At 40.0% G+C, this 108,193-nt stretch carries 90 protein-coding genes and 3 tRNA genes; 41 read left to right on the top strand and 52 right to left on the bottom strand.

All coding sequences use genetic code 11. The annotated features are described in order from the left end of the window. The first annotated feature begins 123 nt into the window (after window positions 1-123). On the top strand, window positions 124-1,818 hold the full coding sequence (gene asnB, locus ACWIB3_RS14260) for an asparagine synthase B (protein ID WP_185214189.1): 1,695 nt from the start codon (window positions 124-126) through the stop codon (window positions 1,816-1,818). 47 nt (window positions 1,819-1,865) lie between these two features. Here asnB and ACWIB3_RS14255 read toward each other — a convergent pair whose 3' ends face one another. The 5 genes from ACWIB3_RS14255 to ACWIB3_RS14235 form a co-directional block, all read right to left on the bottom strand. Beyond that, window positions 1,866-2,534 carry a lysoplasmalogenase gene (locus ACWIB3_RS14255; protein ID WP_454291928.1) on the bottom strand — a complete coding sequence of 223 codons (669 nt, stop codon included), beginning with the start codon at window positions 2,532-2,534 and terminating at the stop codon, window positions 1,866-1,868. Window positions 2,535-2,544: 10 nt separating this feature from the next. Beyond that, the gene (locus ACWIB3_RS14250; RefSeq protein ID WP_185214191.1) at window positions 2,545-3,984 is read right to left on the bottom strand and encodes an amino acid permease; all 1,440 of its coding nucleotides are present in this window, start codon (window positions 3,982-3,984) and stop codon (window positions 2,545-2,547) included. Between the two features lie 1,674 nt (window positions 3,985-5,658). Next, window positions 5,659-5,805 carry a FeoB-associated Cys-rich membrane protein gene (locus ACWIB3_RS14245; protein ID WP_185214192.1) on the bottom strand — a complete coding sequence of 49 codons (147 nt, stop codon included), beginning with the start codon at window positions 5,803-5,805 and terminating at the stop codon, window positions 5,659-5,661. Continuing rightward, the gene (gene feoB, locus ACWIB3_RS14240; protein ID WP_313261248.1) at window positions 5,805-7,907 is read right to left on the bottom strand and encodes a ferrous iron transport protein B; all 2,103 of its coding nucleotides are present in this window, start codon (window positions 7,905-7,907) and stop codon (window positions 5,805-5,807) included. Before feoB ends, ACWIB3_RS14245 begins: the two co-directional genes overlap by 1 nt. Then, the gene (locus ACWIB3_RS14235; RefSeq protein WP_185214194.1) at window positions 7,907-8,146 is read right to left on the bottom strand and encodes a FeoA family protein; all 240 of its coding nucleotides are present in this window, start codon (window positions 8,144-8,146) and stop codon (window positions 7,907-7,909) included. The genes feoB and ACWIB3_RS14235 overlap by 1 nt, the downstream gene beginning before the upstream one ends. A gap of 106 nt (window positions 8,147-8,252) precedes the next feature. Here ACWIB3_RS14235 and ACWIB3_RS14230 point away from each other — a divergent pair, with 106 nt between their 5' ends. After that, entirely contained in the window at window positions 8,253-8,726 is a 474-nt protein-coding gene (locus ACWIB3_RS14230) for a MarR family winged helix-turn-helix transcriptional regulator (protein ID WP_185214195.1), read from the top strand. Here ACWIB3_RS14230 and ACWIB3_RS14225 read toward each other — a convergent pair whose 3' ends face one another. Next, window positions 8,727-9,563, bottom strand: a complete 837-nt coding sequence (locus ACWIB3_RS14225; protein WP_185214196.1) for a ZIP family metal transporter — start codon at window positions 9,561-9,563, stop codon at window positions 8,727-8,729. Next, window positions 9,560-10,159: a phosphatase PAP2 family protein gene (locus ACWIB3_RS14220; protein ID WP_185217560.1), complete on the bottom strand. Its 600-nt coding sequence runs from the start codon at window positions 10,157-10,159 to the stop codon at window positions 9,560-9,562. Before ACWIB3_RS14220 ends, ACWIB3_RS14225 begins: the two co-directional genes overlap by 4 nt. A gap of 191 nt (window positions 10,160-10,350) precedes the next feature. Here ACWIB3_RS14220 and glmM point away from each other — a divergent pair, with 191 nt between their 5' ends. The 7 genes from glmM (at window position 10,351) to rpmA (ending at window position 15,368) form a co-directional block, all read left to right on the top strand. Beyond that, a complete protein-coding gene (gene glmM / locus ACWIB3_RS14215) occupies window positions 10,351-11,733 on the top strand; it encodes a phosphoglucosamine mutase (protein ID WP_313261250.1) in 1,383 nt (460 codons plus the stop codon). 74 nt (window positions 11,734-11,807) lie between these two features. Continuing rightward, window positions 11,808-12,377 (top strand): hypothetical protein, encoded by a 570-nt coding sequence (locus ACWIB3_RS14210; RefSeq protein ID WP_454291927.1) that lies wholly within the window; start codon window positions 11,808-11,810, stop codon window positions 12,375-12,377. A 137-nt stretch (window positions 12,378-12,514) separates the two neighbouring features. Next, entirely contained in the window at window positions 12,515-13,405 is an 891-nt protein-coding gene (locus tag ACWIB3_RS14205; protein WP_185214199.1) for a hypothetical protein, read from the top strand. A gap of 84 nt (window positions 13,406-13,489) precedes the next feature. Beyond that, the gene (locus tag ACWIB3_RS14200; protein ID WP_185214200.1) at window positions 13,490-13,993 is read left to right on the top strand and encodes an RNA polymerase sigma factor; all 504 of its coding nucleotides are present in this window, start codon (window positions 13,490-13,492) and stop codon (window positions 13,991-13,993) included. Beyond that, window positions 13,983-14,630 (top strand): hypothetical protein, encoded by a 648-nt coding sequence (locus ACWIB3_RS14195; RefSeq protein ID WP_185214201.1) that lies wholly within the window; start codon window positions 13,983-13,985, stop codon window positions 14,628-14,630. The genes ACWIB3_RS14200 and ACWIB3_RS14195 overlap by 11 nt, the downstream gene beginning before the upstream one ends. A gap of 116 nt (window positions 14,631-14,746) precedes the next feature. After that, window positions 14,747-15,058 carry a 50S ribosomal protein L21 gene (rplU, locus tag ACWIB3_RS14190; RefSeq protein WP_099367640.1) on the top strand — a complete coding sequence of 104 codons (312 nt, stop codon included), beginning with the start codon at window positions 14,747-14,749 and terminating at the stop codon, window positions 15,056-15,058. Window positions 15,059-15,101: 43 nt separating this feature from the next. Beyond that, window positions 15,102-15,368 carry a 50S ribosomal protein L27 gene (rpmA, locus tag ACWIB3_RS14185; protein ID WP_094256038.1) on the top strand — a complete coding sequence of 89 codons (267 nt, stop codon included), beginning with the start codon at window positions 15,102-15,104 and terminating at the stop codon, window positions 15,366-15,368. 259 nt (window positions 15,369-15,627) lie between these two features. Here the strand turns inward: rpmA and ACWIB3_RS14180 are convergent. The 4 genes from ACWIB3_RS14180 to ACWIB3_RS14165 form a co-directional block, all read right to left on the bottom strand. Then, window positions 15,628-15,701 (bottom strand) — tRNA-Ala (locus tag ACWIB3_RS14180). A 36-nt stretch (window positions 15,702-15,737) separates the two neighbouring features. Further along, the gene (locus tag ACWIB3_RS14175; protein ID WP_454291926.1) at window positions 15,738-17,639 is read right to left on the bottom strand and encodes a DUF3857 domain-containing protein; all 1,902 of its coding nucleotides are present in this window, start codon (window positions 17,637-17,639) and stop codon (window positions 15,738-15,740) included. Next, window positions 17,636-19,606: a DUF3857 and transglutaminase domain-containing protein gene (locus ACWIB3_RS14170; protein ID WP_454291925.1), complete on the bottom strand. Its 1,971-nt coding sequence runs from the start codon at window positions 19,604-19,606 to the stop codon at window positions 17,636-17,638. The genes ACWIB3_RS14175 and ACWIB3_RS14170 overlap by 4 nt, the downstream gene beginning before the upstream one ends. Before the next feature lie 98 nt (window positions 19,607-19,704). Further along, complete coding sequence (locus ACWIB3_RS14165; protein WP_454291924.1) at window positions 19,705-21,477, bottom strand: ABC transporter ATP-binding protein; 1,773 nt, start codon at window positions 21,475-21,477, stop codon at window positions 19,705-19,707. Between the two features lie 147 nt (window positions 21,478-21,624). Between ACWIB3_RS14165 and ACWIB3_RS14160 the strand changes: the two genes are divergently transcribed. The 4 genes from ACWIB3_RS14160 to yajC are packed head-to-tail and all read left to right on the top strand — an operon-like array spanning window position 21,625 to window position 24,488. Next, entirely contained in the window at window positions 21,625-22,695 is a 1,071-nt protein-coding gene (locus ACWIB3_RS14160) for a Glu/Leu/Phe/Val family dehydrogenase (protein WP_185214205.1), read from the top strand. A gap of 48 nt (window positions 22,696-22,743) precedes the next feature. Beyond that, window positions 22,744-23,694, top strand: coding sequence for a transcription antitermination factor NusB (nusB, locus tag ACWIB3_RS14155; protein ID WP_185214206.1), 951 nt, complete (start codon window positions 22,744-22,746; stop codon window positions 23,692-23,694). Between the two features lie 11 nt (window positions 23,695-23,705). Continuing rightward, entirely contained in the window at window positions 23,706-24,149 is a 444-nt protein-coding gene (locus tag ACWIB3_RS14150) for a DUF1573 domain-containing protein (RefSeq protein ID WP_454291923.1), read from the top strand. Between the two features lie 27 nt (window positions 24,150-24,176). After that, window positions 24,177-24,488, top strand: coding sequence for a preprotein translocase subunit YajC (yajC, locus tag ACWIB3_RS14145; RefSeq protein WP_185214208.1), 312 nt, complete (start codon window positions 24,177-24,179; stop codon window positions 24,486-24,488). A gap of 372 nt (window positions 24,489-24,860) precedes the next feature. Here yajC and ACWIB3_RS14140 read toward each other — a convergent pair whose 3' ends face one another. From ACWIB3_RS14140 to rlmF, 12 genes are all read right to left on the bottom strand, one after another. Further along, window positions 24,861-25,895, bottom strand: coding sequence for a PKD domain-containing protein (locus tag ACWIB3_RS14140; RefSeq protein ID WP_185217553.1), 1,035 nt, complete (start codon window positions 25,893-25,895; stop codon window positions 24,861-24,863). Between the two features lie 20 nt (window positions 25,896-25,915). Then, window positions 25,916-27,292: a DUF1735 domain-containing protein gene (locus ACWIB3_RS14135; protein WP_313261256.1), complete on the bottom strand. Its 1,377-nt coding sequence runs from the start codon at window positions 27,290-27,292 to the stop codon at window positions 25,916-25,918. An 11-nt stretch (window positions 27,293-27,303) separates the two neighbouring features. Beyond that, the gene (locus tag ACWIB3_RS14130) at window positions 27,304-29,022 is read right to left on the bottom strand and encodes a LamG-like jellyroll fold domain-containing protein (protein WP_254527981.1); all 1,719 of its coding nucleotides are present in this window, start codon (window positions 29,020-29,022) and stop codon (window positions 27,304-27,306) included. A gap of 10 nt (window positions 29,023-29,032) precedes the next feature. After that, window positions 29,033-30,643, bottom strand: a complete 1,611-nt coding sequence (locus tag ACWIB3_RS14125) for a DUF5008 domain-containing protein (RefSeq protein WP_313261260.1) — start codon at window positions 30,641-30,643, stop codon at window positions 29,033-29,035. Between the two features lie 4 nt (window positions 30,644-30,647). Then, window positions 30,648-31,403 (bottom strand): fasciclin domain-containing protein, encoded by a 756-nt coding sequence (locus ACWIB3_RS14120; protein WP_214648463.1) that lies wholly within the window; start codon window positions 31,401-31,403, stop codon window positions 30,648-30,650. 1 nt (window position 31,404) lies between these two features. After that, window positions 31,405-32,949, bottom strand: a complete 1,545-nt coding sequence (locus ACWIB3_RS14115; RefSeq protein ID WP_313261262.1) for a RagB/SusD family nutrient uptake outer membrane protein — start codon at window positions 32,947-32,949, stop codon at window positions 31,405-31,407. Between the two features lie 5 nt (window positions 32,950-32,954). Further along, window positions 32,955-36,116, bottom strand: coding sequence for a SusC/RagA family TonB-linked outer membrane protein (locus ACWIB3_RS14110; protein ID WP_185214215.1), 3,162 nt, complete (start codon window positions 36,114-36,116; stop codon window positions 32,955-32,957). A gap of 11 nt (window positions 36,117-36,127) precedes the next feature. Then, window positions 36,128-37,219: a DUF5007 domain-containing protein gene (locus ACWIB3_RS14105; RefSeq protein ID WP_185217547.1), complete on the bottom strand. Its 1,092-nt coding sequence runs from the start codon at window positions 37,217-37,219 to the stop codon at window positions 36,128-36,130. Between the two features lie 24 nt (window positions 37,220-37,243). Further along, window positions 37,244-38,344, bottom strand: a complete 1,101-nt coding sequence (locus ACWIB3_RS14100; RefSeq protein ID WP_185214217.1) for a fasciclin domain-containing protein — start codon at window positions 38,342-38,344, stop codon at window positions 37,244-37,246. Between the two features lie 11 nt (window positions 38,345-38,355). After that, a complete protein-coding gene (locus ACWIB3_RS14095; protein ID WP_185217546.1) occupies window positions 38,356-39,861 on the bottom strand; it encodes a RagB/SusD family nutrient uptake outer membrane protein in 1,506 nt (501 codons plus the stop codon). Window positions 39,862-39,867: 6 nt separating this feature from the next. Further along, window positions 39,868-42,831, bottom strand: coding sequence for a SusC/RagA family TonB-linked outer membrane protein (locus ACWIB3_RS14090; RefSeq protein WP_254527972.1), 2,964 nt, complete (start codon window positions 42,829-42,831; stop codon window positions 39,868-39,870). A gap of 465 nt (window positions 42,832-43,296) precedes the next feature. After that, entirely contained in the window at window positions 43,297-44,181 is an 885-nt protein-coding gene (gene rlmF / locus ACWIB3_RS14085) for a 23S rRNA (adenine(1618)-N(6))-methyltransferase RlmF (protein WP_254527964.1), read from the bottom strand. A 41-nt stretch (window positions 44,182-44,222) separates the two neighbouring features. On the opposite strand from rlmF, the gene ACWIB3_RS14080 reads away from it, so the two are divergent. Continuing rightward, the gene (locus ACWIB3_RS14080) at window positions 44,223-45,821 is read left to right on the top strand and encodes a Na+/H+ antiporter (protein WP_454291922.1); all 1,599 of its coding nucleotides are present in this window, start codon (window positions 44,223-44,225) and stop codon (window positions 45,819-45,821) included. Between the two features lie 109 nt (window positions 45,822-45,930). Continuing rightward, complete coding sequence (locus tag ACWIB3_RS14075; protein WP_454291921.1) at window positions 45,931-46,548, top strand: hypothetical protein; 618 nt, start codon at window positions 45,931-45,933, stop codon at window positions 46,546-46,548. Between the two features lie 15 nt (window positions 46,549-46,563). On the opposite strand, the gene ACWIB3_RS14070 is transcribed toward ACWIB3_RS14075, so the two are convergent. Both ACWIB3_RS14070 and purL read right to left on the bottom strand, forming a co-directional pair. Beyond that, window positions 46,564-47,427, bottom strand: coding sequence for an aminoglycoside 6-adenylyltransferase (locus ACWIB3_RS14070; protein ID WP_454291920.1), 864 nt, complete (start codon window positions 47,425-47,427; stop codon window positions 46,564-46,566). Window positions 47,428-47,512: 85 nt separating this feature from the next. After that, window positions 47,513-51,187 carry a phosphoribosylformylglycinamidine synthase gene (gene purL, locus ACWIB3_RS14065; protein WP_454291919.1) on the bottom strand — a complete coding sequence of 1,225 codons (3,675 nt, stop codon included), beginning with the start codon at window positions 51,185-51,187 and terminating at the stop codon, window positions 47,513-47,515. A 170-nt stretch (window positions 51,188-51,357) separates the two neighbouring features. On the opposite strand from purL, the gene ACWIB3_RS14060 reads away from it, so the two are divergent. The 3 genes from ACWIB3_RS14060 to ACWIB3_RS14050 are packed head-to-tail and all read left to right on the top strand — an operon-like array spanning window position 51,358 to window position 53,871. Then, entirely contained in the window at window positions 51,358-52,305 is a 948-nt protein-coding gene (locus ACWIB3_RS14060; RefSeq protein ID WP_185217539.1) for a CdaR family protein, read from the top strand. 1 nt (window position 52,306) lies between these two features. Next, window positions 52,307-52,903: a dephospho-CoA kinase gene (coaE, locus tag ACWIB3_RS14055; RefSeq protein ID WP_313261276.1), complete on the top strand. Its 597-nt coding sequence runs from the start codon at window positions 52,307-52,309 to the stop codon at window positions 52,901-52,903. Continuing rightward, on the top strand, window positions 52,903-53,871 hold the full coding sequence (locus ACWIB3_RS14050) for an exonuclease (protein WP_454291918.1): 969 nt from the start codon (window positions 52,903-52,905) through the stop codon (window positions 53,869-53,871). Before coaE ends, ACWIB3_RS14050 begins: the two co-directional genes overlap by 1 nt. A 935-nt stretch (window positions 53,872-54,806) precedes the next feature. On the opposite strand, the gene ACWIB3_RS14045 is transcribed toward ACWIB3_RS14050, so the two are convergent. From ACWIB3_RS14045 to ACWIB3_RS14030, 4 genes are all read right to left on the bottom strand, one after another. Continuing rightward, on the bottom strand, window positions 54,807-55,583 hold the full coding sequence (locus tag ACWIB3_RS14045; RefSeq protein ID WP_409150720.1) for a hypothetical protein: 777 nt from the start codon (window positions 55,581-55,583) through the stop codon (window positions 54,807-54,809). A gap of 27 nt (window positions 55,584-55,610) precedes the next feature. Next, window positions 55,611-58,649 carry an HD domain-containing protein gene (locus ACWIB3_RS14040; protein ID WP_454291929.1) on the bottom strand — a complete coding sequence of 1,013 codons (3,039 nt, stop codon included), beginning with the start codon at window positions 58,647-58,649 and terminating at the stop codon, window positions 55,611-55,613. A gap of 333 nt (window positions 58,650-58,982) precedes the next feature. Beyond that, window positions 58,983-59,055 (bottom strand) — tRNA-Phe (locus tag ACWIB3_RS14035). Between the two features lie 41 nt (window positions 59,056-59,096). Further along, a tRNA-Phe gene (locus tag ACWIB3_RS14030) sits at window positions 59,097-59,172 on the bottom strand. A 187-nt stretch (window positions 59,173-59,359) separates the two neighbouring features. Here ACWIB3_RS14030 and mnmA point away from each other — a divergent pair. The 4 genes from mnmA (at window position 59,360) to ACWIB3_RS14010 (ending at window position 68,839) form a co-directional block, all read left to right on the top strand. Further along, complete coding sequence (gene mnmA / locus ACWIB3_RS14025) at window positions 59,360-60,460, top strand: tRNA 2-thiouridine(34) synthase MnmA (RefSeq protein WP_185214228.1); 1,101 nt, start codon at window positions 59,360-59,362, stop codon at window positions 60,458-60,460. Between the two features lie 918 nt (window positions 60,461-61,378). Continuing rightward, window positions 61,379-64,651 (top strand): SusC/RagA family TonB-linked outer membrane protein, encoded by a 3,273-nt coding sequence (locus tag ACWIB3_RS14020; protein ID WP_454291917.1) that lies wholly within the window; start codon window positions 61,379-61,381, stop codon window positions 64,649-64,651. Between the two features lie 10 nt (window positions 64,652-64,661). Continuing rightward, window positions 64,662-66,131, top strand: coding sequence for a RagB/SusD family nutrient uptake outer membrane protein (locus tag ACWIB3_RS14015; RefSeq protein WP_454291916.1), 1,470 nt, complete (start codon window positions 64,662-64,664; stop codon window positions 66,129-66,131). A gap of 17 nt (window positions 66,132-66,148) precedes the next feature. Continuing rightward, the gene (locus ACWIB3_RS14010) at window positions 66,149-68,839 is read left to right on the top strand and encodes a M14 family metallopeptidase (protein ID WP_454291915.1); all 2,691 of its coding nucleotides are present in this window, start codon (window positions 66,149-66,151) and stop codon (window positions 68,837-68,839) included. A 190-nt stretch (window positions 68,840-69,029) separates the two neighbouring features. On the opposite strand, the gene ACWIB3_RS14005 is transcribed toward ACWIB3_RS14010, so the two are convergent. Then, complete coding sequence (locus ACWIB3_RS14005) at window positions 69,030-69,362, bottom strand: winged helix-turn-helix transcriptional regulator (protein ID WP_313261282.1); 333 nt, start codon at window positions 69,360-69,362, stop codon at window positions 69,030-69,032. A 111-nt stretch (window positions 69,363-69,473) separates the two neighbouring features. On the opposite strand from ACWIB3_RS14005, the gene ACWIB3_RS14000 reads away from it, so the two are divergent. Continuing rightward, window positions 69,474-69,863, top strand: a complete 390-nt coding sequence (locus ACWIB3_RS14000; RefSeq protein ID WP_185214230.1) for a nuclear transport factor 2 family protein — start codon at window positions 69,474-69,476, stop codon at window positions 69,861-69,863. Window positions 69,864-70,526: 663 nt separating this feature from the next. Here ACWIB3_RS14000 and gap read toward each other — a convergent pair. The 3 genes from gap to pfkA are packed head-to-tail and all read right to left on the bottom strand — an operon-like array spanning window position 70,527 to window position 73,364. Then, the gene (gene gap / locus ACWIB3_RS13995) at window positions 70,527-71,522 is read right to left on the bottom strand and encodes a type I glyceraldehyde-3-phosphate dehydrogenase (protein WP_185214231.1); all 996 of its coding nucleotides are present in this window, start codon (window positions 71,520-71,522) and stop codon (window positions 70,527-70,529) included. 5 nt (window positions 71,523-71,527) lie between these two features. Continuing rightward, the gene (locus tag ACWIB3_RS13990) at window positions 71,528-72,376 is read right to left on the bottom strand and encodes a hypothetical protein (protein ID WP_185214232.1); all 849 of its coding nucleotides are present in this window, start codon (window positions 72,374-72,376) and stop codon (window positions 71,528-71,530) included. A 4-nt stretch (window positions 72,377-72,380) separates the two neighbouring features. Further along, complete coding sequence (pfkA, locus tag ACWIB3_RS13985) at window positions 72,381-73,364, bottom strand: 6-phosphofructokinase (protein WP_185214233.1); 984 nt, start codon at window positions 73,362-73,364, stop codon at window positions 72,381-72,383. A 142-nt stretch (window positions 73,365-73,506) separates the two neighbouring features. Between pfkA and ACWIB3_RS13980 the strand changes: the two genes are divergently transcribed. From ACWIB3_RS13980 to ACWIB3_RS13960, 5 genes are all read left to right on the top strand, one after another. Then, complete coding sequence (locus ACWIB3_RS13980; protein ID WP_185214234.1) at window positions 73,507-74,169, top strand: NUDIX hydrolase; 663 nt, start codon at window positions 73,507-73,509, stop codon at window positions 74,167-74,169. A 152-nt stretch (window positions 74,170-74,321) separates the two neighbouring features. Beyond that, window positions 74,322-74,927 (top strand): TetR/AcrR family transcriptional regulator, encoded by a 606-nt coding sequence (locus ACWIB3_RS13975; RefSeq protein WP_185214235.1) that lies wholly within the window; start codon window positions 74,322-74,324, stop codon window positions 74,925-74,927. Window position 74,928: 1 nt separating this feature from the next. After that, window positions 74,929-76,248: a TolC family protein gene (locus ACWIB3_RS13970; protein WP_185214236.1), complete on the top strand. Its 1,320-nt coding sequence runs from the start codon at window positions 74,929-74,931 to the stop codon at window positions 76,246-76,248. A gap of 13 nt (window positions 76,249-76,261) precedes the next feature. Beyond that, window positions 76,262-77,320, top strand: coding sequence for an efflux RND transporter periplasmic adaptor subunit (locus ACWIB3_RS13965; RefSeq protein WP_185214237.1), 1,059 nt, complete (start codon window positions 76,262-76,264; stop codon window positions 77,318-77,320). A 25-nt stretch (window positions 77,321-77,345) separates the two neighbouring features. Further along, a complete protein-coding gene (locus ACWIB3_RS13960) occupies window positions 77,346-80,516 on the top strand; it encodes an efflux RND transporter permease subunit (RefSeq protein ID WP_185214238.1) in 3,171 nt (1,056 codons plus the stop codon). Between the two features lie 417 nt (window positions 80,517-80,933). Here ACWIB3_RS13960 and ACWIB3_RS13955 read toward each other — a convergent pair whose 3' ends face one another. Then, on the bottom strand, window positions 80,934-81,101 hold the full coding sequence (locus ACWIB3_RS13955) for a hypothetical protein (protein ID WP_454291914.1): 168 nt from the start codon (window positions 81,099-81,101) through the stop codon (window positions 80,934-80,936). Window positions 81,102-81,231: 130 nt separating this feature from the next. On the opposite strand from ACWIB3_RS13955, the gene ACWIB3_RS13950 reads away from it, so the two are divergent. Next, window positions 81,232-82,206 carry a YihY/virulence factor BrkB family protein gene (locus ACWIB3_RS13950; protein ID WP_185214240.1) on the top strand — a complete coding sequence of 325 codons (975 nt, stop codon included), beginning with the start codon at window positions 81,232-81,234 and terminating at the stop codon, window positions 82,204-82,206. Here ACWIB3_RS13950 and ACWIB3_RS13945 read toward each other — a convergent pair whose 3' ends face one another. The 4 genes from ACWIB3_RS13945 to ACWIB3_RS13930 are packed head-to-tail and all read right to left on the bottom strand — an operon-like array spanning window position 82,207 to window position 86,992. Then, window positions 82,207-83,316, bottom strand: coding sequence for a hypothetical protein (locus ACWIB3_RS13945; RefSeq protein ID WP_454291913.1), 1,110 nt, complete (start codon window positions 83,314-83,316; stop codon window positions 82,207-82,209). A gap of 3 nt (window positions 83,317-83,319) precedes the next feature. Continuing rightward, complete coding sequence (locus ACWIB3_RS13940) at window positions 83,320-84,327, bottom strand: ATP-grasp domain-containing protein (RefSeq protein ID WP_454291912.1); 1,008 nt, start codon at window positions 84,325-84,327, stop codon at window positions 83,320-83,322. A gap of 21 nt (window positions 84,328-84,348) precedes the next feature. Continuing rightward, window positions 84,349-86,184, bottom strand: coding sequence for a flavohemoglobin expression-modulating QEGLA motif protein (locus ACWIB3_RS13935; RefSeq protein WP_254527924.1), 1,836 nt, complete (start codon window positions 86,182-86,184; stop codon window positions 84,349-84,351). Then, window positions 86,171-86,992, bottom strand: coding sequence for an N-formylglutamate amidohydrolase (locus ACWIB3_RS13930; RefSeq protein ID WP_185214244.1), 822 nt, complete (start codon window positions 86,990-86,992; stop codon window positions 86,171-86,173). The genes ACWIB3_RS13935 and ACWIB3_RS13930 overlap by 14 nt, the downstream gene beginning before the upstream one ends. Before the next feature lie 148 nt (window positions 86,993-87,140). On the opposite strand from ACWIB3_RS13930, the gene ACWIB3_RS13925 reads away from it, so the two are divergent. Both ACWIB3_RS13925 and ACWIB3_RS13920 read left to right on the top strand, forming a co-directional pair. Beyond that, a complete protein-coding gene (locus ACWIB3_RS13925; protein WP_093098056.1) occupies window positions 87,141-87,587 on the top strand; it encodes a DoxX family protein in 447 nt (148 codons plus the stop codon). 147 nt (window positions 87,588-87,734) lie between these two features. Then, entirely contained in the window at window positions 87,735-88,604 is an 870-nt protein-coding gene (locus ACWIB3_RS13920) for a pirin family protein (protein WP_454291911.1), read from the top strand. 55 nt (window positions 88,605-88,659) lie between these two features. Here ACWIB3_RS13920 and ACWIB3_RS13915 read toward each other — a convergent pair whose 3' ends face one another. From ACWIB3_RS13915 to ACWIB3_RS13875, 9 genes are all read right to left on the bottom strand, one after another. After that, the gene (locus tag ACWIB3_RS13915) at window positions 88,660-90,981 is read right to left on the bottom strand and encodes a multicopper oxidase domain-containing protein (protein ID WP_454291910.1); all 2,322 of its coding nucleotides are present in this window, start codon (window positions 90,979-90,981) and stop codon (window positions 88,660-88,662) included. A gap of 44 nt (window positions 90,982-91,025) precedes the next feature. Continuing rightward, complete coding sequence (locus ACWIB3_RS13910) at window positions 91,026-91,874, bottom strand: DUF3347 domain-containing protein (RefSeq protein WP_454291909.1); 849 nt, start codon at window positions 91,872-91,874, stop codon at window positions 91,026-91,028. 85 nt (window positions 91,875-91,959) lie between these two features. Then, complete coding sequence (locus ACWIB3_RS13905) at window positions 91,960-92,343, bottom strand: hypothetical protein (protein WP_454291908.1); 384 nt, start codon at window positions 92,341-92,343, stop codon at window positions 91,960-91,962. Between the two features lie 133 nt (window positions 92,344-92,476). Continuing rightward, window positions 92,477-92,686, bottom strand: coding sequence for a hypothetical protein (locus ACWIB3_RS13900; RefSeq protein WP_093098049.1), 210 nt, complete (start codon window positions 92,684-92,686; stop codon window positions 92,477-92,479). Further along, window positions 92,679-93,272, bottom strand: coding sequence for a methyltransferase domain-containing protein (locus ACWIB3_RS13895; RefSeq protein ID WP_454291907.1), 594 nt, complete (start codon window positions 93,270-93,272; stop codon window positions 92,679-92,681). Before ACWIB3_RS13895 ends, ACWIB3_RS13900 begins: the two co-directional genes overlap by 8 nt. A 192-nt stretch (window positions 93,273-93,464) precedes the next feature. Continuing rightward, window positions 93,465-93,914 (bottom strand): GNAT family N-acetyltransferase, encoded by a 450-nt coding sequence (locus ACWIB3_RS13890; protein WP_454291906.1) that lies wholly within the window; start codon window positions 93,912-93,914, stop codon window positions 93,465-93,467. A 16-nt stretch (window positions 93,915-93,930) separates the two neighbouring features. Next, window positions 93,931-95,019: a DUF695 domain-containing protein gene (locus tag ACWIB3_RS13885; RefSeq protein WP_454291905.1), complete on the bottom strand. Its 1,089-nt coding sequence runs from the start codon at window positions 95,017-95,019 to the stop codon at window positions 93,931-93,933. A gap of 117 nt (window positions 95,020-95,136) precedes the next feature. Beyond that, window positions 95,137-95,541: a DUF5606 family protein gene (locus ACWIB3_RS13880; protein ID WP_185214252.1), complete on the bottom strand. Its 405-nt coding sequence runs from the start codon at window positions 95,539-95,541 to the stop codon at window positions 95,137-95,139. Window positions 95,542-95,562: 21 nt separating this feature from the next. Then, the gene (locus tag ACWIB3_RS13875) at window positions 95,563-96,021 is read right to left on the bottom strand and encodes a peptidylprolyl isomerase (RefSeq protein WP_454291904.1); all 459 of its coding nucleotides are present in this window, start codon (window positions 96,019-96,021) and stop codon (window positions 95,563-95,565) included. Between the two features lie 151 nt (window positions 96,022-96,172). On the opposite strand from ACWIB3_RS13875, the gene radC reads away from it, so the two are divergent. Both radC and ACWIB3_RS13865 read left to right on the top strand, forming a co-directional pair. Then, entirely contained in the window at window positions 96,173-96,865 is a 693-nt protein-coding gene (gene radC, locus ACWIB3_RS13870; RefSeq protein WP_185217478.1) for a RadC family protein, read from the top strand. A gap of 75 nt (window positions 96,866-96,940) precedes the next feature. Continuing rightward, window positions 96,941-97,651 (top strand): pirin family protein, encoded by a 711-nt coding sequence (locus tag ACWIB3_RS13865; protein WP_454291903.1) that lies wholly within the window; start codon window positions 96,941-96,943, stop codon window positions 97,649-97,651. Between the two features lie 69 nt (window positions 97,652-97,720). Here ACWIB3_RS13865 and ACWIB3_RS13860 read toward each other — a convergent pair whose 3' ends face one another. Continuing rightward, window positions 97,721-98,104: a hypothetical protein gene (locus tag ACWIB3_RS13860; protein WP_454291902.1), complete on the bottom strand. Its 384-nt coding sequence runs from the start codon at window positions 98,102-98,104 to the stop codon at window positions 97,721-97,723. A 153-nt stretch (window positions 98,105-98,257) separates the two neighbouring features. Here ACWIB3_RS13860 and ACWIB3_RS13855 point away from each other — a divergent pair, with 153 nt between their 5' ends. After that, window positions 98,258-98,635, top strand: coding sequence for a single-stranded DNA-binding protein (locus ACWIB3_RS13855; protein ID WP_454291901.1), 378 nt, complete (start codon window positions 98,258-98,260; stop codon window positions 98,633-98,635). 82 nt (window positions 98,636-98,717) lie between these two features. Here ACWIB3_RS13855 and ACWIB3_RS13850 read toward each other — a convergent pair whose 3' ends face one another. After that, window positions 98,718-100,127: an alkaline phosphatase gene (locus ACWIB3_RS13850; protein ID WP_454291900.1), complete on the bottom strand. Its 1,410-nt coding sequence runs from the start codon at window positions 100,125-100,127 to the stop codon at window positions 98,718-98,720. A gap of 127 nt (window positions 100,128-100,254) precedes the next feature. Between ACWIB3_RS13850 and ACWIB3_RS13845 the strand changes: the two genes are divergently transcribed. Further along, on the top strand, window positions 100,255-101,586 hold the full coding sequence (locus tag ACWIB3_RS13845; protein ID WP_454291899.1) for an OmpA family protein: 1,332 nt from the start codon (window positions 100,255-100,257) through the stop codon (window positions 101,584-101,586). Window positions 101,587-101,666: 80 nt separating this feature from the next. After that, a complete protein-coding gene (locus ACWIB3_RS13840) occupies window positions 101,667-101,978 on the top strand; it encodes a hypothetical protein (protein WP_185214260.1) in 312 nt (103 codons plus the stop codon). Here the strand turns inward: ACWIB3_RS13840 and ACWIB3_RS13835 are convergent. After that, the gene (locus ACWIB3_RS13835) at window positions 101,975-102,511 is read right to left on the bottom strand and encodes a lipocalin family protein (RefSeq protein ID WP_454291898.1); all 537 of its coding nucleotides are present in this window, start codon (window positions 102,509-102,511) and stop codon (window positions 101,975-101,977) included. The genes ACWIB3_RS13840 and ACWIB3_RS13835 overlap by 4 nt on opposite strands. 78 nt (window positions 102,512-102,589) lie before the next feature. On the opposite strand from ACWIB3_RS13835, the gene ACWIB3_RS13830 reads away from it, so the two are divergent. The 3 genes from ACWIB3_RS13830 to ACWIB3_RS13820 all read left to right on the top strand — a co-directional run bounded on the left by ACWIB3_RS13830 (window position 102,590) and on the right by ACWIB3_RS13820 (window position 104,245). Beyond that, window positions 102,590-103,051, top strand: coding sequence for a DUF4268 domain-containing protein (locus tag ACWIB3_RS13830; protein ID WP_454291897.1), 462 nt, complete (start codon window positions 102,590-102,592; stop codon window positions 103,049-103,051). A gap of 8 nt (window positions 103,052-103,059) precedes the next feature. Continuing rightward, on the top strand, window positions 103,060-103,851 hold the full coding sequence (locus ACWIB3_RS13825; protein ID WP_454291896.1) for a S1/P1 nuclease: 792 nt from the start codon (window positions 103,060-103,062) through the stop codon (window positions 103,849-103,851). Window positions 103,852-104,044: 193 nt separating this feature from the next. Next, the gene (locus ACWIB3_RS13820) at window positions 104,045-104,245 is read left to right on the top strand and encodes a hypothetical protein (protein WP_185214264.1); all 201 of its coding nucleotides are present in this window, start codon (window positions 104,045-104,047) and stop codon (window positions 104,243-104,245) included. On the opposite strand, the gene ACWIB3_RS13815 is transcribed toward ACWIB3_RS13820, so the two are convergent. Next, the gene (locus ACWIB3_RS13815; protein ID WP_185214265.1) at window positions 104,242-104,610 is read right to left on the bottom strand and encodes a hypothetical protein; all 369 of its coding nucleotides are present in this window, start codon (window positions 104,608-104,610) and stop codon (window positions 104,242-104,244) included. The two genes, ACWIB3_RS13820 and ACWIB3_RS13815, sit on opposite strands and share 4 nt — an antisense overlap. Continuing rightward, on the bottom strand, window positions 104,591-105,238 hold the full coding sequence (locus ACWIB3_RS13810; protein ID WP_454291895.1) for a hypothetical protein: 648 nt from the start codon (window positions 105,236-105,238) through the stop codon (window positions 104,591-104,593). Before ACWIB3_RS13810 ends, ACWIB3_RS13815 begins: the two co-directional genes overlap by 20 nt. Before the next feature lie 137 nt (window positions 105,239-105,375). On the opposite strand from ACWIB3_RS13810, the gene ACWIB3_RS13805 reads away from it, so the two are divergent. Together ACWIB3_RS13805 and ACWIB3_RS13800 are read left to right on the top strand one after the other, a co-directional pair. Further along, entirely contained in the window at window positions 105,376-107,379 is a 2,004-nt protein-coding gene (locus ACWIB3_RS13805) for a M13 family metallopeptidase (RefSeq protein WP_454291894.1), read from the top strand. Between the two features lie 72 nt (window positions 107,380-107,451). Beyond that, window positions 107,452-107,658, top strand: coding sequence for a hypothetical protein (locus tag ACWIB3_RS13800; protein WP_454291893.1), 207 nt, complete (start codon window positions 107,452-107,454; stop codon window positions 107,656-107,658). The last annotated feature ends 535 nt before the right edge of the window (window positions 107,659-108,193 follow it).

The following is a 108,193-nucleotide window of genomic DNA, read 5'->3' as shown; positions in this document are numbered from 1 at the left end:
CTTTAAAATATTTATTAAATATTCAATAAAAATTAAAAAAGATTATGAAAATTGTTTTTTAATACTTTACTTTGTTTCATTAATTCATGAAAACAAGAAAATAATTAACAAAACAACAATCGTATGTGCGGAATTGTCGGAGCATTTGAATTGAAACAACCCCTAGAGTCCTTAAGGCCGCAGGTCTTGGAAATGTCGAAAAGAATTCGTCATAGAGGACCAGATTGGTCGGGGATCTATAGCTCAGCGAAAGCATTGTTAGCTCATGAGCGTTTGGCCATTGTTGACCCTAAATCCGGAAGTCAACCTTTATACAGTCCTGATGGACAGGTAGTCCTTGCTGTAAATGGTGAAATCTACAATCATAAGGAGTTACGAAATTCTCTGCCAAATTATCAATTCTCGACTTTGTCCGATTCCGAGGTTGTTTTGGCTCTTTACTTGGAAAAAGGACCTGCTTTTGTTGAGGAACTTAACGGGATCTTTGGATTTGCCCTATATGATTCTCGCGAAGATTCATTCTTTATTGCTAGGGACCACATGGGTATTATCCCGCTATACTATGGGAAAGATCAGTACGGACAGTTGTTTGTCGCATCAGAACTAAAATCCTTGGAAGGTTTCTGTACAGAGATCGAACAGTTTCCTCCGGGGCATTATTTATATAGTAAAGAAGGTTTGGAGCCTAAGCGTTGGTATAAAAGGGATTGGGAGTCTTACGAGACTGTACAGGACAATGAAACGGATATCGCCAAATTGAGAAAAGGTTTGGAAGATGCGGTCCATCATCAATTGATGTCCGATGTTCCATATGGCGTATTGCTGTCTGGTGGATTAGATTCCTCGGTCATCGCTGCCATAACCAAAAAGTTTGCTTCCAGAAGGATTGAGAGCAATGATGAGGAAGAAGCTTGGTACCCACAGTTGCATTCATTTGCGGTAGGCCTTCAGGGTTCCCCGGATCTAATTGCCGCTCAAAAGGCTGCAGATCATATTGGTACCATCCATCATGAGGTAAACTTTACCATACAGGAGGGTCTTGATGCAATCAGGGATGTGATCTACCATCTGGAGACCTATGATGTAACGACCATCCGTGCTTCAACGCCTATGTATCTATTGGCTAGGGTAATCAAATCAATGGGAATAAAGATGGTGCTTTCAGGAGAAGGGTCGGATGAATTATTTGGTGGTTATCTGTATTTCCATAAAGCCCCAAATGCAAAAGAATTCCATGAGGAAACTGTGAGAAAGCTGAAAAAGCTCTATCTATATGATTGCTTGAGGGCGAATAAATCATTAGCTGCTTGGGGAGTCGAAGGAAGGGTTCCGTTTTTGGACAAGGAGTTTATGGATATTGCCATGAGCATCAACCCTGAAGATAAGATGATCAGGGATGGCAGAATGGAAAAGTGGGTGGTCAGGAAGGCCTTTGAAGATTATTTGCCGGAGTCGATTGCTTGGAGACAAAAGGAGCAATTCTCGGATGGGGTAGGATATTCTTGGATCGATACCTTAAAGGCGCAAGCGGAAGAAAAAGTTTCAGATACAGAATTCGAAGCAGCGGCGCATCGGTTTCCGATCAATACGCCAAAGAACAAGGAGGAGTATCTGTACAGAAGTATCTTTGAAACACATTTCCCTTCGGATGCTGCCGCGAAAACAGTTCCTTCAGTGAAGTCTGTTGCATGCAGTACACCTGAAGCATTGGCTTGGGATGCTTCCTTCCAGAACCTAAACGATCCTTCGGGTAGGGCGGTTGCCAATGTGCATAATGAAAGTTATGGAAAAAAGGCACAAGAAGAATTACTGACATAGTTTAAATCATATCATATCAACTTGTATTAATGCCGGGCTGTAATTATTTACGGCCTGGTTTTTTTGTCTAATATGATTCCGAGGGCAATAAAATATTGGGCGAGGATATAGCTGGACATAATGTATAGACCAGAATTGGCCAGGTAGGCCACAAACTTATTAATTGCTAAAATAGAATCTGAAAAGATAAATAAAAGGGCGCCGACCAAAGAGATGATAAAACTTAAGGAATTGGTCTGATACCTCCTGGTATAGGCAAAAAAGGCCATAGCTGCAATGACGAGAATGTATAGGATCACTGGAACCTTTAATGGTCCTAAACTAGGCTGGAGAATGCCATAGAGATAATAGGAATAGCTGGCCAATATTCCGGCGATGAGAATATAGCTTTTATGTTTGCTCAGGGCCTTGGCATTCGTCTGTTTGCTAAAGGCTATGACATAGAGGATGTGTCCGATCAGGAAAGAGGCCAAACCAGCCACAAACATGTCATGCAACATCAAGAATATATCGCCCAGACAGCCAAAAAATAGACCTACCGCGGTCAACTTTTCAATGTTCTTTTTTAAGCCGGTTTCCTTATAGAGGATAAAGATTAGGGAGAGGCAGATCAGTGGTTTTGTAAAGAACCTCAGATTGGGAAGGTTGGCATAAACGGCATATAAATGAAGCAGTGCAAGGAGCAAAAATGCGATATGTAATTTGTACTGCTTCATTTTATTGGATTTAGATATCCTTATTTTTTAGCTGTTTTTCTTTGTTCCGTTTTACCAAGATATAACTGATCCATAGAAGCAAGACCCAGATAGGGATAAGCTCCACAGAGATCTTTAATCCGGTAAACCACATCATCAACAATACGCCCAATAAGAACAATAAGCTGAAATAGTTGCTGATCGGGTACAGAATGGTCGGGAATTTAGTCTTGATCCCTTGTTTATCCTTCTGTTTCCTGAAAAACATGTGGGTCAGTGTAATCATGATCCAGTTGATGATCAAAGCGGATACCACTAGGGACATCAGGATTCCTAATGCCTCTTTTGGGATTACTTTATTGATCAAAACCGTAATGGCTACAATTCCAGCAGATACCAGGATCGCATTTACAGGTGAATGGTTTGAATTTAATTTCTTAAGGAACTTAGGTGCATTTCCCTGTTCCGCCAAGCCATAAAGCATTCTTGAATTACTATACACACAGCTGTTGTAAACAGATAGGGCAGCAGTAAGAACGATGATGTTCAGGGCATTTGCAATGATGCTCGTAAAGAAGAATGTCTTGCCGAACAGTTCAAATTGGAAGCCTTTTAAGGTTGCAAATACTTCAACGAAAGGACTTGTGTCGGCAGTAATGGTTCGCCAAGGCATTAGGGAAAATAGGATGAATAAGGCTCCCACATAGAATACCAAGATTCTCCATAAAACTTGATTGGTCGCTTTAGGGATATTTTTCTCTGGGTTTTCAGCTTCTGCAGCAGTGATCCCCACCAATTCCAGTCCTCCGAAGGAGAACATGATTATGACGAGCGCGGCGAGTAATCCCGAATATCCTATATCACCATTGCCGTTGAGCCAGCCATGGGGGAAGAATCCGCCATCATTATAGAGATTGGCTACGGTTGCTCTTTCGCCTCCATTCCCCGAAACTAAGAGATAGATCCCGAAGATGATCATCGCGATGATAGCCACGACCTTGATGATGGAAAACCAGAATTCGGTTTCTCCATATACCTTTACGGATGCGAGATTGATGACATTGATGACCAAAAAGAAGAATAGGGAAGAAGCCCAGAGCGGTATCTCAGGCCACCAGAACTGTACATATTTTCCGATTGCTGTCAATTCGGCCATACTGACCAAGATGTACAGTAGCCAATAGTTCCAGCCGGAAGCATAGCCTGCAAAGGGTCCCCAATATTTATTGGCAAAGGAGCTAAAGCTGCCCGAGATCGGTTCTTCAACGACCATTTCACCCAGTTGCCGCATGATGAAGAAGGCGACAAGCCCTGCGATGGCATATCCCAATATAACAGAAGGGCCGGCTAAAATTGCTGCCTGTCCAACCCCTAAAAATAAACCTGTACCGATGGCTCCACCTAAGGCAATTAACTGAATATGTCTATTGCTAAGGCCTCTTTTTAGTTCTTTTTCGTTGTTTTCTTGCACTCTGAAGAAGGTTAATTCCTGATTATGTTCCTAGTTAATATTCTCCATCGGCCTGAGGACCGATAAAAGGCACAAGATAAATTTTTCATTTTAATTTTTGTGCATCAAATAAAATAAAGAGTGTTTTAATCGGAATATTATGGAAAATAATTTTTTTTATGTTAAGTAGGATTAGGGCGGATGTGGGTTTTTTAGGGTGGGGAGGAATTGGAACCTAAGCTAGAATAAAATTAGGATTGCTGGACAGTTCCTTAAATTTTGGTTAACCCCACACAGTCACCCTGATGCAGGAAGGGTCTCGGAATGCAGCAAACCAACCTTTAATAAAAAATGCATTGGCGTACAGTTCCTTGACCTTCGGTCAAGGATGACAGGGTCGGTGGGAGGAAAACCGTACAGATTCCTCACTGATCGTTCAGAATCAAAATGCGCTAAAGAGGGATTCAGAGTGAAACGAAGAATCTATTTTTTGTTTTTTTAGGATAGCTGTCATCGTGAGCACAGTGAACGAACTGTTTTCTTTCTTTAACATGAACTATTGAAAAACATTTCACCCCCTCTGGGGGTTCTCAGAATTCCAACTTGAATATGGATGGTGTATCCTAAAAGTCTTTAAAAAAAGAAAACCTTCAAGATTAAAAACATCTGGATTTTATTGGCGTATAGTCCCTTTAACCGAAGGTTAACCCCACACAGTCACCCTGACGCAGGAAGGGTCTCGGAATGCAGCAAACCAACCTTTAATAAAAAATGCATTGGCGTACAGTTCCTTGACCTTTGGTCAAGGATGACAAGGTCGGTGGGAGGAAAACCGTACAGATTCCTCACTGATCGTTCAGAATCAAAATGCGCTAAAGAGGGATTCAGAGTGAAACGAAGAATCTATTTTTTGTTTTTTTTGGATAGCTGTCATCGTGAGCACAGTGAACGAACTGTTTTCTTTCTTTAACATGAACTATTGAAAAACATTTCACCCCCTCTGGGGGTTCTCAGAATTCCAACTTGAATATGGATGGTGTATCCTAAAAGTCTTTAAAAAAGAAAACCTTCAAGATTAAAAACATCTTGATTGTATTGGCGTATAGTCCCTTTAACCGAAGGTTAACCCCACACAGTCACCCTGATGCAGGAAGGGTCTCGGAATGCAGCAAACCAACCTTTAATAAAAAATGCATTGGCGTACAGTTCCTTGACCTTCGGTCAAGGATGACAGGGTCGGTGGGAGGAAAACCGTACAGATTCCTCACTGATCGTTCAGAATCAAAATGCGCTAAAGAGGGATTCAGAGTGAAACGAAGAATCTATTTTTTGTTTTTTTAGAATAGCTGTCATCGTGAGCACAGCGAACGAACTGTTTTCTTTAACAAGAACTATTGAAAAACATTTCACCCCCTCTGGGGGTTCTTATCCTAGATACAACGGGCTAACGCAATTCATCCCAACCTAGCGTAATTCCTTTACAGCTAGATATTAATTATGATCTTAGTCCATCCTCTTATCCCATTTATCTTGGTTCATTCCATGATCTTGTTCCATCCTCTCATCCTTAACATCCTGGTTCAAATACATGGGCGGGCGAAAGCAATTCGTCCCTACAAACAGGGAAGGCTCTCTCGCCAAAGAAAAAAGGCATCCTTTTTCGGGATGCCTTTCTATTTTATTTAAGATTTTTTATTAGCTTTTTGGCTTTACTTCTACCGTACAACAACCTTTGCTACATCCTGAGTTTCCTTTTTTCTTGCTGAAAAAGGGTTTAAAGATCACGTACAATGCGTAGATGAAAAGGATAAAGATGATGATGTATTGTATAATTATGCTCATTACTTTAAGATTTGATAGGCAATCAGCGCCGCAACATAGGCTAAGCCAGTCATGAACAACGTTTGGATCATGGTCCATTTCCATGAACCTGTTTCTTTACGAACTACACCAATGGTTGCCATACATTGCATTGCAAATGCGTAAAATAATAATAACGAAATTCCTGATGCAAAATTGTATGCAGGTTTTCCGGTGTTGCTATTGATCTCCGAACGCATTCGGGTCAATAGGGAACCCTTTTGGGCTTCATCTTCGATGTCTACATCGGGTCCCATGCTGTACACTACGGCCATCGTTCCGACAAAGACCTCGCGTGCCGCGAAGGATGAAATCAGACCGATTCCCATCTTCCAGTCATAGCCTAACGGTCTTACGATCGGTTCGATTCCCATTCCGATGTAACCTAAGAAAGAGTGTTCCAATTTATATGAACCAATTTCTTGTTCCAGCTCAGCACCTGAAAGGTTAGGGTTGTTCTGTTGCACGATTTCTTCCGCATTGTAGAATTTTTGGTTCGGTCCGAAGTTTCCGAATACCCATAAGACGATGGAAATCATCAAGATGATCTTACCTGCTTCAATTAAGAAACCAGAGGCCTTATCCCATACATTGGTTAGGACATTTTTCCAATCTGGAAGTTTGTATGTCGGTAATTCAAAGATCAGGAAGGAAGAACGTACGCTCTTGATCACTTTGTTCAAGATCCATGCAGAACCTAATGCGCCAACAATCCCTAAGATATACATGAAGAATAGGGTGATTCCCTGCACGTTAAAGCCCAAATAGGTAGTCTCAGGAATGATCAGCCCGATGATAACGATATAGATCGGTAGACGTGCCGAACAGGTCATAAATGGAGTTACCAAGATGGTCAACAGCCTTTCTTTGGGGTTTTCGATATTACGGGCAGACATAACGGCCGGAATGGCACATGCCGCTCCAGACATTAATGGAATGACCGATTTACCGTTCAGCCCGAATGGTCTTAACCAACGGTCCATAATGAATACGACACGGCTCATATAGCCTGATTCTTCCATTAAGGAAAGGAAAAGGAATAGAATGACAATCTGTGGGAGAAAAATTACGATACCACCAATACCAGCTACGATCCCTTCAATAAACAGGGAAGATAATGGACCCTCTGGAAGGACGGTGGATAGGTAGGCCGTTAGATCTCCGAAGCTGCCGTCAATCCAGTCCATTAACGGTCCGGACCAACTGAATATGGCCTGGAAAATCAACAACAATAGACCAAAAAAGATAATATAGCCAAGTACAGGGTGCAATAAGATCCTGTCAATCTTGGATGTAGTATCCAAGGTTTGGTTTTTGGATTTGATCAAGATCTTATCGAGTTCCAGGCTGATTTGGTCCTGTCTGAAAAGCGACTCTGTCTTCTGCATCTCGTGCGGATCCAATTGGTGTTTAGCACGGATTGCTGCCAATTCTTCTTGTTGGTCTACCGGTAGGTAACTTACGTTTTCCTGAGCTAGATATTGCCAAGTAAGATATTCTGTTGCTAAAGGGAAAAGTTTCTTGGCTTCGTTGAGTGCCTTGCTGTATTTTTCCGGAATCTGGAAGGTGCCTTGGTAGAAGGATGGTTTTTCATCCAGGGAACTGATCAGTTTTTCCAATCCTTTACCGGTACGGGCATTCGTTTGATAGATTTTGGTTTTCAGATAGGCTTCCAATTTATGGAAGTCGATGGTTACACCCTTACTTTCCACTTCATCGATCATATTGATTACGAAGATGGCTGGAAGTCCCAGTTCACGCGCTTGTTGGTACAGGATGATCCCTCTTTTTAGTGTTGAGGGTTCTGCCACCACCACGGTAAGGTCAGGACTGAGTTTATTTTCTCGCTGGCTTAGGATTTTGAAAACAATTTCTTCATCCAAAGAGTTAGGAAATAGGGTATAGGTACCAGGGAGGTCAATGATATGATAAGTCTTGCTATTTGCTTTTAAAGTTCCTTCTCGTTTTTCTACGGTAATCCCTGGATAGTTACCAACCTTTTGGTTAAGTTTAGTAAGTCTATTGAACAGAGAGGTTTTACCAACATTGGGGTTTCCCAGAAGGACAATATTCGGGTCTTTCATTAGATTAATTCTGCAGTGATAAGTTTGGCTTCGGATTTACGGATGGCGATAAGGGCATTGTTTTCAATGACGTTGACACAGATAGGTCCACTAAGCGGAGCTTTATGTTTTATTTCAACAATGGAACCAGGGTAAAAGCCTAATTCATAGAATTTTGCAGGAATTTCTGTGGACTGTATGGTATTAATCTTGGCAAGGTCTCCGATTTTTAATTTATCAAGGCTAATTTTTTGCGGCATTCGACGACAATTTTTTATGTTTTTTGAATAAAAATCAACAATAGCAAAGATAAATAATTAAAATCTTTTAAATTGCGAATTAAGTCACACTAATGTATTATTAAATATGCCGAAGATCGAAGAATTGGTTAAAGTAAAGCAATTCGCAAGTCCTTGGCATCGCGCTACGATCAATATTATTTACACAAACAACTGGTTGAACGTGATGCTGGAGAAGAGAGCGAATGCCAAACAAATCACCTTGCAACAGTTTAACGTGTTGCGCGTCTTACGCGGTCAGTATCCCAATCCTGTTACCAACAATTTGTTGAAGGAGAGGTTGCTAACCAAAACGCCTGATATCAGTAGGTTAGTTGATCGCATCGTAAGTAAGGGCCTAGTTTCTAGGGAAAAGAACAGCGTAGACAAGCGCGCAGTCGATCTATTGATCACCGACAAAGGCTTGGAGCTGCTAGAAGAAATCGAGACTGACATGATGCTGGATGATGTACTTCCAGAAAACATTACAGCCGAAGATTGCTTTAAGCTCAGTGAATTATTGGATAAGTTCAGAGGCCTGATGAATGAGGTCGAGTACTAACTAATGTTCATGATCTGAATGGTCATGGTCATGATGATCATGATCGTGGGATTCTTCAGTTTGATCTGTAGTACCATGGTTATGATGAGAGTGGTCATGACCTTCAAATAAGAAGTTGGCCATGGAAACCAAAACACCTAATAACACTGCCAACATCTTTTTCTTGTTGAAGGTATGATGATCTGCCGATCCTGATTCGAAAAGGATAGTGGTCGAGATGTGCAAGAAAATACCGATCACAACTGCCATAATCTTGTCGAAATACTGTGCTATGTTTCCGATTTCACCAGCACTGATCCCTTTGCTCGTTACGAATCCCAGTGGGGTCATAGCTGCAAAGATGGCAATAAATACGATGATGGTGGCTTTCTTTAGCCTTGTTCCGATCAATAAGCTTCCCAATGCGAAGGCAGCTGGGATATGGTGGATAGCGATACCAAAGACCAGTTCATTTCGGTGTCCTGAAGCCAAGGGGAATCCCTCTAGGAAGGCATGCAGACATAGACTGATCAGGATAGCAATGGGAAATGCCTGATGGTTATGCCCATCGTTGCTATGGTGGATATGACCGTGCTCAATACCCTGTGAAAAATGCTCCAGAACTAACTGAAACAGGAATCCCCCTAAGATATACAGTCCAATGATTTCCCCAGGAGTCTGATTGCTGTGGTACACTTCAGGTATCAAGTGCAATACGGTTATGGCAAATAAATATGCACCACTGAAGGAAAGGACCAGTTTCAATAACTGGGTATTGTCTCTTTTGACAAAAAATACAGCAATACCACTTAGTAATGCGGAGAAAAATAGGATGGATACGATCAAGAAACTACTCATGCAGCTGTTGTTGTTGGAATGGGTTTGGGTTCAAAAAACTGAGGATAAAACCTTTTGAATAAATAGCCAGTCCCTAAACCTATGAGTGTCCCCAGGATGGCCCCGCAGAGGATATCCAAGGGGTAGTGAACTCCGACATAGATCTGAGAAAAGGATATGGAAGCCGCCCAAAGGATACATAGCCATAAGGTATGTTTCCATTTGCGACGAAATAATACAATCCAGAAGAACGCCATCGCGAAGTGGTTTGTGGCATGGGAAGAGGTGAAGCTAAACCCAGAACCACAGCGAGCGCGCAAATTAACCTGGTTTTTGAATACTACATCATTACAGGGCCTAACTCGTTTAACCGATTTTTTGATCAAATGCGAAGAGGCACCATCTGAAATCCCAAAAGTTGCCAATGTACAGGCAACGATCAAAATTCCGGTCTTGCCGTAATGTTTGATGAAAAAGATGATTAAAAATAAATAAAGTGGGGACCAAGTGTAAGGATTACGTAAGATAGGCAGTAACCAGTCGAAAACAATGTTGCTCAAGCCCTGGTTGATTAATAGAAATAAATCTTGATCGAAATGGATTATTTTCTCTAACATATTTTTGTTGTAGAATGGTCAATTTTCATTAATTAAACCAAATCTAAAAAAATAAGATGTAATACCTTACTTATTATAGTAAACGAAACTAAGTTGCAACAAAGATATGCATAAGAAGGAAAAAAAGAATAAAAAACATTAATAATTATTTTATTCCGTTATTTTTACGAGCATTAATAACATTTATACTTATGGCTTTAATAAAATCTATTTCAGGAATTAGGGGAACAATAGGCGGAAGACCTGGAGATAACCTAACACCTGTTGATATTGTGAAATTTACTGCTGCTTACGGAAAGATCATTACAGAAAATGCAGAGAACAAGACTATTGTCGTAGGCCGAGATGCCCGTATCTCTGGGGAGATGGTTTCTAATCTAGTGATTGGGACCTTGCAGAGTATTGGGGTTAATGTAATCGACCTAGGCTTGTCAACTACACCAACCGTTGAGATTGCAGTGCCTAAGTTAAAGGCTGCTGGTGGGATTATCCTAACGGCTTCCCATAACCCTGGACAATGGAATGCACTGAAACTGTTGAACGAGAAGGGTGAATTTATTGATGATGCCAAAGGTAAAGAGGTTTTGGAGTTGGGAGAGAGCCTGAATTTTGATTTTGCTGAGGTAGACCAGTTGGGTTCTGTTACTAAAGACGATTCGTTTTTACAGAAACATATAGAAGATGTATTGGCGTTGGAATTCGTGGATGTGGAAGCGATCAAAAAAGCCAACTTTAAAGTTGCAGTTGATGCAGTGAACAGTACAGGAGGTACCTTTATCCCTGAGCTGTTGAAAGCTTTAGGTGTGGAGACGGTTTATAAGATTCACTGTGAGCCTAATGGGCAATTCCCGCATAACCCTGAACCTTTGAAAGAGCATTTAACTGATCTTTCCCAAGCTGTGCTTGACAACAAGGCTGATCTGGGTATTGCTGTTGACCCTGATGTGGACCGCTTGGTTTTCATGATGGAAAACGGTGAGCTTTTCGGTGAAGAATATACCCTGGTGGCAGTATCAGATTTTATCTTGGGACAGAAAAAAGGAAATACAGTCTCTAACCTTTCATCTACCCGTGCATTGAGAGATGTTACGGAGAAACATGGAGGACAATATTTTGCAGCTGCAGTAGGTGAAGTGAATGTGGTGACCAAGATGAAGGAAGTAGATGCGGTAATCGGTGGCGAGGGTAATGGTGGTGTGATCTATCCGGCATCTCACTATGGTCGTGATTCATTGGTTGGGGTTGCATTGTTCTTGACGCATTTAGCAAAATTGGGTAAGAAGGTTACGGAATACCGTGCTGAGCTTCCGCAGTACTATATGTCAAAAAATAAGATTACGCTTACTCCTGATTTGGATATCGATAATCTGTTGGCGAAAATGCAAGCAAAATATGCCCACGAACAACATTCTACAATTGATGGACTGAAGATAGATTTCCCGAATGAGTGGGTTCACCTTCGTAAATCCAATACCGAGCCTATCATTCGTATCTATTCGGAAGGCCCAACGGCTGAAGCTGCCGAGGCAATCGCTCAAAAAATAATGAACGAGATCCAAGAGATCGTAGGATAAGGTCTGTAGGGACGGAATAAAAATCCCCCAAAACAGTTATTTATTGTTCTGGGGGATTTCTGTTTATTTGCACTATGAAAAACATCAAGCTGATCCTTCTTTGTCTATTTTCCTTGAGCTATTTGAGCTTACAGGCTCAAGAGTCTGTAAATATCAAGATCAAGCAGGATTATCAAACATTGACTGCCAAGGATGGGGTGTTCAATATCCAGAGAAAACCTTTCAAGTTGGTTTTTCATGTGAGGAATACAGATGGTTTTTGTATTGGGATTACCCAAGATGAAGATATTTACCGTTCTGCAATAGGAGAGGCCGATATGGAAGTCATGTGGTTTGAGAATACGGGCATGGCTGAAGGTCGATTCAATGAAGACCTGACGACCACGATTTCGGATGAAGCGCCAAGTTATTGGTACTTTACAGCTATCGATGACCATCGTTTTGATAAGGACCCTTATGGAACCCCGCAGGAATGGCTGGCAGAACGCACTGTAAATGCTTTTTATCTGGCTGAGTTCAGTGAATCCTTCAAGATGGAAGATATGGTGAGACCAGTTTATGTCGTTGTCTATGAGCCAGTTTATGATGAGGACTATAATTTGATCGATAAAAAGGTGTTTTATCATGCCAAAATCAATATGTAGTATTTATTTTCGGTATTTTTTTTATTTTTATAGCTATTTGTCTACAACATATTATACTATTTAATAAATTTGGCGATATATTATAACAATTTTCGCCAGTGAAGACCCCGTTTCGCTTTTTAAGCACACTATTATTGATGTCTGTTTTGTGTCTTTCATCTTGCGAGAAAGCACCAGATTTCCAGAAGCCACTCGTAAAGGAGGAAAAGGCTAATATCCAGACCAATACCGGTTTTGTTGATAAAGAAGTTCCTATGGCCTCCGACAACTGGGAGGTGGTTCATGTCAGGAATATTAATCCAACTAAATATCTATTAGATTCCCGTTTGCAAATCATGCGATTAGGAGGGGTAGGTCGCGTGGAAAATTCACAAGGTTTCATTACTTTGGAGAAAAAAGGAAATGACCCTAGAAAGTTATTTATTTCCATGACCGAAAACTTCAGCGCAGAACCGAGAAGGTTGTTGATTGGAATTAAGGACCAAGAGTCTACCAAGGAAATTGAGATCATCCAAGAGAGAGGTGGCGACTATGAATTGGTTGATAAGATCATTACCGAAAAGACTGATGCACGTAAGGTAACTGTTCTTAAGCTGAACAGTACTATCATTGATAACAAAGCAAGCAATCCCATGACCATTAAAACTCCTATTAAGGAGTATTATAAGAGTGTGAATGTTGTTTCAGAATTCAGCGCGAATTTTTTCAGTGTTTTCGATTGGACTCCAGCACCTGATAGTTTGATCAGTATGATCGCATTGGAGCATCAAGGTGCGAAGGTCTGGGACGAAAAGGTCAAATATGTCAGAGGAGTACAATCTACCCCTTATATGGCAAATGCAACTCAACCTGTAGATATCATTGTACCTGCGAATTCCATGAAAACGGTATATGCTGAAGTTACAGTGATAAACCGTGAATGCGAATTTACTTTTAAGATCAAGAACAAACAAACCGGATATCTGAGCACCTTGAAAGGCCGTTGGAAACAACAGGTGCCTATTAAAGGTGAAATCAAGGTCATCTAACCTAACCTTTCCCAATTTTTTTATTTTTTCTGTAACGTATTGCCATAATCTATACTAACTTATGGAATTGGTAAACTATTGGCTTTGAAAATTAAAGAAAAGGAATTTTTATTAGTTATTGAACAGCACAAAGGCATCCTATATAAACTCTCAAAGATTTATATGGACGATGAATTTGATAGGGAGGACCTCTATCAGGAAATGCTGTATCAGCTATGGAAATCCTATGAAAACTTTAAAGGACAGAGCAAATTTTCTACATGGATGTACCGTGTGGCCTTAAATACGGCATTGGTCTTTGTGAAGAAGGACAAAAAGTCCCCAAAGACGGAAAGTCTGATCGAGGATCTTGATGTTGTGGATCATTCTGATCATTCAGTGAAAGAAGAGCGCTTAACTTATTTCTATAGAGCGGTCAAAGAGCTCAATGAAGTGGAAAAGGCCTTGATCTTTCTTTTCTTGGAAGGGTTTTCCCATCGCGAAATTGGGGGACAGTTGGGGATCTCAGAGGGAAATGCACGGGTGAAGCTGAATAGGACCAAAGATAAATTACAGGAAATCATTAAAAAACAAGGATATGAATTTTGACGATTTAAAGAAGGCATGGGAAGAGGAAGGAGAAGGGAAAGATTTGAAAGAAGTTCAACTGTCCGTCGAACATGCGAATAATGCCATTGATAAGGTGCGCGCAAATATGAGGCTGGATTTTTACGGGCTGCTCGTGTTAGGGGTATTGGCAATTGTCGGGCTCAGTTATGTAGGTCTGAAGGTTGATATTCAACCGGTCGTCTTTTTTACAATAGTCAGCTTTGCATTCCTGTTCTTCAGTCTGATGTTTTTCTTCTGTTTCAAATTTTTCAAGTTTTATAAACATTCCTATAACCTGAGCTATGATAGCCGGGATAACCTGATGTGGTTTTACTATGAACTGCGGTATTTCATTGAATTTTATCATACCTTTTTCTTTGTGGGATTTGTCATGAGTTTGGCTTTCGGTCTATCAATAGGGTTGATGACCGCGACCTTGGAAATGGATCAGGGCAGTAAAGATGCAATCGGTAGAGCGCTTACATTTGGGTTCACAGGCAAGCTGATTTATTTTGGGAGTATGGGCACCATAATTGTTGGAGGAACTTTTCTGTTCCGTTGGGTGATCCAAAAGATGTATGGACGTTATTTGAAGCAAATAAAGCAGACCTTGGATCTACTGAAACCAGAGGAATAGGTTGCTTGAGGTATGTTAACAAAACAGTATTAAAATAGATGAAATAGTTTTGTTGAAATGAAAAATATATTCTATCTTTGCGACTCATTAAATATTAACAATTTTAATAAATAACAATGTACGCAATAGTAAATATAGCAGGACAGCAATTTAAGGTTGCAAAAGACCAGTACCTTTTTGTACACCGTTTACAAGGAGACGAGGGCGCTAGTATTGAATTTGACAATGTATTGTTAGCAGAAGACGGTGGTAAGTTTACTGTAGGTACGCCAAGTATCTCAGGTGCTAAAGTTTCAGCTACTATTTTGTCACATTTGAAGGGTGAAAAAGTTATCGTTTTCAAGAAAAAACGTCGTAAAGGCTACAAAAAGAAAAACGGTCACCGTCAACACTTCACTAAAATCCAGATCACTGGTATCAGTTTATAATCGAATTTTTAATCTGACGCAAGTCATAAATTAGAATAAAGAAATGGCACACAAAAAAGGTGCGGGTAGTTCCAAGAACGGCCGTGAGTCACACAGTAAGAGATTAGGTATCAAAATTTTCGGTGGTCAACAAGCTATCGCTGGTAACATCATCGTACGTCAACGTGGTACTCAGCACAATCCTGATGCTAACGTTGGTATCGGTAAAGATCATACCTTATACGCTTTAATCGACGGTACAGTAGTTTTCCGTAAAAAAGCAAACAACAAATCTTACGTTTCAGTTCTTCCAGTAGAAGAAAACAACTAAGGTTAGTTTAAAAAACAAGAAAAGGTCTGTTTGGAATTCCAAATAGACCTTTTCTTGTTTTAGACATCAGACATCAGACTGGGCATGGCCACTAAGAAAGTTCTATTGTTTTTTCTTTGTCTATTTTTTTTATTAGATATAGCTTAATGAAGTAGTGTTCTAAGATCGCGAATGGAAAGGTCTGCTGTCTTGTGTCTATTGTCTTATGTTTAACGCAAGAGGCAGGATCATGCTTGATCCTGCCTCTTGCGTTATATTGTGGAGAATACCGGATTCGAACCGGTGGCCTCTTGCCTGCCAGGCAAGCGCTCTAGCCAGCTGAGCTAATCCCCCTTAGCGCAGCAAATATACTGGAATTTCCGATATTTCCTATTTCAATGCTAAATTATATTTTGTGCCGTCCGTGATGGATACATCCAACATGAACTTGCTGAAATCCGCATAGCTCGATACAGGGTATTCACCTTCACGGAGTTGCAGCTTTCTATAGCATATCATCTTGCCGTCCTTGATATCCACACGAAACTCATAAGTACCCATGGGGACTTCTAACTTTTTGTTGATCGGGATAATATTGTTGGAAAGATTCTCCGGTAATTCGATTTCTGTCTCGTCGATATCGGTATAGCCCCTTGAGATCCGAACGACGTTCATCCTGTTTCGAATGTCAGGGATCGAAGCGCTACGGTTCAGGAAGTTCGGAAATACCGTGACGTTGTCATTGTTCTTGATAGCAAAGTTCTCAGCTTCAATATTTAGGTCCTCAGTAAGCGAAAGCTTGCCGTTGTTGTTAATACTATACTTAATGTCCTTGAATTGGATACGGTTGATGTCATATTGCCTAGCTAGCGATTTGATCTGCTCATCCTTGATCTTCTTTACGTTAGGGAAGTGATTTTCAAACTGGAAGCCTGAAAATTCAGTTTTGATCATTCCGCTTATCTTTCCATCGGTATTCAGCTTAAAGATACTTTTTCTATGTTGTAGGCTCTCATCATAGGGATAGCTGTCAGTCCTTAAGATCTTACCACCATTTTCGGTCATGGCCAATACCAGCCTGTCATCGGTAAAATCGCCTAGGTAGCCAAATGGAAGATCTTGGTTCGTGCATTCCAGCCAGGTGGTATCATTTTGAAACGGCAAACAAAGGATTACATGGTTTCCATCGATGAGGTTTGCAAATTCAGGTTCGATATTCATCTTTCGATTGCCCGCTTCCACGATGCAATAGTAGGAGGGGATATTGACTACATCCAATAATGATTGCATATAGTTTACCAAAGCCTTACAGTCGCCATAGCCTAAGCGGTCTACATCAGATGCGGGAAAAGGTTCCTGTCCACCTATACCAACCTGAACGGAAATATACCTTGTCTTTTTCTGTAGATATTCGTAGAGAGCCTTGGCTTTTTCCTGATCGGTCTTTAGGTCCTTGCAGATCTCCTTAACCTTTGCTGCGGTTGCTGCAGGCAAGTCTCTTTTGTCCTTTAGCAAGGCGCTGTTCAGCCAGTCTCCATAAGATTTCCAGTCATTGGCTTTTCCGGCATGTTTGTAGTATTCAAAAGATTCAGGAACTACAAAAACGCGCATGCCAGTCTCATGTCTATTTGGGCTATAGGGTTCGGAACGAACCGCATTGATATTCTCGATGTCCCAATAGTAAGATTTCTGTTTCCCTTTCATGGTTTCTTTGCCCTCTTTTTTGAGGTTCTTTTTCAAGATCCTCAAGGTATAGTTGGGATCCGCCAAGATCTCATAACTGCTCTTTTGAACGGAGATGTCAACAGCAAAGTCAGGGCGCCAAGAATTGATGGCCAGTGTTTGGTTATGACGGACCTCATACTCTGTTGCTACTGTATAGGGAAAAGAAGGCAGTGAAGGGGATAAGTGCTTTATTCTGGTGTTAGTGAACATGGTTCCCTCGTCAGAAGCGCTATAGTCCTTAAAATCCTTCATGGAATATTTCTTTACAGTCTTGCCATCCGAATCTAGGACCTCTACCTTGATGTTCTTGATCTGTTTGGACTTGTCATAAGACATCGTGATACTGTTGTAGTCTTCTCCAGCGCTGTTATGGATTGTAATCACGCGTCGTCCTGTTTCTATCATCTCACTAGGACTCTTGATATCGTAAGTGGTATGTTCCTCACGGACTGTTGCCGACGCACGGCTCAGCAATTCCTTCGGTATGTTGGAAACCTCGTATTGGCCAAATGAATCATATTGGCTCAACAGGAGGAAAGTAAGTATAAATCCTATTTTTCTGATCATATCTTCTTGAATTGAAAATCAGTCATTTGTTGTTGGATGATCCTAGAGAAGAATTCTTTCAGGTGAAAATATTCCTCGGGAGTGAAAATGGCCTTGTTCAGCATGGTTGTTTGCTGCAACATCAAAATGTTGTTGTCATACAAGGACCTGAAGGTGTATTTAGCTGTGCTTTCCGGTAAGGACATGGCAGAATCCTTAGGTTTGTTTGAAATGGTATAACCAGTTGGAATGCTGATATTGATATTGTAAGTCTCGCTTCTTGGCGCGCCAAAATCCACGTGGTAATTTCTTTCCTCCAGTTTGAACGGGTTTTTGCTCATTCTCTCGTAGATTATCGGATTCAAGAGGATCGCATCAGGTCTAAAGTTTTCCCTTAGGTCCATTTCAAATTCCAACTGTTCAACAAGAGGTTTTTCCATGTCATCAATATTTTCCACTTTGGAGCTCAATAGCCTTAGGGAGGTAACTTTTTCCATCTGTTTTTCCTCATATTCTTCAAAGCTATTATAACTGTCTATCTCATTTCTCTTATAAAGAGCGTCCAATCCTGAGTACTGGATACGGATAGTTCCTGTAATCTTGCCCGTACTGTCCAATTTTCCAAGAATATTATACTGTTTCCTCGAGGATATTTCATTCTTTAACGGAACCCAATCCGAATTGCTTCTCGAAAATATAACCCTACCGCGGTCATTGATGGAGCTCATGGGCAGTTCACCGAACGGAAGGAACTTTTCAGAGGCATCCAAAAGGTAATCCTTTCCATCAATCTTAGCCATGCAGATAACTGCGTTGAAATCCGTCATCGCAGGGAACAGAAAGTTTGGGATACCATTGTTACGGGTAGAGATTATGACAGGGTAAGCCTCAATATCAGCAGCATTCAATCCCGCTACCAAGCCGAGGTTAATATCAGCAATATTGCCTTTTTTAGTTTCTAAGGCTTTTTTTATTCCTTGTTCAGCAAATTTTCCCAAGACATTATTGAACGTAATGTTTTTCTGGATATAATAGTAAATGGCCTTAGCCTTGTCTAATTTGTTTTCTTTGCTTGCCAATATCCCAGGCATTATATCCTTAAAAGCCCCTTTATTTTTAATCTGTCCACCAAATTCTTTTTCCAACATCAGGTCTTGGTCGATATCGGACCAGTTTTTTGCATAATTGGTATGTGGTCCAGTTGGGTCGAGGTAAGTCCTGAGCTCATAGTTGATCGACGAAATATAGTTGATAGGAGCCAACATATAATCTTCTTCCTTGAAAGCTGGAACATCCTTCATGATATAGGTCATTTTCGAACAATCCTGTCTATCACCACCCAAAAGGAAATGCTTGTTCAAAACCGTAGATTTCTGGTCCGATAACGGCAAATAGCCTTTCAAGTTAGTGTTATAGACAAATGTCGCGGGAATAACTGCAACATATTCACTATGCAGCTTTGGCAGATCCGATTGGAAGTACCAAGTCCTGAAGGTTCTTACACCTGGAGATGATAGTCTGTAAGAATATTCAATAATGGAGTTGTCTTTAATATTGGGAAGGGTGAATTTTAATTCATGTCTATATTGGGAGGCTTTATCGGTGAAGATGGCTTCTTTCTTCAGGTCATCTGTTACGAGTTTGCCGTTTTCAAAATTATGGGTTCTACCTTTGAGGTCCCGCACATATTCCATATCAGACCCATACTTATAGAGTGGGATATTGATATTGGCTGAACTAGCACCCTCTTTGTCCAAGATCTTGATCCGAACATGCACGTTGTGGACCACCATCAAGGCTTGGTCGCTTTCGCTGTACTCCAGTTCAGTTCTTCCATGTTCAAATAATACAATTGCATGTGCAGAAGTATCGTTCTGCTTGTGGTCAGTAGAGAATAATGCCAAGTCCAATTTTGGTAAAGGATTGTCTTGAGCTTTCCCCAATAGGCATACACATACCATGCAGAGGCCTAACAACATAGATTTCATAATGATTTGGTAATAATTATAGTCAAATGTAAATATTTTACATCTGATTTAACAGGAGGGGAAACGAATTATTTGAAAATATTTTCTGAGGATAATTTTTAAGCCTCCAACAATTGTTTTTCGTAGAGGGAGGCGTATTCACCATCCATATTCAGGAGCTGTTCATGGGTACCTTCTTCGATGATTTTACCATCTTCCAGTACGATAATATGGTCCGCGTTTTTAATGGTGGAGATACGGTGTGCGATGATGATGGAGGTTCTGCCATCCATGATTTTGCCGAGATTATGAAGGATTTCTTCTTCGGTCTTGGTATCCACGGCCGATAGGCAGTCGTCAAACATCAAGATCCTAGGGTCTTTCACCAGTGCCCTTGCAATGGAAACCCTTTGCTTCTGTCCTCCAGAAAGGGTGATTCCACGTTCACCTATATGGGTTTCAAAGCCTTCGTCAAAACCGATGATATTGTCATACACCACGGCATCCTTAGCTGCCTGCTCCACTTTTGGAGTATCAACTTGGTCCAGACCAAATGCAATGTTACGGGCAATGGAATCCGAGAAAAGGAAAACCTGTTGTGGTACAAAACCGATTTGCTCTCGCACCGATTTTAGTTCATATTCCTTGATGTTATGCCTGTCATAAAGGATTTCACCTTGGTCTGCATCAAACATGCGCATCAATAGGTTGGCCAAGGTGGATTTACCTGAACCTGTTCTTCCAATGATGGCCATGGTTTTACCAGCAGGGATATGGAAACTGACATTGTCTATGGCCTTGATGCCTGTCTCCGGATAGGTGAAAGAGACGTTCTTCAACTCAATATCACCGTGCAGTTCATGCGTCAGTTGGCCGGTAGCAATATCAGATTTGGTATCCAGGAATTCATTGATCCGCTTCTGGGATGCTGCAGCACGTTGAATAAGCGAAGTCACCCAAGCCAAGGACATCGCCGGGAAGGTCAATTGATTGACATAGATAATAAACTCTGCGATATTTCCCGCAGTGATGTTACCAGCGTTCACTTCAAGGCCACCGATATATACCGTAATGATGGTACTGAAGCCGATCAAGAAAATAATCAAAGGGAAAAAGACAGCCTGGACCTTAACCAAGTTCAGGTTGATGTCCTTATAGCGGTCACTTTCCACCTTGAATTTGTCCATCTTGTCCTGTTCGCGGGTATAGGTCTTGATAACGCGGATACCAGAAAAAGTCTCTTGCACAAATGAAGAAAGTTGCGACAATTGACGCTGGATCCTTTCACTCCGTCTATTGATCACCTTGTTTACAAACAGGATTATCACCGAAATGATCGGGATAGGCAGTAGGGCATAGGTAGCCAATGTCGCATTGACATTGTACATGGCATAGATGATCATGATGGACAATACAACCGTATTGATCGCGTACATGATCGCTGGACCTAGGTAGTTACGGACCTGATTGACATCTTCCGTCGCTCGGTTCATCAGGTCACCCGTATTATTCCTACGGTAGAAGGCGAAATCTAGCTGCTGATAATGCTGGTAGATTTCATTTTTAATATCATATTCAATATGTCTTGAGGTCAGGATCAGGGTCTGGCGCATCATGAAGAGGAATATCCCGCGCAACAGGGCCAAGACCAGGACGACGATACCAAAAAACAGAAGGGATTTACTGAATACCTCATAGATGATGGATTGCCTATCAAAGCCATCGTACAATCGGTACAGGTCGATGTTCTCTTTGACCAAGTCAAAAGCTTCACGGATGACCTGTGCAGGCAGAATTCCGAAGTAATTGGATATAATTACGAATATCACACCTGGGATTACGCGCCAACGATATTTATAGAAAAATTTATTGAGGTATGATAGTTCCTTCATTTGAACAAAAATAATGGATAATTTTCAATAAACTATGCAGTAAAGTTGTGATAATGTCAATAGTTTGCCTTAAATCGAATATTTTAAGGCTTTTGGCTAAAGAACTAAATAATTTGCTAATTTTGTACCTGTTAATTTTGTTTGTTTATGCAAAAAGATTCTACCTCGCTATTTGATTTGATGCGTGTTTCAGACCATCAAAATATTTTCATTTGTAATGATAAGGAAGTTGGTTTGAAAGCTATTGTAGCTATTCATGACACCACTTTAGGACCTGCTATCGGTGGCGTTCGTATGTTGCCTTATGCAACCGAAGCTGAAGCTATCGAAGATGCCTTGCGTTTATCTAAAGCGATCACCTACAAAGCTTCCCTTGCCGGTCTTAACCTAGGTGGAGGTAGTGCCATTATCATTGGCAACAACAGAACCGAAAAATCAGAAGTCTTGATGCGTCGTTTTGGAAGGTTTATCAACGGATTGAATGGAAACTTTATCGCTTCCATCGATGTTGGTACCACCCAAAAAGACTTAGAATACATTCACGCAGAAACTAATTATGTTGCTGGCTTGCCAACTTCATTGAATGGTTCTGGTGATACAACTGTATTTGCCGCCAAAGGTGTTTATTACGGAATCAAAGCTGCTATCAAAGAGCTTTATGGCGATGATAACCTTGCCGGAAGAAAGATCGCAGTTCAAGGGGTAGGTAGTGTAGGAGAGCATCTGGTTTCTCTATTACGTGCTGAGAATGCTAGGGTATATGTTTCCGACATGACCGAAGAGCGTAAGATGAAGATCGCAGCCAAATACAAAGCTGAACCTATTACGTACTCTACAAGCTTTGAATTGGATGCTGATGTTTATGCTCCATGTGCTTTAGGAGGAACCGTTAATCCGGATACAGTTCCACGTATGCGCTGTAAAATCATTGCTGGTTCTGCAAACAACCAATTGTTGGAAGAGGAAAAAACCGTTGAATTACTGAAGGAAAACAACATCCTATACACACCAGATTTCTTAATCAATGCAGGTGCTTTGATCAGCTGTTTCTCAGAATTAGAAGGTTATGGTGCTGACCGCACTGATCACCTGATCCGTTACATTTACACAGCAACAAGGCACGTTATCCAAAAATCAAAAGAAGAAAATATCTCAACTCATCAGGCCGCTAAAGAATTAGCTGAAAAGCGTATTCAGGACATGAGAAAATTAAAATAATATAGTATAATATCGTTCTTTATTAAATATTCGTTCTTTCAATAAATTATGCTAAATAGAAGACACCTTAGGGTAAAGGTCATGCAGACATTGTATGCCTACAGCTTGTCGGAAGACAAGAACATCGTCAATTTTGAGAAAAGTCTGCTCAAAAGTGTGGAGGAAGTCGATGAAATGTACATCTGGACACTGAATCTCCTAGATGAAGTGGCTGAGTATGTCCTAGTCGATGTGGAAGGAATCGCAAATAAGTGGATCCCAAGCGATAAAGATAAGACCTTTACTTCTACAAAATTAAATAGCAATACCTTCATTGATTCCTTGCGCCAAAACCGTGAGTACCTTGAAAAGGTAAAGCGCTATAAAGTTGATTGGAATTACGATCCAGAAATTGTTCGTTCTATCTTTTCCCAACTCAAGGACTCAGAGGCCTATCTGGAATACCTAAATCTTGAAGACCGTTCCATCTCAGCTGAAAAAGATATCATTAAGTACATCTTCAAAAAGATTATCCTTAAGTCTCCAGATATCGAGCAAGCCTTAGATGAACGTTTCATCAATTGGCAAGTGGACAAAGAGGTTCTTCAAGCTATGATTGCCAAGACCTTCAAGAATTTTAGTTCCGAAGTTCCTGCAAAAAACAAACTGGCTGATCTGACACCAAGTTGGTTAGAGGACAAAGATTTTATCATCGATCTATTGAAGTTGACCATCAAATATACGGATGAATACCAGGATATGGTCGCTGCGAAAACCAAGAACTGGGAGTCAGACCGTATCGCTTTGGTAGATAATCTATTGATGCGTATGGCGATCACTGAATTGATCAATTTCCCAACAATTCCTGTAAAAGTTACCATCAACGAATACATCGAACTTTCTAAATCATTCAGTACCTTGAAAAGTAGTACCTTTATCAATGGTATCTTAGATAAAATCCTTGCTGATTTGAACGCGCAAAGACGAATCAAAAAAGAAGGTAGGGGATTGATCGCTTAAATCATATTAACATGAAAAAACTTATTTTATCATTTGTTGCAGCAACAGTTCTGTTTGCTTCTTGTAACCAAGAAGGCAAGAAAGCAGATGCTGATGCGCAAAATACTACCGAAACAGTAGCAAGTGAAGGAAACGATGGAATCGGAAAGATGCAATTCGAGGAAACCGTTTATGATTTCGGAAAGATTAAAGAAGGCGAAGTGGTTAAGCATGTTTTCAAATTCGAAAACACCGGAACTAGCCCAGTAATCCTTTCCCAAGTTTCTGCGAGCTGTGGCTGTACCACACCTACCTTTACCACGACTCCGGTATTGCCAGGGAAAGTTGGTGAAATCGCTGTGGAATTCAATAGCAGTGGGCAGGTAGGACAACAACAAAAAATTATCACCATTGCTTCCAACGCTGAGGCAAACATCAGCACCGTTCAACTGAAAGGTGAAGTAGAAGCAATCTAATAAGTAACTATAAACTATAATATACAAATGATTTCAACAATTTTATTACAAGTAGGAGGAAGTGGCTTTACACAGTTAATTCCTATGGTATTAATCATTGTGGTTTTCTATTTCTTTATGATTAGACCACAAATGAAAAAGCAAAAAGAACACAAAAAATATATCGAAGAAATTGGTGTAAACTCTAGAGTAGTGACTACTGCTGGAATCCATGGCCGTATCGTTGAAGTAAGTGACAAAACTTTCTTGGTAGACGTAGGTAATGGCGTGAAAATCCGCTTTGACAAAACTGCTATCTCGCTAGAGGCTTCTAAGGCTTTGAATACTGAAGCTAAATAGTAATTAGTAGAAAGTATTTAGTATTTAGACTTTACTACATAGTTTAATCGGTTAATTTAGGTCTTGATTTATTTCAATCGGTGTCTAAATACTAAATACTAATTACTAAATACTTCAAAAAAATCTCGCTGCATTTCAAAAGATGCAGCGAGATTTTTTTTGGTTTCATTCAAGACATTTTTAGGAATGCTTCGGGATTTCCCTTAGATTTTTCTAGCGCATTTTGCAAGTTTTAGCAATGTGTCTCCAATGAGGTCAAACTGAAAAAATAATTCCTAAAAGGGAAGGGTTAAAAAAAACCTGATTGCTTTTTCTGTAAACAGAATCAGCAACCAGGTTTTCACTAACGTATTAAATTCTAATGTGGAATTTCTAATGAGGGAATTCAAGGATACGGACTTCCGAGATCTGGAAGTTGCTTCCTCCATTCAATTCAGTCATGGAGAATTTGTAATAGTTATAGGCCGTGGTATTGGTGAATCTAAAGGTTCTAGACTGCCTTCTTTCCGTGAAGTATTCTGGACCTCTTTCATCAACCACTACCCAAGTCTTACCATCAATGGAGCCTTCCACTTTCCAACGTCTTGGGTCACGGTCTGGCGAGTCATTACCTGAGGTCATGCTATAGCCATTCACGACTTGCGGCGAGTCAAATAGGAACTGCCAGCTCATATTTGGTCCCACACCACCCACAAATATTTTGGTAGTGATATCACCGTCGATCATTTTCTTGGATCCTTCTCCACCATCCGGGCCACCATTGTTCTCATGAGATACCGAGAACATATTCTCAAAGGTAGTCACATCTTTGATCAGTCCCAATTCGGACACAAAAAGATTCATGAGTGCTACCGATCCTTTAGCCGTCGTCAGCTTAAGCTGGATTTCCTTGAAGGTTCCCGGGTCAAAGGTCAGGTCAATAGTTTTGTCGGTACTCAGGATCGCTCCAGAGGATTTATATCCATCACGCCATTCCGTTTTGCTCACCGCCATACTGGTAGTGAAGGAAAGGTTCAGTTTGCCTGCTCCAAGGGTCTTGGTATTTACCTTGATCAGGTTGGCTGCAGAGATCCGGATCGTCTCCTCACGCTGTGCCCAATATCCTTCTCCATTTAGGGCTACCATTTTCACGACATATGTCCCCGTATTCAAAAAGGTATGTGAAGGTGCCGCCACAGAGGATGTACTGTCATCCCCGAAGGACCAACGTGTTTCCATGAAATTGGTTCCCTTGTTGTCGAATTTATAGGTAAAGGGGTCATTGGCATTTGCCAAAGCATAGGTAAAAGCAGCAGTTGGCTTCGGCTCTTTCTCTATGATTTCAGGAACCCCCTGTTCATCCTTTGTACATGCGCTGCTGATCGAAGCCAAGATCAAGCAGAAAAATGCATATTTCATTATTTTCATCGTTCTGATCATTGTAATTGTTAAGGAATTCTAACCATTCTCCATTCCGCCATTTGGAATAAACTACTGCTTCTAGTTCTTTCAATATGTAGCTTGAACTGTTTGTATGCTTTAGGGAATTCAATGTTAAAGCGTTTGGTTTCTGTACGGTTATTGAAAACTTCCGTTCTGCGTGTATCCAAAGCTTCCCAAGTAGTTCCATCATTGGATCCATAAAGTACCCATTCTGCTGGATCTCTTTCTTGAGCATCATTTCCTGAAGTGAAGGTATAAGCCCCAATCTTCTGCGGCTCATTGTAAACAAGCTTTAATTCGAGGTCTACGAAATCAAACAATAGGAATTTGCTGTTGTAATTGTTGTCAATCAATTTGACAGCATTTTCATTTTGATTATCATTATTTCTGCTGTAAGAATATTCAGCATCATTGGTCACATCTACTTCCACCACATTTTCTGAATCGATCAGAATGATACTATAGTTTTTCTGAGGATTAAGCACATGTAGGGTAGGAGCGCTCAGTTCTACAAGAACCGCTAATTTTTTGTCCAGATTAGCATTGACTACCGACCAAGGAACGTTGATTTCAAGACCTGCAGATTTCGCATTGCTCGCTACCTGTACTTTAGAAGGTATGGTATATTGCTCAGGTGTAAGACCAACCGTATTTGCTGGTAGCTTACCGTCCTTGATCAATTGCGCAATGGTATCAGTCGAGGTTACCACATCCACGGTAAAGGCAGATCCAGGGAAACTGGCCAAGCTAATACCCAATGGCATGGTCAATCCCGAGGAGGAGCTGACATAATTTACTTGGTTTTTAGCTTCTAAGATCGCTCCTGCGCCATTGGTTAGGGAAATGAAATGTATGTCTGATTCCGTGATCAGATCATTGACTTTCAGGATAAGAACACCTGTTGCATTGTTTTTATCAATGTTGTTTCCTTTTCCGGCATTGGTAATGCTGTATCCAATGACAATGTTCTTTCCGAAATATTTTTCCACCTCGGTACGGGTGATGGTCACATTGAACACGGCAGAATCAGCTCCGAAATTTACCTTGGTACTGTTTGGTAAAAAGATTGATTCTGGTTTTACAGCAATGTAATTGCTGCCCAGGTTCTTGCTTTTGATATGGTCAGCCGCTGCTTTTTGATTCACCGCTAGGTTGACATCAAAAGCCTTTGAAGCAGGACTGCTCAATTTGATACTTACCGGAACGGTGATCTGTTCATTGGTTTTGGTAATCCCTCCGGCGATGTCCCCCGAACCTACCGTCGTAGCGGAGCCCGGTTTGATGGAGAAATCCTCCAGAGCCGTATCCTTACATCCAAAAAGGACTGAAAAACAAAGGATGGGCAAGTATATATTTTTGAATAATTTCAATATGGTTTTCATAATCTATAGGTTTATTTATCAATCCAAACACGACCATCAAGACCCCAGCTCAATTGTCTTGGTACTTTCAACCAACTGATAATTTGCGTAGAGATATCGATATTTCTAGGTACCATTGAACTCAATGTCGACGATGTCGGTGCACAAATGAAATCGTTCAATGTGGTAATCGGGTAAGTTCCGTTTGTTTTTAGGTTTGCACCTAAAGGACCTTCATCCACGATGGTTGTAGCATCCTTCGAGTTCATTGGCCAATAGGCAGCCAAGAAATTGATGTTCGGATGGTTTGATACAATACCTACATCACAACTGTATTGTCTGATCGTTTCCGGAGAAAGAGCTTCTTTCCAGAATTTCACATCGGCTATATAGGCATCAGAACGCCAGCCTTCACGTGTTTCTAGGAAACCGATACGGAATTTGGCATCCGATGTAATGGAACCCCAACCTGTAATGTCAGCTTCCTTGGTTTGCTCGCCATTGGTGAACAACCTTACGGTTCTCTTGCCATCTACCATCTGTCCTGTGATAGCGATCGAGTTCCAGGTACCACGGTTCATGTTTCGGTCAGCTTTTACCTCACCCGTTCCTTTATCACCACGGGCATTGAAAATCCAGGACTCGCCATCTAGGTGGATTACCCATCCGATGCCTGTTGGATCTTCACCCCAGCCTCCTTGCCAATGTTGTCTCTTGCCAATAATGGAAGGATACCAGAATGCATAGTTATTGTCACGGCCTTTGTTCTTTTTGATTTTTAACTCGATTGTGAAATCGTCGTTGTCCAGATTGAAAACACTGTTGTCACCAACATCCAGTTGGGCATAGTTTTCAGCATTGAAGCGCATAAAATCACCGATGAATTTATTCCCAATAAATGGTTTACCGATAAATTTGGTTGCATATTTTGGTGAATAGATTATGGTAAATGTGTTCAAAGCCGCATTACTAAAGATGGTATTGTCATTTTGCGCTGGTGGGATTTCATAATCGCCACCTTGGCTTGAAGTAATGATCACCATCCAATTTTCCTTGGCATAATTAGGTCTTGCTTCCAAGGCTTTGATGATCTGACCAACCTGTCCATCGAACTTCTCAATTGCAGCCTTGTATGCAGGTTTAGAAACATCATAGCCAGCTGTTTTACCAACGGCATCGATGGCTGTGAAATGACCTGTAATGAAAGATAGCTTCTCGTCCTTTAAGTCATTGATTACTTTCGTGGTTACATCATCATCATTTTGGGCAGCCTGCGCTTTGGTATTGGCCCCAAAATATTTGAGGAAGGTAGCATTCGGGCTGATGGTGCTCATCTTAATGGAATCACCAGAAGATTCTTTGATCCTGGCAGCCAATAGTGGATATGCATCAAATTTATTGGCTTCCAGATCATTTTCCCTTACCCCATGTTTGCTGTAGTTTACACCAGTGAACAAATTTGCCCAGTTGGAATATATACCTGCTGCGTTTTCTTCACTCAGAGAAACCCAAGAGTAAATGGAGTGGGGCAGAAGGGCATTGATCGTTGTGACATTGGAGGTGCGTACGGATTCGCCGCGGGCACCATCTGCTATCAACAACAATACCTTTGGCGTACCGTAGATTACATCTACGGTATCCGTATTGTTTTCTGGAATAACCTTAGAGAATTCCTCCTGACAGGAAGTGATATTAAGGCCCAGAATGATCAGCATGAAGGCTGAAATGGAGTTTAAAATACGTTTCTTCATAATTAGGAGTTTATTCAATGGTTATTCTAGTTATACCTCTAGTATCTATGTTGTCGAATTTGTAAAAATCACCCAACAACAAGAGCGCTCGCTTACCGTCATCAGAACGCGTTTCATACATTCTCGAGATCAAACCGCCAACCATACCGGTATTGTTCATGCCACTTACTAGATCGCCTTTCGCATCGATGATCATGAAGTTGGTCCTTGAAATACCATTGTAAGTAAGGAAGTAACCTGAAACGGCAATCAATCCATCTTCTAGCTGTAAGGCAAATTTGCTGGTACCACCTTCATTAAATGCTTTTACTTTAAAGTTGGTATCAATCGATCCATTCGCATTTAGCATCACTAATTTTGGCGTACTTACGCCGTTGAAGGTGTTGAATTCCCCTGCCAACATATATTTTCCGGTTTTTTCATTGTAGGTCACACTCTCCACTTTATAATTGGCACCTTTTCCGACATTGAAGGTTTTGTCCACGGTTCCATCCGCATTTAGGCGAACGACATAACCATGCGGTTCAGAGTCGAAACTGGTAAAAGAACCAAAGACAACCATTTTGCCTTTTAAGCTTCCGGTTTTGTGGTAGAAGCCTTTGGTCTGTCCATTAGCACCTGCAAATGCTTTGTTTCCAGAGAAACGGAAAGTCTTGTCAAGCGTACCGTCCAGGTTCAATAAAGCAACAGAACGGATCTCGGTACTATCTAGGATTACAGAGTCTCTGGTCTCTAGATAGTTTGGTTTACCGTAAGTTCTATGGATATGATATCTAAAGTCACCAACTGCCAATATTTTGCCATTATGTTCATTGATATTGTTCACCATAGCATTGAAACCACCATTGAATTTAGCGTAGTATTTGATGGTATCAGGTAGGTGAGGTGGGCGATAAGGTTTTACAGCCATGGTATCGATCTGTCCTACTAAGTTGATACGGGTCAAATTGGAGATATTGTCGGTCCGCTGATCATAACCAGAGAAATTTCCGGCGATGTAATAAGCATTTTGGATCTGTATGATACTGCTCAAGAATCCTTGTACTCCATTTCCAGGACGGAAACTCGCATCAAACTGTCCATTTTTAAAGGTTCTGACAATTCTATTGATCGGTTTGATATTTCCTTTGTTTTCATAGTTGTTAAAGGAACCGATCAGGATATTTTTCTCTTCTACGGTTTGTAGGTAATCGTATACACCACCGCCAGAGGCACCATATGTTGCTTGCCAAGAAGGGTCTATCTTAACCTTTCCTTGAACCGAGAAATTGGGACCATAAAATATGATATCATCAATAAGGATACTGGTAATACCCGTGCTGGCGAATTCCGGCACCTTAACGGTAATTTCAGAATCAGTGATGGATACAATCTCTGCCTTCTGACCATTGAAGTTAAATACGGCTTTATCTTTATGGGCAGCCAGACCCGACACTTTGATTTTTACTTGGGTTCCAGGTCCACCAGTTTCAGGGGATGGTTTTTGCGTACGTTCCATCACGATGCCCAAAGCTTGTTTACCTTCCTGATAAGGTTCAGCATGGTAATCCACTTCTTTGGAGCATGAGAACAATCCGAAGACCGCAAATATGAATATATAATATTTAGCTAACTTGTTCATAATTTTATCGTTTACTTTGAGCAACATCTTCTATCATTTCTTGCGATCCAGGATACAATCCAAAAAAGCTTTTATTATAATCCAAGACGTGGATTATGCCATTGTTGGGCTGTATGTCTGAGGTCGCCACGGGATACGTCACATAAACATCAGGGTTTGAAGGATCAGGGAAATAAGAGAGGTGCAGTTGTCTGTAGCCTTTATATTTCAATCTGGATACTTCCGTAGTTCCACTCATCTGAATAATATCATTGAATACCACTCCAATATTGGATACATTACCCGATTGCGAAATGTAGTTTTGACCTGGATATGTACCCATCAGCGAATAATCGATCTGTGGGTAGTCCGCCAGTTTGTTCTTTCCGTTGAACATATAGCGCAGCAAGTTTTTTCTCCAGATAGCAGAATCAATATCACTCAACTTTTGGATGGTATCCAAACCCATATTAAATAGGTAGGTATTGAGTGAACCACCGGTTCTAATAGTTCCGATCAATTGCTTGATATCCGGATCCGAGGGAGCAAAAAAGGTAAACTCTTTGGTCTTGAATTCATTTTCCAGTCCGGCAAGTTTGATTACTTGGACTAGGGAATCAAATAATACCGGTTTAGATTCCAGGTATTCCAATATGGTTCCATTAAATTCAGCCTTTGCCAATCCGCCATCCTCGTAATAATCGTCTTTACTACAGGCGCTTATAAACAGGATTCCGAAAAGGAAAAGAGCGATGTGTAGGGGTTTAAATATCTTTTTCATCTTATCGTCCAATTGTAGTCCAGTATTCATTTAATTTCATGTACGGGTTGTTGTTCAGGGCCGATGGGTCGATAGGCCAAGTCCAACCACCGCGGTTGTATTGATCCAGTGTAAGCGGGGACATGGTCCACTCGGAGCTTAAGATCCTTCGGGTACGGATAAGGTCAAAATAACGAATGCCTTCACCGATCAATTCCCTTTCTCTTTCTAGGAATATGAAGTTCTTCAGGTCAGCACCACCGCCACCGCCGTAGCGGGCAGCTTGAGCACGATCGCGAACCATGTTCACTGCTGCTATTGCATCTGCATCTTTGCCTAATTCAGCAGAAGCCTCTGCATAAAGTAAGATCGCATCTGCATAACGGAAAATACTAAAGGTATTGTCTGGGTTTTTATCTTCGTTTCCAGAAGCATACACGTTGGTTCCGAATTTCCTTAACACAAATCTTCCATTGTCTGAAGTAATATCTTCAAACCACATTTCTCTTCTCTTATCGGCATCGCCTTCCGGGAAGATCTGGTTCATGTAAGAGGAAATAAAATAACAGTGACTCAACTGGTTGTCAAAGCGAGGGAATTTATATGGCCAACGCAAGAAGTGATCCCAAAATGGAGCTAATGCTTCCACATTGTCGCCATAGTTGATACTCTTGTAGAACTCAAAAAGAGATTCCTCACTTCTACCTTTAGTAACCACTGCCCAGTTCTGATCGGTGAATGGAGCAACCAATTTATGTTGTTTGCTGTCGATCAATTGCTTTCCTAAAGCAGCAGCCTCGGTTAGGTATTTTTGTTTGTTGCCTGGATCGAAGCTAGAATTCCACATGTTCATGTGCATCAATAATGCGATAATGGCACCTTTTGCTGGTCTGGCTCCCCTAAGTCCTGGATCATTCAATGACCAAGGCATTAGATCTTTTTGCGGTGTTAAGTCTGCGATACACTTATTCAATACAGATACCATATTTTCACGAGGAAGTGGTTCCGTATGGTAAGCATCGGTATAATATGGAACATCACCATATAACCTGACCATCCAGAAGTAGGTGAATGAACGGATGAACTTTGCTTCAGCAATGTATCTGCTCTGGTCTGATCCGGTAACTCCAGGGATACCTTCTTCTAATTTTTCAATTAAAATATTGGCACTTTGGATCACTTGATAATACTTTTTCCAATCGGTGATCACATATAATTTATACCAATCGAACTGCGTGGAATACATAGCTGTTGGTAACTGATTTTTGCCCAATGCCTCTACGACCTTACGCTGACTGAAGTTATTGGCACCGTCGGAAACAAATATTTCTCCAGACCTTGCTTCTCCAATGGCACCCATTACCCATGTTTCATTGATCTTTTCAAAGAACTTTGCGTACATAAAGGCCATGTTAGCTTCCACATCCTGTTGAGATAGGTAATAATTGTTACCTGTCAATCGGTCTATGGGTTCTACGGTTAGATATTTATTACAGCTGGAATTACTGAACCCTAAGGCAATCCCAAGTCCAATTACAGCTAATTTATTTTTTATCAATTTTTTCATAGTCATTAGAATGAAAGGTTGAAGCCTAGGGTGTAAGTTCTTGGTACTGGATATCCGTTTGATGCATCGCGGCCTAAGCTCGTTACGTTTTCAGGGTTTGGCCCAGAATACGAAGAGAAGGTGTACACATTGTCCATAGAAGCATAGATACGGAAACGGTCTAGTTTAAATCTCCTCAACAGATCACGATCGAATACATAAGCGAAGATGATGTTGTTGATCTTGAAATAGCTACCGTTTTCTTCCCATAGAGTTTGATCATAACGGAAAGGTTGAACGCTGGCATTTCTAGAGAAGTCGTATGGGTAAGGATACTTGGCAATATCACCGTCCTTCAACCAGATATCTAGGTTTTCAATAGGGACGATGGAATTGGCTCCATTACTTTGACCACCCACCAAATTACCTCCGTAAGGATTATTGTATAGGCTTAGGCGTTGTGCTAAAGCATAGTTCAAAATGGTTCTCTTTGCTGTGTATGAAGCATAGACAGATAACTGGAAGTTTTTGTAATTCAAGGTGTTTTGCATACCACCAGTCCATAATGGTTGTGTATTGCCAGCACGTGCATAGTCACGGTTGTCTAAGATATAATCTCCGTTCCTATCTACATAGATTGGATCTCCAGCTTGGAAGAATGTTCCATCAGCAGTACGATAGCGAAGGCCAGTAGCAGGATCAACTGGTACATCAGCATCTGTCGCATATACACCGATATTTTCTAACAAGTAATTTGATAGGGCTGAGGTACCTACGCGGTTTACCATGTGCAATTTATCTGATTGAGTATCCCATTTGATGGCTTGTCCTCTAAAGGTTGAAGGCAACTGCAACAAGATGTCTTGGTTGTAAGCACCATTGAAGGACAGGGTCCAGTTGAAAGGACTGTTTACAGAAAGAGGACGGAAGTTTAAGGCAATCTCATGTCCATAGTTTGCTAGTCCAGCATCATTGGAATTAAGCTTGTCAAATCCAGAAGTATTGTTCAAGAAAGATTCAAACAAAAGGTTGTCCACTTTCTTGTAATAAGTATCGTAAATAATCTCAATTTTGTTGTTCAGGAAGGTAAGGTCTACCCCTAAGTTATACTGCATGGAGGTAACTGGTAACAAGTTTGGATTTGGAATAAATTCGTAGTTGATACCGATACCATTGATCTGATTATAAAGACCTGAAATATCATATTTACCATAGATACGTTCCAATGTACTGGTTGGCATTACGTTTACACCCCATGTAAAGCGAAGGGATGCAAGATTGATCCATGGAAGGGATTTTATCCATTCTTCATGGTGCGCATTCCAACGAACTCCGACTGCTGGATTCTTGGTATATAGGTTCTTGAAACCATTGGCAGAGGAACCATCCAAACGATAGGATAGATCTAGGATATATTTGCTTTTGTAACTATAGGTAGTCGCTAGGGCAAAGGATAGCGCTTTCTCATTTCTGAAGTTGGACAGAACACCACCACCTCTAGAGAAATAACCATCGAAACCTAAAGGACCTTCGAATTGGTCATTTGGAGTTCTAGCCTGTTTAGTGATGGTATTTTGACGTTGGTTATGTCTTACCTCATTGAACAAGTTGATAAAGATGTTGTGGTCCTCATTGATATCCTTGGTATAGTTCAGGATATTCCTGTTGTATAGGTTTGATTCGCGACCTGCAAATGAATACACTTCTGAGAACTGGCCTGCAGCAGCAGCTGGAGTAAATTTGTCTTCATTGTTAGAAGCGAATTCATAACTCATGGCCGATTGTAATCTTAGTCCTGGAAGGATCTCAAATTTACCTTCCACATATGGACGGATCAATTTGGAACTGTTATCATTTTTGGTTCTAATGGCCGCGATATAATCATTGTCTGCCGAGAAGAATCCTGGAGGAGGCAATAGGGTAGAGTTCATACCACCTGTTGATACCCCTGTTTGAAGGATACCTGTACCATCACCTTTATTCTGTTTACCTAACTGAGCAAATACCTGTCCTGTAAACTCAAAGCGTTTTGTAGGACGGTAATCCATTCTCAAGTTGGCTGAATAACGGTTGAAGCCTGTATTCTTGATTACCCCAGTTTCGCCATAATAACCCAAGTTGGATTTATAGGAAAGGATTTCATTACCACCATCCAAACTCAAGTTGTGGTTTTGGTTGAATGTATTCTGGTAATAAAGGGATTGCCAGTTAGTCGAGTTATTGAAGAATGCATTCAAACTATCTGCAAGCATTGGGGTTTGCATGATCCTGTCAATTTCGGCTTGTGTTCTCGCGTTATTGATAATTTGCCAGATTTTGATTTGGCGTTCTAGATTACCTCCTAAGGTCTCTCTCAATTTTGGTGGAGTCTTCAAGAAGGTACTGTGTGTATAGTTGATTCTAGGCACGGGAGAATTACCACGTTTTGTGGTGATAATGATTACCCCGTAGGCACCTTGAGAACCATAAAGTGACGTTGCTTGGGCATCTTTCAAGATTTCGATGCTCTGTACATCCTCAGGTGGGATCAAGGACAGCGGCGAGATACCCGGCCCTTGTTGTTGTAGACCGAATTCTGAAGCTCTATCGGCATCCATCGGAACCCCATCGATTACATATAGGGGAGATGTAGGCATCAAGATGGACTCGCTACCAGAACCTGTTGTGGAAAGAGTCGATAGACCACGGATTTGGGTAGAGCCCCTAAATCCTGGAGCACCGGTATTTACCTGTACGTTCAGTCCCGGAACCTTACCTTGCATCAATTGCTCAAGGTTGGCAGTAGGGACGTCACGGATGTCCTTTTCTCCAAGGGTGAAAGAAGATCCTGTGGTATTTTCCTTTTTACGGGCCACATATCCACGGACCACGACTTCTTCTACCTGGTCCTGTGTAGAGCTCATCTGAACGGTTAGAGTCGTTTGGTTGGCTCTTACCGTTACTCTTCTTTGATTAAAACCTACAGCTTTAAAAATTAAAGCCGTGTTCGGGGCTACACTCACGCCAAAGTTACCGTTGTCGTCTGTTGCCGTAATAGCCCTATTGGTCGCCGCATTCACTACTGTTACGCCGGCAATACCGTTATTAGACTCATCAACCACTCGACCACGCAGGTTTTGGTTTTGAGCATAAGCAAATTGTAGGCTAAAAATGCTTAAGATTAATATGATTAGTTTCTGTAATTTCATAAGGCTAAGGTTTATTCATCCTCGAATTTTGGGTTCTGATTACGGAAATGGAAAACAATTTCCCAATCTCCCTTTTTATAGATCGCGAAGTTCAGTCCAAATTGACCCACTGTGCGCCCGCCTCCAAATCCCAATCGAGAATAAGAGAATGACACATGTGCCCCGCCCGCATCTGAAAAGTCTGTGCGGTAAGGTGTCAATGGAATCGGATAAGCCACATCATATTGCACATATTCAGGGGTCATCACTTTATTGAATCCATGAACTAAGAAGTCCCATCTGGTTTCATTGAATTTCACGGGATTGATAAACTTACCGTCAGCACCCATGAACTTGAAACGTAAGCTGTTGCCTTTGCCGCCGGAAAATGGACGGATGTAAACTACCACATCTTTTTGGATGTTATTGTTGACCAAAGGCAATTGGGTTCTTTCGCCAATTACATTGTTTAAGAAACTTGGGATGATATAATCCTGTCTGGTGGTATCCTTAGGCCGCAGTGGATCTGGAGCTTTTCCTCCTGTATAGGGATTGATGTCCGTCGATGGAAAATAAGGGATCTCACGCCAAGGGATAAATTGGAAATCCTTGATGATCTGTGTACCGCCTGAGTTCTGAACCTTCAGGTCAAAGAAACGGATATCTTGTGTTTTCAAGACCGTATCGACAGGTCTTGGTTTGATGATCGCATTTGTTGCCCCTGCCCATAAAATCATTCGGCCATTGCTGTCTACTTCGAATGCTGGTTTTTCAACCAATCTTCTCTTTGCCTCAATTTCAGCTAGGGATTTTTCCTTGCCATCATATTCCTGGATCCATTCATAGGTTTGGACTTTGGTAAATAGGTCTGTCACTGGACGACCGTCTCCATACCTAGCATTGACAATTTCAAACTTCATCGGTAGGGTAGAGTTGTCCTCAGATAGGGAGGTAAAGACATTGTTCCTGCCTAGGGTAGGCTCAATGATCTTGATGATATAATTGATGTTTTCGCTTATAAAATCCCTGTCTTCAGGAAGGTCGTACATTTTCGAACATGCAGTAAATAATCCATAACTCCCTATAAAGAGACAGAGCAATCGGATACTATTTTTGATTTTCATTTTTCTTCAATTAAGGTTAATAGATTATTTAGTTCCTTTATTTACGCTCCAGTCGGCCAATTGGAATAGATCTCCAGAACGAACGCGTTGTACATTTAACCTGTAAAACTTGTATGCTTTGGTGTTATTGATCCAGAAGACCCTTTGTTGGAACCTCGATGTAAATTCTTCGCCTGATTTAGAATCCAGTGTTACCCAGTTTTCTCCATCATCAGATGCTGTCAAGGTCCAGTCAATTGGATCCCTTTCAACCGCATCGTTGGCTGAGGTTAGGGTATAGGAGTTAGCTGCAGTTGCTGTGTTTAGTTCTACTTGCATCCAGTTACCACCGAAGCTACCTAACAGGTACTTGGTTTCTGGGTTGCCATCAAACACATATTTTGAAGCTTCAACGGCATTTACACCACCATCGTTTTCGCGTGATACCGAGAATTTACCTCCTACGGTTACAAATAAGTTTGGTGGAGGTGGGATGTAGGTCAATCGGGTCACAAAGTCGTTGAAACCGAAAACATGGTTCGGAGAAACAACGTGGATCATCCCGTTCTTTGCTTCGATGTTGATGGAAGCAGTGGTTGCGGTAATCCAGTTTCTGGTGAACTGACTGTTCTTTGTGTCCGAGTATTCAATGACCTTAGGGCCGCCGCTTTCAAATCCTGATGAGGTCGCTGTGGTTAATTTAGCGTTCATCGTTCTTTTGAATTTGTAGTCATGCAGTTGGATTCCATCTTTCATCATCATGGAATCACTAGGGTAGAAGCCTTTGATCAGGTATTGAGCCATCATGGTATCCAATTGTAGGAGGTCCACATTGGATAAATATTCCAAAGGTTTATCCGATTCTTTGCGGGTATTGTTGAGGTTTTCGATTGCTAATTGAAAGCTCTGGTTGGTTGGTGCAAAGAAGGTGTATTTATCATTAGAAGCGAGCACTGCTTGCATTTTTGTGCGATCCAATACTTTCAGTAGGGAGTCAAAAACGCCGGGCTTACTTTGAAGGTACTCCAAAATAGTACCATCATAAGTCACCTTATTTACCGTCTCGTTGTAATATCCATTGTCTTTGGTGCATCCGCTAACCAAAATCAAGGAGAGTAAACTATAAAATAGATTGTTGACTTTCATGGTTATACGGTTTATTTCCAATATTCATTTTGGGTTAATAATTTGTTCTGGGTCAAGACTTGGGCAGAGATCGGCCAATATTGTCCTTTGGAACGGATCAGATTGCTCAGATCTGAATTGTCATTCTTGATCTTGTACTGTCTGACCATATCGTACCAACGATGCCCTTCACCCATCAGCTCCCGGTTTCTTTCTTGGAAGATCGCATCGATCAAGTCTCCATTTTTCGCTGCTGAATAGTTCGTAAGCCCTCTTCTTTCGCGGATGGTATTCAATAGGTCGATTGCTCCTGCTTGCTCACCAATTACCGCCAATGATTCTGCACGCAATAGGTACATGTCTTCAAGACGGGTGATAATGGTGGCACTGGAATAGAACCTGAACGTTGGGTCTGTTACTCCACCCATGATACATTTCACTTTGCTGAAGATAGGATACTGTCCATTGAAGTTTTTGAAATAAACCTCGGTTACAGGATTTCCTAGGGTATCAGCAGAGAAGCGTTCATCGGTAGATTCATTGAAGATGGAAAGGATCTTGTCTTTGGACATGTACATATCCGGGATACTTTTGTTTACCACGGGCGATGCCAAGGTTAACTCTTCAATGTGCCCTGTAAAGGAACCTTCCACATGGTTGTAGATATGTCCGAAACCTAATAACTGATTCCGGTTTTTATCGTAGAAGAATCCATTTGGATCTGTTAGGTTATTGGTAGGGAGTAAAGTCAAGCTACCTTTCTGTTGATTGTCGATAACAAATTTAGCGTATGCTGCAGCATCAGGGTAATTACTCTGCCAGGCTGCAACATGGGCTAAAATGGCATAAGCTGTAGTTTTACGAGCTAAGGCGCCGTCCCATCTGCTGTTGGATTCGTTGTAGTAATTTCCTTGTTGCTGCGGGTCATTGGAGCTAAAAAGGAACGGAAGATCATCTGCTGCCTTTTGCAATTCCTGTTCTACAAAGGCCAATATCTTGCTCTGATCTTCGCGAGGTTGATCATCAAAAGTACCTTCTTTAGAAGAGACGATCAATGGAACGTCACCCCAAATGCGTACCATATAGAAATAGGCAAAGGCACGTAGGAAACGGGCTTGCGCGATATCCACCACCATATTATTGTTGGTATAGCGTTGGTCATTGTCCTTTACCTCCTGGATTCGTTCTAGGAAGATATTGGCAGCATTCACTACTGCGTACCAACGTCTCCAGCTCTTTAGGTCGTTCATTACACCGAAAGAAGCATTCAGGTCGTGTTTGGCGATAGCTTTCAAGTCTTGGCGGATAGGCACGGAGAACTCTCCGGAACGTACATCGCCATAGATCCAATGTGCATTGTTATCATTCAGGGCGGATTTGGTCAATCCGTAAACTCCCATTAAGGCCGCTCTGGAATCCTCCATGCTAAGCCACATATTTTCTTCTGAAACCAATCGAGTGGAATTGATGTCCAGCATTTTCTTGCAGGACACGAAAACTTGGCTCAATACGATTAAAATGATTAATATTCTTTTCATGATCGGTTACAGTTTAAGTTTGAATCCTAAGGCAAATGTTCTTGGAATCGGAAGGGAATAACCTTGGTCGTAACCCATGTAATTCACCAGTTCTGGATCCCTTCCAGAATATTTGCTGACAGTAAATAAATTGTTGGCAGATAAATAGACATATAAATCTCCCTTTTGGCCTAAACGGTTTCCAACGATATCCCTGAAATTATAGCCTAAGGTTACTGTTCTAAGTTTCAAGAAAGAACCATCCTCAAGGAATAGGGATTGATTGGTTTGGAATGGCGCAACGGATGACCATGGGTTGTAAAGTGGATATTGATCATAATCCCCTCTTTTCTCCCAGTAGGTGATCTCTTTGATGGAATTTATGCTGCTGGCATTCTCATTTTCAATAAAGTTGAAACGGTTTGACATCTCTTGGTTGACAATCTTTCTTCCAAGGTTGAAGTAGAAGTTCAGGTTCAAGTCAAAGTTTTTGTAAGCAACCATATTGTTCCATGAACCGCTAAGCTTAGGGATGATGTTGCCTTGTAGGACTTTATCCTCTTTGCTGATCTGGTTATCCCCATTGGTATCAGACCAAATAGGATCACCAGCTTTCAGGATGATACCATTGTAGGTCATTCGTTGACCCCCTGATTGCGGAACTTCTTGGTCTGTTTGGTACATTCCGTTGTTTTCATATAACCAGAAGGCATCGATTCTCTCACCAACTTTCAATAATCGGTCGTTCACTTCGATTTCATCCAGGTTATTTGGCAATGCCAATAGCTTATTTGTGTTTACGCCTAATACTAACCCGGTGTTCCAGGTGATCTTGTCATTTTGTACTACATTTCCTGAAGCAGTAAGGTCGATACCCATATTGCGGACATCCATTCCAGCTTCATATTGATAGTCATAACCAAAGTCTTTCTTACCTGGCAACATGATCAACTGATCTTTGCTATCGCGAACGTAAGCATCAAGGGAAACTTGGATATCGCGGTTCTTGAAACCTAGGTCAAAGCCTAAGTTCAGGTTATCCGAATAGCTCCAAGGAAGGTCATATCCCACCCAGCCTATATTATATGGACGAACCAATGCCGCAAAACCATTGTATCCCGGAACGATTGCATTACCGGTATAGCCAATTTCTGAAGTATAGCTAGGTCCTTGTCCGTAATTATCATACAGATTATAGTGACCCATCCTGCCTACACTGGCTCTGATATTAAATAGGCTAACGGATTCGTTGTCCTTCATGAAGTCATTCTTCGCATTCCATCCTAAGGCTAGGATAGGAGAGAAGAACCATCTTGTAGTCGGTTGTGCATTTGATGATGCATCGTAACGAAGTGTCAATGCAGCGGTATAGGATTCATTATAGGTATAAGATGCTTTACCGTATAGATTGACCATGTTGTGCTTGGTTCTGTCCAAGAACTTATAGACCAATTGTCTAGGGAAAGCAGTAGGATTTAGATAGTTCCCGTTGTTTGGGTCAGACTCCAATAGGTTAAGTTTGATGAAGTCATTGACACCTTTGTATGCATAGGCATAGTTGTATTTATAGGTATCCCACATCAAGGTGTTCCCAGCTTCGAAATAGAAATAGTTTGCATCGTTTTCTATATCGTAAGAAACTTGGTTGTCCACCAATAAGCGTTGGTTGTAACCATAGTAGTTAGAAGCGAAATTACTTTTCTCCAAGATGGTGCTTGGGTAGAAAAGGTCGCGGTAGCCTTCGTTATAATCAACGGCGAACTTGCTACGGATCTTTAAAGCTCCAACATTTACCTGTAAACGGAAGAATCCTTCCAGGATATTGCTGAAGTTATTGTCAAAGCTCTTGTCGAATTCCTTTAGATAGGAATCATAAACTTCCTTGTTAGGAGCAAGTGGAGCACCTAGGTCAGGAAGATAACCCATCATGGCAAATCTGTTGCGCAAGTTTCTGTTGCGGTCCCTGTTCAATCGCGAAGCATTGAAAAGGGTTTCAAAGTTTAGCCATTTGAAAGGTCTCAGGTTCAAGAAGAAACGAGCATTGTACTTGTCAAATTTAGTGTCATCCGCTACTCCTGAGGTTTTCACATTTCCCAGAGAGAACTGGAAGGTAGCACGAGGCTGACCACCCGAGATATTGGCATTGACACCATGGTTCAGTCCATTGGAATAATAGCTATCAGACCAGTTTGATGGTCCATAGTAATCGTTATTTAAGGAGTCACTTAAATAGATTGGATAGACATCGTCCTGGTTGTATTTACCATTGGTGGTGTAGAGGTCATAAAATTGCTTCCTAAAGGAATTTTCATAGGCACCGTTTATGGTAGTGACGCGAGGGCGTTGAGACATTCCGATATAACTGTTTACCGTTATTCTTTTGTCGCCATCACCTTCAGTCTTCCTCGATGTGATCTCAATGACTCCGTTAGCCCCAAGCGGACCATAGGTTGCAACTGCCGAAAGGTCTTTTAATACCTTGATGCTTTGGATGTTGTCGAAATCAATGTTGCCCAGGAGGTTGTTTTCGGTTCCGATACGTTCGATGTCATAGTTTTGCACATCAAACGCAAAAGGATGTTCTCCGATTAAGGGAACACCATCTAGAACGACCAAGGGTTGGGTATTGTAAATATCCCTATTGCTCAGGATAGGTTTACTGATACCGCGCACGAACATCTGGATATTACTTCCAGGCTCACCGCTTGATTCAGAAACATAGACGCCTGGTAATTCACCTTTGATATACTGCTGCAAACTATTGGCAGTAATCAGCGAATTGGCTTTCATGTTCCGAAGGTTGTTGAACTTAGGTAGGTCCAGTTCATAAAGTGGCTTTAACTCCGCCAAGGTATCGACTGTAGGAATAGAATCCGTTTCGGTTGTGTCCTGCAGGGATAGGTTGGCAAAATCAACGTTATGACTATGCGCATGCCCCACGGACATAGACATAAAAATCAATAACGATTTAAACTTCCATAATACACTCATATTTGTAGTGCTGTTTATAGGTTAGTAAAATAGTAGATACTAGTAGGTTTCGGATAGCAAATCCAGAAGGGAGCTATTCGGTCAGTAAAAGGGAAATAGAAGGCTTTGCTTTAAATCCGTTAACTGCTCATAAAGTTTAAATGCAATTTTTTTTGGTTCATAATTTAAAGTTTTTGGGTAATAGGATTCCAGTACAGCAATGGTTAATTGTGTTTAGTTTGGGTAAAAATTAAACAAGATTTCCTTTAATTAGCCGGAAAATAAATTGCAGGTTGTTGTAAGTAAAAATAAGTTCATAAAGTGACTGTTAGTATTAGTTTTGTTAATGGTTAAGACTAATTTATAAATTAAAAACGTTTTAGCAAATTTTTTTTAAAAAAATAAAGATTCCTGTCCAAATCTGCTTTAACGTTAAAGTGGATTTAGATCTATTGTAACATAGAAAAGTTAAACTAAACTTTGGTCTTATTTATTCAACTGCCAAGAAAGAATTCTGTTTATCTTGTTGCCTTGATTCATTTGTGTCACTTTTACCCCCTCTGTTTTGTGATATTCGAGGATAGCTTTTAACGGCTTCAGGTTGTCTTTATCTGAAACTAGAACTGAACATATACCAATTTGATCTCTTAGGTCAAAGCTTTCATAGATCATGTTGCTAATGAACTTCTTTTCACCACCTGGGAACCAAAGCTCATTCGAAAGACCTTGGAAATTGGTTTTCGTGCTTTCAGCTTCCTGATGGAGCTTCTGGTTTTTCTTCAGAACCGTTTGCCTATAGTCTTCACGCGATTTGTAGAATGGGGGATTACAAAGTACTGCGTCGAAATATTCATTGGGTTGAATAATTCCTTTGAGGATATGGTCACTGTTTTCTTGCTGTCTTATCTTGATTCCTTTTTTCAGATAAGGATTGTCATTCAGGATCTTGTGGGCATGCTGTATGGAAGGGATATGGGTATCGGATGCCACAAAATTCCAATGGTATTCCAAGAAGCCTAGAATAGGGTAAATAAGACTAGAGCCAGTGCCAATATCCAGCACATTGACTTTCTTAGGGTTTTTAGGCTGGATGAGGTCAGCTAAATAATGGATATAATTCAATCTACCCGGAATGGAAGGGCAGAGGCTGCCGTTCAATAGGTCCCAGTTGTTGATCTTGTATTCCGATTCCAATAAAGCTTTGTTCAAAAGGAAAACAGATTCAGGATCTCTGAAGTCTAGGGATTGACGGCCATCAGGAAGTACAACGATGTGTTTCTTCAATTGGTGAACATGTTTGATCAGTTTCTTGAAGTCATAATCCTGATTGAACTTATTGCGCGGGTGTAGATTTTTTGAGTTTTTTTCCATTATTTTTACTGTGCACAAAGATATCTATTAATTAAGATAATATGATCGAATCCAATATATTATTGGTCATGATTCTCTTTTTTTTCATGTCCATGTTATTTGTAGTTTCTCAGCGGTTCAAGATATCCTATCCTATCTTGTTGGTAATCGGTGGATTAGCGATTTCCTTGATCCCAGGGTTACCCGAGTTCAGTATAAACCCCGATGTGGTGTTTTTGGTTTTCCTGCCGCCTCTATTATTTGAAGCAGCATGGTATACCTCATGGAATAGTTTCTGGAGTAACCGTAGGTCTATCCTGACCATGGGCTTCGGACTTGTCTTTGTTACTTCCATAGCTGTTGCATATTTATCTGTCAATTTAATTCCGGGATTTACGCTTGCATTAGGATTCCTATTAGGCGGTATTATTTCTCCTCCCGATGCTGTTGCGGCAACTTCTGTCCTCAAGGGAGTGAGCATGCCAAAGCGTGGGGTCACTTTGTTGGAAGGAGAGAGCTTGGTCAATGATGCAGCTTCCCTAACGGTATTCAGGATGGCTTTGGCGGTCATTATGACCGGAGCTTTTACCATGCAGGAAGCAGTGGTTGGATTTTTTTTACTCGCCGTTATGGGAGTATTCGTGGGACTGGTCATCGCCAATATCCTATTCTATTTCTTGAAATACATTGCCAAAGCATCCAGCATAACTACTCCGATCACCCTGATCGCGCCCTACATAATGTACATCGTTGCGGAGCACTTCGAATGGTCAGGTGTATTGGCCGTGGTTTCCGGCGGATTGTTCCTTTCCTATCGATCCAAAGACTATATGGATTATAATACCCGGATCCAGACGCGTGAGGTATGGGAAACCGTCGGATTCCTATTGAATGGTTTTGTGTTTATTTTGATTGGCTTGGAACTTCCCATTATCATTGATGGTATAGAAAGCGTATCCACCTCTTGGGCGATTGAAATAGCACTGATCATCACTTTGGTAATCATTGTAATCCGAATCGCATATATTTATATCGTCAATTATGTTCCCCGGATATTTCCTAAGGTCCGTAAGAAAGAACCATCACCAGGATGGAAAATGCCATTGATCTTAGGTTGGGCTGGAATGCGCGGTGTGGTATCCTTAGCCTCTGCCTTGGCGATTCCGATCTATGCTTCCAGTGGCCAGCATTTCCCGCACCGTAACCTGATCCTATTCATCACCTTCGTGGTCATTTTGATAACCTTGGTCGTGCAAGGTTTGAGTCTGCCATGGCTGATCAAGTTGGTCAACCTCGATGGCAAGTCATCAGAGATCCCAGAAGAGGCACAGATCGAGGCCATCAGATATCGATTAGTGAAGGAAGAAATGGAATTGCTGAAAACTAAATATGCTAAGGAGCTTGAAGAAAGCAATACCGTCAAAGCAATTAATCTATCCTTAAAACGAAGCTTGGAATCTACAGCCACCAACCTGAACAGCGAGTCGAAAATCAAGATTGCGAATGAAAGGGGGCTGTATAAGCAGGTGATGCAGGATCTGATCAATGTGAGGAGGGATGTAATCTATACCTTGGTCAGCGAAAAGAATTATGACGAATCTATATTGAAGTCCTTGGAACATAATCTCGATTTAGAGGAATCCAGGTTGAATAGGAGATAAAAGAAGAAAAGGATTTTTACCCTGTTGGATAGAATTTCCTTTTTATCCATCGTTTACTTTATGCAATCCAGTTTACTTTTTCATCATATCAATACAAAAGGTAAGGATTATGAAAAGGTTCGGGATTTATACATTGCTAATCATATTGATGGTGGCATGTAGGCAGAAAAAGGAAACAAATAATATCTCAGGGAAAGAGTTCTTAGAAAGCGTATTTCCGATTTATTCCCCAATTGGAGCTGAATTCTCCAAGGTTGTGGATGCGGTGGTTGAATTTGATACAGCAAGGTATGTTCTTGATAAAAATTTAGATCTTAAATTCTACGATCCTAAGTTTGGGAGAGGATACTACAATTCCAGCTTAGGCAGCGAATTTGATATGAAGTCTCAGCTATCTGTTCTTAAGTTGGCATCCGAGAAACTATCCAGTGACATAAAAGATTTCAATGCCTATCAAACCCAATTATTGGATACTGAAGATTACCCCAACTATACCAAGTTGTCCAAAATCTTGAAACCAATACAGAACGGCAAACATAACAATTTGGCATACCTCATTGAATTCTATTCTTTCGAAAAGCCTCTGTTCACTGCTGATAAGAAAAAAGCTTTGATCCACACCTATTACCACTGTGGAATAATGTGCGGGCATGGTTTTGTATACTTTCTCGAATTGATTGATGGAAAATGGAAAGTTATAGGCTATGACTACTCTTATGATACATAAGGGTAGTTATTTGCACTATTTTTTTGGATTATGGATGTTGAAAAACTCTTTTGTAGCATTAGCTTTATCCAGATCATAGAAGTATCCTTGGACCTTTGAAACAGCTTGAGCCATCCTATCAAAGATATCGATCAATTTGCCGCAGGCTATCCAGTTTTCTTCCATATCCGCCCCGGCAAAAGTTGCTTCCAATTCTTCCCATTCCGCTGTGTTCAGGTATTTCTTGAACAGTCGACCATACTTATTCGTTGTCACGTCCCATTGATTTTTGCTGCCTATATACCATTCGATCATAGGAATAAAATATTCAACCCGAATGATCTTTTCAACCATAAACTTGAGGTAGAACAAGTCCCCACGGACCAGACATTTCGGAAGATAGGTCACATCCCAAAAGAAATCCGCAACGATCTTTTGGAATTCTTCTTCAGTAGGTTCTTTGATAATACTGACCTCATAGGTCGGATGCTGTAAACCTTTGCAAAGACCCTCCTTATCGATCAAGATTTCATAACCGATATCCCAATCCTCAGGAAGTTCATCAGCCAATACTTCAGCTTTAAATTGCTCCACACTATAGATCTTGAAATCAACTTTTACCCCATCCCAATATTGCACCATCTTCATGGCATGCTTCCCGTCAAAGGCTTCAATTCCTTCCTCGTAAACATTCAGGGGATCTCCAAAAAGTTTAATCCAATCCTTAGATTCCAGATAGGGTGCAGGATTAAGGAAAACAAGTTCGATATCCAAGTCAGAGAATTCATCAACAGGAGCCAAGGGGTTGACCAAGGAGCTCGTCAGCAATGCTCCTCGAATGTCTTCATTGCTTCTGGTCCAAGCCTTGATTGCTGCAAATTTTTCATCTCTTGCTTTCATGGGTAATTCCTCAGATTTTAAGATAACAAAAAAATCCCAATGCTGAAGGCATCGGGATTTTTCTTAACTATTACGTTATTCCAACTTATTTGCTTTGGTTGTCAATCCATTTACGGGCATTAACGAAAGCTTCTAACCAAGGAGAAACCTCATCTTTGCGACCATCAGGATAGTTTGCCCAGTTCCATTGGAAAACTGAACGTTCGATGTGTGGCATGGTTACCAAGTGGCGACCTGTTTTGTCACTCATCATTGCCGTATTGAAATCCGATCCGTTTGGATTGTGTGGATATTGATCGTAAGCATATTTCGCTACGATGTTATATTGATCCTCTTGGTTTGGCAAATTGAATTTTCCTTCACCATGAGAGATCCAAACACCTAATGTTGAACCCGCAAGGGTAGACAACATGACCGAGTTGTTTTCCTGTATCTTCACCGACACAAAATTTGATTCGTGTTTTTGGGAAGTGTTATGCAGCATCTTACCGTGAACCTCATGCTCTGGGTTGATCAATTCCAACTCCATGAACAACTGACATCCATTACAGATACCCACAGAAAGGGTGTCAGGACGTGCAAAGAAGTTTTCAAGAGCAGTCTTAGCCTTTTCATTGTAAAGGAAAGCACCTGCCCAACCTTTTGCCGAACCCAAAACGTCAGAGTTCGAGAAACCTCCCACAGCACCGATGAACTGGATGTCTTCCAATGTTTCGCGACCTGAGATCAAGTCCGTCATGTGAACATCCTTCACATCAAATCCTGCAAGGAACATCGCATTCGCCATCTCTCTTTCCGAGTTTGATCCTTTTTCACGGATGATCGCTGCCTTAGGACGAGCTTTGCTTCCGTCAATCACTGGTTTTTTACCATCAAATTGAGCAGGGAAGTTATATCTCAAAGGCTGATTTTTATAGTTCTTGAAACGCTCGTCAGCAGTTCCGTTTTTCGATTGCTTTTGATCCAATAAGTACGAAGTCTTGAACCAAGTATCTCTGGTTTCAGCCACATCAAAGCTGAATGAATCCGTATTGTTTTTGATGCTCACGGAAGTACCGTTGATCGCCTTACCGATTTTGAAAGCTTCAACACCCGCTTCAGCCAATGCTTTTTCAAATGCCGCATCTTCTTTCGCCTGTAGTACCAGACCGATGTTTTCATTGAACAATGCTTTTACACTGTCTGCTTCGTTCAAGCTTGAAAGATCGTATTCAGCAGCTAAATCCACATCTGCAAAACATAGTTCCAATAAAGAAGTAATTAAACCACCAGAACCGATGTCATGACCTGCAGCTACCTGACCTTTGTTGATCAATTCCTGAACCGCATTAAATGCTTTCTTGAAGTAGTGTGCATCCTGAATGGTCGGAACATCCGAACCAATTTTGTTCAATACCTGAGCGAATGTAGAGCCTCCAAGTTTGAAGCTATCCTGAGAAAGGTTGATATAATAGATAGAACCAGCGTTTTTCTTCAATACAGGCTCCACTACTTTGTTGATGTCGGTACAGTTACCACCAGCAGAAATAATAACCGTTCCAGGAGCGATTACGTGCTCACCATTCGGATATTTCTGTTTCATGGAAAGTGAATCCTTTCCAGTAGGGATATTGATACCTAATTCGATTGCAAAGTCAGAACATCCCTGTACCGCTTGGTACAATCTTGCATCTTCACCTTCGTTGTTACAAGCCCACATCCAGTTTGCCGAAAGGGAAACACCATTCAGGCCATTATAGATAGGAGCGAAGACCAAGTTAGAAAGCGCTTCACCGATAGCATTTCTCGATCCAGCAACTGGATCAACCAAAGCTACCAAAGGTGCATGTCCAACTGTCGTAGCGATACCCTCTTTAGATTTATAATCCAAGGCCATTACCCCAACGTTGTTCAATGGCAATTGCAAAGGTCCGGCACATTGCTGTTTCGCAACACGGCCACCCACACAACGGTCCACCTTATTGGTCAACCAATCTTTAGCAGCAACTGCTTCCAATTGAAGGACTTGGTTTAGGTAATTAGGAACCTCGTTTACAGTATACTCTAGGTCAGCATAATTGCGCTGTACCTTTTTATCGTTCATGATTGTTTTAGGCGAAGAACCAAAGAAATCCTCTAGGGCATAATCCATAGGTTTCTCACCAGTTTTCTTTGATTCGAAAGTAAAGCGATGATCAGCAGTCACATCACCAACAGTGTACATTGGCGAGCGCTCGCGGTCAGCAACCGTCTTCAATTTCTCGATATCCTCATCTGCAATCACCAAGCCCATACGTTCTTGAGATTCATTACCGATGATTTCTTTAGCAGAAAGGGTAGGGTCTCCAACCGGAAGCTTATCCAAGTCGATCAGACCACCTGAATTTTCCACCAATTCAGAAAGACAGTTCAAGTGTCCACCGGCACCATGGTCATGGATGGAAACGATAGGGTTTATATCACTTTCCACAAAAGCTCGGATAGCATTGGCAGCACGCTTTTGCATCTCTGGATTAGAACGTTGGATGGCGTTCAATTCAATACCTGAACCGAATGCACCTGTATCCGCTGAGGATACCGCTGCACCACCCATACCGATGCGGTAGTTCTCACCACCTAGGATCACAATCTTATCTCCAGCTTGTGGCTCATGTTTCTTGGCCTGGTTCAACTTGCCATAACCGATACCACCAGCTTGCATGATTACTTTATCATACCCCAACTTACGACCATCCTCTTCATGTTCAAAAGTAAGGACAGAACCCGTGATCAATGGTTGGCCGAATTTATTTCCAAAATCAGAAGCACCATTGGATGCCTTGATCAAGATGTCCATTGGCGTTTGGTACAACCATTTTCTTTCTTCCATTGCTTTTTCCCATGGGCGGTCATTCAACAGACGTGAATAGGCTGTCATGTAGATTGCCGTTCCAGCAAGCGGAAGTGCACCTTGACCACCAGCTAGACGGTCACGGATCTCACCACCCGAACCTGTTGCGGCTCCTGCGAATGGCTCAACCGTAGTTGGGAAGTTATGGGTTTCAGCTTTCAATGAAATAACCGAATCGAAATCCTTCTCTTCATAGAAATCTGGTTTGTCTGCTGTTTTAGGAGCAAACTGCGTTACTTTAGGACCTTTGATAAAGGCCACATTATCTTTATAGGCAGAAACAATCTCATTCGGATTGGTCTCTGAAGTTTTCTTGATTAATTTAAATAGGGATGTAGGCTGTTCCTCACCATCGATCACGAAAGTACCGTTGAAGATCTTGTGACGACAGTGTTCAGAGTTCGCTTGTGAGAAAGCGAAAACCTCAGAATCCGTCAGCTTACGGTCAATCTTCTCAGCTAGCTTGTTTAGATATTCTACTTCTTCAGGGCTCAATGCCAAGCCTTCCGACTGGTTGTAAGCCTCGATGTCATCGATCTCCAAAATTGGTTCAGGGCTGATGTTGATGGTAAACATATCCTGAGTCAAGGCACTGAACTTTTGGGAAATCATCGGATCGAAATCCTTGAAATCTTCCGTAACCTTTTGAAACTCTTCGATACGAATAATCCCGCTGATTCCCATGTTCTGGGTAATCTCTACGGCGTTGGTGCTCCAAGGAGTTACCATAGCGGCTCTCGGACCTACATAGTAGTCGTTAAGCGTTTGTTCGTCGAGTTTTTTAGAGTTGCCGAAAAGCCAGTTTAGTTTGGAGATATCTTCAGTAGATAAATCATTTTGGGTTTGAACAGCATAAACTGTGTTCAATGGGTTCACGAAGAAATGAATCATTATTAAAGTGAATTTGAACGTCCTTCAATTATTCTGCAAAGTTACGTAATATTTTAAGAATAAACCGGCTGAAAATGGCATCTTTTTGCTAAGGATTCCGCTTTTTGAGCCGGATAGCTCATGCTACTGTCAAAATGTGATTTTTGCTCACAAAATATTACATTTGTAGAATGGCTTTAAGGCGGATTAACAAAGTGCAACGTCGAAAATTATCCATTTTCCTGCGTTGTATCATCATTTCATTTTTAGCTTGGACCTTGTTTGCAATTTCCAGTGATTATACCTTCACCAAAAAGGCGAGCATGTCCTATGTTAATTTGCCTGAAAACAAAGCTTTCCATCCCCTTCAATCAGATACGGTAACCGTCAAGATCAAGATGTCCGGCTGGAAGGTATTCATGGAACGCTTGCACCCCGATACCGCAAAAATTCAGGTCGACCTTTCAGGGCTTAAATCACGGAACTTTATCGTCTTTGGTAACCAGATCGGTTTCATCAATAGGCAGTTCCCTACGGATAAGCAGGTCGTTGCCGTTTCGCCTGACACCCTTTACTTCGATTTCTCGAAACAGACCCAGCGTAAGGTTCCGGTCAAAGCCGTAGAAAGCCTGACTTTCCAAAGGCAATACGGCGTGATCGGCGAAACCCGCACCAACCCCGAATATGTTACCATTACGGGCCCATTGGAAGATGTGGCCAGCATTGAATACCTGGAGACCGATACCATCAAGGGCAAAGATGTCAATACCGATGTGCGTACCGTCGCTTATTTGAATAAGCAGCAAAGAACTAACATTACAATCTATCCGACCTTTGCAGAAGTGATCGTACCGGTCGGAGAGATTACGGAGAAGGTGATCGAACTGCCGATCAAAGTGGAGAACAGCAAGGGCTATACTTCGGTTCGCGTATTGCCGAGTAAGGTTCGCGCAACCATTTTGTTGGCTGTAAAAGATTATAATAAATATACTTCTAGGGATTTTGAGGCGGTGGTGGATCTGGATGCCTGGAAAGACCATAAGGTTTCCAGCTTACCGGTCATCATTACCAAAATGCCTGATTATGTCAAGGTATTGAGCGTAGAACCTCAGAATGTTGATTTTTTTGTAAGGAGATAATATGGGTTTAAAAATCGGGATTACAGGAGGCATAGGCGTCGGAAAGAGCGTAGTGACCAAGATATTCAAGGTCTTGGGCATACCGACCTATGATGCCGATAGGGAAGCCAAGGATATCATGGTCAAGAACGATGCGGTCCGTCAATCCCTGATGCAAACTTTCGGCAAAGAGGTCTATTTTGAGGACGGTAGCCTCAATAGGGAATGGCTCGGTAAAAGGGTCTTTGGCGATGCCGAAGAACTGAAAAAACTGAATGCCATCGTTCACCCTGCCGTGATCAAGGATGGCGAAGATTGGGCAGCAGCCCAGACTTCCATATATAGTGTCAAAGAAGCTGCACTCTTATTTGAAAGCGGATCCTATAAAGCTTTGGATTTCACCATCCTGGTGGTTTCACCATTGGAACTCCGGATCGAAAGGGTGATGCAGCGCGATAAAGTGGACAGAGAAGAGGTGCTGAGAAGGATAAATAAACAGATGCCCGAAGAGGAAAAGGAAAAGCTAAGCGATTGCATCGTTTATAACGATGATGAGCATAGCCTGATTGAGCAGGTGATGGAACTGCATCAGAAATTTATTCAAGGAAAAACAAGCTAATGCAGATTATTGAAGACTTTCTAGTAAAAAGAGATAAAGGATATTATTGTTCTTATGGCGATTTCTATATAGACCCCCTATATCCGGTCAAACATGCCGTCGTTTCGCATGCCCATGGTGACCATGCGTCCCCTGGCCATAGAAATATCTATTGTACTGTGGGAACTGCCGCCATTATGCAGTACCGCTACCCAAAACAAGCTTTGGATTCTTATCATGTCAAGAGATTTTCTGAATTTTTTCAGATCAATGGCGTCGATATCTATCTATATCCCGCTGGTCATATCCTTGGCAGCGCACAGATCATGATGATCTATAAAGGCGTGAGGTACCTGTATACCGGCGACTATAAGTTGCAGGAAGACCGTACCTGCGAATCTATTCAGATCGTAGAGGCAGAAGTTTTGATTACCGAAACGACTTTCGCCAATCCAGAAACCAAACATCCAGATCCTGTTTCCGAGATCATGAAACTGGATGTCAGGAGCAATATCCTCTTGGGCTGTTATTCCCTGGGTAAAGCCCAGCGTATTACCGCCCTGCTCAATGAACATCTCCCGCAGAAAGAGGTGTTATTGCACTATCAGATCATGCCTATCCATCGCATCTATGATCAATTTATTGATGTACCCTTGAAATACGAGCAGTACAACAGAAAATCCATGAAAGAAGCCGGCGACAACAAGATCTATCTGGTACCACCACTGACCTTCAACAGTTATCGTAGGGCAAAGAATGTGCTTAAGGCATTTGCTTCGGGATGGGAGCGCTTGCAGGCTCAGAACGATATCAGCCTATTTCTGTCCGACCATGTGGACTGGAATGATATCCTATATTTTGTGGGTAAGGTAAAGCCAAAAGCTATCTGGACTTTGCACGGAGATGGTAGGGCCTTGCATGCTCATTTTTCAGAAGAAATTGCAATTCGAGATATACACAGTCAAACATTTATTCCAGATTATTGTTGATAGGATTGGTAAACAATTTAGATCAACTTATGAACAAATTCTTTAGAGCACTAATTGCAGGCTGGGGCGCCAAGAAAATGGGCCTCGGATGTTTTGGAACCATAGTGGTATTTATCATAATCTATTATTTGCTCGGCTATTTGTAGGAGCAAGGTAGAACTTTGAAAATCAATCAAAAAAATATGGCTAGATGCGGAATATCTAGCCATTTTTCTGTTTAACAATAATAGCCAGGACGGCTTATATAAGAAATTGTGTAGGGAACACATGATTTCCACTTTTAATATAATTCTTGAATCTCTCTGTTTTTCTACTGCAATTAATAGTTGTCGGTATTAAGGTTTATATTGAAATCCCAATTGTTAGAATTCCAAATCTCTGTTTTCCGAATATATTGTATAAAAGCCAATAAATGAATACCTAATGCTAGGTATTTTACGTAATCGCGTTTTTAAAATGTTAACTTATTGAGTATTAATATTATAAAATTAATAAAAGCTGTTGGGGATTATTGAAATTATGGAAATAAACGTGCTTTGTAACGGGATGTAAGGAGAAATACGGGTAGGGATAGGTTTAAAAATATAGGTTTTTTGGCTTTTTATAATGTATTGATTTGTGGTAAATTTATGAAAATGAGAAAGTTAAAATCTTAAATGGTGGTGTGTTTTCTTTGAGTGGGATGAAAATAAGATATAAGGCCAATCTTTCATTTTTGTATTTTTTTATTATTAGATTAGTGAATAATGATTTTGGTGTTATTCTGAGTATCTTGGAAAGCAATCACTTGATTTACCTGTTGTAAGATGTAATTCCTATAAACTTTAATTCATAATTCGATTGATAATTTTTTATCTAGTGATAGTATTAATGTCTTATTAAATGTATGGAGGCAATTGCGGATACTTTTTTTATACAGGTGAAATTATCATACTTTATTTTAAAGGCTTTAATTGTCTAAAATAATCTTCTAAAATGATAGATTTGGTCTTTTTGGTAATGTCGCTATTTAAAAAATTGTCATATTTATTTTTAAGCCATCCATATTTTACCTTTAAATCAGGTTGGTCGTATCTTCTGCCATTAACAATAATATTCCTTAATGATTTATAAAATTCAATTAATTCATACTCATCTTGTATTATTAAGTGAGCGTTAGAAATATAGTCTATATAAAATTTTCCATCCAAATCTTCTTTAATATATCCAGAAATTGAATTATCTTTTACTTTTGATGATTTTATTTTTGATGAATTTGAATAATCATAAATTCTTTTATCCATTATTACTCTTGGGTACATAGCTGCTTTTGATTCCGTTTCATATGCATCAATTAATGCAGGCCCAAATAATATTTTTTCAGAATGGATGAATTTCCCATATGAAATAGCTCCCCTACAAATAATGCCTCTCTTAATTAAATTAATAATTATTTCTAATATGATTCTAAATACTTTTGGAGCGTTATTTGGACTTTCTTCGAGAAAAGATATAACAATTGAATCAGAAAATTGAGTTACGTTAATATTATTTAAAATTGATTGATTTCCAGCAATTTCCCCCATTTTAGATAAAGTGTTGTGTAGATCAAGGATCTTTTCCTTTCTGTCTATAAAATTTCCTTTAGGCTCTTGCTTTTCAATAGTCTCTAAAACTATTTTCTTAAATCCTAAAATGTCTAAGAATAACACAATGCGCTGATCGTATTTCATTATCATGAATATTTTGTTTGTTTGAAATTAAAAATAACTTTGATATGGTCTAAAGTCTATATTACCTAATGGATCCTTAATATCTTCAAGCAAGAACATATTGCCTTCAATAGTAAATTTTGAAATATTTGTGTGGCAATTCAAATTGTTTAACTTTGCTATTTGTAATAACTTATTGATGTTAGTTTCTAAATCTTCAATAGATATTGCAATGTCATTTACTAACGGAAGAGTATTAATTAAATCCTCAAATTCATCTTCATTAATAATTTTATTGTTATTATAACCAAGATTAATTCTGTTCCATTCCCATAAAATTGTTATTAGAAATTTAGAAATATCATTATTTGTATTCATAATATTAAAACCGTAACCAATAATATTATCGTGATTTTCAAATGGTACAAATAGAGGAAGAACATCATAATTATGACTTAAGATTAGCCTAGCAATTTGAATTTTTTCAGGGATCCATTCATTAAAAAAATCTTCAATATTTAAATAATCTTCTTCATCTTTTCCTTTTTCAATTGCGCTTAGAAATAAATTGTTTTTGCGTGCGACAATGATTGGTACTTGATTAAATTCTAGGATGTTTAAACTTGTTAAACAAAAACAGCTTTCAAATAATAAGTTGACAAATAAAAATGAATTGTTTAGGGCAATAGGCATATTATCTCTAAATTGAGTATATAGGAAATAAGGAAAAACATTATAATTGTCAGATTTGCTGATTAAATCTATTACGCTGGGATTGGTATTGTAGTTTTTAAAAACATTATTAAAAATACTTGTTTTTATTTCTTCATTTGAAGATTCTGGAATAATTATTAATTCTTCAATTTCATCGAATCTCGTATAAATAAAATCACCATTCTTAATATAGGGAAATATTATTTCATTTAATGAATTAATTTGTTCTAATATTAAATTATAGGGTACTCCATAAAAGGTGATAATTCTACCGTAGTTAAGAAATTTTTCTTTTAACGAATCTGGCTGACTAAAAGATGTAATTATTTTAGCTATTAAAGGTTTAATGATGTATTTGTTAATGTATTTGCCATTAAAATCTATATTTTTTCTAGAAATATTGATATTGGTTTTATCCTTTATGTTAATTAAAATATTTGGTTTAAATGTAGTTTCAATTGATTGATAATTTAGAAAATCTTTTAGAAGAGAATATTTTCCGATTGGATAATAATGGTTATCAATGAATGTATAACCAAATTGGAAATCTTCAATAAGGATACCTTGGCAATATAATAAGTTTATTATCCCAATTTGATTGTAAGGATCTGTTTCATTGTTTTTTGGGTTGGAATTAAAACTAATCCTTGATCTTTCTGAAAAATCATTATAATTAATTATGGAAAAATTACTAAAATTATCAGTGTTTAGTGTTTGCAGATCGAAATTAGAATCTTTAGGGATAATAAAATTAAAATAAGCTTCAACAACTTTGTTTGATATTGCAAATGATTGTGTCGTAAAATATTTATTAAAAATAGTTTTTTGAAAAGGCTTAACAGTTTTCTCAATTGGATAATTGGATTTATCGCTCGAATCGAGTTTAAATCCCCCATTGAAGTATTCAGAGTTAAAATTTAATTTTATATTTTTTAAAAAATTGAAATATATTTTTATAAAATCTAAAATATATTTTTCTTTTAATGAATTTTCATCGTTTAAATATATTTTTATTGATGTTCCTGTGTTTTTTACGGATGCTGGTGATTTTTTTACTGTTAGAAATTTGTTGTAGTTATTAATAGTTAAACTAATTTTTTCAATATTTTTAGATTCTTTAATAAATGGATCTATTGTTGTTTCGATTTCTACTTTTTCAGCATTCATAAAACAACTTAAAACACCAATTCCAAACTGTGATATTTGTTTTATTTTAGAATCAATTATGATTTTTTCACTGCTATTAAAGTAGCTTTTGCCAATTTTTAAAAAATAATTCTCTATTACATATTCATCCATTCCTATGCCATTATCTTTAATAGTAATACATTGTTGAAGATTTTCTTGAGTTATATTTACTTCGATAGATGGTGTAAATGAATTTCCAAGGGTCTTGTAAATTGACAGTTTTAGATTTATTGCATCAATTGAATTTTGTATTAATTCTCTAATAAATATATATGGGTTTGAATCATAAATTGCACTTGTCAATATTTTTAAAACTTTTTCTCTATCAAAATTAAATTCATATTCAAGTGGCTCAAAACCATCTGTTTCAATCCTCCAATCAATTGAATGGAAATTAATTTTATGATTTGGCTTGTAGCCCCTCATTAATTTAATGCATTCATCTAATTGATTTTTTATGTATTTTTTTAGATCTATTAATGTTGTGTAAATTTCAGAAGAGTTTGTTTGACCTTGAATTCTTAATATTTTTTGATCATGTTCCTTGAATACACTAATAGAATTAATCGAGTTGTGTTTTTGCCATTCAATTTCTGATATTTTGTTTTTAGGATTAATAAATTTCCATAATGCAAATGGTGTTCTTTTATTGGAAATGTCAAGTAAATCAATGAGTCGAAGATAAATAGATAAACTTTTTGTGTCTACAGCTTGAAATAAAACAGAATCATTTGAGCTATATTTGGATAAGTCTTTAAAATCTAACCAATGACCAATGCATATTTTTGATATGGTTTTTCCAAGTAATTTATTTTTATTATTAAAATATTTTTCGATTCTTTTTCCACTTCTTTCTGCATGAGTTTTTCGAATGTAATCTGCCCAAATTTCTTGAGTTAACTCATTGTTAGTTATGTTATTATTATCTATGTGCTCTTGGATTTTTGAAAACTCATCATCAATAAATGCATAATCTGAATTTTTCACTTTTTTAAGGATTGAATCTTTTTCGTGATTAGATACTGCCATTCCCCAATCATGTCCGTATAAAGAAACTATCAAACAAAATAATTCAACTTCATTCATTTGATTTAGGCTTGATTCATCTATTACTAATATGGCCAAATCAAAGAGGTTTGCAATGTGATTTATCTCATCATGAGGAGTGTATTCTGGAAAATCTATATTAGTTTGAGATATTTCAATTGAAATATTATTTGAGATTTCTTCTAGGAAATTAATAAAGCTAAAATCTTTATTTTTTGAATTGTTGATTTTAGATTTTAGTAATTTGATTAATTCATGGTTTAGGACTTTTCAATCATATTTTTGAACTAAAATTTTTAAATTCTGTTTTTAATACAACTCCGAATTCAATCCAATCTTTTATAAAATATTTATATAGTTAAAGTATAAGAAATATCGAAAATTAATTTGAAATCAAGAGTAAAGATTGTTCTGTTTTTCAAATAATTGGTTATACAAAAAATCCTCAATTTTCATTGAGGATTTTTTCTGTGGTGCCAGCTGGATTCGAACCAGCGACACAAGGATTTTCAGTCCTTTGCTCTACCAACTGAGCTATGGCACCTTCAAGTTTTTGTTTTTACAATCTGTTACTTGTCAGATTTTTGGTGGTGCCAGCTGGATTCGAACCAGCGACACAAGGATTTTCAGTCCTTTGCTCTACCAACTGAGCTATGGCACCTTTTTTTTGACATGTCCGTTACCGAACTTGCGATGCAAATATACCGTCCTTTTTCGAATTCTAAAACTTTTGCCTTAAATATTTTCGTTGAAATATTCAAAGTCTTGATTTTGATTGAGATAAAATTACATCAAATAAACATTGGGAATGGGCAAATTACGGTATCTTTGCACTTCAATAAAATATTATGAGTAAAAAAGGAAGAGTTTTGGTAGCAATGAGCGGTGGGGTGGATAGCTCCGTGGCTGCAGTCATGCTACACGAACAAGGATATGAGGTCATCGGGATCACGATGAAAACATGGGATTATGCTAGTTCTGGCGGCTCTTCAAAGGAAACAGGATGTTGTAGTCTGGACAGTATCAATGACGCTAGGACATTGGCTGTAAACTATGGCTTCCCGCATTACATCCTTGATATTCGTTCAGAATTTGGAGATTATGTGATTGACAATTTTGTTGATGAATATATTGCCGGAAGAACTCCGAATCCATGTGTGCTGTGCAATACCCATATCAAATGGGAAGCACTGATGAAGCGTGCCGATAAATTGGACTGTGAATTTATTGCAACCGGTCACTATGCGAATATCCGCATGCATGACAACGGTAGATATGTGATCTCCAAGGGTAAGGACGAAAACAAAGACCAGTCGTATGTACTTTGGGGCGTTTCCCAGGAGAACTTGGCAAGGACGCAGTTTCCTTTGGGAAGTTTTACCAAAAAGGAAATCCGCCAGATGGCACTAGATATGGATCAAAAGGAATTGGCGAATAAATCGGAGAGCTATGAGATCTGTTTTGTCCCTGACAACGATTATCGCTCCTTCCTAAGACATAAACGCCCTAGCTTGGATCAAGAGATCGGACCGGGTAATTTTATCCTTTCTGACGGTACTGTAGTTGGTCAGCATATTGGGTATCCATATTTCACGATCGGACAGCGCAGAGGCTTGGGAATTGCCCTAGGAAAGCCAATGTTTGTGATCCAGATCTTACCAGAATCCAATTCGGTGGTATTGGGCGAGGAACATGAACTGGAAAGAAGCCAAGCATTTGTCAAGAACATCAATCTGGTGAAATACGCATCCCTTGATGAACCGATGGAAGCGATCACCAAGATCCGTTATAAGGATTCTGGTGCTATCTCGACCTTGACCCAACAAGGAGATATCATGAAGGTGGATTTCGTCCATAATGTAAAAGGGATTGCTCCAGGTCAGTCGGCCGTATTCTATGAAGGCGATGATTTGATCGGTGGTGGTTTCTTGATGAAAGAAGAGAGATAAAATAAGATCACTTTTGTAAAAAAGTGAATTAATAAAAATGCTAAAAGGCGATGTGTTTTCCACATCGCCTTTTGTTGTTTTTGGACCATTTTTGTTTAGATTAGGAGATGAGCTTAAGGTCGGGAATGCTTTTGGTCTCATTCGAGACATATTCGGAATTTTCGCAATATGCCTCGAATGAGAGTAAAAGGATAGTAAGCTGCCGTGGTCAAATTTTGATGGATTTTTGGAGTTTTTTTATTGAGAAGGGCTGGGGGATGAGGGGATGGTTTTTGTATTTGTTTTTGGAAAAGGAAAGGGGATGGGGGGTGATAACCGGATGGGATTTATTGAAAAATTTAGGGAATATAAATTTATTAAAGTTCAGTTAGGCTCTTCCATTTCTTTAATTACCGATATAGTATTTCTGAACACTTGACAATATAAATTTGAAGGAAATTAGTGAATTGCCAGATGTGAATGATATTAATTTCCTCTATTGATTCTGAAATTAGGCAGTATGAAAGTAATGGATTACTGTTTAAATAATATTATTTCTACCTAAAAGGAAAATGTATCGACAATTTTGCAATGGTTGCCAAAGAAATCTTTAGCAGAAAGGCTGTCTAATCCGAGATTAAAATATCGCTGTTTGATACGAATATAGGTTTTAATTAAATCTTTATAGTTGTTTTGGGAAGGGTCGGTTAAATTATTTTTCATGATTTTTTTGTTCCAATTATTAGACTTTGTTTAAGAATTGCATGACAAAAATTTTTGGAAAGTAATATTATATTTATGAAAACTTACAAGCCTAATATGTAAGTAAATTAATTATAACCAAAAAAAACTATTTATTATGAGTATTAAATCAGGATTTACCTAAAACTACCTAAACCACAAAATTCAAAAATAATTTACCAACCATTAACTTAATTTATGAAAAAACACCAAACAAAAGGGTGTAGTGGAGCCCTATTTTCAAAAATTATCCCAAAATCGAAAGTTTTTAAACTATTGTTTATTTTGGGGGCACTTTCAAGTCCTATTACCTTAATCTCTTTTAGCCCTATACAAATAAATGTCCAGAAGGACATAAAAATCACAGGAAAAATTGTTGATGAGACGAATTCTCCAGTGGAAGGCGCTTCTATCAAAGTGAAGGATGGAAAACAGACTGTTTCCTCAGATGGAGATGGAAATTTCTCTTTGACAGCTCCAGCATCAAGCACTTTGATTGTGAGTCATTTAACGTTTGACACTCAAGAAGTACAGGTAAATAATCGTACAAAAATAACCATCACTTTAAAATCCTCAGGGGAAAGTTTAGACGAAGTTGTGGTGATAGGTTATGGTACTATAAAACGAAGTGAAAATACTGGATCTATTACATCTGTTAAGGGAGCAAAAATTGCTGAAAAACCAACATTGAGTTTTGAAGGATCCTTAGGTGGCCAGGCTGCTGGAGTCAATATGACAGCAAGCAGTGGAATTGTCAATCAAGCTCCTGTATTCAGGATTCGTGGAACGAATTCTTTATCCTTAAGTTCTTATCCGTTGATTGTTGTTGATGGTATCCCTATGTATACAGAAGATGTGAGCGTGGGAGGAAATGCCTCTAACAATCCACTTTCTTCAATAAATCCTTCAGATATAGAAAGTATTGATATTGCGAAGGATGCGGCTGCAACAAGTATTTACGGTTCAAGAGCAGCAAATGGGGTTGTATTCATCACTACAAAGTCAGGAAAGAAAGGCAAGGCAAAAGTCAATTATGATGCATACTTAGGGCTTAATCAAGCATCTAGAATGGCAGAAGTATTAAATGCTGAGCAATATTTAGAAATAAAAAATGAAGGTCTTAGAAATGCTGGAACCTTTGATCCTGTGACTAATTATTATGATTATTCATTAGACAAAAATGGCAATAAGATTGATACCAGGTGGTATGATCATATTTTTAGAACAGGAACGATCAATAATCACGCAATTAATGTGAGTGGGGCAAATGATGCCACAAAATATTTTTTCTCTGCAGGTCTGACAAATCAAGGAGGTATCATTAGGGGTAATGACTATGAAAGGAAAAATATTGCCTACAACTTAGACCATAAGGTCAATAATTGGTTAAAAGTAGGTTCTAAACTTAATTACGCAAATAATAATACTAGGGCAATAATGTCCATGGGGACAGGGATCAACAGTGTTGCTTCCAATTCCAATCCCTATAGATTAGGGTTTATTTCAGCTCCAATTGTTTCTCCTTTCAATGCAGATGGAACCTATAATGTAATAGGCCCAAATATTGGGATCATGGATAACCAAGGACATTTGAAGTCTACTGCTAGAATGGGTTATACAAATCCAGTTCTTTCATTAGATAAAAACGATGATTATACAGGAAATCAATTTATCCAAGGAAATGTATCGGTTGACATCAACCCAGTTTCTTGGATTACCTTGCGTACAGTATATGCCTTGAACAATATGGAAAGTAAAACCTATCGTTACTTTTCCCCAGAAACTAATGAAGGAATTAGCAGGAACGGTCGTGCAGATGCAATTACAGCTAGTCGTGAAATGAGTATTTGGACAAATACTATGACGATTAATCCGAAAATATCTGATGACCAAAATATCGATATATTGTTAGGACATGAGGAACAGCGGTCAAAGAGGGATGGGTTTGGATTATCTAGAGCAAATCAATCAGACGGTTTATATAATAATGTCCAAGGAGGATTTACAGATTTAGCCCTGTCAAATACAGAGAATAACATCTCCAATAATTTTTTAGTATCGATGTTCTCCAGGGTACAATATAGTCTATTTGATAAATATTATTTTTCTGGGAACCTGAGAAGGGATAAATCCTCAGTCTTGGGAAAAAATAATAAAGGCGGTACTTTCTGGGGGATTAGTGGTGCATGGGATATATTTAAAGAGGAATTCTATAAAAACAGCAACATTTCAAGCGTAATTCAAAACCTGAAAGTTAAAGCAAGTTATGGAAAAGTTGGAAACTTAACTGGGATTGGAGACTATGCAAGTTTGTCTACCTATTCAGCCACTTTATATGGTCCAGAGGCAGGTCTCTATTTTTCTACGGCAGGAAATGAGGACCTAAAATGGGAAACGAGTAAGAAAGCAGATTTTGGGTTAAGTTTTACATTGTTGAATAAATTTAATTTTGATATTGCCTACTATAATAATATGATTGATGGATTGATCTTTGGCGTGCCGACTCCATCATCTGCAGGGATCCCGAACCCATCATCAGGGAAAAGAAATGAGATTTTGGCAAACGTTGGGGAAATGTATAATAGAGGGGTAGAGTTCACTTTTAATACTAGCCCGATAGCTAATTCAAATTTTACCTGGAATATTAATTTTAACCTTTCCCATAATACCAATAAGATTTTATCATTGACTGAAGGAATTAACTCCTTAGTGTCAGATGCAATTGGTGGTACCGCTGGTATGGCTTCCATTACTCAGGTAGGAAACCCTATTGGAATGATCTATGCCATTAGGACTGATGGAGTCGACCCTCAAACAGGTAGAAGGGTATTTATTGATGGAGAAAATAGAAGGGTTCTTTACCAACAAGTTCCTGAGAATGGTGGTTATCAGTGGGAATATGAAGACGGAAGTCTTGCTCGTGCAGTAAATATGGCTGAAGATGCCGTGCCTTACAAGGTTACACAGCCGAAATTCTTTGGAGGGTTGACTAATAATTTTGCATATAAAGGGATTGATTTGGATATGTTATGGACTTTCCAATATGGAGGGTACTTGTATAATGGTACCCAATCTCAATTAATGGATTATAGGTTTCAAAACAATAGTACATTGATTTTAAATAGATGGCAAAAGCCTGGAGATCTTACTGATGTTCCAAGAGTTCAAGATGGAGATATCACTTCTTGGGGATATTCAATTCCGATTACTGCAAACGTTTATAAATCAGATTTCGTTAGGTTGAAAAATTTAGCATTAGGGTATACATTACCTAATGGTATAACCAGCAAAGCAAAGATTGATAGAATTCGTGTTTATTCCAGTATCCAAAATGCATTGCTATTTACACCATATAATGGGTCAGATCCGGAAGTATCCAGTTCAGGAAATGCAACCACCACTCAAGGGTTTGATAAAAATGTAACCCCAAATGCTAGAACATTTACTTTTGGAATTCAAGCCACTTTTTAATCCGTAAAATATGAATAACAAATATTTATTAATAATCTTTTTATTTATGGTCGTTAGTTGCGATTATGAAAAAGAATTAAACCCAGTACCTTCCACTTTGATTTCTGAGGTTACTGCCTTTGAAAATGTTGAAAGGGTTCACAATCAAATAAACGGTCTGTATGCATCATTTAAAGAAAGTGGTTTATGGGGTTCTCAATATATTTACTTTTCAGAAGCGAGAGCTGGAAATTTTGTTTCAACCAATCTAAATCCGACTCGAGGAGGCTTATCATATCAAATGGGTGTTGACGCGAGTTCTAGTGATGTTGCTGTTATTTGGGCTCAAGGATATCAATTGATCAATGGATGTAATCTGTTCCTGGAAAGGATGGAATTAAATGGATCAGATCTATTGGATGCGAATCAGTATAATAATTATCTGGCGGAAGCAAGATTTCTTAGGGCTATTACTTATTATTATCTCTTGCAATTATATGCTCAACCGTTTATAAAAGACAATGGTGCAAGTCCAGGGCTACCTTTACGTACAGTTTCGAATACTAGCTTAAAAGATTATGACTTAAAAAGATCTTCCGTAAAAGAGGTATATGACTTTATCATTGATGAATTAAATTTTGCAGAAGATAATTTGCCTGAAAATTATTCTACAGCTTTTTTAAATACAACAAGAGCTCATAAAAACACTGTTATTGCAATGAAAACTAATGTTTTTATTGCAAAAGCTGATCATGAGTCTGTCATCATAGAAGCTAATAAATTGGTCCCTGTTTCGTCTCCTTTTGTAGCTGTCAATGGGGTGCCTAATCAATTAATGGATGATGTTGTATCTGTATTTGAAGCTCCCTATACTTCTTTAGAATCAATATTTTCGATGCCATTTACACCAAATGATGTGCCAGGTACGTCATTGGGCAACGCGTATTTACCTGATGGTGCAAATGCAGTTGGACTTGGGGCTGCAGGTACAGGTGATTACTATCTTTTAGAAACTGGAGTGATTGCTGACCCTAATTGGAAGTTAACAGATAGCAGGAGAAACTTTATTTTTAAGACCCCAAGTGGTGTAAATGCGGGAAGAAGCTGGTGCGTAAAATACAAAATGGGGACTCCATTTGCAGACTATGTTCCTGTTATTCGATACGCTCAGGTCATGCTCAATTTAGCAGAGGCTTTGGCGAATGAGAATGGAGTAGACGCCAGGTCAGTTATGTTGCTAAATGCTGTCCGCCAAAGATCTGATGCTTCAACCACTTTTAATCCGACGACTAAGGACCAATTGCTTTCACTCATCTTACAGGAAAGGAATATTGAATTCTTTGGAGAAGGAATGAGAAATATAGATCTAGTTAGGCAATTGAAGCCAATTCCAGCAAAAATACCTTCAGGAGGTAGCCCAGTTCCTGAAGTTAAGCCTACGGATCCCAACTATATCTGGCCATTGCCAACATCGGAAACTCTTTATAACCATGGTTTATGATTTTAAATAATATTAAAATGAAATTGGCAATCCTATTGATTGCTGTTTCAAATGCCTTAATGGCTCAACAAGTAACAAGTCCCGAGGAACACTTCGGTTTTAATATCGGAGATGATTATATGCTTGCTAATTACGTGCAGATGGAATCCTATTTTAAAAAGGTCGCTTCACAATCTGATCGTGTGCTGATTCAGGATGGAGGACAAACCGAAGAAGGTAGGCAACAGCATCTATTGATAATTTCTTCTCCCCAGAATTTAAAAGATGTGGAGAAATATAGATCTATTTCGCAGCGATTGGGAAGGGCCGAAAACCTAACTGAAGCTGAGGCTAAAAAGCTTTCTAAAGAAGGGAAACCTGTTGTATGGATTGATGGTGGTATGCATCCCAATGAGACTGTTGGTTCCCATCAATTAATTGAAACTTTCTATCAACTTGCAAATTCCAAAGATGAAGAGATATTGAACTTTTTGGATAAGGTTGTCATTTTGATGTGGCATGTAAATCCAGACGGCCAAGACTTATTGGCGGACTGGTACATGCAATACCCCGAAAAGAAAAAGCGAAATATGTCAATTCCAAGGCTTTATCATAAATATGTTGGTCATGACAACAACCGAGATTTCTATATGTTCAATATGAAGGAGGCAACTAATTTGGCAAAGGTGATGTATGTTGATTGGTTACCTCAGATTGTATATAACCATCATCAAACTTCACCTGATGGAACAATCGTAGCTGGTCCTCCATATCGAGATCCTTTTAATTACGTTTATGACCCTTTATTGGTGACAGGAATTGATGGGGTAGGTTTTGCTATGATAAATAGGTTAAATGAAGAAGGAAAGGGAGGCTATGTACGGATGGATCAATCCATGTTTTCCACTTGGTGGAATGGTGGACTTCGAACAGCTCCTTATTTCCGTAACATGATCGGAATTCTTACAGAAACAACAGGTAATCCGACTCCATCCGTTATACCTGTGGTGGCAGAAAGGTTAGTGCCTAGAAATGGACTCCCAAATCCGGTTCTCCCAGGAGAATGGCATTTCAAACAATCAATTGATTATTCTGTATCCATGAATTTTGCTGTATTGGACTATGCTTCTAGAAACGGAGACCAATTACTATATAATTTCTATAAAATGGGTAAAAACTCTATTGACAAAGGAAATAAGGACAGTTGGACCATGTCACCGAAATTTGCTGAACAGTTGGAGTCAGATTATGATGAAGCTATTCGTTCGGGGAAGGAAAAGAAACAAGATTTGACAAGTATCTATAGATCCAAAGTTATTCCTTATAAGTATTATGAATCAATTTATAAGGACTCTAAAAATAGAGATCCTAGGGCCTATATCATTCCATCAGATCAAGCAGATTTTGGTACCGCAACCAAGTTTGTCAATACATTGATCAAAGGAGGTCTGTATGTTGAAATTAGCAAGAATGGGTTTACACACAATGGTAGGAATTACCCAAAAAACACTATTGTTGTTAAAACTAACCAGGCTTTCCGTGCTCAGGTTCTGGATATGTTTGAACCACAGGATCATCCACACGATCTAGAATATCCTGGAGGTCCCCCAATCAAACCTTATGATGCCGCTGGTTGGACATTAGCCATGCAAATGGGAGTGAAATATGAACCTGTGTTTGAGGATATTTCAGCTGATCTTGAAAGAACTGAATATGGAAAACTGCTGAGCACACCTTCTGAGCCATTCCCTACCAGTAAGGTTGGGTATTTGATCAACGGAAAATCGAATGATGCATATATCGCTGTTAATCGGTTGATTAAAGGAAATGTTAAGGTATTCAGAGATGTGAATTCTACTGATTTCTTTGTGGACAGCAAAGGAAAGGCAATTCTGGAGGAAGCTAATAGAACATTTGGAATAAAGGTCAAGAGTACTGATAAAAAACCAAGTGAATTGTTGCCAGTAAATTCAATGAAGATTGGTTTATTTGATATCTATGGAGGCTCTATGCCATCAGGTTGGGTTCGTTGGTTAATGGAACAATATGAATTTGATTATGAACTGTTCTATCCACAAGATGTAAACAATAATAATGTTTCGAAATTTGATGTATTGTTGTTTATTGGTCAAGGTATTCCATCGAGTATAGAAACTGGAGCTGGGTACAGAAGCAGAGATCCTCAAAAAGATTTGGTTCCTCAGGAGTTCCAACATTGGTTAGGTTCATTAAATAAAGAAACATCGATTAATAATTTGAAAAGCTATGTTGAAAATGGAGGTAGGATTTTAACCGTTGGGCAATCTAGTGGGTGGGTTTATGACTTAGGATTGAATATTACAAATCCATTGCTAGAAGCGAATAAAGAAGGCGTCCTTAAACCAATACCAAGTTCAAAATATTTTATTCCTACAAGTATTTTGGCAGCAGAACTTAATCCATCCTTGGTAGAGAATTTTGGACTGGAAAAAGATGCTAAGATTATTTTCAACAATAGTCCTGTTTTCAAATTTCAACCAAGTAGCACCTTGTACTCATTGGGTAAGATAACTTCTGAAAAACCATTGTTAAGTGGTTGGGCACATGGCCAAGAATATCTTAAAGATACAAATATTGGACTGGTAGCTCTTTTAGGTAAGGGCAAGGTCATAGCGATCGGTCCTGAAATAACAAACAGGGGACAATCTCATAGTACATTTAAGCTGTTGTTCAATCAGTTGATGAAATAAATAAAATAGATAAAACCAAAACCCAAATTGGATGTAGCTTAATTGCTATTTTTGACTTGGGTTTTGGTTTGCTTTTGTTTGTGGAAATCACCTATTCTTTGGATACGCTATTAATTCGGTCAAAAAAGGTTAAGATAAAAGGGATGATTTTATTTCGAAAAGTTTATCTGTTTTTCTGACCTTAATTATTCTATTTCAAATTTTCCAATCCAAAAGTAGCCAGTTTATCCACGATGGGTAATGTTTTTAAGCCCAAATCGGTAAGGCTGTATTCCACTTTTGGGGGTATTTCGGGATATGATTTTTTGGAAACTAATTTGTTTGCTACCAAGGAGTTTAGTTCTTGAATCAGCATTTTTTCGCTGATTTTGGGAATGCAGCGTTTGAGCTCGCCGTAACGGATTACCCTTTCGTTTATTTGAAACAGTATCAATAAGGTCCATTTACCACCCAATAATTCCAAAGATTTCCGTACAGGGCAGTTTTCGTCGGACTGCTTAATTATTTTTTTATTTTCTTCCATTTGATAACCAGTGTTTCTAACAAATAGGTAAGTACTGTACCATTAGGTAGGTACTTGTACAAAGGTAAGTAATGTTCTAATTTTGTACAATAAACATTAAAAGAAATTATTATGACAGCAAAAGAAGTAGTAATTGCATATGCTGAAGCACTGGGAAAAGGTGATGTACCGACAGCATTTTCGTATTTTTCAGAAGGCGTTAAATGGCATCAGCCAGGCGACAATCAATTTTCTGGATTGAAAAACGGTGCTGATGAGATCGGTAAAATGATTGCTGGTATGATGGAAGTTTCCAAAGGGACCTTTGCATTAACGCCAAACAGTAATTTAATGGTCAATGGTGATTTGGTTGCAATGCCTTTGCGTTTCAGCGGTTCGATAGACGAACGCAAATTGGATATGTTAGGTGTTGATCTGTTTAAAGTGGAAAATGAAAAGATTACCGAAGTTTGGTTGTTTTCAGATGACCAAGAAGCTGAAAATGCTTTTTGGGGGAAATAGTAAAATATTATTTAATGGACATATTGATAAAGAGCATTCTAAAAAATGCTCTTTTTTTATTCAGGGATAAGCAAGGAAGAGAAGGGTAGGGAAATATTTCATTCCTTCCAGGGGTTTTCAAAAAAAATATGGGCATAGATAGTCCCGAGACCCTTCGGCGGAGCCCTCAGGGTGACACATAAAAGGTTTTGAAAAATATTTCAGCCATGCTGTGGATTGGTCGTTGATCGATTTCCATTTTTTATAAAGATGTTCCCCATGGGAGTTTGGGCTGTGGATTTGTAGGCGCGAGAGTTTGAAAATTTAGGAATTTCTTTAATCAGAAAGCGATGTTGATGTTAGGATTGCAGAAGGCGGGCTTATGCAATAAGCCCCTACAAAATCGGCTACCTTTCCAGTGGCAAATTAAGCATAATCTTGGACCATCCTCACATCCCTTCCATCCTGGTTCAAAACCCAGATCTTGGACCATCCTCACATCCCTTCCATCCTGGTTCAAAACCCAGATCTTGGAATATCCTCACATCCCTTCCATCCTGGTTCAAACATGAACTTGCTTACTTTTTCGCAAAAAGTAACAACAAAAAAACAGTAGCAGCTCTTCGCCACTACTGTTTTTCATATAGGAATTATTCCTGTTTCCAGGAACAAATCAAATTATACTTATAATTTACCTACTTCTTGAGCTAGGTCGATAATTTTGTTTGAGTAACCCCACTCATTATCGTACCATGATACCACTTTCACGAAGTTATCGTTCAAGGAGATACCAGCTTTAGCGTCGAAGATAGAAGTACGGGCGTCACCTAAGAAGTCAGTAGAAACTACATCATCTTCAGTGTATCCAAGGATACCTTTCAAGTCGCCTTCAGAAGCCTCTTTCATTGCTTTTTTGATGTCTTCGTAAGAAGCACCTTTTTCTAGACGTACCGTTAAGTCAACAACAGATACGTCAGCAGTAGGAACGCGTAGAGACATACCGGTCAATTTACCTTTCAATTCAGGTAAAACAAGACCAACCGCTTTAGCAGCACCAGTTGAAGAAGGGATGATGTTTTGGTAAGCACCACGTCCACCTCTCCAGTCTTTTACTGAAGGACCGTCCACAGTTTTTTGAGTAGCAGTCACGGCGTGAACTGTAGTCATCAAACCTTCTACGATACCGAATTTGTCGTTCAATACCTTAGCGATAGGTGCTAAACAGTTTGTAGTACAAGAAGCGTTAGAAACGATGTTGTATTCTGGTTTAAGATCTTTATGGTTTACACCCATTACGAAAGTAGGAGTGTCGTCTTTAGCAGGAGCAGACATAATTACTTTCTTAGCACCAGCTTCGATATGTTTTTGAGCTAATTCTTGAGTCAAGAAGAAACCTGTAGATTCGATCACAACTTCAGCACCAACTTCATTCCATTTCAGGTTTGCAGGGTCTTTTTCAGCTGTAACGCGGATAGTTTTTCCATTAACGATCAAGTTACCGTCTTTTACTTCAACAGTGCCGTCGAATTGACCATGTGTTGAATCGTATTTCAACATGTATGCTAAGTAATCAGGTTCTACTAAGTCGTTAATACCTACTACTTCGATATCACTGCGTTTTACAGCAGCTCTGAATGCTAAACGGCCAATACGGCCAAATCCGTTAATTCCAATTTTCATTTTTACTAATTTTTATTTATAAAATATTTAACAAGGTTTTGTACAGGTTCCCTAATAATGGTGCCCACGGCCAGATGGTTTTCTTTGGCGATTTCGCGCAACCAATCGGCGTAATTATTAGCTACTGAACCTGTGAAATTTAAGGTTGAGTCAGGGTATGTCTCCGAAAGGGGGACCAAATAGGTCTTCACATATTTTTCGAGACCTTTTTTGATGATCCCTTCCATGTAAGGGTCATCCTTGTTTTCCAGGATGAAGTCGGCGAAAGAGGTCAGGAAGATGTTAGGGTTTGGGCTGTTGTACGTTTTGTCCAGGATTACCTTGCGGTCGATGTTGTGCTTGTGCAATAACTTTTCGCGGAATCCCTGGGGCATGGACTCGGTCAGGAAATCCTTGAGGATCTGACGTGCCTGCCAGTTTGTAGAAGCTTCATCCGCTAGGATGTAGCCCAGACCATAATTGTTCTCGACGACTTTACGTCCGTTATAATATGCAGCATTTGACCCACTGCCGATGATGCCAATGATCCCCTTTTCGTTTCCGAAGGTGGAGATTGCCGAGGCCAGCATATCGTGGCTGGCTTTGACTTTGGCATTCTTGAAGAAATTGGAAAATACCTTTTCGATCTTTTCCTGTCTTTCTTTGGAAGAGGCACCGGCGCCGAAGAAATAGATCTTGCGGATCTTTTCGGCATTGTTGATCAGTTGGGTGTTTTTATTGAGCAGCTGAAAGATAAACCTTTCATCTTGGATATAAGGGTTGATACCGGTAGTGCGGAATCCATGAAGGATCCTGCCTTTTTCGGCAAGTCGCCAATCGGCGTATCTTGATCCACTAAAAACGACTGCAATCATAAGTTTATATGTTCATTACTTCAGCAATAGTGATGAGCTCTTCATCCAGTTTGAATTCCTTGCCACGCAAAGCTTCCTCCAGAGTGGTGCTTACCATTTTGCTACCACGTATTCCTACTGTAGCGCTTCTATTGCCATTTATTAGTTCATTGACTGCGAAATATCCCATTCGGGTTGCAAGTACTCTGTCGAAACTACTTGGGGATCCTCCACGTTGTAAATGTCCTAATATACTAACTTTTGTGTCATAAAAATCAAATTTTTCTTCCACGCGTTTGGCAACATTGTAGGCGCCACCATTTTTATCACCTTCAGCAATAATAACGATCATGGAGGTTTTGTTTCGATCTTTTGCAACTTCCAACATTTCGATGAGTTCGTCGATTGCGGTATCCTTTTCAGGGAGCATAATGGCTTCTGCACCACCAGCTACACCAGCATTCAGGGCGATACATCCAGAGTCTCTACCCATTACTTCAACGAAAAACAAACGGTTATGTGATGCGGCGGTATCTTTAATTTTGTCAATGGCATCAATGACAGTATTGTTTGCCGTGTCAAAACCAAGGGTATAGTCCGTACCATATAGGTCGTTGTCGATAGTTCCTGGGATACACATCACCGGGATATCATATTCTTGGGAGAACACTTCGGCCCCTGTAAAGGTTCCATCTCCACCGATTGCCACCAAAGCGTCAATCCCCACTCTTTTAATATTTTCGTACGCTTTTTTACGTCCTTCAGGAGTTCTAAATTCAGGGCAGCGAGCAGATTTCAAAATAGTTCCACCTTTTTGAAGGATAGAACTTACCGAGCGACTTACCATTTCGGTAAAATCTCCCTCGATCATTCCTTCATATCCCCTAAATATACCTGTTACTTTGAGGTCGTTAAAAAGTGCTGTTCGAACTACTGCGCGAATGGCTGCATTCATGCCTGGAGCGTCTCCTCCTGATGTATAAACGCCAATCCTTCGTATCTTGTTCATTAGGTCTTTCTTATTTTTTAGAAATACGAATATAATGTGTATTTCTTACACTATTAAATTTTTTTAGTAATTTGTTTGTGTAATTCTTATTATTGTTGAGGTTTTAGGGGAAACAATTGATCAATTAAAATAAATTTAGATTTTGCAAACACATTTTACCATAGATTGTGTCATTCTGACATTTGATGAGGGCCAACTAAAAGTATTGTTAGCGGAAAGAAATGAATATCCTTACAAGGATTGGTGGGCTCTACCGGGCTATTTTGTGAATAAATACGAGGAAATGGCCGATGCTGTGGCCCGTATCCTATTCGAGATGACTGGGTTAAAGGATATTTACATGGATCAATTGGCCGCCTTTGCCGGGGTCAAGCGACATCCCGAAGGGCGGATCCTGACGGTTGCTTACATGGCTTTGGTACAGATGGAAGAGGTCAAGAATAAAATTTCCTCGGGCGGTACCTATATGCGTCAGCTGAAATGGTTTCCTGTAACAGAATTGCCTGACCTGGCCTTTGACCACAAAGATATTATAGAGCTGAGCTTGGACCGACTCAAGAAAACGGTCACTTTTTCTACCACTCCCTATGAGTTATTGCCAGCCAAGTTTACCCTGACCCAATTGCAGCAAGTCTACGAGGCCTTACTCAACAAACAGCTAGATAAAAGGAACTTTAGGAAAAAAATCAATAATCTGGGTTATCTCAAAGAATTGAATGAATTCCAAAAAGGAGTATCCTATCGTGCTGCAAAGCTGTATTCATTCGACAAGAAAAAATTCCACAAAATCTTTAGCCAGGACTAAAAACAACTTCCTTAAATTTTTGTCTAAACGTAGGTCCTATGTTAAAAAAGTGTTAATCGTCACTTTTTTGACAAAGGGATGATATTATTTATTTTCTATTTTATACTTTTGAACAATTTTTAGAAAAAGTCAAAAATAAAAAAGGTATAAAAATGGAGAACCGTAAGGATCAAATCATTGATGCAGCGTTGAAACGCTTCTCTCATTTTGGTTTTCATAAAACCACAATGAATGAAATTGCCGATGATCTGCGAATTACAAAAGCCAATCTTTACTATTATTACCCAGATAAGTCAACTCTTATTTTAGATGTATTGATAAAGATTGGAAATGATGTGTATGCAGGAGAGAAGGAGATTGTAGAGTCCTATTCAGGCGACCTGATGAAGACGATGACGGATGTATTGGAATATAGGGCTGCTTATACCCGCAAATATTATGTGTTGCATATCTGTGAGAACCTGGACTGGATCAAAGGTCTGGACTTGAACGAGGTGATGCAGGAGTTCTATAAACGTGAGGTGGCCTTGATCAAGATGCTTTTCCAACGTTCGATAGAAGCTGCCGAATTGATCATGGATGATGTGGAAGGATGTGCACAGACTCTAGTAGAAATACAGAAAGGCCTTGGGATTATTCATACCATTTCGGATGTCATTACAGGCATTCCGAATGAGTCGAATGTAGACAAGATCGTAGAGAGTCAAAAAAGAGCGCTAAAACTAATTTTCGAAGCACGAATAGCTAGCAACAAATAGAATGAATAAAACAAAACTTATGGCCCTTATGGTAGCGGGAATGCTATCCGGATCATTGTTACATGCACAAGAGACCTTAACCTTGCAGGAAGCGGTAAAATTTGCATTGGAGAATAAAGCTGAAGCCAAAAAGGCGATGCTGGACCTAGAAAACTCGGAGTACCAAATCGACGAGGTTAGGGCAGGGGCTTTACCACAAATCAACGGCTCGGCAAGTGTAAAATACAATGCCATCATCCCAAGTATGCCCTTGGAAGTTGGTGGACAGACCCAATATCTTAAAATGGGTCAGCCTTGGAACTCCACTGCTGGACTTTCAGTGAACCAACAGATCTTTAACCAATCTTTGTTCACTGGCTTGAAAGCAGCAAAGACCACGCGCGAATTTTATATAATCAACAGACAGTTGACCGATGAATCCTTGATCGAGAAAGTGGCCAATGCATATTACGATGTTTTCCAAACGCAACTGCAATTGGAAACCATTGACAATAACTTGGAAAATACCAATAAGACCAAGACGGTAATTGAAGGTTTGGTTACTGCGGGTATCGCTAGACAGATCGACTTAGATCGTATCATAGTAAACATCAATAACTTGGTTGCACAGAGACAGATCGTTGTCAATGCATTGGAACTAAAGGAAAATGCCTTGAAGTTTGCGATCGGTATGCCAATCGAAACAGATATTGAATTGCCAGAAGAAACATTTGATGTAAATCTGGAAATGGCAACATCAACCATGGATTTAGCAGGTAGGACCGAGATCAAGTTGATGGAAAAACAAGCTGAATTATTGGAGCTGAACAGGAAGAGCATGAAAGCGGCCTATTATCCTTCGTTGTCATTTGGTGGTGATATCGGTTACCAAGGTTTCGGTCAAGGGATACCGGGAAGCAATGACTTCAAATGGTTCCCAACATCAGGACTAGGCTTGAACCTATCCATTCCAATCTTCAATGGTGGTTCTACCAAAGCAAAGATCAATCAGGCAACCATCCAGATCAAACAATTGGAGGTTGATATTGAAGATACTCGTCTTGGTCTGAACTTGGCCAATGAAAATGCGAAAGCGCAGATCAAGAACAGTTTATTGACCGTGGATGCGAACAGAAGAAACGTTGACCTGTCAAAAGAAGTTTTGGATGATACCCAGAACAACTACCGTAACGGTTTGGCAACCTTGACCGAGCTTTTGGATGCAGAGAATGCACTGGCTACGGCAGAGAACAACCTGAATACCTCATTGTTGAATTATAAAATTGCCGAGATCCAGTTGATCAAAGCAAACGGACAGTTAAAAACATTAGTAAACGAATAATATAACCACATAAATGAAACGTACATTAATTACCCTAATTGTTATCATTGCTGCTGGAGCAGGTATCTACTTTATCCTCCAAAAGAATAAAGCAAAAAATGATGCAGATACAGCTGCGGTAGCTGAGAAGAATGCTGCAGTGGCAGTTCGTATCGATACGGCTGAGAATAGCAATATGAGCTTAGAATACCTAGCGAACGGTACTTTTATGCCAAAACAAGAAGTAACGGTAGCAGCAGAAACTGGTGGTCGTGTGGTTCGTGTTATGGTTGATGAAGGATCAAGAGTTTCAGCAGGACAGACATTGGCAATCGTGGAAGGCGATAAGCTGAACGTGAATGTTGCTAATGCGCAAGCTAGTTATGATAATGCGCTAGCGAACCTACAACGTTATGAGAATGCCCTGAGCACTGGTGGTGTTACTCAACAACAAGTGGATCAAATGCGCCTTCAGTTTGAAAGTTCTAAAAATAACTTGAAAAGTGCAAAATTGACTGCTGGTGACGTAACGATCAAAACATCGGTTGCTGGTATCGTGAATTCCCGTAAGATTGAACCAGGTGCTTATGTAAGCCCAGGTACTCCGGCATTTGATATCGTGAATGTGAGCACTTTGAAATTGCGTGTGAATGTTGACGAAAAGAATGTTGCAACCCTACGAGTGGGACAGGTTGTAAACGTAAGAGTGAGTGTATATGCTGACAGAGAGTTTACTGGAAAGATTACTTTCATTGCACCTAAGTCCGATGGAAGCTTAAACTTCCCAGTGGAGATCGAGATTGCGAACAACCCGAACAATGAATTGCGTGCAGGTATGTACGGAACTGCTGTATTCGGAGCAAGCGGTACTTCAAGCGTATTAGTAGTTCCTAGAACAGCATTCGTAGGTAGTATTTCGGATAACAAAGTATTCGTTTTGAAAAACGGAAAAGCAGTAGAATCAGAGGTTGTAGCAGGTAGAAGCTTTGGTGATAATATTGAGGTTCTTAGCGGTTTACAAGCTGGTGACCAAGTTATTGTTTCAGGTCAGATCAACTTGTTTAACAACTCACCTGTTGAAATCATTAAATAATTTGTGCTAAGAACGAACTCATAAAATGAAGATTACTGAAATATCGATAAAACGTCCGAGTCTAATCATAGTATTGTTCATACTATTGACATTAGGCGGGATATTCTCATATACCCAATTGGGTTATGAGTTGATACCTAAGTTTGAGGTAAACGTAATTACCATCCAGACCGTGTATCCAGGTGCTTCACCTTCCGAGGTTGAGAGTACTGTAACCAAGAAAATTGAGGATGCCGTATCCTCGTTGGAAAATATCAAGAAATTGGAATCCACTTCCTTGGAGAACGTTTCGATCGTAATGATTACCCTGAATGATGGAGCGGATGTCAACTTCCTGCTCACAGATGCCCAGCGGAAGATCAATGCGGTCCTCAATGACCTCCCTGAAGATGTCGAGGCTCCATCCTTGAATAAATTCTCCCTGGATGATATCGCCATCATGAGTTTGGCGGTGACTTCCAACCAATCGGAGAAAGAATTGTACGACCTGTTGGACAACAAGATACAGCCGATCTTTGCGCGTATCTCTGGTGTTGCAAAAGTAGACATGGTCGGTGGTGAAGAACGTGAAATCCAGGTTTCCGTAGATCCACAAAAAGCAGAGGGTTATGGAGTTTCCATTTCCCAGATCCAGAACGTAATTGCACAGTCCAATTTGGACTTCCCAACGGGTAACGTGAGCACACGTGAGTCTAGAACGACAATCCGTTTGGCAGGTAAAGTTGTGGATGTTGAAGAGTTGAGAAACTTGCCTATTACCACGCCTACAGGTGTAACGATCTTCTTGAGAGATGTTGCCGATGTTCAGGATGGTATCAAGGAAATCGAAAAAATCGCTCGTTTGGACCGTAAGAATACCATTCTATTACAGGTATTCAAGCAGTCGGATGCGAATGCGGTTGAGGTTTCCAAATTGGTAAAAGAAACCATTGAAACTGTTCAGGTAGATTACAAAACAGATAATATTCAGATCAAAGTTGCGAACGATTCAACGGATTATACCTTGAATGCAGCAGACAACGTAATCCACGATTTAATGATCGCGATTGCCTTGGTAGGTTTTATCATGTTGTTCTTCTTGCACAGTTTGAGAAATGCGGCGATCACCATGATTGCGATTCCGTTATCCTTGGTGGCAACCTTTATCGGTCTGTTATTGATGGGATATACCTTGAACTTGATGTCCTTGTTAGGTCTTTCCCTAGTGGTAGGTATCTTGGTCGATGATGCGATCGTTGTAATCGAGAATATCCACCGCCATATGGAGATGGGTAAGAATAAGGTTCGTGCAGCTTATGATGGAGCAAAAGAGATTGGATTTACCGTATCGGCGATTACCTTGGTTATCGTGGTGGTATTCTTGCCTATTGCGATGTCAACCGGTTTGGTAGCTAACATCCTAGCACAGTTCTGTGTGACGGTAATTATTTCGACCTTATTATCCTTATTGGTTTCCTTTACCGTGGTGCCTTGGTTGTATTCACGTTTCGGAAAATTAGAGCATATCAATCCTAATTCCTTTATCGGAAAGATTGTACATGGTTTTGAAGCAGGATTGACAGCATTCACGCACTGGATCACAGGTATCCTTGAATGGTGTTTGAAAAACTGGAAAACCAAATTGGCAACCTTGTTTATCGCTTTGGTTCTATTCTTTGGTTCATTCGCATTGGTAGGACTTGGATATATCGGTACTGACTTCTTCCCGGCATCAGATAAGGGAGAATTCATGATCCAGTTGGAATTGGAGAAAGATGCGTCTTTGGAGAAAACCAACTTCCTGACACAAAAAGCAGAATCGATTATCGAGTCTAAACCAGAAGTGGAAAGTATCATTACCACAGTAGGTCAATCCTCTGATGGGGTAATGTCTACAGCAGGTTCACGCTATAAGTCAGAGATCCACGTGATCTTAAAAGATACCTATACAGAAAGCTCGAAGGTTTATTCAGCTCGTTTGAAACGTGAGTTGGAGAATAAATTGATCGGTTCCAAGGTTACGGCCGTAAACATGGGCTTGATGGGAGCAGAGCAGGCACCTTTGAAATTGACCGTAATGGGTTCAGATTTGGAAGATGCACGTGAGTTTGCGATCAAGGCGGAAGAGATTTTACGCAATATCCCTGGAGCTACAGGTGTGAAATTGACTTCGGAAGATGGTAACCCTGAGATCCGTGTTCAAGTGGACCGTGATAAGATGACTTCACTTGGATTGAATGTGGCTACTGTAGGTATGACCATGCAGACAGCATTCTCGGGTAACACGGACAATAAATTCCGTGCAGGTGATAACGAATATGATATCAATATCCGTTTCGCTGAGAGTGGAAGAGCAAATATCAATGATGTGAGAACCTTGAAGTTTATCAATAACCAAGGGGCGACCATTTCACTGGATCAGTTTGCAACCGTAGGTTACGGCTCAGGACCAACATTATTGGAACGTCGTGATAAATCACCGGCGGTATCTATCCAAGGTTCGGTAGTTGGTCGCCCAATGGGTACCGTAGCTGCTGAATGGGAAGAAGGATTCTCTAAGTTGGAGCGTAAGCCAGGTGTAGTATATGTATGGGGTGGTAACATGGAAAGTCAAACTGAAGGTTTCGGTACCTTAGGAGTAGCTTTGATTGCATCCATCTTATTGGTGTACTTGGTTATGGTTGCTCTTTACGATAGTTTCTCTACTCCATTTGTGGTATTGTTCTCGATTCCATTGTCATTCATCGGAGCGTTATTGTTACTAGCATTAACGAACCAGACCTTGAACATCTTTACCATCTTGGGTATTATCATGTTGATCGGTTTGGTGGCGAAGAATGCGATCCTATTGGTTGACTTTGCCAACCATAGAAAAGAACATGGGGACAGTACACATGACGCTTTGGTTGCTGCCAACCATGCCCGTCTACGTCCGATCTTGATGACAACCATCGCGATGGTTTTCGGTATGATCCCGATTGCATTGGCAACAGGTGATGGTGCGGATACCAACAGAGGTTTAGCGATTGTAATTATCGGGGGACTTTTATCGTCTCTATTATTGACCTTGGTTGTCGTACCGGTAGTTTACTCGATCTTCGATGGTTTCGGTCGTCGTTGGGGTAAGAAAGAAAAAACGGATTATGCTGAATTGATGGAAGCGGATTATGTTCCAAACGAACATTATGTTGACGAAATGGAAGTTAAGCATAACTAAACTTGAACAATTAATTTTCTAAATACTAAAGGCCTGGAATTCGTTTCAGGCCTTTTTTATTGATAATAGGTAAATTTTAGCGTTCATTTTTGCTGGAAATGGATTAGAAATTGATGGAAATCGACGGAAAAGCAGGTGGTTAAACATGTAATTTATTTCTGGTAAAATCATTGTTTTTTGTGGTTTTAAGACAGATTTATGATTTTTTGAGACCGATAAAACCTTTACTTTTTTTAGAAATATATCCTTCTATCGTGAAATTTACCGTACTTGGTACAAAGCAAATTCCTCCAACGAATCGAATTAAATTTGAAATCGGTTTTTGGGTCGAGATATTTAAAGATCACACACACTAACTATTATGCTAACGGCCTGAATCCGCAAGGATACAGGCCGTTTAATTTTTTCCGTTTTCTTTTAATCGCCATCGTGGTCATCGACCTTATTGGGGTTAGGAGGGAGCGGATTGGTATCACCTTCCGGACGCTTTCCGGTATCCGATTGTACTTTTTCGTTGTCCTCCCTTGGTTGTTCAGGTTTGTCTTTTTCTAATTCTTCAGGTCTTGTTTCATTCTGTTTGCTCATGATCTGTTTATTAATTGTTTCTATGCTTAGAACAAGAGAGGCAGCTTTATGTTCGGAACAATTGTTGATTGCATAAGCAAACATTTTAATTTGATGGCTGTTTCTAACAGATAGAGAGCAACGATAATTTATGGAAAAACAAGAAAGCAAAGGATTTTTTAAGGATACATTTCAAATATTAAAGAATACTGTCATGGGGTTTATGAATGAGGACAGTATGAAGTACAGTGCATCACTAGCTTATTATACGATATTTTCCCTTGGTCCCATATTGGTTTTGATGATCTCCCTGGCAGGGATCTTTTATGGAGAGGATGCCATCAAAGGTAAGTTGTTTTCAGAGTTGAATGAGCTTGTTGGACTGACCGCTGCCCGTCAGATTCAGGACGTAATCAAGAACCTGAGTCTTTCTGGTAAATCTAATCTGGCCCTTATCGTCAGTATCGTGACCTTGATCATCGGTGCCACTACGGTATTTGGGGATATGCAAAACTCCATCAATAAGATTTGGCATGTCAAGGCTAAACCCAAAAAGGGCTGGTTAAAGATGATTATGGACCGTTTGCTTTCTTCTTCCTTGATCATTGGATTGGGATTCTTATTGGTCGTGACTTTGGTTGTCAATGGTATTATCCTGGCCTTTACCGATAGGTTATTACGATTTTTCCCGGATATGACGGTCTATGTGATGGATTTAATCAATTTTGCATTGACCTTCGGTATCACTTTTATCCTCTTTGCCGTGATCTTTAAGGTGCTACCCGATGTGACCATCAGCTGGAGGCCTGTAAAGGCAGGAGCCCTTTTTACAGCTATATTGTTCGCTATTGGTCGTTTTGGAATTGGTTTTTATCTACAATCATCCGACACGGAGTCTACCTATGGTACGGCGGCATCCATTGTCTTGATCTTGTTATGGGTGTACTATACGGCCGCCATCCTTTATTTTGGAGCCATATTTACCCGAGAGTTCGCTACGTTCCATGGCATCAGTATTGAACCTTCTGAATATGCCGTTCATGTAGAATTAAAAGAGATAGAAAGGAATGTCAGTGAAATCCCCCCCGCGCCACTAACTGAGGAGGAAAGGGTTATTGAAAAATAATCAATTGAAGATGCTGTCTATAGGAATCCAGATAAATCTGGGGCGGTAAACGGAGGCTTTCTTCCACCATAGTCTTTCACTGTAGGTATTGATGTTATAACTGACCAATACGCTGTTGTTTCTCCTGATCTGAGGATGGAACATGGCATTGTAGGTGAATAGGCTATCTGATTTAAGTTCGGGTTCATTGATTTGATAGAGCAGTTTCTCCTGTGCAAATGGTCCTTGGAAATTATCAGCGGTATAGGAAAGGATCTTTCCAGGTATCTGATAGCGATCTTGGTTGATCAATACAATCTTGCCATTGAACTCCCGAACACTGAATTGCTCGGAAACCATACTGTTTATGCCCTTGATGGCTTGGCTTTTATCAGCTTCTTTTACCCAATTGCTACCATTCCAATATTCTAATTTTTCTAATTTGCTCCCTTTTATGCGAGCTCGCATAACATGCAATTCCGACCTGAAGTTTTTGTTGTCTGCTTTCGAACCATAGATATAGAGCACATTATCTTTTCGGAGGATGGCATGTCCATAATGAATTGGGTTACTGCCTGCAATAAATGGAGAACGATCCAGAATGTTATAGTTCACAGGATCCAGCAACAGGAAATCACAGCCTTCATATTGAAAGGCAAATGGTCCTTTTTCGTTAGCTTTCTTGCTGTATTTGGCCATAAATACCAGTAGCTTTTCCTTGTAGATTATTGCATCTCCTGGCCAATACCAGTACTTGCCTTTTTCTTCTTCCTTCACATCAATAAAGGAACTGGGTTGATCAAAATTACCGGAATATAGGCTTCTGATGGAATCCTTGCTCATGAGCGTTGCGGTATTCCCTAAGATAAACTTTGATGGCTGCTGCCTGATATTATCTTTGATAGGGCCAAGGAAAGAGTCTCCCCAGAGGAAGAGCGATTTTCCTTGGCCTAGATCTATTGAAATGCTTCCATCTGCTCCTGATATCCCAATAGGGTTTTCTGGCAGCAGCAGGTCTGTAAATGCGCTATCTACCTGAATGGTATCCCTTAAAGCTACCTGTGAAGCCTCAGCTTGGTTGATGGCCGTTATGACCACAAGTAAAAGGCTCCATTTTGAAAGCTTCTTCATCAATTATTTATTGTAAAAATCCTTGACCTTTTTCTCTAAATCCATGATAATGGCATTTGCAAAGTCCTTCTTTAAAATTTGTGAAGCATGGTATAAAGCTCCTGGGCTGAATACATTCACCTCCATGATCTTGTCGCCAACGATATCTAAACCAACTAGGTACATATTATCATCTTTAAGCTGTTGGGATACCTTGCCAACGAGGTTCAGGATATTTTCATCAATGATAGCTTCTTCCGGTTTAGCCCCTTGGTGGATATTGCTACGGATTTCATCTTCTTTTTGGACTCTCCTGACTGCGGCATACTTTCCATCAACGATCAATGGTTCGCCATCCATCATAAAGAATCTAATATCGCCTTTTTTTGCTTCAGGAAGGTATTCCTGTGCAATGACATAGCCATCCCTCGCAATGGCCTCTACAGTTTGTTTTAGGTTTTGGCGTTCTTTATAGTCGATCATAAAGACATTTTTGCCTCCAGAACCTTTTAAGGGTTTAAGGATGATCTTATCCTTTTGTTCCTCCAAGAAACGAAGGACATCGTCGTGGTTTCTGGTGACCAAGGTTTTGGGACGAACGGATTTTGGAAAATTCTCCAGATAGAGTTTGTTGTTGGCTTGGACCAAATAATCAGGGTCATTGATGACATAGCGACCATTCCTTTTGACGATCTGTGCAAACTGGATTCCCGCTGCAGCGGCCCAAGGTCTATTGAGCATGTCCAGGGTAGGGTCAAACCTAAGCCAAAGGACATCGATCTCGCCTAAATCGACCAAGGTCTTTTCAGCATCTTTCAGGTGTTTTACAAAATCTGCTCCATTGCTGAGGCCATGTTGGGGGTTAATGACGCGGCAATGCGCCAAGACGGTCTGTTCATCTTCATAAACAAAATCTGCCAAGCCAATGTAAAGAACGGAATGTCCTCTTTCAAGGGCTTTGAGGGCCAGCATGGTCGTCGTGAATTTTTCCTCTTCTTTGTGAGACTGGTTGATTAAGATCGCTATTTTCATATATGTTGTTGAAAAAATTTCTTATTGAATTAATTTAAAAATGCTGCCTTTCCTTTTCACGTCCTTCCATTGTGGACTGAACTCTGGGAAGAGGTAGCGTGGTGTGATAGCAGGGGGGATCAAGATTTCCTTTTGGAGGAGATCCTTGATAATGGGCAGGTAATCCTTTCGGATTTTTCCCATCATGAGCAGGTGTACATTGTTGCCATCCTTCAGGTAATTCAGCAGCTCCATAATCCCTTTCAGGTAAAGGGCATCCTTGGTCAGGCCACCACCCCGATAAACGCGCATGACAATCTGAAAGGCCGTTTCGGGCTGAAAACTATATTGTTCAACGAGCATGTTGAAGGTGTCGATAAATGAATTGCCCAAAAGCATGTTCTGCACTGCAATAACACGTGCTGCAATGATGCGCAGGCGATCATTGTTCAATCCGCCTACAATGTATTCCGCTAGTACGGCAAGTCCTTCCTGCAGTTCTTCATAGCCGGGAACACCTAAGCTGAAGATGCTCAACGGTTGCTGTCGTCCATTGAAATAAGTGACCACATGGGTTCCGATCTCATGCTGGATCAAGGCTTCAGCCCGCTTGCGGGTCAGTCTATATTCCTTGCTGATGTTCAGCACGCCGCGGTTGACCATCACGCCAGAGATATCTTCACGGACACGGACAGGGCTATTAAATTCCTGGTTCTGCCTCTGTAAAAACTTGATTTCATCCCTTGCCAGTTTTGCAAACTCATTTGCACTGATATAATCATCACTTTTTTTGATCGGTTCTTCAGGTTCTGTGACCATCAGGATGGCCATAGCTGACTTGTATAGTTTCTCTGAGACGTTGCCAAAGACCTGTAGACTGCCGTGCAGGAAGTCCTCCTTGCCACGATCGGCAATCATGCTGACCATAGAGTCCAATTCGGTCCGCTTATCCCGAAAGATATAGGCCATGGTAGGATCGTAAATATCTTCTATTCGAAGATTGTACAGTCTCCGCTTGACCAAATCGGGGTCAATGTGCATGGGCCTATAGAGGAACTTGGGTGTTTTCCAGTACTTGTCTTTTTTGAACTGTAACCAGGCTTCATGCGCATTCAATGGAGTCACCATCAAGAGAAAGTCGAATTTGGTGCTTTCCTGGGCCAATGATTTATCGATATCGATCATCAAGGGCGTTAGTTCCTGATGGAAGTTGAGCCTTTGTGCTGTGGCATTGAGATGGGTGTAGACGCGCAGGAACTCAAAGAACAATCGGGAAAGGGACTTCGCTAGAGTTTCGCGATATAAGCGCATCAAGATCGGTAAGACCTGATCCTCATCTTCAATATAATTCTGTTTTATGGAAAGCCCCATATAGAGAATCTGCTTGTTCTGTAATTCTTTCTTGCTGAACAGAGCTGAAACATCCAAAGGTTGAGGGATATTAAGATCCTTCGCCAGGGAAACATTGATTTCACGGGCTTCCTTTTTGATGTTCTTCTGAAAATATTCAGCCAGCGGCAGCATATCCTTTTGCCCCACATGGACCATGATATCCTCCTTCTGTCCCGGTTCAGCAGTCCATGCCTCGACTAACAGACATGCGCCAAACTCTTCAGCCAGCCGCTGGGATATAGGTTTTATCCATTCCTCCAGATCAAATTCCTTGGACCGACAGACAATGCTGGCATTTTCCGTTTTGGCAAGATCCACCAACATCTTGTCCCTCTTTTCTGCACTGGGCACTCTGTAAATAAAGATATAGGGAACAATTTTGTTGAAGATGAACTTGCCTACGTTGGGAATCTGATAATGGACTGCATTCCGCTTATTGATAGCGTTTAAGATTCTTAAAAGGGGTTTGTTCTTATCTTGAATCATTTTTAAAGTACTGTTTTAAGACCTGGATTGAATTCATTAGAAGTTGTTTGCAGGAGACTACCCTTGGAAGGTCAGGAGCACCGGTCCACTCGTCCATAAAATCCTTTCGGAATTCGATGGATAGGACACAGCCATATGCTCCGAATTTTTTGTTGATCAACTGGGATAGGTATCCTCCCTTAAATTTAATGTTTTCTCGAATATCAATCGGTCCATCGTACAAGCTATCCTTGCTGATGAAACCCATTAACTGATCAATCAGGGGTTGCCACTTTGGATCGACATAGGCTGTTCCAAGGTTGATTTGCGGATTGATTTCGGTGTCAACTTCTTCCTCAGATCCATTGCGCTTGGCATTATAGCTATGGATATCATACACTACAAAATAGCCATATTGGTCGATGGTTTCTTGGATCTGCTCTTCAATTTCCTGATAGATGTTTTTATGGTCTAGGTAGAGTTCTGTAACAATATTTTCGGGAAGGCTGTCTTTCCAGACCTGCAGTCCCCAAGCTTGATCGGGACGCAGATATACCGAATCTTCAATCTTTCGGTTGAGATCAAGTTGGAACCGTGAGGAGCCGACGATAAATTGATTCATAGGTAATTCAGCCATGACAGCTGTAAATGGATCCTCCTCACGCAGTCTTTCACTTTCATTGAGATTGATATATGGGTCAATAAAAGGATCGATCTGCTGTCCATCATGAATCGCAAAAGCCCAAAAGGGGCTATCTATTCTTTTAATGAAATACTTGGTGAATTTTGCCATAAATATCTTTTCTACTTTAATGAACAATAAATCCATTAATTAGTTTTCTGCAAGGTTTTGAGAGGTTTATTGATTTTAGGGAAAAGCGAGGTTTGCTAATTATTTTACAAAAAATTATTAAATACATAATATCAGGGTCTTTATTTGCGTTTTAGTTTTATAACCAGTTAAAAAGGAGGTTGTTATGAACCTAATTCAACGCATTGAACATTGGGGAGATGCCCATCATCCGAGATGGATCGATTTTATGAGGATTGTACTCGGGATTCTGATCTTTGCAAAAGGAATAAGCTTTATTATGGATCGTGATTCAGTCGCTACTTTGATCGAGAAGACACATTTTCAATTATCCATTTGGAGTGCAGTGCACTATGTGGTGTTTGCCCACCTTGTTGGCGGGATATTCATCGCATTGGGACTTTGTACCCGATTGGCGGTAGCTCTTCAGATTCCCATCCTGATAGGTGCGGTATTCTTTGTGAACATTACGAATGGATTCAGCTTTTTGAATTCAGAATTTTGGTTGTCCCTAGTGGTACTTTTACTCCTTATCTATTTCTTGATCGTAGGTTCAGGGCCAATGTCACTGGACAAAGCGATGGATAAGCCAGGTTATAAAAGACAAATTTAATAGGTTAGAAAACCTATAAAGATTTCTTAGTTTTATTTGGAAAGGCCTTGTTAGCAAGGCCTTATTTTTTTGCTTTACTTATTACCATAGGTCAACGCTTTCCGGTTAAGGAAGGGTTAACTTTGTATTACTAATAAGGAGAATACCATGAAAGAAAAACAAATTGAAAGGATTCTTAAACCTGGAATGCCACATTTTGTCGGGGATGGTTTTAGAGTGCATAGTTTTATTCCTTCTGCTATTCCAATGCAGAGAATGGATCCATTTATTGTATTTGATTATAACTCAAAATATAACTTTCCAGCGAGTGAAATCCCAAAAGGGGTAGGAGTGCATCCACACCGTGGATTTGAAACGGTGACCTTAGCCTATAAGGGCAGGGTAGAGCATGCGGACAGCAGTGGCGGTGGTGGAATTATCGGTGAGGGTGATGTACAATGGATGACCGCTGCTTCTGGTGTATTGCATAAAGAATTCCATGAATCGGAATGGAGCAAGAATGGTGGTGAATTTCAAATGGTGCAATTATGGGTAAACCTGCCAGCTGCACATAAGATGTCGACACCAAAATATCAGGCTTTGGAAAATAAGAACATCCCAAAGGTTGATATAGATGGTGGATTAGGATATATTGAGGTTGTGGCGGGTGAATACCAAGGAACCAAGGGTGCTGCGAGTACCTTTTCGCCCGTGAACTTATTCAATGCTAAGTTGAAGGCCAGGGCTAAAGTAGATTTTGAATTTCCAGAGGACTTTAATACGGGATTGTTAGTTCTGGAAGGCTCTGTCAAGGTCAATGGACAGGATGTTGCAACCGATCATTTTGTTTTGTTTGCAAACAAGGGTGAAAAGATCGAGTTGGAAGCTACAGAGGATGCTTTAGTCTTGGTTTTGAGTGGCGAACCGATCAATGAGCCCATCGCAGCTTATGGTCCATTTGTCATGAATACCGAGGACGAGATCAAACAAGCGTTCCGTGATTTTCAAACTGGCAAATTCGGTTACCTGGAAGATTAATATTTCCATCGATAAATAAACAAGGGTAGAACATGTTGTTCTACCCTTGTTGCTTTTAATAGTTAACCGACAATCCTACTCCAAATCCCATGTCCGAATCATAATGGGTTCGGACCCCTAAATTCTTGGTCAGGATATAACGCAGGTCGCCCATGTATTCTAGATCGGAGTTGACCATCACTCCGGCTCTTAATCTTTTGGTTACTGGTATGTCTTCACGCATCAATTGCAATCGGACATTTCCATCATGGTATACTTCGGCCTGGAATCTTACCAGCATAGGCAGCATATAGGTAAAACCGGCAGAGAGTAAAGCTCTTTCGTTTTTGCTGTTCCGCTGTCCGAAGATGTTCTTTTCCGGACCGTGATTGTCCATTCTCCTATAGCGATAGTCAAAACCGATAAAAGGCATGAACCATTGCATCTTTCCAATGTATCGGCCTAGATGGGTTTCGACCTCATAGCCGTGCATATCAGAATAGCCTAATCGCCATTCGGTAGTGAGGCTATATCGGGTGTTGTGCAACATCAATTCGCCATCGTTTCCATTGGTCGCAAAATCATTTTGGATCATGAAGTGCTTCATGTTGCTTTCTTTTTGCAATTCGCGATATGCCCATGCTTTATTTGGCAGATATGGATTTGGCTGTTGGTCTTCGGTGCTGAACACGCGGTTCATCCCTGCCATCATATGGTAAAGGATATGGCAATGGAAGAACCAATCCCCTTCCACATTGGATAGGAATTCAATGGTATCTGTTTCCATAGGCATAATATCCAAGACATTCTTTAATGGCGCATAATCTCCCTGACCATTGATTACCCTAAAGTCATGTCCATGAAGGTGCATGGGGTGTCGCATCATTGAATTGTTGTACAGGATGATCCTTAGGATTTCGCCTTCCTTTATGAGGATTTTGTCGCTTTCGGCAAGAACTTTATTGTCCATGCTCCAAACATATCGGTTCATGTTACCTGTCAACTCAAACTTCATTTCCCTAATTGGGGCATTTTTTGGCAGGGTTGTCTTCGTAGGAGATCGAAGCATACCATAGTTTAAGGTCACGATATCGGAACTAGCATGTTGACTATGGTCCATAGCTTCCATTTTGGAATGGTCATGCCCGGTTGCTTGTTCCTCCTTATTTCCCATATCATGCATGGAATGGTCTTCCTTGTGGGAAGAGCTGTCCTGGGCTCCATGGTTTTGATGATCTTGATGTCCTTTCTGATCTTGGATCTCAGGATACATGACGGTATTCATGTCCATTTTCTGCAGGCTCATCTTCATCCCCATATCGTCGAGGTCGCCATTCATTTTCATCATGTCGTTCATCATCTTCATTCCTTCGAAGTATTTCAACTTCGGTAAAGGACTGACCAATTGCTTGACACCGGAACCTAAATACATGGAAACATGATTGGTCCTGTCTTCAGGAGTTGCCATAAATTCATAGGCGAAGCCATCCTCCGGAATGGTCACAACGATATCATAGGTTTCTGAAACTCCGACAATCAAACGGTCGACTTCGACTGGTTCTACATCATTGCCATCATTGGCTACCACCGTGATTTTCCCACCGGCATAAGTCAGCCAGAAATAGGAGGAAGCACCGGCATTGATTACTCTCAGCCTTACCTTATCCCCAGCTTTGAACTGCGAATATGTCTGCTCTGATGTACCATTCAACAAGAAACGGTCATAATACACATCACTGACATCCATGGCCAGCATGCGCTTCCATTCGTTGGTAAGCTTGGTATTAAAATGGCCATCTTTGATTGCCTCTGCATAACTTTGGGTTGCATTCTTCTTGATGGCAAACCAGTCGTTGGCATTGTGGAGCATTCGGTGCACATTATCGGGATCCATATTGGTCCACTCGCTTAACACAATCGGGATTTCAGGAAGGTCATCAATCCCTTTTCTAAAATTGGGGTCCTCAGCTCTTTTTTTCAGGATCATCGCACCGTACATACCGATCTGCTCCTGCATACCGGAATGGCTATGGTACCAATGGGTTCCGTCTTGGATGATCGGAAACCGATAGGTAAAGCTGCTGTTTGGGGCGATCGGCATCTGAGTCAGAAAAGGAACTCCATCTTCCTTGTTCGGTAAATAGACGCCATGCCAGTGTAGGGAAGTCCCTTCCTTGAGTTTGTTGTGTACATGGATTTCTGCAGTATCACCTTCAGTAAAGGTCAATGTAGGCATAGGGATCATGCCATTCACTGCCACCGCCCTACGGTCCTTACCTGCATAGTTTACCATGCTGTCTGTTACATTCAGGTCGTAACGCACAACTTTTTGGGAAAAACCAACTGTTGAGCATAGCAAAAATGTACAGATCAATATGTATTTGATTTGTTCTCTCATGAATACCTCTTACGTGTTTAAATAATAGATTTACAGCAATGGTTTTAGATTTTTTCCTTTACCTCGCCGCAGCTCATCATTTTAGATCCGTAATAAGGGTTTTTAATTGCCTCCTCATTGCTTAGCCAATGTGCACCTTTATTGTTGTTTGCCATCGGGCAATATTGCCAATAAAGGCCTTCACTTGCTTTTGAAGTTTTGGCCAATTCATACATATGGTTGGAAAGGGCCATGAAAGTATTTCTTTGGCCTTCCAGTTTGCCATCCTTTGAAATTGCTGTAGATGCCTTTTCCATGCTTCCTTTCACTTTCATCCATTGCTTGTGTTCATTGTCTGCAAGTGCTTTCATGTCTACTTTTAGAATGCTTTGGCCTAGCTTTTCGGCAGCAATCGCTGCTTTTTTCTGGTCACTGCTCACTAAGGCATCCTTCAAGGTCAGATAATTTTGGAATACAGGCGCTAGCCCTTTAGCTTGGCTTGCATCTTCATGCTGAGCAGCTGCCTTAGGCATGTTATTGTGGTTCATCTGAGCATGTGGCCCACCTTTCACCTCGTGGTTTCTGTCGTATCTGCAACATTCGTGCAGGTTGGCATATACATCGTCTGGTGCCCTGAATTGCGCATTGTCATATCCCGCCTGGGCAATTTTCTTCAAAACAGCTTCCTCACTGGTCTTTGTTGTATCAAAGGTGATTTCGGCTTGTTTCTGTTTGGTGTCCCATGTTACTTTTGCGATTTTGCCTTCCGAACCATTCGTTTCAATAGTCTTTTTGCACATTCCGCAATTGCCGTTTACGGCTACCGTTACTGTTTTTGAATTGTTGATTTGAGCTATACTAGCATTTATACCTAAGCCCAGGATAAGGCCTAAGATTAAGGATATCTTTTTCATCTTTTAATTTTTTAATACATATAAATAACCTGGCAAACCTGATTTGCCACTAAATTCTAAAACCAATAGGTTTTTGTAGCTTGTATTAAACTATTTTGGGAGGGATGAAAATCGAAGAATATCCGGTGGTTTCTTGAAAAACCAATAATGTAGATATCTTTTCCCTATGAGTAGGGATATGGAAGTGAAATTCAAATGATGGGTTGGAATAGAGGCAACAGCTATGGTTTGCCATCATTGGACAGCAGCAGGTGCTATCGCCACAGTTACTGTTGTCTTTATTGCTCTGAGGTTGATCGTGCGCTTCAGTGTCGCAACAACTATGCTCATCAGCAGTATGATGTTGGTCAGTTTCACAATTTGTTTCCACAGCGATCCTTTCCTGATGTTCCGTACAAGCAAATGTAAGCTTGGGGCCGATCAAGGCAATGAGTGTGAAACAGATTATGTAAACTATCTTCGTCATCATGTGATATTTACAAAGCTAGGGAAAAAAATCAGAAAGCGAAAGCTCGGTAAAAGTGAAGGCCCAGGTTGGGAACCTGAGCCTATAGTCACTAACTATTATTAATTATACCTTGCTATTTTATTTTTGAAGATCACTATCTTCTTTCTCTAGGTGGTACTTGGCAAGAGCCATTTACCGAACATCCCCCAATATTCATCAAGGGTAAAATCGTAAATAGTACGCCTAAGCCGGCTATTAGCCACATCTCTGCTTTAACCCCTTGGATAATAATGAGGATACCCATTACCAATCGCAATACCCGCATCACATTCCATTGGGACAAATAAATCTTAACTTTATCCATTTTTTCTCTCCAATTTTATAAATAATTCCGATCCTTTTCTTGGCACAATGCTATTGTAGCAAAGTTCCATCTTCTCAAGTTTGAAATAAGGCTCAAAAAGCTTGCTGTATTCTTCAGCAGACCCACCAAATGGAGGACCTTGCTTTTCGAATTCAATTCCAAATAAAACCCCTGCAATCTTTCCTTCAGATCCCAAAAGCGAATGTGCTTTTTTTACATAATCCGGACGAAGCTTTGGCTCCAATGCACAGAAAAATGTTTGTTCTAGCATCAGGTCATACTCCCCTTCATGTTGAAAGAAATCGCCTAATATGATCTCAATGTTTGCTTGATCCTTAAATCTTTCCCTTACCTTTTCAATAGCCTTTGGTGCAATATCGATCAAGGTTAAATCAGTGAAACCTTGTTCTAAGAGGTAGGCAGCTTCATAGGCATTCCCACATCCAGGGATCAATATTTTCGCATCCTTGTTTGGATAACTGTCCATGAAGGCTACAATAGGAGTAGAGGCATAGCCAATATCCCAACCTGTCTGTTGGTTTTCCCAACGCTCATTCCAGAAGTTCTGATCTAAAGATGTTTCCATTGAGTGATTTTTTAAGAACGCTACTCTTTATTTCTTACAAAGAATAGCACAAAAGTGTAGATTAATATTATGTTGCTCTGTATCTTTTGTTACACAGCTCTTTAGTATGCAATTGACGAAAATAGAAGAAAGTTTCTCAAGGAGAATTCAAAGATGAAATAAAGCTAAATAATTGCCTTTTTTACAAACCCACTAGCCTTGGTATTCCATCAGGACCATATCAAAACCTTTAGCCCAATAATCGGGAACTCTTTCTTTGACCTGAAAGCCCATCTTTTGATAAAATCCCTCGGCCATTTGTGAAGTCCTTACAATCAATCTTTGGATATGGGGCATTTGCTGAACATGCAGGATTCGATGTTGGGTCAATAAAGTCCCTGCTCCATTTTGCTGCAAGGTCTTATCTAGGAAATCCCAACTTAGACGCGCCGTGATTTGATCTTCATCGTAATTGATCCCTCCAGCACCAACTATCTGGGCATCTTTGATGACTACAAAATAATCTTCTATCTCTTGTTCCAGATAATGGAAGAGGTCCTGCGTCTCGCTAGGGTCAAAGAAATCCGGAACATTGCTGTTGAAAACACCGATGATCTCTTGGAAGTCTACGGGCTGGTATCGACGGATGGAGAATGTGTTCATGGTACCATATTTTGGATTAAACCATTTTATAACGTTCAAAGGACTGCCAATATTTGTCCTTGAAGAAATCGAATGAAAGATTGAGTTGGTCATGATATTTGATCAGCAATCGCTCCATGACCTCTGTGGCCTTGCGGAATTCCCTACAGGCAATGAAAGTTTCCCTTAATCCATCCACAGTCTCCGATCCCAAGAAGATATAACCATCCCTGCTAGGGAGTTCTTCCTCCAGGTCTTCTTCAAACCTGGAAATGTCCTCATAGGTTTCCGGACTTGGAAAGCCAGCGTCTGTTTCCGAATCATAGGCATTCATGGTCACCAAAATCCATGGATGGGATGCTTTATGGTCCCAGTCTAAGACCGAGGTGTTGATGGTTGACAAAATGGTTTTGCCGCCTTCTACCGTTCCTTCAAATCCCGAGAAGCGGTCATCGCTGGAATCATGTCTTACATCCTGGTACTTCTCTACAAACTCCTTCTCCCGCCAATTGATGTAATCAACCAACTTGTTCAAGGGAATCAATTCCTCCTGTAGGTTTTGAGGACCTCGTACATCGATCTTATCAATGCATTGGATCATGGTTTCCTCGCCTAAATAGTTGTCCAGAAAAATAAAGATGCCATTCAGGATCTCTTCTCTAGATTCCTCATGATAGGGATCATAAACAAACATCAGGTCTATTTTATCGGGATAATTATCGTGAAGGATGGGATAGAACTTTATGTTCTCCTTATCAAAATGAAGGTCATGCATGCGGATCGCAAAATCCTCATTGTTGGATTCGGGTTTCAAGGCAGTAAATTTCCAGTTTTCGATGTCTGGGGCAGCTTCCACGATCTTTTCTGCCCACAGCACATTCTTGATGATGCCATCAGGCGTAAAAACCAGTTCGGCCTTTTTATCTTTGTCCATTCCAACCAAGAAAAACACTTTTGGTTCCACTCTATCCAACTCAGGTGCAAAGATGTTGATAAACTTTTCTTCAACATCTTTTCCCGATTTGATGACTTGATAGAATTCCTTAGCTCGGGCTTCGAACCAATGCCAGAATTCCTGATAGCCTTTATTCAAATTGGTAGAAGAAATGGGTTTTTCGCTGCTCATATTTATGGAATTTACTTGAATGTAATAGATGAAAATCACCAATTCTTAAATATAAGGATATAAAAAAACCTATCCTAAAAAATATCTAGGATAGGTTTTTTTTATATGTTGGTCAATTTATGCTAGAGGCTCTGGAGCTTCTTCTTCAAACAAAGGAAGTTCTTTGATGATATTGTACCAAGTAATGATCTTTTTGATATCAGAAGAGTAAACTCTTGCTTCGTCATGATTAGGTGCTACCTCTCTAAAATACTCACGCAAAGTGTTTCCGTCAGCTTTTACATCTGGCGTGTTGCCTCCGTTTGATTTGATGGTCTCAAACACGTCCAATAGACGGATTTCCTCGTCCTCACCATAAATAGTGATGTCTTCTAGCGTAGCCATTTTGGTAGTCGATAGATTCACTACCGATTTGATTTTACTGCCATCTAGCGATTCAAGAACGAATCCACCTTTGTTTTGACCGATCAATTTAAATAATCCTGGTTTGCCAGTAACTGACACTAATCCTCTTAAATTCATTTTTTGCTTCTTATATAAGAATTAATCTTCAATAATTTCTACTCCTAAAATACGATCACCTTGACGGATATCATCAACAACATCAACGTTCTCGATTACTTTTCCAAAACAAGTGTGGTTGTGGTCTAGGTGAGCTGTATTGTTACGGCTGTGGCAGATAAAGAATTGTGATCCACCAGTGTTTCTTCCAGCGTGAGCCATTGAAAGAACACCACGGTCATGCTGTTGGTTTCCACCGTCCAATTCACAATCGATCTTGTATCCCGGACCACCTGTGCCCGGCATTCCTGTTGCACCTTCGCGTGTATTTGGACATCCGCCTTGAATTACGAAATCAGGAATAACTCTGTGAAATGTTAAACCATCATAATATCCTGATTTAGCTAACTTAATGAAGTTCGCTACTGTATTTGGAGCATCTTCTGTGTAAAACTGCACAGTCATGTCGCCTTTTTCTGTTTTGATAATCGCTTTGCTCATTATTTCTGTCCTTAATGTTGTAATAGCCTACAAAGATAAGGTTTCTGCGTAAATTCTAAAGATTGTACATTAAGATGTTGAATCCCAGTTTTTAAGCTGTCGTTTACAATCCCTATATTTACTTTAAAGAAATAAAATTTCCATAATATATATGCAAAAATTAGTCATTCGGGATTGGGCAGAATCGGATCGACCGCGCGAAAAACTACTTGAACAAGGTAGAAGGGCAGTAACCGATGCCGAACTTCTAGCCATCCTCATTGGTTCCGGTTCAAGACATGAAACAGCAGTTGAACTCTGCAAAAGACTCCTCAGCTCGGTCAGCAACGACTTATTTAGGCTCAGCAAAATGGATGTCAAGGAGCTTTGTCAGTTTAAGGGGATTGGAGAAGCAAAGGCAATCAGTATCATTGCGGCGCTGGAGCTTGGTCGAAGGAGGCAAGAGTCTGATGTACAGGAAAAACCTGTGCTCAACAGCAGCAAAAAAGCCTATGAATTTTTAAAACATCTTTTAGAAGACCTTAGCCATGAAGAATTTTGGGTGATTTTCCTGAATACCAGTTGCAAAGTCTTGGACAAACAGCTCATCGGCAGAGGAGGCAACGACTTTACCCCTGTAGACGTTCGGATCATCCTTAGGTTTGCCCTTATGAACAAGGCTAACTCCATTATTCTAGCCCATAATCATCCTTCAGGAACCTTAAGGCCCAGTGATGCCGATAGGACCCTGACCAAGAAAATAGCACAGGCGGCCAAATTGATGGACATCCATGTACACGACCATCTTATCATTACAGATGAGAGCTATTATAGCTTTCGGGATGAAGGTTTGCTTTCCACCTGATTTCTTACCCTATGTCAATGCACAGCAAAACTTAATCCCTGAACTTTGTGTTAATTATTAAAGGAGGAGAATATCATGGCAAAATTTTTTTATCACCCAGCGGACTCCCGTGGACATGCAGATCATGAATGGTTGAAATCGAATCATACGTTCAGTTTTGGAGGCTATATGAATGCCGAAAGAATGAACTTCGGTGCATTACGTGTTTTGAATGATGACAACGTAGCGGCTGGAATGGGCTTTGGAAAACATCCCCATAGCAACATGGAGATTATTTCCATTCCATTAGAAGGCGAACTGGCGCATAATGACAGCATGGGTACGGGTTCAGTCATCAAGAAAGGGGATATCCAGGTTATGAGTGCAGGTACTGGCATTGAACATAGCGAATATAATAACAGCAAGACTGATCCGGTAAAATTCCTTCAGATCTGGGTAATTCCAAATAAGCAGCATGTAGAACCCCGTTACGATCAACAGAGCATCGACTTTAATGCTGCAAAGAATAATTTCTTACAGATCCTTTCTCCTGATCCAGATGATGCAGGAGTATGGATCCATCAAGATGCATGGTTTCATATCGCTGATTTTGAGGCTGGCTATGCACGCCAATATATCATGAAAAAACCTGATCATGGTCTATATATTTTCGTGCTGAATGGAGAGATCGATGTGGAAGGACAGAAGATGCAGAGCAGGGATGGACTTGGGATTGCAGGAGCACAAGATGTAAAGATTAAAGCAGATACCAATGCTGAATTCCTATTGATGGAAGTTCCGGTATAAATATATTATTATTAAGTAAAGGCACTTGTAAGGGTTACAGGTGCTTTTTTATGTTTTCATTTATCCAGCCTAAGCCAATGTATTTATCTCGCGCTTCTTTTCCTTGCTCTTGACAATTAATATAAAATCATTTCCAAGATCCAGATAGCCATATTCATAACAGAATATATACTCCTGACCTTTTGAAGTGATTATCCTATGGGTATGGTATTTCAAGGAGAAACCTTCCGTGAGGAGTTTATCTTTGTTTGTTTTCAGCATTTTCTCCTCAGCAAGTAAAATCCTCAGGATCTTTCTGTTCTTTCGGAGCTGGTTGTTGATTTTTTTCAAAAGGTCGCTATCCCTACTATTCTCCCTGTTATTATAGGCGTTTCTGCATCCATCGTTGCAAAACCTTTTGTCGGTCCTTCCGCGCAATACCTCTTCACATTCTTTACATGTTCTTATACCCATGACATAAATGATTTTAATCGTTTAAAACCGACTACAGTCGTTTTTAACTGTTTGAAATACGAATAAACTTGCTGCCCTTCGTCAATTTTGTACCAGTTACTTAGCTAAGTTAATTGATTAATAAGAAAATAAATATCAAAAATTGAAATTTCCATGAGCACGATAAAAAATTCAGTACAACTATTGGGCAGGTTAGGTCAGGAAGCAGAAATCAAGGTCAGCAGCAATGGGATTCCATATTGCTTCATATCCTTGGTAACTAATGAATATGGTGTCAAGAAGAATGGCGAACAATATGAAAAAAGTCAATGGCATCGGATAGCAGTTTGGGGAGATATGATGTGCAATCAAATGAAAAAACGAGGTAAGAAGGGGAGTCTGTGGCTGATCCAAGGGACGATCTTCTATAAACAGTTTGATGGGGGAAACGGAAATCCCCAGCAATATTGTGAAATCAGGGCTAATAAGCTCATGTTTTTGATGGAGTCGATGGGATTGAACAAGAAATTGCAGACTGAAACCAGTGCATAAGCATCAGGTCCATTACCTATATAAAAAGGGGAGCTGAAATTCATCAACTCCCCCATATTGATTGAAAAAGTTCTTTGACTTATTATGGATGTTGCCAACCAGCAACTTTAGAAACCGTTCTCGGGATATCTACATTGTCCATTTTCTGATGGAATGCTTCCGCACCCACTCCAATCGCATACACTGGGATATAGGCTGCCGAATGGCTGCCTGATGCCCAACTAATCGATGACGCTTTGTTCAAGGCCTTGATCGCTAACGATGCGATTTTATCGTTGGTGGCATACAGACTTTTGCTGGTTTCATTTTTATGTTCTATAAAGCTTTTTTCGTAAGCTTCATGAAGATCTTCATTATCGTCTTCACTTACCTTGATCGCTTTCCACAATCCTAGGTGTTGACCCAAAAATTCTTTAAGTTGATCCCAAGATGCATTCGCATTCTTGGTCCTGAATTCATTGATGGCAGCTGAAAGTGCTTCTTGAGAAATCTTTTGGTTTTCTAGGTTTTTCAAACGAAGGGTAGAGCTTCCGTTTCCAACCCCGATACCGCCGGTCTCATGATCCGCCGTAACGATGATCAAGGTTTCTTCTGGATGTTTTTGGTAGAATTCAAAGGCTTTTTGAACTGCATTGTTGAAATCCCAAACTTCATGTACAGCAGTAGCGCCGTCATTGGAATGGCATGCCCAGTCAATTTTTCCCCCTTCAACCATCAGGAAGAAACCTTTGTCTCCTTGGCTTAAGGATTCTATCGCTGCTGAAGTGATTTCTGCTAGGTTCAAATCTCCTGGTTTTTGATCGATCGCATATTTCAAGGAAACATTGTCCGTTCCTTTTTTGTTCATCAAGATCAGTTTATCTGATTTGTTGGCTTTCTTATAGTCGTCCAAACCATAAAGCAATTTATAACCTGCTTTTTCCAGTTGAGGGAAAATAGAAGCGACCTCTTCCTTTTTAGCATTAGTTGTTGGCTTTAGAAACCCTGATCCAGCAAAGAAGTCAAATTTAGATTTAATGATATCCAAGCCAATTTCATAATACATATCGCGATCGGGTTGGTTGGCAAAGAAAGAAGCCGGTGTGGCGTGGTCGATACTTACTGAAGTCGTAATTCCAACCTTCATTCCTTTTTCTTTCGCCAAGTAGGCAATGCTTTTATAGGACTTCAAACCAGCACTGTCCATAGCGATAACACCGTTCTTAGTCTTGTAACCAACAGCCAATGCTGTACCGCCAGCACCAGAATCTGTTACTCCATGAGATAAGGAATGGGATGTGGCGAACGTGGCAAATGGAAATTGACTGAAAACAGTAGGGGAAACTGAATTTTTACCTGCAAGAGAACTTTTGTATACTTCTGCTGCCTGTACCTGGTTCAAACCCATACCATCTCCAATCATAAAGAAAATGTATTTCGGTTGTTTCTGTGCAAAACTTGAGCCTACAAATAAGAATAAGGCGAGGAATAAATTGAAAAATTTAATGTTCATACCAAATGGATTAATTTATACAAAACTAAGGTTCTCATATTAAGATAATGTTAATTGGCAAAAACAGCTTGTTGCAAACAAAATGTTACACGGATTGTTTCTTCAATTGTACTTATAAACACAGGTTATGGAAAACAATTTATTAGAGCTTGCTCAGCAATACTTCAATGAGCACACTTATAGTACTCTTGCCTCCGAGGAAAACATTTCCCCGGATCAGGCAAAAACAGGAATCGAAACTGTAATTCCTTCCTTATTCTTAGGTTTCCAACGCAAAGCCGGACACGGCCTAGGAAGCCTCTTAGAAACATTGAAATCAAATTTTTCTGGATTTAATTTTTCAGATGTATTGAGGTTTAGCCCTCCTGTACAGGATGTGCCTCAAGATGGGGATACCACGAGAACCGTTTTAAGCTCCCTTTTCGGGAACACTTTTGACCAGGTAATACCCAATACTGCGAATTTTTTAGGGTTGAATACCAACACATTGATTCGCCTATTCTCCGCAGCGATTCCAGCTGTGGTTGGTGCCTTGACCAGCAATGGCCAGCGCTGGGATACTACTTCCATCGAAGCCGACTTGAACAACAATCGTTCAAACTTCCTGAAGGCTCTTCCAACTGGTCTGCCGTTGAATATTTTAGGTGAAGAACCAAAAGGACCAACCATCGTAACAGAAGAAGAAGTGGTAGAAGTGGACCCAATTGTTGATCCAGCAAGGGATGTTCTTGTCGAAGATCCAATCGTGCCTACCTCCAGGGTCCGTCGCGAGGAACCACCTGCTGCGCTTCCTCCAGCAGATGAAGACCGTAAGAAAGGCGCAGGCCTGTGGTGGATACTCCTTCCGATTATCCTTCTTTTATTATGGTTCTTTTTCGGAAAGGGTTGTAACCGTGAAGAGGCTCCGGTATCGGATGCCCATGTGGATTCCTTGATTACTGATTCAGTAGTTAACGAAGACACGACGATGACACCAGCTGAAGTAGTGAGGGAAAGTATTATGGTGACTTTGCCAAATAATACCGAACTCAATGCCTATAAAGGTGGTATTGAAGACCAATTGGTTCAGTTCCTGAACTCAGACTATAAGAGCCTTTCGGATGAGGAATTAAAAGACCGCTGGTTTGATTTCGATAATTTAAATTTCGAAACTGGAACAGCAAATATCCTCCCGGAAAGTCAGGTGCAGCTTGACAATCTGGTGGCCATCCTGAATGCATACCCAGATGCTAAGGTTAAGCTTGGTGGATATACCGATAAGACTGGTGATGAAGCCATCAATAAAAAACTGTCAAATGACCGTGCAATCGCAGTTAAGAATGCTTTTGATGCAAAAGGGGTCGGTAATCGAGTAATGGCAACTGAGGGATATGGTTCCCAATTTGCTAAATACCCTGCTGATGCCCCTGAATCAGACCGCGTGAAAGATAGAAGAGTTGCGATAAGCGTCAGAAAATAATAATTGAAAACCAAAATGGAGCAGCCCAAATTATTTTGGGCTGCTTTTTTTATTGTCAATCCTATTGTTATTTTTGCCTTATGCTTACAGAGAAACAACAAGACATGATCAAGGGAGATTTCGAAAAGTACTTTAAGGATTTGAAATCCAAAAGGAAGGCCCTAGATTTTGAACTCTTTGGTGATTACGCAGCTTCCATCCTCAACTTTTATATCGGTAGTTCATTATTGAACATCCATGAAAAGGAGGAAGGAGCTCTCTTTTTAATTCGTCTTTTTAATGCTGGATTAGGAAACGTAATCAGTGCTGCAGATCAACAAGAAATTGCTAAGGTTATCCAGCAGGACCCAACCTTAAATTACGCCATTATACAACCAGTATTTGATCTTTAACCCTCCTGAATGGTCCACTTTAATTTCGAAGTGTCATAACCACAAGCTTCTGCATATTTCAGGTAAGCGGCTTCCCGTTCTGGCCTGATTGTTTTTGTTCTGGAAAGGATCCACATATAATCCAGGTTGTCGCCAAAGACTAAGGCATCTTCATAATTTTCATCCAATTGGACAATATGGTAACCAGAATAAAAAGGACCGAAAAAAGAAACTTTAAGGGAACCTTCATGGACATCACCTGCATACTTGGCCTTTCCAATACTGGTTTTTGTTTTTCCATTCACTGTGCTCACGCCTTCATTTTTCACCCTGACCGATCCATCATCGTTCAGACTATATTCGGCACTCACATTTTTCAGGTCCTTTTCCCAAAAAAAGTCTAAACGAGCGATCTCGTACCATTTCCCTAAATATCGTTGCAAGTCAAAATCTTGAACAGACTCGGCATTGGATTTAATGGGTTTCAAGTAGTTATAGATTACAGAACCTAGGGCTACTGCTGTCAGGGTTATTAGGGTTTTCTTTTTGTCCATCGTAAATATTTTATAGGAAAACAGGTTAAACCACCTAAATGTTTAAAGAGATTCCTAGTTTTGCATAAAATTAAAGAATTGTATTCAAGAGAAGAAGCTAAGAAAATAAAGGAGTCTTTTTGGACCAGTTTTGGGCAGTACATGGCCCCAATCCCGAGTGAGGACGGTGAAAAGGTAACATGGGTAAATTACAAAACCGGAATTCGGCACCTGTTCTTTAGGATGGAAGCAACCAATAAGGTGGCCCAGATCGGAATTAAAATAGCCAATCCTGATGCCGGGATCCGTGACTTGCTCTTTGAACAATTTAAGGAATACGCGAAGATTTTGGAAGCTGAAATAGGGGAAGAATGGATATGGGACGATTCCTTTTATGATGAATATGGGAAACACACTGCCCGTATCTACATCGAGATCCGTGGATTGAGCGTCTTTAATAAAGAAGATTGGCCCGCGCTCATATCATTCTTTAAACCCCGGATTATCGCTCTTGATAGCTTCTGGTCGACAGCAAAATATGGATTTGAACTTTTTAAATAATTAGGAATATGAAACTAGTAGGTAGAATTCTAGTATTTTTTATGCTATTAACGCAATCCCAACATGTATTGGCATGGGGGATGACTGGACATCGCGTGATTTCTGAAATCGCGGAACAACATCTTACGAAAAAAGCGAAACGAAACATTGAGAAACTGATCGGCCATCAAAAGATTGCTTATTGGTCCAACTGGGCAGATTTCATCAAATCCTCGCCAGACTCCGTTCTCCTGAAGACTGGATCTTGGCATTTCTTGAATACCCCAGGGAACCTGACCCACGAGCAATTTTTAGTGGAACTTCAAAATTCACCGGAACAAAACCTTTACAAGGCTTACCAAAGAGTTAAAAACGAGGTTGCCAACAGAGATTTGTCCATCGAACAAAGGCAGCAAGCTTTTTATTTTATGGTCCATTTATTAGGGGATGCCCATCAACCCATGCATGTGAGTAGGGCAGAAGACCTGGGTGGAAATAAAATTGCCGTTACTTTCTTTGGTAGGGGATCGAATATACACCGCGTATGGGATAGTGACTTGGTCGATAATGAAAAATGGTCTTATAGCGAATATGCCCGTGTATTGGATTATGAAAAGTACTTCTATAACCAATACACAAATTCAACTTTTGAAGATTGGTTGTATGAATCACATCAATTGGCCAACATTATTTATGACGATGTTGCCAAAAACAACAAGCTATCCTATGACTATATCTTCAGGTTCAAAGATCCAATGGAAAACGCTTTGTTGAAAGCAGGTTTAAGACTTGCTAAAGAGTTGAACGAAGTGTTTGGCTAAGATCCCCGCCGTTCATTTGAACAAACAGGAACATTTTAAAATAAAAGAACAGGTATCTGGATTTCAGGTACCTGTTCTTTTTTAATCCACCCTACCCAATACGATATAATATTTTAATTACTAGGTAATTGGATGTTAAAATTTGTATATTTGATAGAAAACCAATTGTTAAATTTTCTAATCCCTCACGCGTATGATGGAGATTCAGATTAACTTCTATAACTTTTTCTATCTCATAGCTGGAATAAGTGTCCTTTTCAAATTGATCCTAATTGCCAGCAATATTGTTCAGAAAGATTGGTCTGCTTTGAAAGCTAACTTGATAATTCTATCGATCATGTTGATCCTGATCGCCATTATCATTTATTATTTCAAAGTCTATATGTTCAATTAATTGTTCAACGTCCAATCAAAGTAACTACCGGTTGCAACAAGTAGGTTGTTTTCGATATTGAAATTGAAATCAAGATAATCATTGCTGCAACTCCCCATATCTGAACAGCAAAACTTTCGGTCAATGTCAAATTGCATCCGAAAGGTACCCTTATTTTTTTCGGTATCATATTTAAAGCTTGAAACCTGTATGTTCCCCACCTCCGGACTGCCATCTTTATCGCCTAAAACATCAAAGATAAACCAGCTTAATTTATCCAGTTCTTCTTTTGATATATGGTCCAATAAGCTCGAAGGATTTCCTGCGAAGCTTTCCAGTTGCTCAGGGTTTATTTCCGTTTCAAATCTATATTCTTTCGTTTCCATAGGATAATATTTTTTCAATTTGTCTTGCATCCGGAAAATGTCTTTCCAAAATTCCAGCCTGCAATTTATTTTTTCCAGATAATCCTATCAAAGCCTTTGCCAATAAATATTCATTGCACCTCAAGTCCAATTCTATGTTGGATTTATTATAGGTCAAGGTATTTCCTGAATTGACAAAATAGCGCTTGGGAAGTTTTTTAAATTCTATGTCTTCCAGAAGGTAATCCAATATCTCCTCCCATTTCCCGATCATCGTCTTGATGACTTGTTCAAACATATATTGTCGCAGCTGTTTTTCAAGTCTTTCTTGGTTTTTGCTCTTAAATAGAGACTTGGAATAATAGATGATATTGTTTTTTAGATAAGGTTTAGACTGTCCATTGGTCAGAGGTCTTACAGGATAGTCTTTGGAGAATAGTTTTAAGGTAAAGAATTCCATTTCTTCATCTGCCATGGATTTCTTCTGTTCTTTCTTGGCAAATCGCTTCACATAAGCCGTCAGTTCCTGGATAGAAAGATCTGCAGGGGCATAGATTACCGGTAAATCTTCCGTATTAAAATCTATGCTGATCCCTTTTTTATCGCTGCTGACCAATAAATAATCGATGTTTTCTACCTGAATTATCATTTCGGCCAATTTAGCAATTCCATTGTGTTAAATTAAAATCAATTAAATATATAAAAATAGTTACTTTCTGTTTTTTCCTAGAATCGCTATGTTTGCATAGGAACTATCTCTTAGTTCTAAAACAAAATAGGTTAATTATGAAACAATACGTATTAATGGCAGCATTATTTGCTAGTTCAGCTTATGTTTATGGGCAAGAACATCAAGCAATCAATGTATCCTACATGGACAAATCCGTTCGTCCTCAAGATGATTTCTACAATTACGTCAATGGTAATTGGATGAAAACTGTGGAAATTCCTTCTGATAAGGCTCGTTGGGGTTCTTTTGATCAACTAAGAGAAAACACGGATGAAGCGGCCTTGAAAATCCTTAAAGAATCTTTGAACACTAAATTCGAAAAAGGAACCGATGGGCAAAAGATCGCTGATCTATATAAATCTTATGTAGACTTTGATACCCGTAACAAGTTGGGGATAGCGCCTATCCAACAACAATTGAAGGATATCGACCAAGTGAAGAACCTGAAAGGTCTTTACGATTACTTCGTTAAATACGGAGGTATCGGTGGTAACCCTTTCTTCGGTGCCTATGTTTATGCCCACATGAAAAACAGTAACATGAATGCTGTTTATTTAGGTGGTGGCGGATTGGGTCTTGGCCGTACTTATTACCAAAAAGAAGATGCCAAAAATACAGAGACTTTAGGAAACTACAACCAATATATCAACGCCTTATATGGCAAGGTTGATCCGAAGACCAGAGACCTGAAAGGTCCTAAAGTAATTGAATTTGAGAAATTGATCGCTTCAAACCTGAAAACAGTAGAAGAGATGCGTGATGCTCAGAAACGTTACAATCCTGTAGCGGTGAAAGACTTGAATAAAATGGTAAAGAACATGGATGTGGCAAAATACATCCAGACCCTTGGATTCAAAGCTGATACCGTAATCATTGGTGAACTTAACTATTACCAAAACCTAGATAAGATCGTTAATGAGGAAAATTTACCGGTAATCAAGGAATACTTGAAATTCCATGTAATGGATGATGCTACTGGTTATTTGACAGAAGAATTAGATCAGTTGTCTTTTGATTTCTATGGGAGGAAACTAAGAGGTCAGAAAGAACAACGTTCGCTGGATAAAAGAGGATTGGAATTTGTCAATGGCAATGCTGGTGAATTGTTAGGAAAGCTGTACGTTAAAGAAAATTTCCCTGCTGAAGCGAAGGCTGCCTGTGAAGAATTGGTGCAGTACTTGATCAAATCTTTCAATGTACACATCAAAGATCTAGCTTGGATGTCTCCTACGACCAAAGAAAAAGCATTGGAGAAACTTTCTAAGTTTACCGTGAAGATCGGATATCCTGATAAATGGAAAGACTATTCAAGTCTTCAGGTTGGTACTTCCTTGATCGAAAACGTAAATAATGTACGTCGTTGGTCATTTGAAGAAAACCTTGCTAAACAAGGAAAACCTGTTGACAAATCTGAATGGGGAATGACACCTCAAACCGTTAATGCTTACTATAGTCCATTGTTCAATGAGATTGTATTCCCAGCAGCTATCTTACAACCTCCATTCTATGATTACAAAGCTGATCCAGGAGTGAACTTTGGTGGTATCGGTGCAGTAATCGGTCATGAGTTATCTCATGGTTTTGATGATTCAGGTTCACAGTACGATGGAAATGGTAACTTGAACAACTGGTGGACTGATGATGACAGAACTAAATTTGAAGCAGCTGCTGATGCTTTAGTTGCACAGTTTGAAGCATACGAGCCAGTACCAGGGGTATTTGTAAACGGAAGGTTCACCTTAGGTGAAAATATCGGTGACCTAGGTGGTTCTTCTGTTGCTTTTGATGCATTGCAAATGTACCTGAAAGACAAAGGAAACCCAGGATTGATCGATGGTTTCACACAAGATCAACGTTTCTTCCTGTCATGGGCAACAATCTGGCGTACTAAAACGACAGATGAGTTTGTGGTAAACCAAGTGAAAACTGACCCACACTCTCCAGCTCAATACCGTGCGACAGGTCCGATCATCAATTTAGATGCGTTCCACAAAGCATTCGAAACCAAAGAGGGTGACAAACTGTACATCCCTAAAGATAAACGTATCGTTATCTGGTAAACAGATCCTGATATAAAATGGAAACAGGAGTAACCGAAAGGTTGCTCCTGTTTTTGTTTTGAGAGGTTGGGGGTGGATAGGATGTGGCAGTTGGTTTTGAACCAGGATGGAAAGGATGTGAGGATAGACCAAGAACTGGGAATTAACCAGGATGGAAAGGATGTGAGGATAGACCAAGAACTGGGAATTAACCAGGATGGAAAGGATGTGAGGATAGACCAAGAACTGGGAATTAACCAGGATGGAAAGGATGTGAGGATAGACCAAGATTTTAAATAGCCTAACCTATAGGGGTTGCGTAGCGCAATAAAAGGTCCCTTTCCGGTGTCAACCTGACGAAGGAAGGGTCTCGAAATATTACAGACCTAATCAATTTAAATAATATGGATTTTTTTGGCGTACGGTTTCTTAACCTTCGGTTAAGAATGACAAAATCTAGAGGAGTAGAACCGAACAGATTCTTCACTGATCGTTCAGAATCAAAATGTGACCTAGAGGGATTCAGAGTGAAACGAAGAATCTATTTTTTGTTTTTTTTAGGATCGCCGTCATTTCGAAACCGTAAGATGAGAAAACTATTTCAAGTTAAGTATGGATAGTTCCGAGACCCTTCGGCAAGCCCTCAGGGTGACACAGAAAGGTATAGAAAAACATTTCACCCCCTCTGGGGGTTCTCGCCATTAACAAACAATATCCTTCCGGAGGAAGCCCTTTAGCCCCCGGCTCATTTCCAATGGCGGAAAAATGGAAAGAATGCCGTTGCCCTGTGCGATGGGATTGCTAAAATAATTGAACCCTTCTAGGGTTCTTTTTA

The sequence above is a fragment of the Sphingobacterium sp. NPDC055431 genome (assembly GCF_053644255.1).
The sequence above is the reverse complement of the archived record's forward strand: the minus strand, read 5'-3'. Positions and strand labels throughout refer to the sequence as shown.

Excerpts from the sequence above, each read along its gene's own strand:
- asnB (WP_185214189.1), top strand. The coding sequence starts at position 124 with ATGTGCGGAATTGTCGGAGCATTTGAATTGAAACAACCCCTAGAGTCC.
- ACWIB3_RS14255 (WP_454291928.1), bottom strand. The coding sequence starts at position 2,534 with ATGAAGCAGTACAAATTACATATCGCATTTTTGCTCCTTGCACTGCTT.
- ACWIB3_RS14245 (WP_185214192.1), bottom strand. The coding sequence starts at position 5,805 with ATGAGCATAATTATACAATACATCATCATCTTTATCCTTTTCATCTAC.
- feoB (WP_313261248.1), bottom strand. The coding sequence starts at position 7,907 with ATGAAAGACCCGAATATTGTCCTTCTGGGAAACCCCAATGTTGGTAAA.
- ACWIB3_RS14235 (WP_185214194.1), bottom strand. The coding sequence starts at position 8,146 with ATGCCGCAAAAAATTAGCCTTGATAAATTAAAAATCGGAGACCTTGCC.
- ACWIB3_RS14230 (WP_185214195.1), top strand. The coding sequence starts at position 8,253 with ATGCCGAAGATCGAAGAATTGGTTAAAGTAAAGCAATTCGCAAGTCCT.
- ACWIB3_RS14225 (WP_185214196.1), bottom strand. The coding sequence starts at position 9,563 with ATGAGTAGTTTCTTGATCGTATCCATCCTATTTTTCTCCGCATTACTA.
- ACWIB3_RS14220 (WP_185217560.1), bottom strand. The coding sequence starts at position 10,159 with ATGTTAGAGAAAATAATCCATTTCGATCAAGATTTATTTCTATTAATC.
- glmM (WP_313261250.1), top strand. The coding sequence starts at position 10,351 with ATGGCTTTAATAAAATCTATTTCAGGAATTAGGGGAACAATAGGCGGA.
- ACWIB3_RS14210 (WP_454291927.1), top strand. The coding sequence starts at position 11,808 with ATGAAAAACATCAAGCTGATCCTTCTTTGTCTATTTTCCTTGAGCTAT.
- ACWIB3_RS14205 (WP_185214199.1), top strand. The coding sequence starts at position 12,515 with ATGTCTGTTTTGTGTCTTTCATCTTGCGAGAAAGCACCAGATTTCCAG.
- ACWIB3_RS14195 (WP_185214201.1), top strand. The coding sequence starts at position 13,983 with ATGAATTTTGACGATTTAAAGAAGGCATGGGAAGAGGAAGGAGAAGGG.
- rplU (WP_099367640.1), top strand. The coding sequence starts at position 14,747 with ATGTACGCAATAGTAAATATAGCAGGACAGCAATTTAAGGTTGCAAAA.
- rpmA (WP_094256038.1), top strand. The coding sequence starts at position 15,102 with ATGGCACACAAAAAAGGTGCGGGTAGTTCCAAGAACGGCCGTGAGTCA.
- ACWIB3_RS14175 (WP_454291926.1), bottom strand. The coding sequence starts at position 17,639 with ATGATCAGAAAAATAGGATTTATACTTACTTTCCTCCTGTTGAGCCAA.
- ACWIB3_RS14170 (WP_454291925.1), bottom strand. The coding sequence starts at position 19,606 with ATGAAATCTATGTTGTTAGGCCTCTGCATGGTATGTGTATGCCTATTG.
- ACWIB3_RS14165 (WP_454291924.1), bottom strand. The coding sequence starts at position 21,477 with ATGAAGGAACTATCATACCTCAATAAATTTTTCTATAAATATCGTTGG.
- ACWIB3_RS14160 (WP_185214205.1), top strand. The coding sequence starts at position 21,625 with ATGCAAAAAGATTCTACCTCGCTATTTGATTTGATGCGTGTTTCAGAC.
- nusB (WP_185214206.1), top strand. The coding sequence starts at position 22,744 with ATGCTAAATAGAAGACACCTTAGGGTAAAGGTCATGCAGACATTGTAT.
- ACWIB3_RS14150 (WP_454291923.1), top strand. The coding sequence starts at position 23,706 with ATGAAAAAACTTATTTTATCATTTGTTGCAGCAACAGTTCTGTTTGCT.
- yajC (WP_185214208.1), top strand. The coding sequence starts at position 24,177 with ATGATTTCAACAATTTTATTACAAGTAGGAGGAAGTGGCTTTACACAG.
- ACWIB3_RS14140 (WP_185217553.1), bottom strand. The coding sequence starts at position 25,895 with ATGAAAATAATGAAATATGCATTTTTCTGCTTGATCTTGGCTTCGATC.
- ACWIB3_RS14135 (WP_313261256.1), bottom strand. The coding sequence starts at position 27,292 with ATGAAAACCATATTGAAATTATTCAAAAATATATACTTGCCCATCCTT.
- ACWIB3_RS14130 (WP_254527981.1), bottom strand. The coding sequence starts at position 29,022 with ATGAAGAAACGTATTTTAAACTCCATTTCAGCCTTCATGCTGATCATT.
- ACWIB3_RS14125 (WP_313261260.1), bottom strand. The coding sequence starts at position 30,643 with ATGAACAAGTTAGCTAAATATTATATATTCATATTTGCGGTCTTCGGA.
- ACWIB3_RS14120 (WP_214648463.1), bottom strand. The coding sequence starts at position 31,403 with ATGAAAAAGATATTTAAACCCCTACACATCGCTCTTTTCCTTTTCGGA.
- ACWIB3_RS14115 (WP_313261262.1), bottom strand. The coding sequence starts at position 32,949 with ATGAAAAAATTGATAAAAAATAAATTAGCTGTAATTGGACTTGGGATT.
- ACWIB3_RS14110 (WP_185214215.1), bottom strand. The coding sequence starts at position 36,116 with ATGAAATTACAGAAACTAATCATATTAATCTTAAGCATTTTTAGCCTA.
- ACWIB3_RS14105 (WP_185217547.1), bottom strand. The coding sequence starts at position 37,219 with ATGAAAATCAAAAATAGTATCCGATTGCTCTGTCTCTTTATAGGGAGT.
- ACWIB3_RS14100 (WP_185214217.1), bottom strand. The coding sequence starts at position 38,344 with ATGAAAGTCAACAATCTATTTTATAGTTTACTCTCCTTGATTTTGGTT.
- ACWIB3_RS14095 (WP_185217546.1), bottom strand. The coding sequence starts at position 39,861 with ATGAAAAGAATATTAATCATTTTAATCGTATTGAGCCAAGTTTTCGTG.
- ACWIB3_RS14090 (WP_254527972.1), bottom strand. The coding sequence starts at position 42,831 with ATGAGTGTATTATGGAAGTTTAAATCGTTATTGATTTTTATGTCTATG.
- rlmF (WP_254527964.1), bottom strand. The coding sequence starts at position 44,181 with ATGGAAAAAAACTCAAAAAATCTACACCCGCGCAATAAGTTCAATCAG.
- ACWIB3_RS14080 (WP_454291922.1), top strand. The coding sequence starts at position 44,223 with ATGATCGAATCCAATATATTATTGGTCATGATTCTCTTTTTTTTCATG.
- ACWIB3_RS14075 (WP_454291921.1), top strand. The coding sequence starts at position 45,931 with ATGAAAAGGTTCGGGATTTATACATTGCTAATCATATTGATGGTGGCA.
- ACWIB3_RS14070 (WP_454291920.1), bottom strand. The coding sequence starts at position 47,427 with ATGAAAGCAAGAGATGAAAAATTTGCAGCAATCAAGGCTTGGACCAGA.
- purL (WP_454291919.1), bottom strand. The coding sequence starts at position 51,187 with ATGATTCATTTCTTCGTGAACCCATTGAACACAGTTTATGCTGTTCAA.
- ACWIB3_RS14060 (WP_185217539.1), top strand. The coding sequence starts at position 51,358 with ATGGCTTTAAGGCGGATTAACAAAGTGCAACGTCGAAAATTATCCATT.
- coaE (WP_313261276.1), top strand. The coding sequence starts at position 52,307 with ATGGGTTTAAAAATCGGGATTACAGGAGGCATAGGCGTCGGAAAGAGC.
- ACWIB3_RS14050 (WP_454291918.1), top strand. The coding sequence starts at position 52,903 with ATGCAGATTATTGAAGACTTTCTAGTAAAAAGAGATAAAGGATATTAT.
- ACWIB3_RS14045 (WP_409150720.1), bottom strand. The coding sequence starts at position 55,583 with ATGAAATACGATCAGCGCATTGTGTTATTCTTAGACATTTTAGGATTT.
- mnmA (WP_185214228.1), top strand. The coding sequence starts at position 59,360 with ATGAGTAAAAAAGGAAGAGTTTTGGTAGCAATGAGCGGTGGGGTGGAT.
- ACWIB3_RS14020 (WP_454291917.1), top strand. The coding sequence starts at position 61,379 with ATGAAAAAACACCAAACAAAAGGGTGTAGTGGAGCCCTATTTTCAAAA.
- ACWIB3_RS14015 (WP_454291916.1), top strand. The coding sequence starts at position 64,662 with ATGAATAACAAATATTTATTAATAATCTTTTTATTTATGGTCGTTAGT.
- ACWIB3_RS14010 (WP_454291915.1), top strand. The coding sequence starts at position 66,149 with ATGAAATTGGCAATCCTATTGATTGCTGTTTCAAATGCCTTAATGGCT.
- ACWIB3_RS14005 (WP_313261282.1), bottom strand. The coding sequence starts at position 69,362 with ATGGAAGAAAATAAAAAAATAATTAAGCAGTCCGACGAAAACTGCCCT.
- ACWIB3_RS14000 (WP_185214230.1), top strand. The coding sequence starts at position 69,474 with ATGACAGCAAAAGAAGTAGTAATTGCATATGCTGAAGCACTGGGAAAA.
- gap (WP_185214231.1), bottom strand. The coding sequence starts at position 71,522 with ATGAAAATTGGAATTAACGGATTTGGCCGTATTGGCCGTTTAGCATTC.
- ACWIB3_RS13990 (WP_185214232.1), bottom strand. The coding sequence starts at position 72,376 with ATGATTGCAGTCGTTTTTAGTGGATCAAGATACGCCGATTGGCGACTT.
- pfkA (WP_185214233.1), bottom strand. The coding sequence starts at position 73,364 with ATGAACAAGATACGAAGGATTGGCGTTTATACATCAGGAGGAGACGCT.
- ACWIB3_RS13975 (WP_185214235.1), top strand. The coding sequence starts at position 74,322 with ATGGAGAACCGTAAGGATCAAATCATTGATGCAGCGTTGAAACGCTTC.
- ACWIB3_RS13970 (WP_185214236.1), top strand. The coding sequence starts at position 74,929 with ATGAATAAAACAAAACTTATGGCCCTTATGGTAGCGGGAATGCTATCC.
- ACWIB3_RS13965 (WP_185214237.1), top strand. The coding sequence starts at position 76,262 with ATGAAACGTACATTAATTACCCTAATTGTTATCATTGCTGCTGGAGCA.
- ACWIB3_RS13960 (WP_185214238.1), top strand. The coding sequence starts at position 77,346 with ATGAAGATTACTGAAATATCGATAAAACGTCCGAGTCTAATCATAGTA.
- ACWIB3_RS13955 (WP_454291914.1), bottom strand. The coding sequence starts at position 81,101 with ATGAGCAAACAGAATGAAACAAGACCTGAAGAATTAGAAAAAGACAAA.
- ACWIB3_RS13950 (WP_185214240.1), top strand. The coding sequence starts at position 81,232 with ATGGAAAAACAAGAAAGCAAAGGATTTTTTAAGGATACATTTCAAATA.
- ACWIB3_RS13945 (WP_454291913.1), bottom strand. The coding sequence starts at position 83,316 with ATGAAGAAGCTTTCAAAATGGAGCCTTTTACTTGTGGTCATAACGGCC.
- ACWIB3_RS13940 (WP_454291912.1), bottom strand. The coding sequence starts at position 84,327 with ATGAAAATAGCGATCTTAATCAACCAGTCTCACAAAGAAGAGGAAAAA.
- ACWIB3_RS13935 (WP_254527924.1), bottom strand. The coding sequence starts at position 86,184 with ATGATTCAAGATAAGAACAAACCCCTTTTAAGAATCTTAAACGCTATC.
- ACWIB3_RS13930 (WP_185214244.1), bottom strand. The coding sequence starts at position 86,992 with ATGGATTTATTGTTCATTAAAGTAGAAAAGATATTTATGGCAAAATTC.
- ACWIB3_RS13925 (WP_093098056.1), top strand. The coding sequence starts at position 87,141 with ATGAACCTAATTCAACGCATTGAACATTGGGGAGATGCCCATCATCCG.
- ACWIB3_RS13920 (WP_454291911.1), top strand. The coding sequence starts at position 87,735 with ATGAAAGAAAAACAAATTGAAAGGATTCTTAAACCTGGAATGCCACAT.
- ACWIB3_RS13915 (WP_454291910.1), bottom strand. The coding sequence starts at position 90,981 with ATGAGAGAACAAATCAAATACATATTGATCTGTACATTTTTGCTATGC.
- ACWIB3_RS13910 (WP_454291909.1), bottom strand. The coding sequence starts at position 91,874 with ATGAAAAAGATATCCTTAATCTTAGGCCTTATCCTGGGCTTAGGTATA.
- ACWIB3_RS13905 (WP_454291908.1), bottom strand. The coding sequence starts at position 92,343 with ATGATGACGAAGATAGTTTACATAATCTGTTTCACACTCATTGCCTTG.
- ACWIB3_RS13900 (WP_093098049.1), bottom strand. The coding sequence starts at position 92,686 with ATGGATAAAGTTAAGATTTATTTGTCCCAATGGAATGTGATGCGGGTA.
- ACWIB3_RS13895 (WP_454291907.1), bottom strand. The coding sequence starts at position 93,272 with ATGGAAACATCTTTAGATCAGAACTTCTGGAATGAGCGTTGGGAAAAC.
- ACWIB3_RS13890 (WP_454291906.1), bottom strand. The coding sequence starts at position 93,914 with ATGAACACATTCTCCATCCGTCGATACCAGCCCGTAGACTTCCAAGAG.
- ACWIB3_RS13885 (WP_454291905.1), bottom strand. The coding sequence starts at position 95,019 with ATGAGCAGCGAAAAACCCATTTCTTCTACCAATTTGAATAAAGGCTAT.
- ACWIB3_RS13880 (WP_185214252.1), bottom strand. The coding sequence starts at position 95,541 with ATGAATTTAAGAGGATTAGTGTCAGTTACTGGCAAACCAGGATTATTT.
- ACWIB3_RS13875 (WP_454291904.1), bottom strand. The coding sequence starts at position 96,021 with ATGAGCAAAGCGATTATCAAAACAGAAAAAGGCGACATGACTGTGCAG.
- radC (WP_185217478.1), top strand. The coding sequence starts at position 96,173 with ATGCAAAAATTAGTCATTCGGGATTGGGCAGAATCGGATCGACCGCGC.
- ACWIB3_RS13865 (WP_454291903.1), top strand. The coding sequence starts at position 96,941 with ATGGCAAAATTTTTTTATCACCCAGCGGACTCCCGTGGACATGCAGAT.
- ACWIB3_RS13860 (WP_454291902.1), bottom strand. The coding sequence starts at position 98,104 with ATGGGTATAAGAACATGTAAAGAATGTGAAGAGGTATTGCGCGGAAGG.
- ACWIB3_RS13855 (WP_454291901.1), top strand. The coding sequence starts at position 98,258 with ATGAGCACGATAAAAAATTCAGTACAACTATTGGGCAGGTTAGGTCAG.
- ACWIB3_RS13850 (WP_454291900.1), bottom strand. The coding sequence starts at position 100,127 with ATGAACATTAAATTTTTCAATTTATTCCTCGCCTTATTCTTATTTGTA.
- ACWIB3_RS13845 (WP_454291899.1), top strand. The coding sequence starts at position 100,255 with ATGGAAAACAATTTATTAGAGCTTGCTCAGCAATACTTCAATGAGCAC.
- ACWIB3_RS13840 (WP_185214260.1), top strand. The coding sequence starts at position 101,667 with ATGCTTACAGAGAAACAACAAGACATGATCAAGGGAGATTTCGAAAAG.
- ACWIB3_RS13835 (WP_454291898.1), bottom strand. The coding sequence starts at position 102,511 with ATGGACAAAAAGAAAACCCTAATAACCCTGACAGCAGTAGCCCTAGGT.
- ACWIB3_RS13825 (WP_454291896.1), top strand. The coding sequence starts at position 103,060 with ATGAAACTAGTAGGTAGAATTCTAGTATTTTTTATGCTATTAACGCAA.
- ACWIB3_RS13820 (WP_185214264.1), top strand. The coding sequence starts at position 104,045 with ATGATGGAGATTCAGATTAACTTCTATAACTTTTTCTATCTCATAGCT.
- ACWIB3_RS13815 (WP_185214265.1), bottom strand. The coding sequence starts at position 104,610 with ATGGAAACGAAAGAATATAGATTTGAAACGGAAATAAACCCTGAGCAA.
- ACWIB3_RS13810 (WP_454291895.1), bottom strand. The coding sequence starts at position 105,238 with ATGATAATTCAGGTAGAAAACATCGATTATTTATTGGTCAGCAGCGAT.
- ACWIB3_RS13805 (WP_454291894.1), top strand. The coding sequence starts at position 105,376 with ATGAAACAATACGTATTAATGGCAGCATTATTTGCTAGTTCAGCTTAT.